General features: G+C 67.6%; 81 protein-coding genes (2 of these 81 cut by a window edge). 41 read left to right on the forward strand and 40 right to left on the reverse strand.

Annotation, left to right across the window (positions count from 1 at the left end):
* A protein-coding gene (locus KF791_09020; GenBank protein ID MBX3732723.1) for a Tm-1-like ATP-binding domain-containing protein crosses the window boundary here: on the forward strand, window positions 1–327 show its end. 927 nt of this gene lie to the left of the window's left edge; the window shows 327 of its 1,254 coding nt (coding positions 928–1,254); the start codon falls outside the window, past its left edge; its stop codon occupies window positions 325–327.
* Here KF791_09020 and KF791_09025 read toward each other — a convergent pair.
* Entirely contained in the window at window positions 269–1,354 is a 1,086-nt protein-coding gene (locus tag KF791_09025) for an iron-containing alcohol dehydrogenase (GenBank protein MBX3732724.1), read from the reverse strand. The genes KF791_09020 and KF791_09025 overlap by 59 nt on opposite strands.
* A 551-nt stretch (window positions 1,355–1,905) precedes the next feature.
* Between KF791_09025 and KF791_09030 the strand changes: the two genes are divergently transcribed.
* The 11 genes from KF791_09030 to cobA all read left to right on the forward strand — a co-directional run bounded on the left by KF791_09030 (window position 1,906) and on the right by cobA (window position 17,439).
* Window positions 1,906–4,590 (forward strand): PSD1 domain-containing protein, encoded by a 2,685-nt coding sequence (locus tag KF791_09030; protein MBX3732725.1) that lies wholly within the window; start codon window positions 1,906–1,908, stop codon window positions 4,588–4,590.
* A gap of 30 nt (window positions 4,591–4,620) precedes the next feature.
* A complete protein-coding gene (locus tag KF791_09035) occupies window positions 4,621–5,985 on the forward strand; it encodes a DUF1501 domain-containing protein (protein MBX3732726.1) in 1,365 nt (454 codons plus the stop codon).
* A 40-nt stretch (window positions 5,986–6,025) separates the two neighbouring features.
* Complete coding sequence (locus KF791_09040; GenBank protein ID MBX3732727.1) at window positions 6,026–7,210, forward strand: Gfo/Idh/MocA family oxidoreductase; 1,185 nt, start codon at window positions 6,026–6,028, stop codon at window positions 7,208–7,210.
* Between the two features lie 153 nt (window positions 7,211–7,363).
* Window positions 7,364–9,310: a DUF1549 domain-containing protein gene (locus tag KF791_09045; GenBank protein ID MBX3732728.1), complete on the forward strand. Its 1,947-nt coding sequence runs from the start codon at window positions 7,364–7,366 to the stop codon at window positions 9,308–9,310.
* Between the two features lie 32 nt (window positions 9,311–9,342).
* Entirely contained in the window at window positions 9,343–10,683 is a 1,341-nt protein-coding gene (locus tag KF791_09050) for a DUF1501 domain-containing protein (protein ID MBX3732729.1), read from the forward strand.
* A 7-nt stretch (window positions 10,684–10,690) separates the two neighbouring features.
* Window positions 10,691–11,791: a hypothetical protein gene (locus KF791_09055; protein ID MBX3732730.1), complete on the forward strand. Its 1,101-nt coding sequence runs from the start codon at window positions 10,691–10,693 to the stop codon at window positions 11,789–11,791.
* Window positions 11,792–12,139: 348 nt separating this feature from the next.
* Window positions 12,140–13,819, forward strand: a complete 1,680-nt coding sequence (locus KF791_09060) for a hypothetical protein (GenBank protein MBX3732731.1) — start codon at window positions 12,140–12,142, stop codon at window positions 13,817–13,819.
* 280 nt (window positions 13,820–14,099) lie between these two features.
* On the forward strand, window positions 14,100–14,342 hold the full coding sequence (locus KF791_09065) for a hypothetical protein (GenBank protein ID MBX3732732.1): 243 nt from the start codon (window positions 14,100–14,102) through the stop codon (window positions 14,340–14,342).
* A complete protein-coding gene (locus KF791_09070; GenBank protein MBX3732733.1) occupies window positions 14,312–14,911 on the forward strand; it encodes a hypothetical protein in 600 nt (199 codons plus the stop codon). The genes KF791_09065 and KF791_09070 overlap by 31 nt, the downstream gene beginning before the upstream one ends.
* Window positions 14,908–15,540: an arylesterase gene (locus tag KF791_09075; GenBank protein MBX3732734.1), complete on the forward strand. Its 633-nt coding sequence runs from the start codon at window positions 14,908–14,910 to the stop codon at window positions 15,538–15,540. Before KF791_09070 ends, KF791_09075 begins: the two co-directional genes overlap by 4 nt.
* A 264-nt stretch (window positions 15,541–15,804) precedes the next feature.
* Window positions 15,805–17,439, forward strand: a complete 1,635-nt coding sequence (gene cobA, locus KF791_09080; protein ID MBX3732735.1) for a uroporphyrinogen-III C-methyltransferase — start codon at window positions 15,805–15,807, stop codon at window positions 17,437–17,439.
* Here the strand turns inward: cobA and KF791_09085 are convergent.
* Window positions 17,380–18,321 (reverse strand): AEC family transporter, encoded by a 942-nt coding sequence (locus tag KF791_09085; protein ID MBX3732736.1) that lies wholly within the window; start codon window positions 18,319–18,321, stop codon window positions 17,380–17,382. The genes cobA and KF791_09085 overlap by 60 nt on opposite strands.
* Window positions 18,322–18,448: 127 nt before the next feature.
* Window positions 18,449–19,009, reverse strand: coding sequence for a hypothetical protein (locus tag KF791_09090; GenBank protein MBX3732737.1), 561 nt, complete (start codon window positions 19,007–19,009; stop codon window positions 18,449–18,451).
* An 87-nt stretch (window positions 19,010–19,096) separates the two neighbouring features.
* Here KF791_09090 and KF791_09095 point away from each other — a divergent pair, with 87 nt between their 5' ends.
* Entirely contained in the window at window positions 19,097–20,488 is a 1,392-nt protein-coding gene (locus KF791_09095; GenBank protein ID MBX3732738.1) for an NAD(P)/FAD-dependent oxidoreductase, read from the forward strand.
* Here KF791_09095 and KF791_09100 read toward each other — a convergent pair.
* Window positions 20,452–22,650 carry a DUF455 family protein gene (locus KF791_09100; protein MBX3732739.1) on the reverse strand — a complete coding sequence of 733 codons (2,199 nt, stop codon included), beginning with the start codon at window positions 22,648–22,650 and terminating at the stop codon, window positions 20,452–20,454. The genes KF791_09095 and KF791_09100 overlap by 37 nt on opposite strands.
* A 119-nt stretch (window positions 22,651–22,769) precedes the next feature.
* Here KF791_09100 and nusB point away from each other — a divergent pair, with 119 nt between their 5' ends.
* Genes nusB through KF791_09125 form a run of 5 tightly spaced genes read left to right on the forward strand, consistent with a single transcriptional unit; the run spans window position 22,770 to window position 26,852 of the window.
* Complete coding sequence (nusB, locus tag KF791_09105; GenBank protein MBX3732740.1) at window positions 22,770–23,285, forward strand: transcription antitermination factor NusB; 516 nt, start codon at window positions 22,770–22,772, stop codon at window positions 23,283–23,285.
* A complete protein-coding gene (locus tag KF791_09110) occupies window positions 23,285–24,142 on the forward strand; it encodes a PHP domain-containing protein (GenBank protein MBX3732741.1) in 858 nt (285 codons plus the stop codon). The genes nusB and KF791_09110 overlap by 1 nt, the downstream gene beginning before the upstream one ends.
* Window positions 24,143–24,161: 19 nt before the next feature.
* Window positions 24,162–25,082 carry a signal recognition particle-docking protein FtsY gene (gene ftsY / locus KF791_09115; protein MBX3732742.1) on the forward strand — a complete coding sequence of 307 codons (921 nt, stop codon included), beginning with the start codon at window positions 24,162–24,164 and terminating at the stop codon, window positions 25,080–25,082.
* Between the two features lie 14 nt (window positions 25,083–25,096).
* Window positions 25,097–26,209, forward strand: coding sequence for a bifunctional diaminohydroxyphosphoribosylaminopyrimidine deaminase/5-amino-6-(5-phosphoribosylamino)uracil reductase RibD (gene ribD / locus KF791_09120; protein ID MBX3732743.1), 1,113 nt, complete (start codon window positions 25,097–25,099; stop codon window positions 26,207–26,209).
* Window positions 26,210–26,231: 22 nt separating this feature from the next.
* Window positions 26,232–26,852, forward strand: coding sequence for a riboflavin synthase (locus tag KF791_09125; protein ID MBX3732744.1), 621 nt, complete (start codon window positions 26,232–26,234; stop codon window positions 26,850–26,852).
* Window positions 26,853–26,986: 134 nt separating this feature from the next.
* Here the strand turns inward: KF791_09125 and KF791_09130 are convergent, their stop codons facing one another.
* The 3 genes from KF791_09130 to purE form a co-directional block, all read right to left on the reverse strand.
* A complete protein-coding gene (locus KF791_09130) occupies window positions 26,987–27,736 on the reverse strand; it encodes a response regulator transcription factor (GenBank protein MBX3732745.1) in 750 nt (249 codons plus the stop codon).
* Window positions 27,733–28,695: an ASPIC/UnbV domain-containing protein gene (locus tag KF791_09135; GenBank protein MBX3732746.1), complete on the reverse strand. Its 963-nt coding sequence runs from the start codon at window positions 28,693–28,695 to the stop codon at window positions 27,733–27,735. The genes KF791_09130 and KF791_09135 overlap by 4 nt, the downstream gene beginning before the upstream one ends.
* Window positions 28,696–29,136: 441 nt before the next feature.
* Window positions 29,137–29,667: a 5-(carboxyamino)imidazole ribonucleotide mutase gene (gene purE / locus KF791_09140; GenBank protein MBX3732747.1), complete on the reverse strand. Its 531-nt coding sequence runs from the start codon at window positions 29,665–29,667 to the stop codon at window positions 29,137–29,139.
* Between the two features lie 127 nt (window positions 29,668–29,794).
* Between purE and KF791_09145 the strand changes: the two genes are divergently transcribed.
* The 5 genes from KF791_09145 (at window position 29,795) to KF791_09165 (ending at window position 43,326) form a co-directional block, all read left to right on the forward strand.
* Complete coding sequence (locus KF791_09145) at window positions 29,795–30,166, forward strand: hypothetical protein (protein MBX3732748.1); 372 nt, start codon at window positions 29,795–29,797, stop codon at window positions 30,164–30,166.
* A gap of 253 nt (window positions 30,167–30,419) precedes the next feature.
* Window positions 30,420–36,668, forward strand: coding sequence for an amino acid adenylation domain-containing protein (locus KF791_09150; protein ID MBX3732749.1), 6,249 nt, complete (start codon window positions 30,420–30,422; stop codon window positions 36,666–36,668).
* An 8-nt stretch (window positions 36,669–36,676) separates the two neighbouring features.
* On the forward strand, window positions 36,677–39,328 hold the full coding sequence (locus tag KF791_09155) for an AMP-binding protein (GenBank protein MBX3732750.1): 2,652 nt from the start codon (window positions 36,677–36,679) through the stop codon (window positions 39,326–39,328).
* A gap of 241 nt (window positions 39,329–39,569) precedes the next feature.
* Window positions 39,570–41,573, forward strand: a complete 2,004-nt coding sequence (locus KF791_09160; GenBank protein MBX3732751.1) for a DEAD/DEAH box helicase — start codon at window positions 39,570–39,572, stop codon at window positions 41,571–41,573.
* 706 nt (window positions 41,574–42,279) lie between these two features.
* Window positions 42,280–43,326: a polysaccharide deacetylase family protein gene (locus KF791_09165; protein ID MBX3732752.1), complete on the forward strand. Its 1,047-nt coding sequence runs from the start codon at window positions 42,280–42,282 to the stop codon at window positions 43,324–43,326.
* Window positions 43,327–43,486: 160 nt separating this feature from the next.
* Here KF791_09165 and KF791_09170 read toward each other — a convergent pair whose 3' ends face one another.
* The 12 genes from KF791_09170 to KF791_09225 form a co-directional block, all read right to left on the reverse strand.
* The gene (locus KF791_09170) at window positions 43,487–44,986 is read right to left on the reverse strand and encodes an MFS transporter (protein MBX3732753.1); all 1,500 of its coding nucleotides are present in this window, start codon (window positions 44,984–44,986) and stop codon (window positions 43,487–43,489) included.
* Window positions 44,987–45,043: 57 nt separating this feature from the next.
* The gene (locus tag KF791_09175; GenBank protein MBX3732754.1) at window positions 45,044–45,979 is read right to left on the reverse strand and encodes a hypothetical protein; all 936 of its coding nucleotides are present in this window, start codon (window positions 45,977–45,979) and stop codon (window positions 45,044–45,046) included.
* A 182-nt stretch (window positions 45,980–46,161) separates the two neighbouring features.
* The gene (locus KF791_09180) at window positions 46,162–46,806 is read right to left on the reverse strand and encodes a DNA/pantothenate metabolism flavoprotein domain protein (protein MBX3732755.1); all 645 of its coding nucleotides are present in this window, start codon (window positions 46,804–46,806) and stop codon (window positions 46,162–46,164) included.
* A gap of 62 nt (window positions 46,807–46,868) precedes the next feature.
* A complete protein-coding gene (rplS, locus tag KF791_09185; GenBank protein ID MBX3732756.1) occupies window positions 46,869–47,246 on the reverse strand; it encodes a 50S ribosomal protein L19 in 378 nt (125 codons plus the stop codon).
* 11 nt (window positions 47,247–47,257) lie between these two features.
* Complete coding sequence (trmD, locus tag KF791_09190) at window positions 47,258–47,968, reverse strand: tRNA (guanosine(37)-N1)-methyltransferase TrmD (GenBank protein MBX3732757.1); 711 nt, start codon at window positions 47,966–47,968, stop codon at window positions 47,258–47,260.
* A 46-nt stretch (window positions 47,969–48,014) separates the two neighbouring features.
* Complete coding sequence (locus KF791_09195) at window positions 48,015–48,248, reverse strand: KH domain-containing protein (GenBank protein ID MBX3732758.1); 234 nt, start codon at window positions 48,246–48,248, stop codon at window positions 48,015–48,017.
* Between the two features lie 60 nt (window positions 48,249–48,308).
* Window positions 48,309–48,566, reverse strand: a complete 258-nt coding sequence (gene rpsP, locus KF791_09200; protein MBX3732759.1) for a 30S ribosomal protein S16 — start codon at window positions 48,564–48,566, stop codon at window positions 48,309–48,311.
* A 324-nt stretch (window positions 48,567–48,890) separates the two neighbouring features.
* Entirely contained in the window at window positions 48,891–50,111 is a 1,221-nt protein-coding gene (locus KF791_09205) for a sigma factor, ECF subfamily protein (protein MBX3732760.1), read from the reverse strand.
* A gap of 128 nt (window positions 50,112–50,239) precedes the next feature.
* On the reverse strand, window positions 50,240–50,605 hold the full coding sequence (locus KF791_09210) for a DUF1428 domain-containing protein (GenBank protein ID MBX3732761.1): 366 nt from the start codon (window positions 50,603–50,605) through the stop codon (window positions 50,240–50,242).
* A gap of 52 nt (window positions 50,606–50,657) precedes the next feature.
* The gene (locus KF791_09215; protein MBX3732762.1) at window positions 50,658–51,068 is read right to left on the reverse strand and encodes a hypothetical protein; all 411 of its coding nucleotides are present in this window, start codon (window positions 51,066–51,068) and stop codon (window positions 50,658–50,660) included.
* A 42-nt stretch (window positions 51,069–51,110) separates the two neighbouring features.
* A complete protein-coding gene (locus tag KF791_09220; protein MBX3732763.1) occupies window positions 51,111–51,557 on the reverse strand; it encodes a VOC family protein in 447 nt (148 codons plus the stop codon).
* A 113-nt stretch (window positions 51,558–51,670) separates the two neighbouring features.
* The gene (locus tag KF791_09225) at window positions 51,671–53,149 is read right to left on the reverse strand and encodes a DUF11 domain-containing protein (GenBank protein ID MBX3732764.1); all 1,479 of its coding nucleotides are present in this window, start codon (window positions 53,147–53,149) and stop codon (window positions 51,671–51,673) included.
* A gap of 146 nt (window positions 53,150–53,295) precedes the next feature.
* Here KF791_09225 and KF791_09230 point away from each other — a divergent pair, with 146 nt between their 5' ends.
* On the forward strand, window positions 53,296–56,076 hold the full coding sequence (locus KF791_09230; GenBank protein MBX3732765.1) for a DEAD/DEAH box helicase: 2,781 nt from the start codon (window positions 53,296–53,298) through the stop codon (window positions 56,074–56,076).
* A 34-nt stretch (window positions 56,077–56,110) separates the two neighbouring features.
* Here the strand turns inward: KF791_09230 and carB are convergent, their stop codons facing one another.
* The 9 genes from carB to KF791_09275 all read right to left on the reverse strand — a co-directional run bounded on the left by carB (window position 56,111) and on the right by KF791_09275 (window position 68,747).
* A complete protein-coding gene (gene carB / locus KF791_09235) occupies window positions 56,111–57,649 on the reverse strand; it encodes a carbamoyl-phosphate synthase large subunit (GenBank protein MBX3732766.1) in 1,539 nt (512 codons plus the stop codon).
* A 181-nt stretch (window positions 57,650–57,830) separates the two neighbouring features.
* Window positions 57,831–58,439 (reverse strand): DUF4136 domain-containing protein, encoded by a 609-nt coding sequence (locus tag KF791_09240; GenBank protein ID MBX3732767.1) that lies wholly within the window; start codon window positions 58,437–58,439, stop codon window positions 57,831–57,833.
* A gap of 113 nt (window positions 58,440–58,552) precedes the next feature.
* Window positions 58,553–59,362, reverse strand: coding sequence for a polyphosphate kinase 2 (ppk2, locus tag KF791_09245; GenBank protein ID MBX3732768.1), 810 nt, complete (start codon window positions 59,360–59,362; stop codon window positions 58,553–58,555).
* 24 nt (window positions 59,363–59,386) lie between these two features.
* Window positions 59,387–59,815, reverse strand: coding sequence for a hypothetical protein (locus tag KF791_09250; GenBank protein MBX3732769.1), 429 nt, complete (start codon window positions 59,813–59,815; stop codon window positions 59,387–59,389).
* Window positions 59,812–61,299 (reverse strand): efflux transporter outer membrane subunit, encoded by a 1,488-nt coding sequence (locus KF791_09255; GenBank protein MBX3732770.1) that lies wholly within the window; start codon window positions 61,297–61,299, stop codon window positions 59,812–59,814. The genes KF791_09250 and KF791_09255 overlap by 4 nt, the downstream gene beginning before the upstream one ends.
* Window positions 61,296–64,445, reverse strand: a complete 3,150-nt coding sequence (locus KF791_09260; protein ID MBX3732771.1) for a multidrug efflux RND transporter permease subunit — start codon at window positions 64,443–64,445, stop codon at window positions 61,296–61,298. Before KF791_09260 ends, KF791_09255 begins: the two co-directional genes overlap by 4 nt.
* Window positions 64,446–64,448: 3 nt before the next feature.
* Window positions 64,449–65,624: an efflux RND transporter periplasmic adaptor subunit gene (locus KF791_09265; GenBank protein ID MBX3732772.1), complete on the reverse strand. Its 1,176-nt coding sequence runs from the start codon at window positions 65,622–65,624 to the stop codon at window positions 64,449–64,451.
* 38 nt (window positions 65,625–65,662) lie between these two features.
* Window positions 65,663–67,747: a glycogen-debranching protein gene (locus KF791_09270; GenBank protein ID MBX3732773.1), complete on the reverse strand. Its 2,085-nt coding sequence runs from the start codon at window positions 67,745–67,747 to the stop codon at window positions 65,663–65,665.
* A 355-nt stretch (window positions 67,748–68,102) separates the two neighbouring features.
* Window positions 68,103–68,747: an arylesterase gene (locus KF791_09275; GenBank protein ID MBX3732774.1), complete on the reverse strand. Its 645-nt coding sequence runs from the start codon at window positions 68,745–68,747 to the stop codon at window positions 68,103–68,105.
* A gap of 183 nt (window positions 68,748–68,930) precedes the next feature.
* Here KF791_09275 and KF791_09280 point away from each other — a divergent pair, with 183 nt between their 5' ends.
* Window positions 68,931–70,796 carry a GNAT family N-acetyltransferase gene (locus tag KF791_09280; GenBank protein ID MBX3732775.1) on the forward strand — a complete coding sequence of 622 codons (1,866 nt, stop codon included), beginning with the start codon at window positions 68,931–68,933 and terminating at the stop codon, window positions 70,794–70,796.
* A gap of 127 nt (window positions 70,797–70,923) precedes the next feature.
* Window positions 70,924–71,520, forward strand: a complete 597-nt coding sequence (locus KF791_09285; GenBank protein MBX3732776.1) for a hypothetical protein — start codon at window positions 70,924–70,926, stop codon at window positions 71,518–71,520.
* 123 nt (window positions 71,521–71,643) lie between these two features.
* Here KF791_09285 and KF791_09290 read toward each other — a convergent pair whose 3' ends face one another.
* Both KF791_09290 and KF791_09295 read right to left on the reverse strand, forming a co-directional pair.
* On the reverse strand, window positions 71,644–72,354 hold the full coding sequence (locus KF791_09290; protein MBX3732777.1) for a hypothetical protein: 711 nt from the start codon (window positions 72,352–72,354) through the stop codon (window positions 71,644–71,646).
* Between the two features lie 197 nt (window positions 72,355–72,551).
* Window positions 72,552–73,874 carry a hypothetical protein gene (locus tag KF791_09295; GenBank protein MBX3732778.1) on the reverse strand — a complete coding sequence of 441 codons (1,323 nt, stop codon included), beginning with the start codon at window positions 73,872–73,874 and terminating at the stop codon, window positions 72,552–72,554.
* Between the two features lie 473 nt (window positions 73,875–74,347).
* Here KF791_09295 and KF791_09300 point away from each other — a divergent pair, with 473 nt between their 5' ends.
* Genes KF791_09300 through KF791_09315 form a run of 4 tightly spaced genes read left to right on the forward strand, consistent with a single transcriptional unit; the run spans window position 74,348 to window position 82,592 of the window.
* Window positions 74,348–76,210, forward strand: a complete 1,863-nt coding sequence (locus KF791_09300) for a VWA domain-containing protein (protein MBX3732779.1) — start codon at window positions 74,348–74,350, stop codon at window positions 76,208–76,210.
* Entirely contained in the window at window positions 76,207–77,169 is a 963-nt protein-coding gene (locus tag KF791_09305) for a substrate-binding domain-containing protein (protein ID MBX3732780.1), read from the forward strand. Before KF791_09300 ends, KF791_09305 begins: the two co-directional genes overlap by 4 nt.
* Window positions 77,170–77,197: 28 nt before the next feature.
* Window positions 77,198–79,666 (forward strand): hypothetical protein, encoded by a 2,469-nt coding sequence (locus KF791_09310; protein ID MBX3732781.1) that lies wholly within the window; start codon window positions 77,198–77,200, stop codon window positions 79,664–79,666.
* 43 nt (window positions 79,667–79,709) lie between these two features.
* Window positions 79,710–82,592, forward strand: coding sequence for a hypothetical protein (locus KF791_09315; GenBank protein MBX3732782.1), 2,883 nt, complete (start codon window positions 79,710–79,712; stop codon window positions 82,590–82,592).
* A gap of 11 nt (window positions 82,593–82,603) precedes the next feature.
* Here the strand turns inward: KF791_09315 and KF791_09320 are convergent, their stop codons facing one another.
* From KF791_09320 to KF791_09345, 6 genes are all read right to left on the reverse strand, one after another.
* Window positions 82,604–84,430 carry a carbamoyltransferase gene (locus tag KF791_09320; GenBank protein MBX3732783.1) on the reverse strand — a complete coding sequence of 609 codons (1,827 nt, stop codon included), beginning with the start codon at window positions 84,428–84,430 and terminating at the stop codon, window positions 82,604–82,606.
* Window positions 84,431–84,454: 24 nt separating this feature from the next.
* Window positions 84,455–84,607, reverse strand: coding sequence for a hypothetical protein (locus tag KF791_09325; GenBank protein MBX3732784.1), 153 nt, complete (start codon window positions 84,605–84,607; stop codon window positions 84,455–84,457).
* Window positions 84,607–86,955 (reverse strand): tetratricopeptide repeat protein, encoded by a 2,349-nt coding sequence (locus KF791_09330; GenBank protein ID MBX3732785.1) that lies wholly within the window; start codon window positions 86,953–86,955, stop codon window positions 84,607–84,609. Before KF791_09330 ends, KF791_09325 begins: the two co-directional genes overlap by 1 nt.
* Before the next feature lie 356 nt (window positions 86,956–87,311).
* Window positions 87,312–88,223, reverse strand: coding sequence for a DMT family transporter (locus tag KF791_09335; GenBank protein MBX3732786.1), 912 nt, complete (start codon window positions 88,221–88,223; stop codon window positions 87,312–87,314).
* A 30-nt stretch (window positions 88,224–88,253) separates the two neighbouring features.
* Window positions 88,254–89,159 carry a carbohydrate kinase gene (locus tag KF791_09340; protein ID MBX3732787.1) on the reverse strand — a complete coding sequence of 302 codons (906 nt, stop codon included), beginning with the start codon at window positions 89,157–89,159 and terminating at the stop codon, window positions 88,254–88,256.
* A 26-nt stretch (window positions 89,160–89,185) separates the two neighbouring features.
* On the reverse strand, window positions 89,186–89,977 hold the full coding sequence (locus tag KF791_09345; protein ID MBX3732788.1) for a prepilin-type N-terminal cleavage/methylation domain-containing protein: 792 nt from the start codon (window positions 89,975–89,977) through the stop codon (window positions 89,186–89,188).
* Between the two features lie 544 nt (window positions 89,978–90,521).
* Between KF791_09345 and KF791_09350 the strand changes: the two genes are divergently transcribed.
* The 9 genes from KF791_09350 to KF791_09390 all read left to right on the forward strand — a co-directional run bounded on the left by KF791_09350 (window position 90,522) and on the right by KF791_09390 (window position 102,243).
* Complete coding sequence (locus KF791_09350) at window positions 90,522–91,826, forward strand: acetylornithine transaminase (protein ID MBX3732789.1); 1,305 nt, start codon at window positions 90,522–90,524, stop codon at window positions 91,824–91,826.
* A 164-nt stretch (window positions 91,827–91,990) separates the two neighbouring features.
* Window positions 91,991–94,753 (forward strand): alanine--tRNA ligase, encoded by a 2,763-nt coding sequence (gene alaS / locus KF791_09355; GenBank protein ID MBX3732790.1) that lies wholly within the window; start codon window positions 91,991–91,993, stop codon window positions 94,751–94,753.
* Between the two features lie 26 nt (window positions 94,754–94,779).
* On the forward strand, window positions 94,780–96,057 hold the full coding sequence (locus tag KF791_09360) for a nucleotide sugar dehydrogenase (protein MBX3732791.1): 1,278 nt from the start codon (window positions 94,780–94,782) through the stop codon (window positions 96,055–96,057).
* A gap of 140 nt (window positions 96,058–96,197) precedes the next feature.
* On the forward strand, window positions 96,198–97,199 hold the full coding sequence (locus tag KF791_09365) for an AAA family ATPase (protein ID MBX3732792.1): 1,002 nt from the start codon (window positions 96,198–96,200) through the stop codon (window positions 97,197–97,199).
* Between the two features lie 18 nt (window positions 97,200–97,217).
* On the forward strand, window positions 97,218–98,126 hold the full coding sequence (locus tag KF791_09370) for a DUF58 domain-containing protein (GenBank protein ID MBX3732793.1): 909 nt from the start codon (window positions 97,218–97,220) through the stop codon (window positions 98,124–98,126).
* Between the two features lie 19 nt (window positions 98,127–98,145).
* Window positions 98,146–98,658, forward strand: a complete 513-nt coding sequence (locus tag KF791_09375) for a hypothetical protein (GenBank protein ID MBX3732794.1) — start codon at window positions 98,146–98,148, stop codon at window positions 98,656–98,658.
* Window positions 98,655–99,632, forward strand: a complete 978-nt coding sequence (locus KF791_09380; protein ID MBX3732795.1) for a VWA domain-containing protein — start codon at window positions 98,655–98,657, stop codon at window positions 99,630–99,632. The genes KF791_09375 and KF791_09380 overlap by 4 nt, the downstream gene beginning before the upstream one ends.
* Window positions 99,629–100,675 (forward strand): VWA domain-containing protein, encoded by a 1,047-nt coding sequence (locus KF791_09385; GenBank protein ID MBX3732796.1) that lies wholly within the window; start codon window positions 99,629–99,631, stop codon window positions 100,673–100,675. The genes KF791_09380 and KF791_09385 overlap by 4 nt, the downstream gene beginning before the upstream one ends.
* On the forward strand, window positions 100,672–102,243 hold the full coding sequence (locus KF791_09390) for a tetratricopeptide repeat protein (GenBank protein MBX3732797.1): 1,572 nt from the start codon (window positions 100,672–100,674) through the stop codon (window positions 102,241–102,243). Before KF791_09385 ends, KF791_09390 begins: the two co-directional genes overlap by 4 nt.
* A gap of 795 nt (window positions 102,244–103,038) precedes the next feature.
* On the opposite strand, the gene KF791_09395 is transcribed toward KF791_09390, so the two are convergent.
* The gene (locus KF791_09395) at window positions 103,039–106,053 is read right to left on the reverse strand and encodes a hypothetical protein (GenBank protein ID MBX3732798.1); all 3,015 of its coding nucleotides are present in this window, start codon (window positions 106,051–106,053) and stop codon (window positions 103,039–103,041) included.
* A 319-nt stretch (window positions 106,054–106,372) separates the two neighbouring features.
* Between KF791_09395 and KF791_09400 the strand changes: the two genes are divergently transcribed.
* Window positions 106,373–111,505, forward strand: coding sequence for a CotH kinase family protein (locus tag KF791_09400; GenBank protein MBX3732799.1), 5,133 nt, complete (start codon window positions 106,373–106,375; stop codon window positions 111,503–111,505).
* A gap of 550 nt (window positions 111,506–112,055) precedes the next feature.
* Here the strand turns inward: KF791_09400 and KF791_09405 are convergent.
* From KF791_09405 to KF791_09415, 3 genes are all read right to left on the reverse strand, one after another.
* Window positions 112,056–112,433: a hypothetical protein gene (locus KF791_09405; GenBank protein ID MBX3732800.1), complete on the reverse strand. Its 378-nt coding sequence runs from the start codon at window positions 112,431–112,433 to the stop codon at window positions 112,056–112,058.
* A gap of 261 nt (window positions 112,434–112,694) precedes the next feature.
* Window positions 112,695–113,183, reverse strand: a complete 489-nt coding sequence (locus tag KF791_09410; protein ID MBX3732801.1) for a hypothetical protein — start codon at window positions 113,181–113,183, stop codon at window positions 112,695–112,697.
* Between the two features lie 214 nt (window positions 113,184–113,397).
* Window positions 113,398–114,363 carry a sugar phosphate isomerase/epimerase gene (locus tag KF791_09415; GenBank protein MBX3732802.1) on the reverse strand — a complete coding sequence of 322 codons (966 nt, stop codon included), beginning with the start codon at window positions 114,361–114,363 and terminating at the stop codon, window positions 113,398–113,400.
* A 234-nt stretch (window positions 114,364–114,597) separates the two neighbouring features.
* Between KF791_09415 and KF791_09420 the strand changes: the two genes are divergently transcribed.
* On the forward strand, window positions 114,598–115,343 hold the beginning of the coding sequence (locus KF791_09420) for a hypothetical protein (GenBank protein MBX3732803.1). 1,072 nt of this gene lie beyond the right edge of the window; 746 of the gene's 1,818 nt are visible here — the first part of the coding sequence; it begins with the start codon at window positions 114,598–114,600; the stop codon falls past the right edge of the window.

The following is a 115,343-nucleotide window of genomic DNA, read 5'->3' on the forward strand; positions in this document are numbered from 1 at the left end:
CGCACCACGCCGGAGGAGAATGCGGAGCTTGGACGACTGCTGGCCGACAGGTGCAACCTGTCCATCGGCCCGGTGACCGTCCTGCTGCCGTTGAAGGGGATCAGTGTGATCAGCGCCCCGGGGCAGCCGTTCCACTGGCCTGAGGCAGATGCCGCGCTTTTTGCCGCCTGGAAGCAGCACCTGCGGTCCGACATCCCGGTGATTGAATACGACGGTGCGATCAACGACCCCGGGTTTGCCGGGCTGTGCGCCCGGACCCTGCTCAAGCTCATCCCGGCGGACGGCTCCCGGGAGCGGGCGACGGCCAGTCCGCGTAGCGCGACGTGATGCGCTGCCGGAGGTCGGCCACGAACCCGGGCGTGATCTCCGCCTCATGGGCGATGCCGTACCAAAGTCCGGTGTCATGGACGAACGCCCGGAGGTTCACGAGCGCTGTTTCGACCTGCGTCCAGGTGATGCCCATCGCCTCGGGGCGGATGTCCACCCCGGCCCCGTGGATCGCGTTCAGGAGCTCGTCCGCACGGTCTTCATGCAGCAGCGCCCCCACCACCAGCCCCAGACAGACCGGCTGGCCGTGGATGAACTTGCGTCCGGTGAAATACTCCAGCGCGTAGAAGACGAAATGCTCCACGCCCTCGATCGGTCGCGGGTTCCAACCCGCATTGTGGAACGCCGCGCCCGCCCAGCGCATCGCCGTCATGAGGGTGCGCATTCCGGATTCATTGACGGCGCGAATGTCCTCCAGGCCGGACAGCACGGTTCCGAGCACGGCCTGTGCCGCCCCGACGAGTTGCGGGTCATAGGGCCATTGCGGCTCCGTGCGCCCCCGGTCCCGGGCCAGGCGCCAGTCGGCGTGGGCCGTATGAAAACACAGCACCTCACAGATGCCGCTGCGGTTGAGGGCGGGCGGGGCGGCGGCGATGACGTCGAAGTCCACATAGACCGCCTCGGGCACGGCGTAGCCGAGGTAGCGGACCCTTCCGCCGAACCGGAGGCCCGCCCGGTGGCCGAAGGGGGCATCCACGGTCATGGCCGTGGGCACCTGGAACAGCGGCAGGCGCCGGGACCACGCGATGAACTTCGCCACGTCCACCGCCTGGCCGCCGCCGAGTCCAATCACCGAGCCGCAGGACGGCAGCCGCTGCAGATCCTGCTCGAGGGCATCTGCCTCCAGTGTGGTCACCTCGTAATGCCCGGCGCAGTGCCGATCGAAGTGCGCGCAAAATTTTGGCCACAGGTCGGCCATCGTGACCACCAAGTACGGTCGGTGCGCGATGAGGGGCAGTTCGGGGATGAGGCGCCTCCCGAAGATGGTGGTGAACTGGTGGCCAGTGGCGAAGGGATCTTGCGGCATGCGGTCAACGGATTCCGGGGCATCAGGGTGTCGGGGTGTTGCTGTGGAGGCGAGCCTGCGGTGGACCGGTCGTTGACCTTGGGCGCGTGGGCGGGAGGCCAGGTCCCTGGGTGAGTTGGGAATCGGGATTTCGGGTGACGCCGCGGCGGCGGCCGGCCTTGGGCCCGGAGAGCGGTCCCCCATCGGGCCGGGTCAATTTGCTCCAAGTTGCCGACGGTTTCGTCCAAGCCATTGCCGTGTCCGGCTTGCAAATTGCCGGCAACTTCGCCTTCTTGGAGACACTACCGACCCCCGGCATGAAGCCGCCGCGATTCATCATCCGAGGTGCCGCCGTGTTGAGAGCGCTGGCCGTGGTGCTCGCGGGACCGGCGGCTGGCACCGCGATCGCGGATGCGACGTTCTTTCGGGCGGTCAACCTCAACGGGCCGCCGCTGGTGCTTGACGGGCGCGCCTGGGAGGGAGGCGACACCACCAACCTGGTGGTTGCGGGAATGGCATTCGAAAACCAGGCGGTCCCCCTGAGACCCGCCACCGACGCCGTGCGCGCCTCGATGATCCGTTCCAGTCGGTGGGGCAGTGCCGTGGACGTCACCCTCAACGGGGTGCCGCCCGGGGACTATCAGGTGTTCCTCTACGTGTGGGAGGACAACCACAGCGAGCAGTTCGACCTGCTGCTCAACGGCCGCCTCGTCCAAGGGAAATTTCACAGCGGTGCCGCCGGGTCCTGGCGTCGCCTTGGGCCCTGGCCGGCGGTGGTTTCCGCGTCGGACCGCACGCTGACGGTGGCGGCAAGGGGTCCGGGACACGGCGCCGCCAATCTTTCGGGAATCGAGGTCTGGGCGGGGACCGGTCCGGTGCCCGAGCCCGACGTTCCGTCGTTCGTGGTTCTTCCCACGCCGGACCAGGTCGCGTTCTTTGAGCGGCGGATCCGCCCGGTCCTCTCCGAGCACTGCTACGAATGCCACAGTGCCGCTGCGGCGAAGCTCAAGGGCGGATTGCTCCTCGATTCGCGGGCCGGGGTGGTGCGCGGGGGGGATACCGGCCCCGTGGTGACGCCGGGCGAGCCCGACGCCAGCCTGCTCATTCGCGCCATCCGTCATGCCGACCCCAACCTCACCATGCCGCCCAAGGGCAGGCTCCCGCCCGAAGTGGTGTCCGACCTGGAGTCCTGGGTGCGGCAGGGGGCGCCCGACCCCCGGATGGACGATACGGTGGCCGCGGCGAAATCCCGGTCCGAGATCCACTGGGATGAGGCGCGGGCGTGGTGGTCGCTGCGACCATTGGCCGACGTCCGGCCGCCACCGGTGTTGCGGCGCGACTGGCCGGCGGGTCCGCTGGACGCGTTCGTGCTGGCGCGGATGGAGGCCGCGGGATTGCAGCCGGCGTCGGATGCCAACCGCGCCACGCTGCTCCGGCGCGTGACCTTTGACCTCACCGGGCTGCCGCCGACGCCGGAGGAAGTCCGGGCATTTGTCGGGGATCCCTCACCGGATGCGTGGACGGCGGCCGTGGACCGGTTGCTCGAATCGCCGCAATACGGCGAGCGTTGGGGGCGGCACTGGCTGGACGTGGTGCGGTATGCGGACACTGCGGGGGACAACTCGGACTTCCCCATCCCGCAGATGTACCGGTACCGCAACTGGGTGATCGAGGCGTTCAACCGGGACCTGCCGTACGACCAGTTCATTCGCGAACAGCTTGCGGGGGACCTGCTGGCGTCGGAGGACGGTTCGTGGATTGGACGGATCGTCGCCACCGGGTATCTGGCGAATGCGCGGCGGTTTGGATCCCGTGTGGATGATTATCCGCAGCATCTGACGATTGAGGACACCCTCGACAATCTCGGCCGGGCTTTTCTCGGGCTGTCCATCAACTGCGCAAGGTGTCACGACCACAAGTTCGATCCGATCACCACCGAGGATTATTACGCGCTGTACGGGATCCTCCACAGCACGCGTTATCCCTGGCCGGGAATCGAGCTCGACCAGAAACAGCGCGATCTGGTGCCGCTGGTGCCGGCGGCGCAGATGGCGGAGGCGGAGGCGGCGCGGGCGGCGCGCGATGCCGCGCAGCGTCGGCTGGAGAGGGAGGTGCAGCGGCTCAAGGATTCCCTGAAGGAAACGCCGGCGGAGTCCAAACCGGACGTCGAGGCCCGGATCCGGGAGGCGGAGCAGGCCGCCCGCGACCATGCGCTGTCGCCACTCCCCTTTGAGCTTGCCTATGCCGTCGCGGACGCATCGCAGACGGGCAATGTCGCGGTCCAGCAAAAGGGCGACCCGGCGCGTCCGGGCGCCGAGGTGCCGCGGCGGTTCCTCACCGTGCTCGGGGGGGCGGCGCTGCCGCCGGGGGAGACGTCCAGCGGGCGCCTCCAGCTTGCCGCCTGGATCGCCGATCCGTCGAATCCCCTGACCGCCCGGGTCATGGTCAACCGGATCTGGCTGCACCATTTTGGTCGTGGCCTGGTGCCCACGCCCAATGACTTCGGCCGCCAGGGGCGTCCGCCCTCGAATCCGGAGCTGCTCGACTGGCTGGCCCACCGGTTTGTGGAGTCCGGATGGTCGGTGAAGGCCATGCACCGGCTGATCCTCGGTTCGCGCACCTGGCGGCAGTCTTCGGCACGTTGCGAGATCGCGCGGGAACGGGACCCGGCCAACGAGCTGCTGTCCGGGTTTCCGCGACGGCGGCTCGACGCCGAGTCGCTGCGGGACACGCTGCTGACGCTGGGGGGCACCCTGGACCTCAGTCCGGGCGGGGCGCATCCGTTCCCGCCGTCCACGGAATGGAAGTTCACCCAGCACAACCCGTTCAAGGCGGTGTACGACACCCCGAAGCGCAGTGTGTATCTCATGACCCAGCGCATTCAGCGCCATCCCCTGCTGGCGACCTTCGACGGGGCCGATCCGGCCGCGAGCACTCCGGTGCGGCTGGCAAGCACCACGCCGGTGCAGGCGCTCTTCCTGCTCAATGATCCGCTGGTTCATGACCAGGCGGCGCGGTTCGCCGGGCGGCTGGTTGCCACCGGTGGCGACGAGGTATCGCGGATTCGTGAAGCCCACTGGAGGGCCTGCGGGCGCGATGCGACCCCGGAGGAGGTGGCCGCGGCGCGCGGGCATCTGGACGCCGCAATGACCCGGTTGCGGGACGCTGGAATGTCGGAGGACGCGCTCGAGGCCGCTGCCTGGCAGTCGCTGGTCCGGGTCCTGTTCCGGCTGAATGAATTCCTGTACCTTGACTGATCGCACCCCATGAAGCCTCCCCGACCATTGATGCGCCGGCGCGCCGTTCTCCAGAGCCTGGCGGGCACCTCGCTCCTGCTGCCGGGGATCGTGTCGCACCTGCTCGCTGAGTCGGACGCGGGCGGACCGCTGGCTCCGAGGCCGCCGCATCATCCGGCAAGGGCCCGGCGGGTGATTTTCATTTTTTCCAACGGGGGCGTGTCCCACATGGACACGTTCGATTACAAGCCGGTCCTGTTTGCGGCGGACGGCAAGACCATGGGCGTCGGGGGCGGCCTGTCGAACCAGCAACGCCGGCTGCTGCGCCCCGGCTGGGCGTTTCGCCCGGGCGGCCAGTGCGGCACGCTGGTCAGCGACCTCTTCCCCCACCTGCGGGAGCGGGTGGACGACCTCTGTCTGATCCGCTCAATGAAGTCCGACGACAACGAGCACTACCAGGCCACCCTGGCGATTCACACGGGCTCGTTCTTCTTCTCGCGACCGAGCATCGGGTCCTGGGTGAGCTACGGGCTCGGGACCGAGAACCGGAATCTGCCGTCGTTTGTGGTGTTGTCGCCGCACATGCCCTACGCCGGCACGCAGATCTTCAACAACGACTTTCTGCCTGCGGACCATCAGGGGGTGCGGGTCATCCCGGGCCGGGAGCCGATTGCGAACCTCGAGCGTCGCACCCCGCAGGAGGGCTTGCAGGAGCTGGAGCTCGACCTGGCCGATGCCTACAACCGCCGCCACCTGCAGGACCGTGGCGTCGAGGGCGAACTGGCCGCGCGGATCCGGTCCTACGAGACCGCCTTCCGCATGCAGGCCGAGGCGGGAGGGATCTTTGACCTGTCGCGGGAGTCCGACGAAACCCTTGCCCTTTACGGGCTTCAGCGGGGGGTGTCCGAGGGCTTCGGGTGGCAATGCCTCGTCGGTCGCCGTCTTGCGGAACGCGGGGTGCGGTTCGTGGAGTTGGTGGACGGCAGCTCCAGTCACAATTGGGACCAGCACGGGGACATGGCCGATCACGCGAAACACGCACGCAACATTGACCAGCCGATCGCGGGACTGCTCCTCGATCTCAAGCGCCGGGGCATGCTGGACGACACCCTGGTGGTGTGGACCACGGAGTTCGGTCGTACGCCGGGTGTGGATGGCGAGAAGGGCCGCGGACATCACAGCGCCTGCTTCTCCTCATGGATCGCCGGCGGCGGGGTCCGCGGCGGCATGGTGTATGGCGCCACCGACGATATCGGCGCCACCGTCGTGGAAAACCGGGTTCACGTGCATGACTTCCACGCGACGATCCTGCACCTGCTGGGCATGGACCATGAGCGGCTCACCTACCGTCATGGAGGTCGGGACTACCGCCTGACCGACGTGCATGGGAATGTCGTGCATGCACTGCTCGCCTGAAGCCGCACGACGGGACCGGGCTTCGGGACGGGGCGGGCCCATGACCCCGGTTTCCGGGATGCCGGATTGCGGTCTCCGGACGCGACGCGAATTCCTGATTTCGGCCGCCGCAGCGTTCACGGTCGCGTGCGCAGGGGGAGATGCCGCGGTGCCCGCCCGGCGTGCGGCAGTCATCGGGCATACGGGACGCGGCGACTACGGCCATGGCCTCGAGGCCATCTTTGCCGGGCGTCCGGAGATCGAGTTGGTGGCGGTCGCGGATCCCGTCGAAGCGGCGCGGGAGCGGCGGGTTCGCGAGACCGGCGCGCTCCGGGCCTATGCCGACTGGCGCGAGTTGCTCGACCGGGAGCGTCCGGACCTGGTGTCCATTGCCATGCGGCATGCGGACCAGCACGCGGAGGTGGCGCTGGCGTGTCTCCGGGCGGGAGCCCACTGCTACGTGGAGAAGCCCTTTGTGACGACCTGTGAGGAGGCGGATGCCGTGCTGGCCGAGGCGGACCGATGCCACCGCCGCGTCGCCGTCGCCCACACGATGCGCATGAGCCCCGCCGTGCGCCGGCTCCGTGATTGGGTTGCCGGGGGCGGGATTGGCGCATTGCGGGAACTGCAAGCCTTCGGCAAGCAGGACCACCGGGCCGGTGGTGAGGATCTCATCGTGCTGGGCACGCACCTTTTCGATCTCATGCGCCTCTTCGCCGGTGATCCCCTCTGGGTGTCGGCGCGCATCATGACCTCCGGGCGCGACATCACGGTTGCCGACCGGCGCCGGGTGAAGGACGAGGTGGGCTGGGTCGCAGGCGACACGGTGCGCGCCCAGTTGGCGTTTGCCGACGGGGTGCAGGGGTTGTTCACGAGCGACGGGGCCTTGCGCGAGACCACCGGGCACTGGGGCATTGAGCTTCGTGGCAGCCGCGGTGTGGCGCGTCTGAAGTGCGATCTGATGCCGTCGGTGTTCACGCGAACAACACCGCCGTGGTCCACCGGCGACGGATCCGAAGTGTGGGCACCGCTCGACGGGGTCGGGCCGATGGAGGCGGCGGATCACAATCGTGCGCCCGTGGAGGACTGGCTCGACGCCATCGCCACGGGTCGCGAACCGGAATGCAGTGCCCGCAATGGCGCCTGGGCGATCGAGATGGTGTCGGGATGCTATCAGTCCGCCCTTGGGGCGGGCCGGGTGGGGTTCCCGCTTCCGGTGCGCGCCGGGCCGCTCGGCGCCATCTGACACGGCCGGGGGACGGAGCGCGGTTCTCCAGGGGTGATGGCCATGGCGCATGCGGACGAATGCGGACGGTTGAACCCCGGGCATTGAAGGGGGAGACTCCGCAGGTCGTCCACCAATTGCGAAACCGTCTCCATGGGGAACCCGACGCTGTTAATGATGCGGTGTTGTGTCCGGGCCATTGCGTTGTGCTGCGCGATGGGCACGGCGGTGGCGGACGACTTGTGGACCGCGCACGTGGCGCCGCTGCTCCAGGAGCGGTGCGGGGAGTGCCATAATCCCATCAAGACCCGGAGCGGACTCGACCTCAGCACGTTTGCCGGGGTCCTGCGCGGCGGGGACCGCGGTGCCGCGGTGATCCCGGGCCGGATTGAGGACAGTTTGCTGCATGCGGTGCTGTCCGCGGGCGCCGACCCCCACATGCCGCCCAAGGGTCAATTGTCCGACGAGCAGATTGGCGTGGTTCGGACCTGGATCGAGAGCCTGAAGCCGGTTGTTGGGGATGCCGCTTCGGGCGGATCGGGCGGGAACACGGATGGCATTCCGGCGCGGGTGGATGAGCCGGCATGGCGGCCTCCGGAGGGACTGATGGCGCACGAGGCGATTGACCGGTATCTCGAGCGGGGCTGGGAACAGTCCGGAGTGGTCCCCACCCAGCCGGCGGATGACCGGACGTTGGTCCGCCGCCTCCATCTCGATCTCGTGGGGCGGGTGCCTGCGGAAGCGGAAATTGAGGAATTTCTTCGGGATTCGTGCGACGGCCGTTGGGGGCGGTTGGTGGACCGGTTGCTGTCGGGTCGGGAGCATGCGCGCCATCTGGCCGGAGTCTTCGATGTCGTCCTCATGGGGCGGCGGGGTCCGGAGGTCGAGCAGCAGCGGCGGGATCACCATTGGTTCGAGTTTCTCGAACGATCCTTTGGGGAGAACCGGCCGTGGGATGCGGTCGTCCGCGAGTTGATCCGGGGACGTCCGGCGCCTGCGGACCGGGGCGCGGCGTGGTATCTCTACGAGCGGAAGAACAATGCGCAGGCGATGGCGGAGGCGCTTGCTCCGGTGGTGTTCGGCGTGCAGATCCAATGTGCCCAGTGTCACGACCATCTGGTCGCCCGGGAGATATTGCAGGCGCACTACTGGGGTCTCGTGGCCGCATTCAACCGGACGCGCAACGTGGACACCCCGTCGGGTCCCGGCCTCGCCGAATCGGCCATCGGCGGGTTCGTCTCGTTTGCCAACCTGAAGAAGGAGTCGCAGCGGGCGCAGATGATCCTGTTTCACGGACGCCGGGTGGACGAACCGTGGCCTGCGGATGGGGAGAAGGAGGTGGATGATCCGTCGCGTTACCGGGTGCCGCCGCCGGCGGACCAGGAGCCGGTGGTGGAGCCCGCGTACCCGCTCTTTTCCCGTCGCGAAGCCCTGGCGGAGGCCGTCACGGTGGGCAATCCGCTGCTGGCCCGGGCCATGGTCAACCGCGTTTGGGCGCTGCTGTTCGGACGCGGGCTGGTGCATCCAGTGGAACTGATGGATTCGAAGCATCCGCCCAGTCATCCCGACCTGCTGGCCTGGCTGACGGCGGATTTCGCAAGCAACGGTCACGACCTCCGGCGCCTGGTGCGCTCGTTGGTGCTCACCCGAGGGTACCGGCTCGACTCCCGGGTGCCGTCCGGATGGCGGGCGGGTCCGGAGACCTTTGCGGCGGCGCTGGAGAAGCCGCTTTCGGCCGAGCAATGGGTGGCCTCGCTGCGGCAGGTCCTGGGGGATCCGGCGGATCCCGGGACGCTGCGGCGGACGTTTGTGCGACGGTTTCCCGACCTGTTGGCGCCGGAATATCATCCGACGCTTCAGCAGGCGCTGTTCCTGTCGAACGCCCCGGAGGTGGATTCATTGTTCGAGCCTTCCGGGAGGAATCTTGCGACGGCACTGGTCGAGGTGTCCGGGCCAAGGGAACGGGCCCGGCGCGCGATCCGGGCGGTCTATGGCCGCGACCCGGATGCGGTGGAACTGCGGGAAGCCTCGGAGCACCTGGCGGGGCGTGCGGCCGGGGCGGGCGTGAAGCAGTTGCTGTGGGCATTGACCACGAGTGCGGAGTTTCAGCTCAACCACTGACGCTAAAGGATCTGGAATTGGAATTGGAGACCATGAGCGAGCCCACCTCCCCATCCAGAGCGCACGGGGCGTCATGCGGGCAGCCCGATCACGCGATCCACCGGCGGCGATTTCTCACCGGGTTGGCGGGAGCGGGAGCGGTCTCGGTGGGCAGCTGGGCGGGGCTGTTTTCGGTGCCGGCGTTTGCCGCGGCGGCGCGGCGGCGTGGCAAGCACTGCATCCTTCTCTGGCTCTGCGGGGCGCCAAGCCAGTTTGAGACGTGGGATCCCAAGCCGGGTCGGATTTCGGGTGGACCTTTCCGGAGCATTCCGACGGCGATTCCCGGTGTTCATTTCGGGGAGTTGATGCCGCGCACGGCGGGCATTGCGGACCGGCTGGCGGTGGTGCGGTGCATGAAGACCAGCCAGAGCGAGCACCTGCAGGGGATTGACCTGCTCAACCGCGGGGCGGCGCCGCGTCCGCCCTTCGTCCGCCCCACCCTGGGCGCGGTGCTGGCGCAGCAGCTGGGACACCTCGACAGCGCGATCCCCAACTTTGTGCTGCTCGATCCGTGTCCGGAGGGCAACGAGTTCAAGGAGTTCAAGTCCGGGAACTGGGCCGGCTGGCTCGGGGCGGAGTACGGTCCGGTGCGCGTGGGCGGCGAGTACCGGCTGGACCACGCCGCGCGGCTGGCGGATTTGTCCACCGACGACCAGGAGGCGCGCAACGCCCTGCGGCGCTTTTTCAACCGCCGGTACGCCAACGAGCGCCGCCCTGCGGCGGCAGCGTCGCAAAACGCGGTGTTCGAGCGGGTGAAGGGGCTGATGAGCTGCGCCCACCTGTTCGATCTGGAGTCGCTGCCGGAGGCGGATCGTGAGCGGTATGGTCCGGGCGCCTTCGGGATGCATGCCCTGCAGGCACGGCACCTGGTGGAGCACGGCGCGCCCTTCGTGATGGTGGCCAATGGCATGCCGTGGGACAGTCATGTGTTTCACAACGAGATCTACCAGATGCTCGTTCCGGAACTGGACCGGGTGATCGTTCACCTGATCACCGACCTGGAGGTGCGCGGCCTGCTGGACGACACGCTGGTGGTCCTGATGGGAGAGTTTGGGCGGACGCCATGGATCAATCAGGCGCGGGGACGCGACCATTATCCCAACGCCTGGTCCCTCGCGATGGCCGGATGCGGGATGCGCCGCGGCGTCGTGGTGGGGGCGACCGATGCGGACGGGGTCGAGGTGGAGGGGCCGGCCTTCGACGAAAAGAACCTGTTCGCCACGATCTTCACGGCACTGGGGCTCGATCCGTACGCGCCCTACGATCTGCCGGAGCTGCCCAGCTTTCACCGTGTGGAGGATCGAGCGGAGCCGATCCGGGACCTTCTTGCCTGAGGCTGCCATGACGGATGCGCCCAACAACGACCCCGAACCGCTGGTGATCGAGAAGTCCGGCGAGTTCACGTTCGCGACGCCGGTGTTGGACCTGGAGGTCGCGCCGGACGGTGCCACGATCTTTGCCGCCTGCCAGGATGGTTCGGTGGTGCGCGTCTCCGCGACGTCGGGCGAGCGGTCGCTGTTGGGCTGGCATTCCAGTTATGCCAGCGGCGTGGCGCGGGTGCCGGGACGCCCATGGGTGATCTCCGGCGGCTATGACGGCCGATTGTTGTGGCATGACATTGAATCGAACGCGGTGATGCGCGACGTCCGGGCTCACGACTTCTGGTCCTGGGACCTTGCGGTGTCGCGGGATGGCCGCTGGGTGGTGTCCGGAACCGGGCGTTACGAGGCCGGCGGGTATCGCTACGAGCCGGCCCCGGGAGGTGAGCCGGGAGTGGTGGTGCTGGACGTCGCCGACGGTTCGCGACACCGGGCGTGGGGGCACGTGCCCCCGGTGCAGGCGGTGGCGATTTCGCCGGATGGCCGGCACGTGGCGGCGGGCAACCTGATGGGCACCGTCCGGGTGTGGGACCGGGACGAGGATCGCCTGGTGAGCGAGTGGACCGACGACGGCCTCACCAGTTGGGGCATCATCAAGAGCCACCATTTCCTTGGAGGGATCTTCGCCATGGCTTTCAGCCCCGATGGAGCGGATCTCTACGTCTGCGGCATGGGCCCCATGCGCGATCCGATGGCCGGCAATGGGGTGCAGCGCTGGCAGCGCTTTGACTGGCGGACGGGGCGGCGGCTGGACCAGACCCATGATGGGGAAAGCGGGCAGGGCCTGATGGAGACCCTGGCCTTTTCACCGGACGGCTCCCGCTTCGTGATGGCCGGACGATTGTTCCAGGGGTCGTGGAACCTGGCCCTTTTTGCTGCGGCCGACGGCCGGAAGCTCCAGGCTCTGGATGCAAAACATCGGATCACGGGCGTCTGCTTTTCAGGCGATGGACGACGATTGTATGTGTCCAAGGCCCGCGGTCAGGAACGTCCCAAGGACGGGCGCTGGGCAGACTCCGGTCTGGTGGAGGTCTTTGATATCCGGGACCGGCCGCCGATGTAAGTGGTGCCCCGTTTGGGGGATGCATCCGAAGTTAGGTTCGGACTCCTTTACGGCTGAGCCCCGGATAGGTTGCCTGGCAACGTGTTCTGCAAGAACTGATTGCAACAACACCACACCTCGGGAATTTCACAGGTAGCCGCCACCACCGGGGCGGGGGAGTGCCGTTGAAAAATGGGCATTACAGGACCGTTTCATTCGGGTGACAAAAGGATCGGGGAACAGATCGGTCTTGAGTGACCGGATCCCATCGGTAGCGTCTCGCCATGGTTGGCGGCATTCACAGGTGATCTCATTGCCTGACCGCCTCCAGTGGTATCCATCCAATAACTGCAGCGAGGAGATCTCAGCATGACCCAAATCAGTCGGCTCACCATGGGGCTGTGTTCGGCGGCGGCTTTAGGCCTGTCCGCGCACGCCCAGGTTTATTTCACCGAGGACTTCGAGGCCGGGGACACCGCGGTTCATGAGTCCCGGGGCTGGGTGTTTGACAAGAACGAGACGGCCCTGGAGACGGGGACGGACTTCGGGATTGCGACGGCACCGTTTGGCCCGGAGAACTTCCCCTCGGGAAGCGTTCCGGGATCGAGCAACAACGACCCGGTGACCGGAGAGCGGATCGTGCATCCGCCGACGGTGCGTGGGACGGCCTCGACGGGGAACTTCCTGATCTCGGACTCGGACGCGGGTGGCGGGTCGGACGATGTGGGGACGGAGTCGGAGTTCTGGGCGATCACGCCGGCGTTCAGCACGGTGGGGAGCACGGAGGCGTGGTTCCATGCAGACCTGACGGTGGATAACAACAACAACGGCGAGTGCATCTGGGAGCTGTCGGTGACTGTGGACGGCGGTGCGACGTGGATTCCGTTTTGGGTGACGGCGGAGCCGCAGCGTCCGTGGCAGGCGTGGCGTCGGGGTGCGTTCAGCGGGAACGACGAGCTGGACGGTTCGGCGCGGATGGGCGGCTACCCGGTCCTGGGGAGCAAGTCCACGACGCGGACCTGGGACGGGGTTCATGGCCGGGTGCATTTCAAGCTTCCGGCGGAGGCAAACAACAAGCCGGAGGTGAAGATCCGCTTCCTGCTGCATGAGGCCGGAGATGCGTGGTACTTGGCAGCGGACAACCTGCTGGTGGACAACAATCCCCCGCCGATGGGCAGCCAGACGGTGCTGAACGAGGGTTTTGAGGGTGGGATTCCGGTGACATGGAAGAAGACCTCGACGTACGACCAGGGTTGGTCCACGGAGCCATTGAAGGATGAAAACGGCGACTGGCTGCGGTTGGCCGGCGGGGTGCCGATTCATGTGGACCTGCTGCGGGAGGCGGAGAAGCGCCGGACGGTGGACGGAGCGGAGCTGCCTGCGGACGCGCTGCTGAAGTGGGATACGGCTAGCTTTGAGGCGTATCCGGAGCTGACACCGATCAACCCGAACGGGGCGACGGACGGCCGGTGGATCCTGATGCTGGCCGGCGGGAACTACGCGATGCGGCAAGAGGCGACTTACGAGGACGAAGAATCGTTCTTGGAGACGCCGGTGCTGGACCTGAGTCAGGCCAAGGATGTGTACCTGGACTTCCTGTCGGAGGTGCTGATCTATGGCGGATCGGCGAACGCGGAGGTGTTTGTGAGCGTGGACGGCGGGACGAGCTTCACGCGGATCTTCACCTATCGCGGAGCGCTGATGGACCTCGGGGAGGCCCCCTACTTCACCCATCACTACATTCCGGTGCCGGAAGCGGCCGGGAGGAACAACGTGGTGTTCCGCTTCGCCTCGACGGGCGCGGATACCGACCAGTATCGCGGCTTCTGGGCCATTGACGATGTCCGCGTCACCATCAATCCCGAGGGCGTCGTCGCCCCGCCGGCCGTCGGCATCTCCCTGTCCGGAAACAACGTGATCCTCACCTTCGAAGGCACCTTGGAGCAGGGCGACGGCTTGAACGGTCCGTGGACGCCGGTGACCGGGGCCAGCCCGCTGACGATCGAGGCGACTTCGCCGACGCCGAAGTACTACCGGTCGGTTCGGTAATCGTAATTTCGTTCCTCTATGACACGGCGAGGCCGGGCGATGCCCGGCCTCGCTTTTTTATGTCACCTCGACCACCTCAGCCGCCGATGGTTGGCCACGGGCCATGCGCTTGTCGTCTGGGTGCCGTGTCCCCGCGCCGATGGAGTGTCGGACGGGCTTTCCTGAGGAATCGTCGTCGGGTCCGGCGTGACCATCGGCGTTGGTCCACTGCACCCTGATCTTCGCGTAGATCGTCATCCGAATTGCTGGTCTGCGGGGGAATCCCTACCCTTTGACAGCTATGTCAGCGGCAGCACCCACGGATCCCATCGTCAATCTCGAGGAGATTCCGGGAAAAATCGTGGGTCGCCGTCGTCCGCCGACTGACGCATTGGCCTTGGGCGGATCCCAGCGCGTGGAGAATGCGCGGGCCTGGAAGCAGGCGGTCGGCGGATTGCGCGTGCCGCGGGGTGTGTACCGTTTTCGCACCCACGAGGAGGCGGATGCCTGGCTATGGCAGAAGCTGACCCAACCCCGCCGCTAAGGCCACCGGAATGTCGGGAGCCGACCCTGGAGGACCTGGTCAACCTGTGTCGCGCTTTGAACGCGGCCGGAGCCCTCTACGTTGTGATCGGTGGATTCGCCATTCGCGCCGCGGGTTTTCCCCGCAACACGATGGATGTAGACCTGTTGATCGAGACGGGCCCGGTCAACGAGGCCCGGGTCATTGAGGGATTGCTGAGCCTTCCCGACCAGGCTGCGCGGGAGCTGCGGCCCGGGGAGGTCGGGGAATACGGGGTCGTCAGGGTGGGGGACGAGTTTCTGGTGGACCTCATGCGCAGCGGTTGCGGGGTGGACTATGCCGCGGCGGCTCCAACGGCGGTGGTGGTGGAGCTGGATGGCGTCCCGATTCCCTTTGCTTCCCCCCAGACGCTTTGGCGGATGAAGCAGACTGTGCGCGCCCGGGACATTCCAGACCGGCTCTTCCTCCAGCAGTGGCACCAGGCCCGTGGCATTCCGTTGGATCCTCCACTGGAACAGGAGCGTTCGCCGCCGGGGAACGCCGCCGTGATCCGTGCCTGGCAGGGATTCAAGTCGAGGTGGTTCCGATGAAGCGCCGATCCTTCTGGCTCATGGTCCTCCTTGGCGGCGCGGCTCTCGTCGGGGTGATGGTGCTGCGCCCCACCGCGCCGCGACTCACCAACTTCCCTCCGAGCGCCACGGGCCCCTGGGTGGCCTTTGGGGACAGTCTTACCGAGGGGCATGGGGCGGAACCGGGGGGGGACTATCCGTCCCAGTTGTCCCGCCGGCTGGGCATACCCATCGTCAACCTCGGGCGCGGCGGCGTGACCACCGGGGAGGGGTTGGCGCGGGTGGACGAGGTCGTCGCTCTGAGGCCGCGGGTGGTGCTGCTGTGCCTGGGCGGCAATGACGTCCTCCGACAGCAGTCCTCGGCCGAAATGATGTCCAATCTGGATGCCATCATTGAGCGCCTCCATCACGGGGGATCCTTCGTGGTGCTCCTGGGCATCCGTAGTGCGTCCCTTCGGGATCGGAATCAGAAGGCGTTTGACCGGCTGGCCCGGGACCGTCAGGTCCTCCTTGTGCCCGATCTGCTGGACGGAGTGATGTTTCGTCCGGAGCTGATGGCGGATCCGATCCATCCCAACGAGCGCGGCTATGCGAAGATCGCGGAGCGGGTGGAGCAGCGGTTGGCCCCCTGGCTCCCCAAACTCCGGTGAGGGGCCGGACCGAGGAGGGACAGGAGGCAGGAGGGACAAGCGAGGGGTAGGGTCGCGTTCCACCCGTGACCCTGATCCATTCCGCCGCGCCCGTGAACGAGTGTTGGGGAACGTGGGAAGCACTGCCACCCCGGTGCTTCCCGCGATCCCCGCGACGACTCCATGCGTCCTTCGGAGGAAGTTTGGGACGCGCAGGAGCCCATCCCCACCCATCGGAAACGCCCCGCAACCTGGAGGCGATCCCGGCTGTGGAGATTGTTCCCGATGTGGGACGGCGATAGGGTCGCGTCCGTGAGTTCGCAATCTGCCGATGGCATCGTGTACCTGGTGGGCGCAGGGCCCGGAGATCCGGGGTTGCTGACGTGCCGCGGGGCCGAACTCCTGGGGCGGGCTTCGGTGGTGGTGTACGACGCCCTCGTCAATGCCGACCTGCTCCGCCTCGCGCCGGCATCCGCAGAGCGCATCTACGCCGGCAAACGATCCCGCGACCACGCCGTTCCGCAGGCGGACTTGAACCGGTTGCTCGTGGATCGGGCACGCGCCGGCGGGGTGGTCGTCCGGTTGAAAGGTGGTGACCCCTATACCTTTGGGCGGGGTGCCGAGGAGGCGGCGGAACTTGCCGCAGCGGGCGTTGCGTTTGAGGTGGTCCCGGGAATCTCCTCCGTGACGGCCGCGCCGAACTATGCGGGGATTCCCCTGACTCATCGCGAGCATTGCTCCAGCTTTCACGTTTTCACCGGGCACGAAGACCCCGGCAAGCCCGAGTCCCGGCTGGATTGGGGCCAGATCGCGCAGCTCAACGGCACGCGGGTGATCCTGATGGGGATCGAGCGCCTGGGTGACATCACCGCAGGGCTGCTGACGCATGGCGCGGCCGCGGGCACCCCGGTGGCCCTGGTGCGCTGGGGGACCACCGGACGTCAGGAGACCCTGGTCGGCACCCTGGCGGATATCGCCGCCCGCGCGGCGACGGCGGGGTTCGCCGCGCCGGCGGTGATCGTGATCGGCGACGTGGTGACGCTTCGTGGCACGCTGGACTGGTTCGAGCGCCGGCCCCTGTTTGGACAACGGATCGTGGTGACCCGGACCCGCGAGCAGGCCAGCGACCTGCGACGGCAGCTGGCCGAGCTCGGTGCGGAGGTTCTGGAGATCCCCACGATCCGCATTGAGCCGCCTGAAGCGCTCGGACCGTTGGTCGAGGCGATTGCCGGGCTCGGGGAATACAATTGGCTGGTGTTCACCAGTCCCAACGGGGTCACCGCCTTTTTCGACTATTTCTTCAAGGCCTACGACGACGTCCGGGCGCTCGGCATGGCCCGCATCGCGGCGGTGGGCCCGGCGACGGCCGCGCGGCTCAGGGAGCTGCACCTGGCGGTGGACGCGATGCCCCAGGAATACGTGGCCTCGCGTGTGGCCGCGGCCATTGGGGAGAAGGAGAGCATCGAGAACCTGCGCATTCTTTGCCTGCGCGCCGAGGTGGCCAATCCAGATCTCGTCGCCCGCCTCGAGGAGGCAGGCGGCATTGTGGATGACGTCGCGTGCTACCGGACCGTGCCGGAAACTGCGGACGCCAATGGTGCGGTCGCCCGCTTCGAGGAGGACGGTGCGGATTGGATCACCTTCACCAGCGCCTCGACGGTGGAGAATTTCCACGCGCGCTTTGATCTGCCTGCTGTCTGCGCCAGGCGACCCGGCCTGAGACTGGCGTCCATCGGACCTGAAACCACGAGAGCGGTGACGGCGCTGGGCCTGCAGCCGGCGGTCGAGGCGCGTCCGCACAACCTTGCCGGCCTGATCCAGGGGCTGCGCAGCGCGGTGCGTCGCTCCCGGCTGGCGGCTTCAAAGTCCGGGAAGGCGCATGCCGAGCCGAAGCCAGAGGGGCATGGTGAGGAAGCCTAGGAGGCTGGTGGCGATGACCACGCGGACGGCTGTGGGCGGGTCTCCGGCGTAGTGGCGGGCGAGGACGATGGGAAACACCGCCGCGGGCATGGCCGCCTGCACGACGAGGACCTGTTTCAACTCGCGCGACGGCACCAGCCACGCCACGACCAGCAGGATGGCGGGCAGCACTCCGAGTCGAAGCACCGCCGCCCAGGCGGCCATTCGCCCCCCGATGTGGCGCCGGAGATCCGCTGCGGAGTCCGACATGGTGGCGCCGATGAGCACGATGCCCAGCGGGAATGCGCAGACCCCGAGCATGGACGCGGTCTTGCGGAGGAAGCCAGGCAGGTAGCGGTCACCCCCCAGGGCGTTCAGGGCCAGGGCAAGCACGATGGCGATCAGTGGAGGACTGACCAGCCGGCGCCACTCGCGGAGCGTCCCATGGCCGAGGGCCACCAGGCAGACGGTCCAGAGACCGATGTCCACACCCAGGTTGTGCACGAAAAGCACGCCGGCGGTGTCCCCGGGAAACAGGCTCAGGATGAGGGGCAGCGGCACGTAGCCGTAGTTCTGAATTCCGGTGGTCGCGGCAAACGTTCGCTGCTCCCGGTCGGAGACCAGGCCGGTCCGGCGGCGCACGAGCCATGCCAGTCCGACACCGCCCGCGACCTCGGCGAAGCCGAGCAATGGTGCCAGCACGAGGTTTTCGGGCCGGCGCAGCGCGGCGTTGCCCAGCACGACGTCGAGGATCAGCGCCGGGGTGAGCACGTTGACGACCACGCGCATCAGGCTGGCGTCGGCCTCCGGGGTGAGCCACTCGGCCCGTCGGAGCGCCACCCCGGTCGCCACGAGGCAGAAGACGGGCAGGACGGCGGTGAGGACGGTGAGCAGTTCGTTCACTCGAGGGACCGCGGAGCGGTGACCGCGACGGGTCACGCATCCGACCGGGTCCCATTACCCCCGACACCGGACCCCGGCAAGGACCGGCGTCGTTGTTCCGGCGCCGCGATCGCCGCAGTGGCGGCTCTCAGACGGCGGACAGGTGCCGGACCAGTTCCTCGAATTCCGCCTGCTGGACCCCGCGCAACCACCGGACCGCAGGCGCATCGTCCGGACTGCGCTGCTCGCGTTCGCAGAGGTCCACGAAGGCAAACGGATCAAACGCCCCGGGAAGGGTCAGTTCACGGACGAGGGAGGGGCTCTCGGGCGCGTCGGGCGTCGCGGAGATGCGGCGTCCGAGGGACAGGTACACCGGATGCCCCTCCACGCGACGGAACCAATATTTGGCGTTCCAATAGTCCGGTTCCCTCCGGTGCAGCATGGCGTGGATCAACGCGCCGTCGCCATCGGACAGATCCTGGACGAGGTCGTGTGCCGGGTCGTGCTGATCGTGGTAGAGCAGGGCCGTGGCCCGGAGCCGGAGCGCGGCGTCGGCCGGCAGTTCGTGGTCCGCGACGAAGCGGTCCAGCCGCGACTCGATTTCGCGGCGTTCGAGGACGCCGGGGCGGGGGCCGGGGCCCAGTTGAGGGGGCTCGGGGGTGGACACCATCTGCCAGAAGGCGGCGCACAGGGGAACCGTAATGACCATAAGTTCGGAGAACGAGAGACAGTTGATCAGATGTGGCTGGCGTCAATTCGGGTTCCGCGCGCTTGGGAACCAGCCCGGACCGGCCGGATGCTGCCGCACGTGGAATCCCTTCAGCATGACGTGGTGGTGATCGGCGGCGGCAGCGCCGGTTACGCGGCGGCGCGCACCCTGGCGGATGGGGGGGCAACGGTGGCCGTGGTCGAGGGCGCCGGGGAGGTGGGCGGGTTGTGCATCCTGCGCGGCTGCATGCCGACGAAGGCCCTGCTGCATGCGGCAGAACTGCGCGAGGGAATCCGGGAGGCGGCCGCCTGGGGCATCACGGTGCCGGAGGTCGCGGTGGACGCCGCACAATTGATGGCCCGCAAGGACGCGCTCATCGGGGAGTTCGCCGCTTACAGGCGTCAGCAGCTTGAGGCGGGTCGGTGGGCGTTCCTTCGCGGGCACGCCCGCTTCCTCGACCCCCATACGCTGGAGGTGACCCCGGACCTTCGGATCTCCGCCGGCCATTTCGTTGTGGCCACCGGCTCCGTGATTGCGCCGCCCCCGATCCCGGGGCTTGCCGGGGCGGGGTATCTGGACAGCGACTCGGCCCTTCGGATCCGCGAGATCCCTGGCTCGCTCATCGTCCTCGGGGGCGGTGCCGTGGCCCTGGAGTTTGCCCAGTTTTTCTCCCGCCTCGGCACTCGGGTCACGGTGTTGCAGCGCAAGGATCAGTTGTTGCGCGGCACGGATCCGGATGTTGCGCGCGAGCTGGAGTCGGCACTGCGGGACGAGGGTCTGACCGTGCACACGGGCACGCAACTCCAGGAGGTGACCCGTGTCGGTGGCGGGGTGCGCGCGCGGTTCGAACAGGCGGGAACGGTCCGCGAGGTGGAGGGGGAGGCGGTGTTTCACGGGTTGGGACGCCGTCCGATGACGGATCTGAACCTGGAAGCGGCCGGTGTGGCGGTGGAGGACTCGGGGTTGATCCGCACCAATGCCCTGCAGCAGACCACCGCCCCCCACATTTATGCGGCCGGCGATTGCTGCGGTCCCCACGAGTTTGTGCACCTGGCAGTCCAGCAGGGCGAAGTGGCCGCACGGAACATCCTTGGGGCCCGGCAGCCGATGGACTACCGGCTGCTCATGAGCGTGGTCTTCACCGAGCCGCAGGTGGCGACGGTGGGCCTTGGGGAGGCGGCGGCGCGGGAGGCTGGTGAGGATCTGCTGGTGGCGACGTATCCCTTCAATGACCACGGCAAATCCATGATCCTGGGGGCGCGGCATGGGTTCGTGAAGCTCATCGCACGGCGCCGGACCGGTGAATTGCTCGGCGGCGCCTGTGTGGGACCCCAGGGCGGCGAGCTGATTCATGAGGTGATGGTGGCGCTGGCGGCACGCATGTCGGCAGGAGCCCTGGCTGCGTTGCCTCACTATCATCCCACCCTGGCCGAGATCTGGACCTATCCCGCGGAGCAGATCGCGGCGGCGGTGGGGTGATCGCCTGTCGCGTCCTTCCGCCCGAGGAGGGACCGCCGGGCCGCGAGGTCCGGGCTGCCCGCGTGGAACACGGCCAGCCATTCCGTGGCCGCTTCCGGGTCATTCAGGCAGAGGAGGCCGGCCCGCAGTCGCGGCTCGGGATGACCGCCCATCTCAATCGGAAAGCGTTGCGCACGTTCGCGAGCCCACGCGGCGAGGCTCGGGAATCCGGCGGCGTGGACCCGGGCCCGTGATATCAGCTCCAGGACGCCATGGATTCCCGGCGCCGACTGGCGGATGAGCTCAAGCGTGAGCCGCCCCATGGTGTACCGCGGGTTGATCTCCACCACGGGTTTGAGGCGATGGCGGCCGTCCGCATCGCGATAGACGAGGGCATCCACCCCCAACGGTCCGGTGTGGCCCAGCGCCCGGAGTCGCGGCTCGAGGGTTGCCATCAGCGTCGCGTACAGCTTCGGGATCCGGCCGTGGTGCTTCCCGAAGTCGGGCAGAAATCCCAGCACGTCGGAGGGTGGGCGCGTGCGGAATCGTGGTTCCGCCCGGCTGGCGACAAATCGGCCCCGGGGATCGTTCGTCAGTCCGGTGAAGCCGACCCATCGGAGGGCTTCCGGCGTGAGCTCAAACTGCACCGCGAAATCGGCGACGCGGTCCAGCCAGGGCTCCACCACCACGCCGTGTCCCGAGGCCAGGGCACGTTGAATCCAACGGCGCTGGTTCTCCGAGACGACGGGTTCCTCGACGAGCAACATCCGGCGCCCCGCCAGTGCCAGGGGTTCCTTGAGGACCACCCTTGGAAACCCGGCGCGACGCAGGGTCGCGATCCGCTCCAGGGCGTCCCCCTCGGATCCGCTCAGGACGCCCACGGTCTCCGGCGGGCTGAGCCATTCCGCGGCTGGAACGTCGGCTTCCTGGAGCGCGGGAGATCCGAGGAACTCCCGGAGGAATTCCGCGCTCCACGCCTTGGAATACAATGCGGTCCGCCCGGGTGCGCCGCCATCGGGCTGCACGGTGTCCTGCGGCGTGGTCAATTGGTTCACCAAGGGTTCCAGCAACGCCTCACTGTCGGGTCCCCACGCCCATGGCCGCAGGCGGCCGAGTTTGCGGTCTCGAATCGGATGACCGGTCGGGATCCGTCCGTCCGCGATTTCGATAAATTCGGGCAGGGGAAACCCCGCGGCCTGGATGCCCGCAAGGAAGCCGGGCGAGGGAGTGCGGGTCACGAGCACGATGTCGTCCCGACGGGCCAAAAATTGCGGCACGCTTTCGAGGTCGCGTTCAAGCGCCGCCGCCGGCCGTCGCGGCGCGTAGCCGGGTCCGTGGGCGATCCGTTCCTCGGTGAAGGGATTGAACACGAAGACCGACGGCGTCCGGCCCTTTGAGGCGGCATGGACCCGCAAACGGTCAATGAACCCGGGGTCCAGTCCGGCGGCGCGGCGGCCCTCGGCGTTGAACCCGATGCCGCGGGCCCGGGCGGGGGACAGGGGAAACCGCAACCGGGCACAGTAGGCGTCCCAATCGCCCTCCGCCGGATCCTTCCATTGTCGGAACCATTTCAACCCATGGGCCACGTGCCCGATTTCATCGCGGTAGATCCGGTCCAGCAGCGCCGCGGTTCCGCGATCCCCGGCCTCCGTGAAGCACCGGGCGAAATGGCGGCAGAAATCGAGGTTGGCCTGCTCGAACGTGAGGCTCAGGCCGGTGACGAAGTCCAGCGGACTCGCCATCGGGGCGACCGTGCGCCAGAAGTATCCGCTCACGGGGAGCTCCCCAAAGGCCACCCCGAGGGCTTCCATCCGGCGCAGGTACATGCGCGTGTGCTCCTGTTCGTCGCGGAGCGTCTGGAGCACGCCGCGGCGAAAGGCGGGCGGCGCGTCGGGAAACCTCAGGAGCACGAGCGCCATGAGTTCGGTGGCCAGCAGTTCGTGGTTGGCGAAAAAGTGCAGCAGGCGTCCCCGGTCCCGATCGTCCGTCAGCCGGTGCGCGGGCGGGCTGGGCGTCCCCGGAGCCCCCGAGCGCTTGAAGGTCAGTCCTTCCGGCCGTCCGGGAGCGTCGGGGACCTCGATGGCGGGGCCGGGATGCGCGTCGGTGAGCGTGTCCGGACTCCGGAGCTTGTCCTCCAGCGTCCGGGCAAACAGCACCCGCCCGGCAAACTCCCTCAGTTCCATCGGCGACGGGATTCTGGAGGAAACGGGCGTTCATGGGGAGGCGTGAAGTGACGGTGACGCTGCCGACGGCCCGCACAAACCCCTTCCCACTGCCGGCGGTCGGGCCGCATTCTGCCGCCATGCGGAAACGCCGGGAGGCGCGCGAGCGCGCCATCCAGTTCCTGTTCCAGTGCGACCTGAATCCTCCGGAGAGTGTTCCGGTGGCGCTGGATCATTTCTGGGATGCCCACCGCCTGCACCTCCAACTGGACCGCAACCCGGGGCCGACCTGGGGTCAGCCGGTGGCGGTCGCCCCGCCAGGGCCGGACGAGCAGGCGTTGCGCCTGTTTGCCGACGCCCTGATCACCGGGGCGTTGCAGCACCGGGAGGAGGCCGATGAGGTCATCCGCCGGTTTGCGAAAAACTGGGACCTGCACCGGATCGCCGCCGTGGACCGCACCATCCTGAGACTGGCCATCTACGAGATGCTGCATCGCGATGACATCCCGCCGGTGGTCAGCATCAACGAGGCCGTGGATCTCGCAAAGAAGTTCTCCACCGACCAGAGCGGCAAGTTCGTCAACGGGATCCTCGACAAGGTGAAGTCCACCATCCTGCGGCCGGCGCGGACCGCCAAGGAGCCGTCCGAAGCCTGATGGATACGGCATCCAGTTCCGAGGCGCGCGTGGCCGACCTGCATCTGCATACCCGGTTCTCCGACGGCACCGACACTCCGGAAGCCCTTGCCGCCGGGGCGGCTGCCGCGGGGTTGCACGCCGTTGCCCTGACGGACCACGACACGCTGGCAGGATGCGGCCGGATGGCAGCCGCCTGCGCGGAACGCGGGATCGAATTCATCCCGGGAGCCGAATTGACCGCGGCACTGGGTGATCGCGAATTTCACATTCTGGGCTACTGGCTGGATCCGGCATCGGCCCTGCTGCAGGCGCGGTTGACGGAGTTTCAGGAGGGGCGCACGCAGCGCATCTTTGAGATGGTGGACCGCCTGAACCGCAGGGGTGTGGATCTCCGGGCGGATGCCGTGCTGGCTCTGGCGGATGGCGGGACGCCGGGGCGGCCCCACGTGGCGCGGGCCCTGGTGCAAGGCGGCTTCTGCGTGGACTACGACACCGCCTTTGAGCGGTTCCTCAAGAAGGGACGTCCGGGCTGGGTGCCCAAGGCGGCCCGGTCCGTTGAGGAAACGATCCATCTCATCCACGGTGCGGGCGGTGTGGCGGTCCTGGCGCATCCGGGCCTTTACCGCGCCGATACCCTTCTGCCGGCGCTCGCGGCTGCGGGGTTGGACGGACTGGAGTGCTGGCACACGCGGCACTCGGCGGCGGCGTCCGAAAGCTACGCCCGGGTCGCCACCCAGCTGGGACTGGTGGCGACAGGCGGGAGCGACTGCCATGGCATGGCCCGTGGGGAGCGATTGATCGGCAGGGTGCGCCTGCCCTATGCGCAGGTCCGTTCCCTCCGCGAGCGGTGCCCGATTCCGGTGGCGGCGGCCTGAACCTCCATTGCATCACCCCGTGGGATTCTTCGACAAACTCAAGGCGGCCTTCAGCCGGACCACCTCGTCGCTCTCGCATGAGATCCGGCGCATCGTCACCCGGTCTCCCCGGTTGACGGCGGAGAACCTCGGCGAACTTGAGACGGCCCTCCTGCGCGCCGATCTCGGGGTTGCCATGACCCAGCAGATCCTTGGCGCGGCCCGCACCGCGTTTGAGACCCAGGGAAAGTCGGGACTCGACTTTGTCGAGGTGGCGATCGGCGAGGTGACCCGCGCCCTCGAGGGGGCGGATCCGTCCCTCAAGTCCCATCCGGACGGCCTGACGGTGGTGTCCATCGTCGGGGTCAACGGCACCGGCAAGACGACCACCTCGGCGAAGCTGGCGCACCGCATGGCACGGCAGGGTGAACCCGCGATGCTGGCGGCCTGCGACACCTTTCGCGCCGCCGCCATCGAGCAACTCAAGTTGTGGGGCCAGCGTCTGGAGATCCCGGTGATCTCGGGTGCGGACCGCGCGGATCCGGCATCGGTCGCCCACGACGCGGTCAGCGCCGCCCTGTCCCGACAGGCCCGCTGGCTGTTCGTGGACACGGCGGGACGGCTGCACACCAAGAACAACCTCATGGCCGAACTGCAGAAGGTGCACCGGGTGATTGCCAAGCGGATGCCGGGTGCGCCGCATGAGGTGCTGCTCGTGCTCGACGGTTCCACGGGCCTGAATGCGTTGAACCAGGCGCGCGAGTTTCACAAGGCGGTCGCATTGACCGGACTGGTCATCACCAAGCTCGACGGCACCAGCAAGGGTGGGGCCGTCGTGGCCATTCAGAAGGAGCTGGGCATCCCGGTGAAGTTCATCGGCGTGGGCGAGCAACCGGAGGACCTGCAGCCGTTCAACGCCCGGGAGTTCGCGGACGCCCTGTTCGAGACCCGCGAGCCGTGACCGAAGCGTCGCTCATGCGGCGGGCGCTCCGGCTCGCCCGCCGGGCCCTGGGGGAAACGTCACCCAACCCCATGGTGGGGGCGATTGTTGTGCGTGGCGGTGAGGTCCTGGGCGAGGGATGGCACCGGCGTGCCGGGGGGCCTCATGCCGAGATCGAGGCGCTCGAGGCGGCGCGCCGCCGCGGCCATCGGACCGAGGGGGCCACCCTGGTGGTCACGCTGGAGCCGTGCTGCACGCATGGACGGACGCCGCCCTGCACCGGAGCGATCGTTGCGGCCGGGATCCGGCGGGTGGTCGCCGGGGCCACGGATCCCAACCCGCGCCATGCTGGTCGGGGATTCGATGCCTTGCGGGAGGCGGGGGTTGACGTGGCCACCGGTGTGCTCGGGGAGGACGCCGCCCGCCTGAACGAAGGCTTCAACCACTGGATCCGCCGGGAAACCCCGTGGGTGACGCTGAAGGCCGCCATGAGCCTGGACGGCCGACTGGCCACCCGGACCGGTGAGTCCCGATGGGTGAGCGGCGAGCGGGCCCGGGCGCACGGGCAGCGGCTGCGTCGCGCAAGCGACGCCATCCTGGTCGGCATCGGAACCGTCCTCGCCGACAACCCGGCCCTCACCCTCCGGCGGGGCGGTACTCCGGTGGGGTGCCGGCTCCGGGTGGTTCTGGACACCCGGGCGCGCACACCGGCCGACGCCCGGGTCGTATGCGATGCGTTTGCGGACCGGACGCGGATCGTCGTGGGCCGTGAGGCGCCGGAAGGTCGGGTGGCGGCCTTGCGGCGGCGAGTCGTCGTGTGGACCGCGCCGCTGCGGAACGGCCACGTGGACCTTCGTTGGGTGCTGAAGCGGCTCGGACGGGAGCGGGTCACCAGCGTGCTGGTGGAGGGCGGCGGCGAGGTGCATGCCGCCTTCCTCGAAGCCGGACTGGCCCACCGGATCTCCTGGGTGATGGCGCCCCTTGTGATCGGTGGTCGCGAGGCACCCCGTGCGGTGGCCGGCGACGGATTTGCCACGCGGGACCGGATGCCGGGCCTGGACGCGATTCAGTGGCGGCGGCTCGGGGACGATTTGCTGCTGGAGGCGCTGGTCGTGCATGCTCCTCGGCGTCGCCGGGGCGGCGGTTGAGCCGCTTCGACCCGGATCACTCATGTTCACCGGCATCGTTGAGGAAACCGGCACGGTCCACCGGGTGGAGACCCCTGCAAAGGCCATCCGGCTCACCGTGGACGCCCGGGTCGCCGGACGTGGTGTCCGGTTGGGGGACAGCATTGCGGTCAATGGTTGCTGCCTGACGGTGGTCCATCGCCGCGCCCGCTCCGGCGGGGTGCGACTGGGCTTTGACCTCCTGCGCGAGACCTGGGACCGGACCAACCTTTCGTCGGTCGTGCCGGGTTCCCAGGTCAACCTGGAGCGATCGCTGGCGGTGGGCGACCGGCTTGGAGGGCATTTTGTCACCGGACACATTGACGGCACCGGCACCATCACCCGCTGGGAACGGCGCGGCGCGGACCATGTTTTGGACATCGCCGTTCCGGCGGCCATCCGGCGCCAGGTGGTCTTCAAGGGATGCGTGGCTGTGGACGGCATCAGCCTCACCGTGGCCGCGGTGCTACGGAATGGATTTCGCATCTGGATCATTCCCCACACGCATGGCGTCACCGCGTTGTGCGAACGACGGATCGGCGACCGGGTCAACGTTGAGGCGGATCTGCTGGGCAAGTACGTGGACCGGTTTCTGCGGGGGCGCGCGCCGGTTGCATCGCGGTAAGAGGAGCCACCGGCGGCGGGCTCAGACGAAAATGGCCCGAAGCGTTCTCCCTGAGCCCGCTTCCTTGGGACTCCGGGCAGGTGGAGATCCTCCAGGCGTGCGGCTCCGCGAAGCCCCACCTCGAATCGGGCCGGTTACGGCAACCTGTTCAAACGGTGGAGCACCTCCGCCCGGTGGGTCCGGGAGACGGTGAGGGTGCGTCCGCCACGGAGTTCGAGTGTCTGGTCGCCGTGCGTACGCGGGGTTACGGAGCAGACGGCGTCCAGGTTGACGATGGCAAACCGGCTGATGCGGACGAAGCGGTCGGAGGGCAGCCGGTTGGCCAGTTGCCCCAGTGATTCGCTGACGGGGAGGGAAACGCCATTCCGGGTGATCATCTCGCTGTGGATGTTGGCGGAGAGGACCAGTTCAATGTCTTCGGAATCCATCACGATCCAGCGCCCGTTGGATCGCAGGGCGATGCGTCCGTCAGTCGCCGACGCTGATGAACCCGCAGGGTTGCGGGAGCGCATTGGACCGGCCCTGGCGCGCTGCAGCGCCGATCGCAGCCGCTTCGTGTCAAATGGCTTCAGGAGATAATCCACCGCGCCCGCATGGAAGGCCTCCACCGCACGGTCGGTGTGTGCGGTGACCAGGATGACTGCCGGACGGGTACGGTCTCCGAGGGCACGCAGAACCGCGAAGGCATCAAGGCCGGGCAGCCGGATGTCGAGGATGGCAATCGTGGGGTTGTGGATCCTGAGCATTCGGACCGCCTCCAGGCCGTCGGTGGCTTCGCCGACCAGACGGAATTCCGGCTCGTGGTCCAGGAGCGCCCGGAGCCGTTCCCTTGCCAGGGGTTCGTCATCGGCGATGAGCACCGTGACCATGCGCGTGCCGCTCATTGACCGGCAGGCCCGATGTGGTTGTGCAACTGCCGGCCCGTAACCTCCAACCTCAGGGGCTTCAATTCGAGAGCCTTTGGGACGGGATTGCCCTCCTCAAGTTCATAGGCCCGGTCCATTTCAAGCCCGTTGAACGTTTGCCGGATGCCACCGCCCGGCCACTCGACCTCCACGGACTTCACCGCTTGCGCATTCCCGAGGCCCAGTTCCTGTCGCAGGGGATTCGACCCAAAACTCGCGCCGCTGTTGACGGTTTTGAAGAGGCGTCGCGGCCCGGTCGGAGTGTCCAGGTTCACCTGGATCCGCGCCCCGATGGCCGCGCGATTCCCGACCGTTCCGCGGAGTTTCAACTTCAGCCAACGATTCGTGCTTCCGGGGTTCATAAACAGTGCATTTCGATAAGTGTCGCCCGGAAATGCGCCGCCCATGACCGTGTACACGTCCTGGTCTCCGTCGTTGTCCAGATCCGCAATCTGGCAGTTCTCCTGTTCACCGAGACGGAGATACGCGATGGCTTTGCGGATGCGGAGCTCCGCCTCGAGTCCTTCCCGAAGCCGGCCGCCCGCCCCGGCCACCAGTCCCTCGAGATCGCGGATGACACCCAGCGCGTCGTCCGTTCTCCCCGAAAGCAGGAGCTGGTTGCTCAGGTTGAATCGGAGCGACGCCTGTTGCTGGAAGTTGGACGCCCGCGTGAGGGCGGCCTCCAGGCGCGGCACTTGACGGTCGGTCAGGTAGGCCATGGACGACGGGTCGGCCGTCTCGCGGATGTGCGCGAGACGTGCCGCCATGCGCTGATTGGACGTGTTGAGACCCGGAAACGTCGTGGCCGCGGCCCGCCGTCCAGCGGACTCGGAGTGGATTGCCGCGTCGGCAGCGACCGCTCGAGGAGCGATTCCAAGGACGGATCCCCAGGTCAGCACAAGGAGCGAAACGGTCGCGAGCGCGGCGTGTTGACTCATCCGGGGCACCGTAGCCGGATCGCGCAGCCTCCAGCCGGTCCATTGGGGTTGAGGACGGATCGTGACGAGTGAACCGGTCTGATTCCGGGGCCGAAGGCCCAGAGGATCAGGGCCGCGTCGTACACATCGCGTGGAGGGTGGCCGGGCGGGAGCGGCAAGGTTCACCGTTGTCGGCCCGGTGCGGCCCAAGGATGCGGAGACCCTGAAGAACACCGCGGCGTCGAGTGGGCACCTTGTGGAAATGCCCGACCAGTTCGAAATCCATCAAGGGACTGTCCTTGGATCCGGCTTCCTTCCGGCTCGGAAAGCGCCCCACCACCGCAGAAAAAAAAGCGGGCTTGGGGGTGACACACGGTTTGCACCGCCCAAGCCCGCCAACCCTTCCACACGGAAGGATTCATTGAGGGGACGCGACAGTCCTACGCGCCAGCAACGGGGTGTTCAAGGCGATTGTGGCAAAATGTTTTCCGCTCGGTCTTCCGGGCGAACCGGACTGCGGTGGGCCAGGACGGCGTCGGTCTGTCGTCGTCGAAACGTTTCGTAGGCGGTGCGATGTTCGGGATGCCGGAGGCCGAGGATGGCCGCGGCCAGAAGGGCGGCATTCACTGCGCCCGCAACGCCGATGGCCATCGTGCCCACGGGGACACCTGCGGGCATCTGGACGATGCTCAGGAGGGAATCCATGCCGTTGAGGGCCTTGGATTGGACAGGTACACCCAGCACCGGGAGCACCGTCTTGCTCGCGCACATTCCGGGCAGGTGTGCCGCCCCACCCGCTCCCGCAATGAGGACTTCGAGACCGCGGCCTGCGGCGCTTTCGGCATACTCGAACAGCAGATCCGGAGTTCGGTGGGCGCTCACCACGCTGGCTTCGTATGGGATGCCGAGGGCTGCCAGTTGTTGCGCTGCGTGCTGCAGGGTCTCCCAGTCGCTCTGGGAGCCCATGATGATTCCGACCCGGGGTTGGCTCATGCAGGCCAAGTGAAGGCTTGGAACCGGCCGCGGTTCAATCCGGAAGGCGACCGTCACGGAGTTCGGCGGCGACTTCGGGCGGGCGTCGCCGGTTCGTGAGTTGGGCGTGCGGCGGACTTCCACCGCAATGGCGAAGCGGTTGCCCGACGAAGGGGTCCTGGTTCATTTTTCCGGGGTCATGACGCAGCGGCCGCCGGAAAGCTTTTCCGGGGGGTCTCCATCGGAGATCGCCCAGTTCATCCGCCACCGGCAGGATGCCCTCAGTCTGTTGCGCCGGGTGGTGGTGGAGGCGGACCGCACCCGGGTGCTGGACGTCAACCGCAACGAGCTGGTGTTTCCCGGGATCAGCTTTGGGCACCCATGGCTGGCGACCATTTTGCGCGAGGCGGGCGCCTCCTTTGATCCCGCGACTCTCGGGACCCCGGGCAACACTCCGGGAGGCGTCCGGGAGTTCCGGGTATCCGCAAAGTACCCTTGGGCGCACGACCGGGTGGACTGAGGCACCCGGTGGCGACCTGGCCGGCTGGTCCTGGCGGTGCAAGCACCCGCCCATGGACCCCAACGGAAGGATTGCAGAACGGCACCGGGTTTCGTGACCCTGCGGCGCGGTGGACCCTCTCATGACACTTCCAGTCGGGCAGGTCGCGCGCATCCATTTTGCGATGCCCGGCGTGAAGGCCGGCTGAGCGGGTTTTGGCACCACTCCAATGAACGCTGCACGGCATGGGTTCGAGCGGTCGGATTCGAGCGACATGACGCTGAGGAATTTGATCGCCAGCCATCGGACGCCAGGCACCGCCCCGGCGGTGCGAGGTCCGGCAGGGGCGTTGCTGGATCACGCCACGCTGTCCGGCCGAATCCGCGATTGGGCGCAGGCATTGAACGAAAAGGGAATCGGACGGAACGACCGGCTGGCGCTGGTGCTGCCCGATGGGCCGGGAACCGCTGTGCTGTCCCTTGCCGTATCCTCGGTGGCCACGGCGGCACCTCTGAACCCGGAGCTCTCCCGATCAGAGTTCGAGGCGCACCTGGACGGAATCCGGCCCTGCGCGGTGCTCCTTCCCGAGGCGGGGCATGCGGCCGCGGGCGGTGCGGCACAACGGCTGGGAATTCCGGTCTGGACGCTTGGCGATGCCGCCGGTTCGGTGGGCGTCCGGGGGGAGCCGCTGCGGCGGGAGATTCGGGCCGGTTGGGCCGGGCCGGACGATGTGGCGCTCCTGCTTCCGACTTCCGGCACCTCGGCGCGCCCGAAGCGGGTGCCGCTGACCCATCGGAACCTCTGCCGGGCCGCTTCGTGCATTCGTGAGGTGCTCGAACTGTCGTCCGAGGACTGCTGCCTCAACATCATGCCGTTGTTTCACATTCACGGCCTGAGCCTTCTGTACGCCTCCCTCGCCGCCGGTGGCTCGGTGGCGTGTGTGCGACGTTTCGATCCGGGACGGTTTGCGGAGTGGTTGCAGGAGTTCCGGCCGACCTGGTTTTCGGCGGCTCCCGCCATGCACCGGATGCTGTTGGACGCCTTGCGGGGCGGCCCCGGGGTTCCGGCTGAGGGCAGGCTGCGGTTCATTCGCTCGGCCTCGGCGCCCATGCCGGCGGCGTGGATCCGCGAGATGGAGGCGTGTTTTGGGGTGCCGTTCATCGAGGCCTATGGGATGACGGAAACCGGGCCACAAATTGCCAGCAACCGTCTGCCGCCCCATCCGCGCAAGCTGGGATCGGTGGGGCGCGCTGCGGGCCCCGAGGTGGCCGTCGCCGATCCGGTGGGGCGCCATCTGGGGCCGGGACAGCCGGGCGAGGTGGTGGTCCGCGGCCCCAATGTCGTCTGCGGGTACGACCAGGATCCCGTCGCCGATGCCCACGCGTTTCAGGACGGGTGGCTTCGCACCGGAGACCTTGGATACCTGGATGCCGATGGCGACCTGTTCATCACCGGACGCGTGTCCGACGTCATCAATCGGGGCGGGGAAAAGGTATCGCCGCATCACGTGGAGTCGGTGCTCCGGGAACACCCGGACGTTGCGCAGGCCGTGGTGTTTGCGACGGACCATCCGGTGCTCGGGCAGCTGCCCGCAGCGTTGGTCGTGCCCCGGCACCGGGATCGCGACGGGGCGGGGAACCCGCTGGGGGAGACGTTGCCATCCTGGCTGGCGAGCCGCCTTGCGCCGTTCGAGATGCCGCAGCCGATCCGGATCGTGGACGAAATCCCCGTGGGCCCTGGCGGAAAAATCCGGCGCCGCGAGCTGGCTGCGCTGCTGGCACAGGATGCCCCCAAGTCCGATCCGGAGCCCGCACCCTCAACCGGGAACGACGCCACTCCGGTTCACCGGCGGCTGGCCGGCCTGTGGGAGGAGGTGCTCGGGGTCCGGCCGGACGGGCCCGAAGCAAACTTCTTTTCCTTGGGGGGGCATTCCCTGGCGGCGACCCGGCTGGCGGCAAGGGTCCGGGAGGTGTTCGGACTGGACTTGTCCGAGGCCGTGGTCTTTCAGAAGCCGACGATTGCCGCCCTGGTGGGCGAGATCGGCCAGCAACTGGCCTGCCGGCTGGTGGAGGGGGGCTGGCATCTGGTACGTGGCGAGACGGGGACGGCCGTGGGTGGCCGGGATCGCGCGGTGCTGCGCCGGCGCCCGCGCGCCGCACCGCTCCCGCTGTCGTATGCGCAGCAGCGCCTCTGGTTTCTCGATCGCGTGGATTCCGGGCCCGCCTATCACATGGCGATCGCGCTGCGCCTGACCGGGCTCCTCGATCGTGCCGTCCTTGCGGCAGCGCTGGGCAGAATTCGCGACCGCCATGAGGTCCTGCGCACGACCTTCCCCGTGGTCGGAGGCGAGCCGGTCCAAAACGTGGGGGCCCCGGGGCTGGTGCCGGTCCCACTGCGTGAGTTGAACGTTCCTCAGCCCGCGGAGCCGGCGGCGGTTGAACAGGCCCTCCTGGAGGAGTTCGAGCGGCCCTTTGACCTTGCGGCGGGACCCCTGCTGCGGGCGGCCGTTGTGTCCACGGCACCGCGGGATCACCGGCTGCTCGTGACGGTGCATCACATTGTCTTCGACGGCTGGTCCACGGCGATCTTTCTCCAGGAACTTTCGAGAACCTGTCGCGTGCTCGCCAGCGGGTGGACCGCCCTCCAGGACCTGTTCCCGCTTCCGTTGCAGTACGCGGACTACTCGGCCTGGCAGCGTGAGTGGTGCTGTGGTCCGGAATTTGAAGCGCAGCTGGACTACTGGCGGCGGCAGCTTCGTGAGGCTCCGGTTCTCTGCACCTTCCCGCCGGATCGGCCGCGTCCGGCGGTCCAGACCCACCGTGGCGCCTGCCTGTACCGGCGGATCCCTCCGGCGCAGGTTGCCGCACTGCGGGCCCTCGGACATCGCCACCAGGCGACCCTCTACATGACGTTGCTGGCGACGTTCCAGGCCCTGCTTTCGCGCTATTCGGGCCAGCGGGACTGTGTCGTGGGCACTGCAGTCGCCAACCGGACCCACCCCGAACTGGAAAACCTGATTGGCTTTTTTGCCAACACGCTCGTCCTGAGGACAGACCTTTCCGGTGACCCGGATTTCCCGGAGTTGCTGGGCAGGGTCCGCTCCCTGTTTCTCGAGGCCCTGGCACATCAGGACGTTCCGTTTGAGCGGTTGGTGAACGCGCTCCATGTGGACCGTGATCTGAGCCGCATGCCGTTCTTCCAGGTCATGCTGGTGTTCCAGAACCTCCCCGGCACCGGGGGGGAACAGGCCATCGAACTGGGGCCTGATTTGCTGGCGCAGCCCACGACGCTGGAGCGCCACGGCGCCAAGTTTGACCTGACCCTTTATCTGCAGGAGGACGTTTCCGGACTGGACGCGAACTGGCTGTACAATGCCGACCTTTACGATCCGGAGACCGTGGGGCGCATCGCGGCTCATTTTGAGGCGATGCTGGAGCGGTTGGCGCAGGGAACGGTGACTTCCGTGTCCCATTGGACCCGGATCCCGGAGTCCGAAGCCCGCCGGCTGGACCTTCTCGGACGCGGCCCGAAGCAGGCGGAGGGGTCGCTGGTGTGCCATCATCACCAGTTCGAGGCGCTCGCCCGGGCGACGCCGGATGCCGAAGCGGTGGACGACGGCGTCCTGCGGCTCACCTATGGCGGGTTGAATGCGCGAGCCAATCGCCTGGCGCGGCGACTGCGGGAGGAGGGCGTCGGCATTGGTGTTCGCGTCGGAGTGCTGATGGCACGTTCCACCGACACCATCGTGAGCCTTCTGGCCATCTCGAAGGCTGGCGGGGTGTTTGTGGGACTTGATGCCTCGCATCCCGGGGAGCGGATCCGCTGGATTCTCGAAGATTCCGGGGTGTCCGTGGTGGTGACGGCGTCGCCGGGCCCGCTTCCGGAGGATGGCCGTCCCGGCGTGCGGACGATTGCGGCGGCTGAGGATGATGGCGCTTCCGGTTCGGATCCGGGCGACCTGGGGCCGATCGCGAGCCCGGAGGATCTGGCCTACATCATTTACACATCGGGAACGATGGGGCGGCCGCGAGGTGTGACTCTTTCGCACGGCAACCTTGCCCACTACGTGGGGGCGTTGGGCGGCGTGCTGGGTGTCGGTCCGGGCGATCGGTATTTGCACACCGCCTCGTTCGGCTTTTCGTCGTCGGTCCGGCAGTTTGCATTGCCCCTGTGTTTGGGAGCGACGGTTGTGGTGGCGTCACCGGCGGCGCAGAAGGATCCGTCGGCGTTGTGGGAGACCGTCGGGCGCGAGCGAATCACGGTGCTCGATCTCGTTCCATCCCATTGGCGCCTGCTGTTGGAGGGGCCGGAAGCACCGTCAGGCGGCGGTGGGTCGCTGCGGTTGGTCGTGTCCGCCAGCGAACCGCTGCCCATGGACATCCCGCGCCGATGGCGCCGGCACTGGCCGTGCGGGGTCCGCTTTTTCAACCTGTACGGCCAGTCGGAAACCACTGGAATCGTGCTCGCCCACCGGCTTGACGACGGCGCGGGTGACCGCGGGCCGGTGACGCCGCTTGGACGTCCGATTCCCGGGATCCGCATCCGGGTGGTGGACTGCGATGGCGAACCGGCTCCTGCCGGGGTGGAAGGCGAAATCCAGGTGGCCGGTGGCGGGGTTGGCCCGGGCTATCTCAACGACCCGCCATTGACCGCCTCGCGTTTTATTGTGGATCCGAAGGATCCGGAAGGAACCCGGTGGTACCGCACCGGGGATCTCGGCCGGTTGCGTGCCGACGGCTGCCTGGAGTTTCTTGGGCGACGCGACCTGCAGGTCAAGGTGCGCGGGGTGCGGGTCGAGCCCGGGGAGATCGAGGGCGTATTGATGGAGCATCCCGACGTCCGGCGCTGCGCCGTGGTTGCGGAGACCCCGGCTCCCGCCGGAGCCTCGCGCCTGGTGGCCTTTGTCGAGCGGACGGATCCGGCGCCGGCGGATGATGCCTGGTGTCTCGCCCTGAGGGGCTGGCTTCGAAGCCGGCTCCCCCCGGCGCTGGTGCCGTCAGTGGTGCGGGTGCTGGAGCGCCTGCCCATGAATCCGAACGGCAAGCTGGACCGGCCGGCCCTGGTGAAGGCGGCGGCAGCGGCGGACGGTGAATCCCGGGTGTTGTCACGGGAATTCCTGCCGCCCCGGACCCCCGTCGAGCAGTGTCTGGCCGACATCTGGCGCAACGTCCTCCGGGTGGATCGCGTCAGCAGGGAGGACAACTTCTTTGACCTGGGTGGCGATTCGCTGCTCAGCGTGCAGGTGGTGTTGCAGGCCCGGCAGGCCGGGCTCGATCACGACCTCCGGCTGCATTTCCGTCATCAGACGATCGCCTCCCTGGGCGACGCCGGACTGGGCTTTTGCGAACGGGCGGGCCGTGGCGGTGTTGTGGAGGCCCCGGCGCCCGACGCGGAGCGGGGTCCCGGGGCCGGCGGGGTCCGGATCGGGCCGCCTCCCGTGGCCGGGAGCGCTGCGTCCCCGGGGATTCGGATCCCCGTGGAACGTCTGCGGGCGTTTGGCCGCGAGGCGTTGGAACGCGCCGGGCTCGCGGCGGAGGGGGCGCGCGTGGTCACCGAGGTGCAACTCGAGGCCACCCTCCGCGGGCAGCCGACGCATCACATGGACAGCATTCCGCGCTATGCCCGGCGGCTCTCCGGCGGGCGGCTGAACGGGCAGCCGACGTTTCGCGTGGAGCGCGAGGACGCGGTGAGCGCGGTGCTGGATGCCGACAATGCGCCAGGCCAGTGGGCCGCGAGCGTGGCAATGGACCTGGCGATCCGGAAGGCGAAGGCGGGCGGCCTCGGCATGGTGACCGTGCGACGATCCAATCATCTGGGGGCCGCCGGCCATTACGCCTGGGAGGCGGCGCGCGAGGGATTGATCGGGTTTTGCTCGACCAATGGTCCGACGATCCTGGCCCCTACCGGCGGGGTCACCCCCACCTTTGGCAATAATCCGCTCGGCGTCGGGATCCCGGCAGGCAGGCACCGTCCGATCCTGCTGGATATCGCGATGAGCGTGGCGCCCCGCGGCCGGATCGCCCGACAGGTGGCCCAGGGGCTGCCGCTGCCTGCGGGTTGGATCCTCGACCGGTTGGGGCGCCCGTCCACGGAACTCGCCGACCTTGCCGCCGGGTTGGGGGTGCCGATCGGCGGCCACAAGGGATACGGACTGGCCCTGGTTCTCGAGGTGATGTCCGGAGTGTTGAGCGGGGCCGGCTTCACCCTCGACCACGACCGCGAACGCCTGCGCGCCGACCCGGCGCCTGCGGACATTGGACACTGGTTCCTTGTCGTGGATCCCGGGCGATTCCTCCCGCGCCAGGAATTCGCCGCCCGCGTGGACCGGTTGATCGCGCAAACGAAATCAGGGGCCTGTGCGGAAGGCACGGACGAGATCCTGGTTCCCGGTGAGCGGGAACTGCGGACCCGGGAAATCAGCCTGAGGGAGGGGGCGTTCCTCGACCTCGCGACCCACCGAACTCTCATCGAGTACGGGAAGGTTGCCGGGCTGCAGACCCGTCTGGATCCCATCGAGGGCTAAGGATCGCCATGACGGTTCCTCCGTCTGACATCGTCTCCAGCTCCGGGGTGCCGCCCTTTGATCCGGATGCGTTGGAACGTTCGATCTCCAGCCGGCTGGAGCGGGTTGCGGCCGCCGTGCCGGAACGACCCGCCGTGGTGACCCTGGATCGCCTGTGGACCTATCGGGAGTTGCTGGGGGAGGTCCGCCGGCGTGCCGCGCTGGCGGACGAGGTCCCGGCGTCGTCCACCGGATGCGGCGCCTATCTGGTGGATCATTCCCCTGAAATGGTGTTCTGCGCACTGGGGATCGTCGCCTCCGGCCGGGCCGGCCTGGGCATCCATCCCGGGCAACCGGCGTCGGCGCAGCGGTCCATTCTTGAAGACGCCGCCCCGGAGCTCCTGTTGACGACCGCCGGTCTCGAGGCGCGTGCCCGGGAAATCACGGCGGGCACATCCTGCCGCGTGGTCCGTTGCGACGAGTCGCCTGCCGTCCGGTCCGGTGCGTCCGCATTTTCCGCCCGGTCCGGAGGGGACCCGGCGGCGCTCTTCTACACTTCGGGTTCGACCGGCCGGCCCAAGGGCCTGGTGAAATCGCATCGGGCGGTGCTGCACCGGGCCTGGCTGGCGGGGAAGGTGGACGGCGTCGGGCCCGCGGACCGCGTATCCCTCATGACGTATGGAAGCTTTGCCTCGTCGGAGGGCGACTTGTATGGCGCGCTGCTCCACGGTGCCGCCCTCTGCCCGTTCGATCCGGCCGCCGGGGGTCTGTCCCGACTGGAGGAATGGATCGGGTCGCTGGGGATCACGGTATTGCATCCGCCCGTGCTGCTCTTCCGGCGACTGCTCCAGGGACTTGACCCGGAGCGGACCTTCCCGTCGGTGCGTCTGGTTGCGCTGGCAGGGGATGTGGTGCGTCCGCAGGACCTCACGCTCTGGCGGCGCCATTTCCGGGCCGATTGCCGCCTGATGCACCGCCTCTCCACGACCGAGACCGGGATGCTGGCCGTGGAGCCGATCGGACCGGACGACCCGATTCCGACGGAGGTGATTCCCGCGGGTCGCCCGGTTCCCGGGAAGGTGGTGGAGATTGTGGACCCCTCCGGGAATCCGGTGCCGCCCGGCGTGGAGGGTGGCCTTCGGGTGCGGAGCCGCTACCTGGCGGACGGCTACTGGCGGCGTCCGGACGGGGTCTTTCCGGAGGTTTCGGTGCCGGGAGAGCCGCCGGGGATCCGGGAATATCGAACCGGGGATCGTGCCCGGTGGTTGCCGGACGGTCGGCTGGTTTTTCTGGGGCGACGGGATCACCAGGTCAAGTTGCGCGGGTACCGGGTCGAATTGGGCGAGATTGAGGCGGAGATTGCGGCGCTTCCGGACGTTCGTGAATCGGCAGTCGTGGTGGATCCCCGGGACGACGCCGGCCGGTTGGTGGCCTTCGTGGTCACGGGATCGCCCGGGGGATTTCGTGAGCCGGCGATTCGAGACCGGCTGAAGGAGCGCCTCGCCGAATGGAAGATCCCGGCGGAGTTTGTTCGCCTCCCTTCGCTGCCGGTCACGCCCACCGGGAAGGTGGATCGCCGGGCGCTGGCGTCCTCGTTGCCACCCGCGGGCCCGGTGGCGGTGGCGTCCGGGGTTGACTCGCGCGAGCAGGAGATGGCCGCGCTTTGGGCGCGTGCCCTCGGGCGGGCCCGTGTGGGAATGCACGACGATTTCAGGGACCTAGGCGGCCACTCCCTCCAGGCCATGCAACTGGTACGGGGGCTGGAGCGGTTGCTCGGGCGACCGGTGTCCCTTGCCGCGTTGCTGGCAAATCCCACCGTCAGCCGGTTCGCCGCGTCCCTCGACGGCGACGCCGGCGCTGCGCGGCCCGGGCTGCCTGGTTTTCGCGGCGCGCCGGCGGGCGTCCCGTGGATCCACGTGCCCGGAGTCCATGGCATCGAGTTCCTTGCGCCGTCGCTGGCGGCGGTCATCGGACGGCATCGTCCGTACTTCGACGGCCTTCAGTTCCCCGGCCTCGACGACGCGGGCCCCAGGCTCACCCGGGTGGAGGCCATGGCCGCCTCCGTGGTTTCGCAGTTGGGTGGCCTGTACCCGGAAGGCCCCATTGTTTTCAGCGGTTATTCGTTCGGCGGACTCGTGGCCTACGAGGCGGCGCGGCAGTGGACCGCTCTGGGCCGCGAGGTGGAGCGGGTGGTGTTGCTGGACACCACGGTTCACGGGGGCCGGCGGCTTCGGTCACCCGGGGAGCACCTGAGCGTCCTGGTCTCCCGGTTTCGGGGGCTGCCCTGGCGCGCTCGGATCCGGTACCTGGCGTCATTGGGGACCCGGAAGCTCAAGGACTGGGGACGCAAGGCGGCGCGCCGCGTGCCGTTCCGGACCTCCGACCGGCGGGATCTTCTGTGGGCCGCGGCCCGCGAAGCCAAGGCCGCATACCGGCCCGGAGCCTTTGCCGGGCCGGTGGACCTGTTGCGGGCGATGCGTCCGACCACCGCAGACACCGGGCGGTGGGAATACGCGTCCGACAACGGATGGGGCCCGGTATGGCATGAGCGGTTTCGGATCCACCGTGTGGACTGCGATCATGAACAACTGTTTTTGGAACCGGTGGCTCCCGTTGTGCTGGCTCTGGTGGAAGGGTTTGCCGCGCCGCGCCGCCGGGCGGTGGGGACTTGGACCGGCTGAATGACCGTTGAAAGTTCTCGGCATCCCTCCCCCTTCTTTGTACCGTCCTCGGAATCCGTGGCCGGCCGCTTCTGCGGGGCAGGGTGGGGCTTGCGGAGTTGGCAGAGGGTCCGGCCCGGGTGCGTGTCACCGGCGGGCGGACGGTTACCGAGAACAAAAACAACGAGAAGGCACCGGTGCGATGTCGCGCGTGGCGCGATGGTGAACGCGGCAGCGAACGGATCCACCGGCAACACTGCGAATGAGTCCACAATTGTTTTCAGATCTGAAGGTCTCCAAGGAGACGAACAAGGCCCTCGATCGGCTCGGCCTGGAGGAGGCCACTCCGGTCCAGGCGGCCCTGCTGGCGGCGGTGCAACGGAAACGTGCGGCGGTGGTCGCCGCGCCCGCAGTCTCCGGTCGCCGGATGGCACTCGCCCTGGCCGCAGTGGAACAGGTGGAATCGGGGGGCCGGGAGGCCGGGGTGCTGATCCTCACCGTCACCCGGGACCGGGCACTGCAGCTGGCCGCCACCGTGCGTTCCCTGATTTCGGGCCGCAAGAGCCCTGCGTGCGGGGTTCTTGTGGCCGGGCAGAGTGCCGCGCGGCAATCGGCGATTTTGGAGTCGGGTCCGCTCATCCTGATCGGCACCCCCGGGAGGATTCGCGCGGCCCAGCAGGAGGGCGGTGCCCCCGCGACGGCTGCGGCGTCGGCGGTGCTGCTTGATGGTGCGGACGACCTGCTGGATACCGGCTTCGAGCCGGAGGTGCGCGCCGTTCTTGCCGCGGGCGACCGCGAACGGCCCATCCTCGCGGTCACGACCTTCATTTCGCGGGAGGTCGAGGCTTTGGCCGGGGAGTTTTGTCCGGATGCCGACCGCGTGGTGATTGGGCCGCCCGCCGAGCCGCTGCTGCCCCTCACCTGGTATGACGTGGATGCGTCCCTCCGGTTGACCGCCCTGTCGCTGCTGGCCGATCGTCACCAAGTCCAGCGCGGCCTGGTGTTCACCGCGACGGCGCCGATTGCCGAGGAACTCGCCGGGCGGCTCCTGGTCGCCGGGTATGCTGCGGAAGCGATCGTACCCGGACTGACCGCCGCCGCGCGGGAGCGGGCGCTCAAGAAGTTTCGCGCGGGGGATGTGCTCTTCCTGGTGGGAACCGAATCCGGATTTCGCGGCGTCGAGACCGAGGGGGCCGACGTGCTGGTGCACCACGGCTGGCCAGCCGACGACGGAGTGCTGCCGGAACGCCACACCCGGCTCCGGGCGGGCGGTCAGGCCTTTGCACTGGTCAGTGGACGGGAACTCATTCGCGCTCGGGCCTACAGCCGCCGTGGGTCTCCCGCCCGGATGGGGCGTCTGCCCGTGCTCGCCGAAATCCCGGAACTGCGGCTCCAGACGAGCCTGTCGCGGATTCGCGAGGCGCTCGAGGTGCGCAATCCGGCGGCCTGCCGGACGATTGTGGACCTCTTGATCGCCGATGGATTCGATCCGGCGGTGGTTGCCGGAGCCGCCATCCGCCTGCTGGGACCGCCTGCGCTGCCGCCGCAGGCCGTGCCCGCACCCCTGCCTGTACCCGCACCCGCACCCGCGACGGCCACGGCAGAGCCGGTCGCCCGGGGGGAGGTATCCGCAGATGTGTCGGCGGACCCCGCCGCCTACGAGGGAGTGCCGATGGACGAGGGGACGGATTGGTCTCCGGGGATTTCGGACGCTCCTCCCGGAGATGGCGCCGGCAATGGCGCTGGTGATGGTGCCGGCGATGGTTCGGGAGAGGTCTCTCCGGATGAGGGATACGAATATTCGGGGGGAGCCTATTCGGCGGATCAGGGGTACGTCATCACGGATAATGTCTCCGAGGACGGCGTTGTGTACCCGCCCGGTGCCAATTTTGGAGATGAGGGCGGCTCGGATTACGGCTTCAGTGGTGGTGGTGGGGGCGGGGAACGACGACGTGGACCGCGTCGCGAGCGTGAACGCGGGGGGCGCGCACGGGGACGTGGTGGTGAGGGCGGCGGGGCCATGAGTCCGGGGATGAAGCGGCTCTGGCTCAATGTGGGGCGCATGGACCGCATCCAGCCCAAGGACATTGTGGGATGCATCCTCGGGGAAAGCGGCGTTCCCCCGGTGTCCGTGGGACGCGTCCAGTTGTTCGAACGGCACTCGCTTGTGGATGTGTCGCTGTCGTTCGAATCCCAGATTCTGGAGGCGTTGAACCGCGCCGTGGTTCGGGGTCGGAAGCTCAAGGCCAAGATCGCCGCCTATTGAAGGGGGTGATTCGGCGCCTCGCGTCCGGCGGGCTTTGGATCGGGAACTCCACCACCTTATGACCCGCCTGGCGCTTGTCCTCCTGGCCGCGGTGGCCTTGGGGCCCGCGTCGCGCGCGGAGCCGCGTCCCCCAGTGGGGGAGCGGGAGCTCCGGTTCTGGATGGAGACGATGGTCGTGGACCATGGGTACTCCGCGGCGGAGATCCAGGCAGCCACCGGCCTCCCGGTGGGGGAGGTCCCGGAACTGCTCGCCCGCCTGGGACTCGCGGATCGTGGTGTGACCCCGGGGGTCCCGGGAGGCGGGGAGATCCGGGTGCGGCCGTATCCGGGCGGACGCCACCCACGGCTGGGTTTTTTTGACGGCGCGGTGGAGCCGCAGCGGGAGACCAAACTCAGCGTATTCGCGCCGTGGGCGGGCGGGGGCTATGTGGTCGTGGATGTCCCGGAAGCGATCTGGAGCCATCGCGGCCTTGAGTACCTTGCCCACACCCACATTCCGACCCTCTGGGAACGGCGCGGGATTCCTCTCGAGCCGCGGGAATGGAGCCGCAGGGCGGATGGCTCTTGGTCCACCGTGCGCACCCTTCCGGACGGTGTGGCGTTTGGCGTGCGCGCCCGGCCTGTGGCCGATGGTGTCCGGTTCCGATGGTGGGTGCGCAATGGTTCGGACCAGGTCCTCCGCGAGGTGCGGGCGCAGGTGTGCGTGATGCTGGGCAGGGCCACGGGATTCGAGGCGCAACGTTCGGATGGCAAATTCCTCGAGGCCCCGTTTGCCTCTGCAAGCGACGGATCGGGACGACGCTGGATCCTGACCGCCTGGGAGGGTTTGCATCGTGTCTGGGAGAATCCACCGGTGCCGTGCATCCACGCCGATCCCCGCCTCGACGACCTGCCTCCGGGCGTCGAACGGTCCGCCTGGGGTGGCCTTTGGTTTTACGAGGGCGATGACCCTTCCGGCGCCCGGGCGGCGCGGTTGGCCTCCCTGCGGGAGTTCGTGGCGGAGGACTCCTCCCGGTCCCGGCCGCTGGACGCCGTTCCCGACAAGCTCGTGGTGCTCACCTTTGACGACTCCGTGGCGTCCCACGCCACGGAGGTTGCACCCCGGCTCCGACGCCACGGGTTTGGGGCCACGTTCTTCATCACGGAGGGGTTCTCATTCCGGACAAACAAGACGGACTACATGACGTGGGAGCAGATTGCCGCGTTGCATCGGGACGGCTTTGAGATTGGCAACCACACGGCGACGCATCTTCCGGTGACGGCGGACACTCTCGGGCGGTTGCGCCAGGAAGTGGAGTCCATTGCCGCGCGGTGCGAGGCCCACGGCATCCCGAGACCGGTCAGTTTTGCCTACCCGGGAAACGCCATCCATCCGGGAGCCCTGCCGCTGCTGCGAGACCTGGGTATCCAGTTTGCCCGGCGTGGCGGGCAGCCGGAGCGGGAGTATCGGGAGGGACTTGGGGTGCTCTATGATCCGGCGGAAGACCACCCCTTGCTGATTCCCACGGCGGGTGACGCCCGACCCGACTGGGCGTTGAAGGATCTGGAACGAGCTGTTTCCGGGGCGGAGCGGGGGCGGATTGCCGTGCTTCAGTTTCACGGGGTGCCGGATCGGGAGCACCCGTGGGTCCACACTCCGGTGGAGCGGTTTGAGGAATATCTGGAATGGCTTGCTGCCAACGGCTATCGCTGCATCGCCCTGCGAGATTTGGGGCGCTTTGTGGATCCGTTGGATGCCCCTGCGGATCCCTAGGGGGTGATCGAGCGCCGCCGGGCGGCTGCGGCCGGAGAATGAGGGCTCCGCGGCGGGAGGAGGCGCACCGGCATCGCCGAGGAGGCCCGCGCCCGAGACGGGGGCAGTCGCGGTGCTGTGCCTCAGGAGGTTGGGGTCGCGGTCGGCCGGGTGCGACCCATCAGGTTTCCTCTGCGTGCTGTGATGGTTCGGGCAGCCAGCGGGTCAGCAGGGCGCCGACCAGTGCGTAGCCCCCGGCCACCAGGGCGCCGGTGATCGCGATCTTGACCGGGTCGGGCGGGGTGGCCTTGGAAAAAGTGAGGGTGAGCCACGCGGCGGCAGTGCCCAGGACGCGTCCGCCAATGTTCGCAGCAAAACTTTCCCCGGTGCCGCGCAGGTGAACGGGAAACACGAGGGGGATGTAGTTCCCCCAAAAGCTGAACTGCGAGACAGTGAACAGCCCTGCGATGAAGATGCCGATCTTGATGGCCGGCAGGGTGTCGGGACGGGTCAGGGCGCCGGAGATCCACCAGAAGAGCAGGGGGACGAACAGCAGTGCGGGCAGCTGGAAACAGCGCAGAAGGGCGCGCCGGCTCAGGATGCGTACGGCCAGCAACGCGAGCAGGAAGCGCCCGCAGAGACCTCCAATTTCCTGCCAGATGGTCACCCGGGCAACCGCTTCGTCCGTGGCATTGCCGCCAATCTGCCGAAGGCGTCGGGCGTCAGGCACCGGATCACCGGCAGCAGCAGCCGATGCGACCGCTTCGTCCTGGGCCGCCCTGGCCGTCGCGAGCATTGCCGCATGTCCCTTGGGCCCCCCAAGGATCTGGGGCAACTGCTGGATCGCGCCGAAGGCGATGCCGTAACTGGCGGCAAACACCAGGGTGGTGACCACGGTGGACCGGATCAGTTGCGGACTGAACAGTTCGGCGATGGACGGGCGTCGGAGCGTGCCCGAGGCCTTCTTGCGGGCCCAAACGGGGGATTCTGGCAGGAAGGGGCGGATCGCGATCAGCGGCAGTGCCGGAATGACCCCGGAGACCAGGGTGTAGCGCCAAGCCTCGTGGTTACCATGGATTGCCGGCAGGTCCATGGCCAGCCGGGCCGCCAGCACGTTTGCGGCCCCGACCAGCAGGCCTCCCAGCGAGGAGAACGCCTGGGTGTAGCCCAGCACCTTTTCCCGCTGAATCGGGTTCGGGAACAGTTCGGCCAGCCACGCCACTGCCGCGACAAACTCCACGCAGACTCCAATGAAGACCAGGCAGCGCAGGAACAGGAGTTGCGGAAGCGACGTGGCGAAGCCGGCTGAAAACGCGGCGAAGGCATAGAGCAGGATGCTGAACGTCAGGACGCGGCGGCGCCCGAGCCGGTCCGTCAGATACCCTCCCAGCAGTCCGAAGACGCCTCCCGCCAGGGCCGGCACGAAGAACAGCATGCGCGCCCACCGCACGTATTCCGGACCGCCTGGCGCCCACAGTGCCGCCGCGTCTGCCGGTGACATGCCTCCCTCCACCAGGGCCTGCACCAGCGGCGCGCTCAATGCCGCAATCGCCGGCTTCACAATCAGCGGCAGCATCAGCAGCTCATAGATGTCAAAGGCAAACCCGATCGCAGCGATGATGCAGATCAACCACTCAACGGTCCCCAACCGCTTCGGCGCCACCCCTCCGCCTGGATTCATACGTACGCGTAGGAAATCACCGGAGGGCGTATCGGCGCAACCGTCAACTGAGGGTGGCTACTTCTTGGGGCGAAACCCGCGGGGCAGGTGCGACTCCGGGGGCGGTGGTTCGGTGGGTGGCGGGGCGGGGTCCTCGGCTGCGGCGGGTTCGGGGGTGACATCCGGCTCGGGTGCCGCCTCCTGGGGTTCAGGAATCCCGAGCCGGCTTCTGGCTTTCTTTGCAGCGCCGGTCTCGGGGTACTCGTTGACGATTCGTTCGAGCAGGGCAAGGGCCTTCGCGGGTTGGTTGAGCCGGCCGGAGTACAGGTTCGACAGTCGAACCGCCGTCCATCCCCACTTTTCCCGGGGCAACCGCCGGGTCAGTACTTCCTGAAGTTCCAGGGCGGCGGCGAGGTGATTGCCGAGGTCCTTTTCGTAAATCTCAGCGATTCGGAGGGCGACATGCTGTTCGCGCGGGTTCTTGGCGAGGTATTCCCGCATCAGCGAAATGGCATCGAGATGATTGCCCTTGGACCATTCCTCCTCGGCCTTTTCATACTCCGGATCCTTCCGCTCGACCCAGTCTTCGGCCATCACCGCGCGTCCGGCCCGGTTTCCGAGGTATTGCGAAAGGTCCCAGGCCGCGAGGCCTCCCAGGGCGAGGAAGAAAAGCACGAACAACCCGAGTGAACGCACCGAGTCCGAACGTCGCTTGCCCGCCGGGACCGGCAGCCGGGAAGGTGCAGGGTTTGTGGACCCGGGCGGTGCACTGATTCCGGCATTGGTCCCGGTCAGGGAAGCCTCCGGGACCGGGTTGGTGGCCGCAGGCGTATCGGACCCCGTCAGTGCATTCGTCTCCGGTGTCGCGGGCGTGGGCGCGGGAAGGTCGGCCGGGGAATCTGCCATTGCCGGCATCTCCGGAATCGCCTCATAGGCATCGCGGAAGCGGCCAAAAAAATAGCCCGCAAGCAGCAAGAGCAGGAGGTACAGGCTGATGCGGACGACGAGCTTCATGTGCCAGGCACGCAAGAGGCGCGCAAGTGTTCTAGCAGACCCAGACAGCCGGCGGAAGCCCTGGATTTTAATGGGGAGCGGCGTCAGTCGGCCCGCCGCGGCGGACTGACCGGGGTTCCGGGTCGGGGGCTGGGCTCCAACACCTCAACCTGGCCTCGCCTTCCTCCGGGCGGCCGGCCGATTCAGACAGAGGCAACCAGCGCGTCCAGCAAGGTGTCGCGGGTGGTCAGGATCCGGGTTTCGGCATCACGCCGCAGCCAGACAAAGTCGGTGCCACAAGCGGGACCATTGACGACGCAGGCGTCGGTGCGCGCCTCCGCCATTTGTGCCTCGCCGCGGGCCACGGCGTCCGCACGGGTTCCGTCCGCCTCATACTTCCAGCCCGTGATCCGGGCGTTGGGAAACCAGGATCGGAGCTGCCCAAGGATCTTCGGGGTGGGCTCGAGTTCCGCGACGAGCACGCCGCCACGGGTGTCCACCTTGCCGCAGGTCGCCGGTTGCAGGGTGCCATCGGGGAGCGACGTCGAGAGGCGGCGGACGGCGAAATCGCCGACGGCGGCTGCATGAAACACCGCGGTGGGATCCGGACCCGACCATTGACGCAGCGCCTCCGCCAGGGACGCCCCGGTGCTGAACGGGGCGACGGAAACCGCCCAGAGAGGGGCGCGCCATGTGGCGGTTTCCGAGAGCAGCAGGCGCACGTCGTGCCCGGCGAGGGCCAGTGCGTTGGCGAGGCGGCCTCCCAGGGATCCGGTGGAGAAGTTGGTGAGCCGCCGCACCTGGTCGAGCGGCTCCCAGGTGGGGCCCGCGGTGACGATGCAGCGCATGTCCAGCCGATTGCGCAGCCTTGGCCGTCGTTTCCCCCGGCCCTTGCCGGCCCCAGAGTGTCCTACTTGGAGGCGCCGGCGCCGTGCAGATCCTTGTCCTTGACCGCCATGGCGCCCTTGCCAATGCGCTGGCGCAGGTAGGTCAATTTGGCGCGGCGCACCTTGCCCTGACGCTCCACCTCCACCTTTTCGATCCGGGGCGAATGGGTCGGGAAAATCCGCTCCACCCCCTCGCCGTAGCTGATGCGGCGGACGGTGAACGTCTGGTTGAGGCCGCGGGCGCGGATGCCGATGACCACGCCGGCGAAGACCTGAATCCGCTCCTTGTCGCCCTCCACCACGCGGGTGTGGACGCGGACGCTGTCTCCCACGTTGAACTTGAGCGGTTCCTTGCGGAACTGCTCGGACTCGATCTTGTCAAACAGTGCGGCTTTGTTCATGGCGCTTTTCCTCAATCAGTGATGGCGGGACGAGCCCACCGGAATTGTTCCCAAAGGTCCGGGCGCCGCAGGGCGGTGCGCCGGACGGCCTGGGCCCGCCGCCATCGCTCGATGGCGGCATGGTTTCCAGACTGCAATACGGACGGCACCGGCCAGCCGCGGAACTCGGCGGGCCGGGTGTACTGCGGATACTCGAGCAACCCATGGCTGAAGGATTCGTCCAGACTGCTGGCGTCATCCCCCAGCGCACCGGGCAGAAGCCGGGTCACGGCGTCCACGATCACCATGGCCGGCAGATTGCCGTTCGTGAGCACGTAGTCGCCGATGCTGAGTTCGTCGTCCGCAAGGTGTTCGCGAACCCGTTCATCGTACCCTTCGTAACTGCCGCACACCAGCAGGAACCCCGGCAGGGCGGCGAGTTCACGAGCCACGGCCTGGGTGAAGGGGCGTCCGCAGGGTCCGGTGAGGATCACCCTCAGCTCGGACCCGCTCGCGCCCCGGAGGGCCTCGACGGCTTCAAAGATCGGCTCCGGTTTCAGGACCATTCCCGGCCCGCCACCGTAGGGCGTGTCGTCCACCGTCCGGTGACGGTCGTGCGTCCACGCCCTCAAATCATGAATCCTCAGGTCGAGGATCCCCGCGGTCCGTGCCCTCCGGACGATGCTTTCGTCCAATGGGCCCGCGAACATCGCGGGAAACAGGGTCAGGACTTCGATCTTCATGGCGTCGGGCGGGCGTGACCCTGATGGCCCGCGGGGGCGGTTGCTGCTACTCGTCGGCCAGTTCGAGCGTGCAACGGGCTCCCGTCTTCTGGGCGCCCACCTGCAGAAGGGAACGGATTGCCTGGATGGTGGATCCGCGTCGGCCGATGATCTTCCCGGCGTCGCCCGGGGCGAGGTGCAGGCGGTAGGCCTGCACGCCGGCGCGGTCCTCCACCTCCACGCGAACCTCATCGGGGTGGTTCACGAGGCGCTTCACGACGTATTCGATGAAGGCCTGCACGGGGGGGTGGGGGGATTGGGGGCCGTCGGGACGTGCTGCGGGACGCGAGTGGGATCGCCGTCAGGCGGCCACCGGCGTGGAACGGCGCTGCTTGCGGATCATGCTGGCGACCGTGTCGCTGGGCAGGGCCCCGACGCCAAGCCAGTAGTCCACCCGGTCGAGCTTGAGGTTGAAATTGGTCCCTGCCTGGCGCGGCTGGTAGGTGCCGATTTCCTCGATGCACTTGCCATCGCGCGGGCTGCGACCATCGGCCACCACCACCCGGTAAATGGGGTTGTTCTTCGCGCCGACGCGCTTCAAACGGATCTTGACGGACATAATTCGAATTGCATGAGCCGGTGGAATGCCGGCGGTTTCCCCGAAACGGAACGCCGAAAGTGACGAGGTGCGTTTTGGGTTGCAAGCCCCGTTTTCCCGTTTTGCAGCCAGATTCCGAGGCCGGACCCGGCGACGGATCCACGCCGGAGCCGGAAGGTACCATTTCTCCGCGGTGGCGTTCAGCCGTGCCGCGGCGCGATGGCCCCAATCAAAACGGGTTCGTGACGCGGGTCCAGGGCATCGCATCCAGACCGCGACATCGGCGGGCCAGGAAATTTCCAGTGAGGTGCCATCCGCCGTCGCGATCTCCCGGATGGCCAGCCCTCAAGCCAGCGCTGCGGCGCATTCCTCAAAACGACGTTGGAGGAACTCCCGCTCGGATTTCACCTCAGCGAGCTGCGACGCCTTGCGGAACCAGCCGGCAGCCGTCAACAGGTCGCGGCGACGACACTCCAGTTCCCCCAGCACCGCGTACAGCAGGTAGTAGCCCTCCAGTTTGTCGCGGTCTGGAATGGCCGCGACGGCATCCAATCCGGCGCGCGGACCCGCCACGCAGGCCACGACGATGGCGCGGTTCAGCGCCACCACCGGCGAAGCGTCGAACTCCATCAACTGGTCGTACAGTTCAAGGATCCGGCGCCAGTCCGTCTGCCCGTCGCTGGGCGCGACGGTGTGACAGGCGGCGATCCCGGCCTGGAGGTGGTAGGTGGACACCGTGTCGCCGGCGGCCGAACGGGCGAGGTGAAAAATCCCCCGGGCGATGGCCGTACGATCCCAGCGGGAACGGTCCTGCTCCCTCAGGCGAAGCAGATGCCCCGCATCGTCCACCCGGGCGGGAAGGCGGGCCGCGTTCAACAGCATCACGGCCAGCAGCGCGTGGGTCCTGGGCTGGTCGCCTGCGGGATGATCCGCCAGCAGCGACGTCAGACGGATCGCCTCGCGGCAGATGTCCTCCCGGACCAACCGGTCGCCCACCGACGCCTTGTAGCCCTCGTTGAAGAGCAGGTAGAGCGTGCGCAGCACGCCATCGAGACGGGGTGCAAGCGCCCCGCCTTCCGGGATCTCGAACGGGATGGCGGCGTCGCGGATGGACTGCCGGGCGCGCGTGAGGCGCTTGGTGATCGCGGCTTCGGTCGAGAGAAAGGCGCGGCTGATCTCCGTCACGCCGAATCCGCACAGGGTCTTCAGTGCCAGCGCGGCCTGGGCCTTGGCCGGCACCTCGGGATGGCAGCAGACGAACATCATCCGCAGGCAGTCGTCGGTGATCCCCGCCTCGAAGGCGTCCGATGCGTCGGGCGCGTCGGGTGCGGACGCGGAGCGGTCGAAGACGCGGACGATCTCCGCCTCCTTTTCGCGGAAGCGCCGCTCGCGCCGGACGACGTCCAACGCCCGATTCCGCGCGGCGCGGAGGATCCAGGCGGAAGGGTCTTTCGGAATGCCCTGAAACGGCCACGTCTGGAGTGCGCGGGCCAGGGCGTCCTGAACGACATCTTCGACGAGCGTGAGATTGCCGACGCCAAAGACGTGCGTAAGGATGGCCACCATCCTGGCCGATTCATGACGGAAGAGGTGCTCCACCGTGCCCGGGACTTCGGAGGAGGACGAATGCACGCCGGTGATGGAATGAACTGGCGGCGAGGGGCGAAAAGCCGCCCCGCCGCGCTCCCGTGGGATCAGGTCGCGACGACGGACTGGAATCCGCCGTAGGCCATGCGCTTGCAGTCGAAGGGCGCGCCCTCCGCGTCGCACATCATCTTCAAACGCTCGTCGGCCATGACCCTCGCGTTCACCGCGTCGCGCTGTGCCCGGGACTTGTAGGTGATCCAGGAAAAGAAGACCGTCTCATCCTCTCTGGCCTTTGCCAGCTTGGGGAAGGGGATGCCGAACTTCACGTCGGAGTCTTCCGCGACGCATTCGCGCACTTCGAGCGCGCCGTGCTCGAGGTAGATCCTGGCCACCTTCCGTGCCAGGGCGGTGTACGTGGTCACCTTGTTCCTGGGCACGGGGATGACGAATCCGTCCACATAGAGCTTGGGCATGGGGGTGTGTGTGGTTGCTGGTGTGTTGTGGTGGCCGAAAGGGAGGAATGGCTCAAACGGCCAGCGGTGCATGCCGGGCTTCGACGCCCGCGTCCTGGGCCACGCCGCAGATGCCGGCAACCGGCCGGACCTCAACGATGGCGCCATGGGGCAGTCCGGGGCACTGCTGAGCGATGGCGACGGCTTCCACCTCGGTTTTCACCGTCAGGAGGAAGTAGCCGCCGATGGCCTCCTTGGCCTCGGCAAACGGGCCGTCCGCGACCATGCGGCCGCCGGCACCGGTGATGACCTTGCCCCCGTTTTCCAGCGGACTGCCGCCGGCGACCCTGCCCTCGCGGCGGAGGCGCTCGAACCACGCCATCCAGTCGCCAACGACCTGCTGCATTTGTCCGGGTGACAGGCCCTTGTGCCAGTCGGTGCCGCGGAAGATGAGGAGATAACCGTTCTCGGAGGTGTTGCTCATGGGAGAATTCCTTGCGGTGAGGTGTCGGGAAACCGTCCCGGTTCACGGGCAGGCTTCGGGCAGCACGATGACCATCCACATCAGGCCGAAGCGGTCCGTGACCATGCCGAACGAGGGCGAATAAAAGGTCTTGCCCAGTGGCATGACCACCTGGCCTCCGTCGGACAACGCGGCGAAGGCGCGTTCGCTCGCGGGAATGTCCGCCACGGTCAGCGTCAGGGCGAAACCGCTGAAGTCCGGCTTCCCCGAGCATTGGCCGTCCGAAGCCATCAGGACAGTCTCGCCGATGCGGAAGGCCGCATGCATCACCTTGTCGGGCGGCAGTGCCGGCATGGTGCCGCAACCGGTCGGCTCGGGGCTTTCCTTGTAGCGCATGAGGGCCGTGATCGCGGCGCCGAGCTTGTCCTTGTAGAAGTGGAGCGCGGCTTCGCAGGAGCCCTCGAAGAAGAGGTACGGTTGGACGGAGGGTGAGGATTTGGACGCATTCATGGAATTGTGCTGGTCGAGAGGTTGTCTCTCGCTGCCAGGACGAACGGGCCGGGTGGTTCAGGACAATCGGGACGAACTTTTTTGCGGAGTGCAGGCGATGGCCTCCGTCGGACTCAGTACTGGTGCGTGGACTCCATCTCGATGATGGGGCGCGTGAACTGGTCCGAGACGAGCTCGGTACGGAACCGGGCGTCGGCGCGCTGCAGCGCCCGGACGACCACCTGCCACTCGACGGTCGTCTTGGCGGGCAACACCTCGAGGGGCTCGAACTGGAGCCTCCGGTTTTGAACGTCTGCGCGGGTGGGGCCGTAGCAGGACACGTAGGCCTGGGCGGGCGGCAGCAGGCAGGTCAGACGGATCTGTGTGACATCGGAGGACCCCTGGTTGGTGGCCGTGATCACGTAGGTGACCTCCTCGCCCACCTGGATGGGATCGGCGAGGTCCACCACCTCCAGAAGGAACCCCGGCACTCCCTGGATTTCGCTGGAGCAGGTGGCGGTCACGGCCGCCGCACATTTCCCGTTTGCGGTGGCGCCGAAGGTGAAGACCCCCGTCACCGTCCGTGGCGCCAGCGTGGCGCAGACGCTCCGGCTCTCGCCAGGGTCGAGGGCTGCCAGTTGCCAGGTGATCTCGCGACCTGCGGCGACGCCACCGTCCGAGGCGAAATCGAGCACGGCCTCCTCGGGCAGCTGCAGGGACACCGTGGGTGCGATTTCCGTGGCGTCTCCAGTGTTCCGGACCGTGAGGCACAATTCGATCGGACGCCCGATCGGCACCTGGCGCGGCGCGTTGCATTCGAGGCTGAGGACCGGCGCGAGCACCCGGGTGGTGCTGGTTGCCCGCCCCGTGGCCCCCTCGGCAGTGGTGACCGTGGCCACGTTCTCGAACGTCCCCGGCACGCTCGCAAACATGGAGAACTTCAGCTCACGTCCCTCCCCGGGCCGCAGGGATCCGGCGTCCATGGCCACAAGCGTCCGTCCGTCCCGGAGGCGGAATCCCGGCGGCAGCGTGTCCTCGATGCGTACGCCCGAGACTGGCACGCCACCGGTGTTGCGCACCGTCACGCGGACTTCGACGGGGAGACAGAGATCCACGGCCTCCGGGGCAAATTTCTGCACCTCGATCCGAGGCGGCTCCGGGCCCAGGTCTTCCACAAAGAAATTGGAGCACGCCTTGGGGGTGATGCAGCGGTAGCGGCGCCCGCGGGAGTTGAAGGAGAATTCGAAGGCTTCCGCCGGCGCGTCCCCGGCCCAGAGCACCTCCTGGAGTGCAATCGGACGTCCGTTCTCCCGTGCGGACATGAAGGGCATGATGGCGCCAACGGGTATTTCGATCCCGGTGATTTCGGCCGTGGCGGCTGCGCGAAGGAGATCCTCGGGATACCCGGGCCAGTTCACCTGGTGGAGGATGATCGCGAAGTCCGCGCGCAGCTTCGGATCGCGAAACCGTTCCCTCAGCTCCTCCGGTGTCGTCACCGGGGGCGCAAAGCGCGTGTCCGGATGCCCAAGCCGGGTCGCCCGGTGCAGTTGGGCATGAACGACGCCGGACAGGCACAGCAGCAACCCGGTGACCAGCGCCGCACGGATGCGCATCGTGACATTCACACCGGGTAATTTGTTCGGACCCAGGCCGAAGAACCAGCCAATAGTGAGGAAGGCGCCGGCCGGACGCAGGGGTTCCGCGATAGTCCGCGGACTGCGGGTTTGACCCCGTGGTCGGCGCTGCCGGAGTCTCCCGCATGGCCAAACGAAACCCGGTGCCCGAGGTGGCGGTGCCGCCGATCCATGACTGGCGGACGACGGACGAGGATGAGATCCGCCGCCGGCAATGGCGGGCCGGCAACGAGTCCTTTGCGATCCGCAACCGCGACCGGCGGCATCCGGTCTTCTCGAACTTTGAAGTGCGCTCCGGCAGCGGGATGACCTATTCGGTCGAGATCCGCGACGTGGCGACGCCGCAGTGCCATTGCGAATGCGTGGATTTCAGGATCAACGGCCTCGGCACCTGCAAGCACGTGGAGGCCGTCCTGGCGTGGCTCCGGGCGAAGCCGGCTTCCGGATGGCGGAAAGCGGCCCGGGACGGTTCGCCCCGGCTGGATGTCGTGGTGGCGCCGGACGGGGAGTCGGTGGTGTTGCGGGTGGGGTCGCCAGGTCCGCTGCCGCGGGCGCTCGCCCGATGGTTCGACGGTGAGGGGCGGTTGCAGTCGGATTCGGTGGAGTCCGCCCTGGAGGCGCTCCGCGACCTGGCGGCGGGTCCGCTGCCGGCGCTTCGGATCTCCCAGGAAGTCACACCGTGGCTGGAGGCACGCCGCCGCGCCGCGGAACGCCACGAGTTGCGCCACGAGTACGAGCAGCATGTGCAGCGCGGGACCTGGCCCGCGCAGGAAACCCGGGTGCCGTTGTATCCCTACCAGCGTGAAGGAATGCTGCACCTCGCCTTCACCGAGCGCGCCCTGCTGGCCGACGAGATGGGCCTCGGCAAGACCATCCAGGCGATCGCCGCCTGCGCCCTGGTGCACCGGCTCGGCCGTGCGCGTCGCGCCCTGGTGGTCACGCCGGCGTCGCTCAAGACGGAGTGGGAGGAGCAGATCCAGAGATTTACGGACCTTTCCTGCCAGCTGGTCTTCGGGTCCAGGCTGCAGCGGCTGCGCGCGTACGAGCGCGCCGCCGAGCCAACCGGCGCGCCGTTCTTCACGGTGGTCAACTACGAGCAGATGCTCGCCGACTCGCTCGACGTGAACGAGCGGTTGCGTCCGGACATCGTCGTGCTGGACGAGGCGCAACGGATCAAGAACTGGAGCACCCGGACCACCCAGGCGATCAAACGGCTGCGCAGCCGCTACGCCTTCGTGCTCACGGGAACGCCGATCGAAAACCGGATTGATGAGCTTTACTCGCTGGTGGATTTCCTCGATCCGGCAGTGCTGGGCCCGCTGTTCCGGTTCAACCGCGAATACTACGCGCTGGATGACCGGGGGCGTCCGGAGAGCTACCGGAATCTGCGCCAACTCCAGGAACGGATCCGTCCCTTGCTGCTCCGCCGGCGCAAGGCGGATGTCGAGACCGAGCTGCCGGACCGGACGGACCGCAACTACTTCGTCACCCTGACCCCGCGGCAGCAGGAGCAGTACGACGATTTTGAGGCCATCGTGGGCAGGCTGGCCCTGATTGCGAAGCGGCGTCCACTGACCCAGCAGGAGCAGGACAAGCTGCTGCGCACCCTGGGCATGATGCGGATGACCTGTGACACCAACTACATCCTCCAGCCGGAGGACCGGTCGTGCGCCAAGGAGTCCGAGTTGGAAAAGATCCTCGAGGAGTGCCGGGACAATCCGGGGGTCAAGGTGATCGTCTTCAGTGAGTGGGAACGGATGCTGGAACTGGTGCGGGAGGTCTGCCGCCGCGTCGGACTCGGGTTTGCCTGGCACACGGGCTCGGTGCCCCAGCGGCGGCGACGTGCGGAGATCAACGCGTTCAAGGCGGACCCGGACTGCCGCGTGTTCCTGAGCACCGACAGCGGCAGCACCGGGCTCAACCTTCAGAATGCCAGCGTCGTCATCAACTGCGACCTGCCCTGGAATCCGGCGAAGCTGGAGCAGCGCATCGCGCGGGCCTGGCGGAAGCACCAGACCCAGCGCGTCACGGTCATCAACCTGGTCGCGCGGGGGACGCTGGAGGAGCGCATGCTCGAGACCCTGGCACACAAGCAGGCACTGGCGGATGGCGTCCTGGACCGGCAGGGGGATCTCGATGCGATCCCCATGAAGCGGGGCGGTCAGGCGTTCCTGGAGCGGCTCGAACAACTGGGCCTCGGCCGGACCGGTGCGACCCCCGCGGCGGCTGCGGCGTCCGTTCCGGCCGATCGCGCGCTGGGGTTCGCCCAGGCGGCGGCCGCCGGATTGCGGGGGGCGCTGGTCGGCTGCGAGGAGCGGTATCCCAGGGATGGGGACCACTCGGTGCTGTATGTCGTCGTGGACGGCGACGCCGTCCGGTGGCGTCCCCGTCTGGAGGCGATGCATGGGCAATATTTCAGGGATTCGGACCCGCTTGCGCCGGTCCGGCTGGAGGTCGTGGACCGGGCGACTCACGAGGCTCTGGAGCGTTTGGTCGCTGCCGGGCTGATTTCCCGGACGACGCGCGCCGCGCGCGTGCTGACCTCGGCATCCGATCCCGCCGGCCCCACGCCGCTGTCCGATGCGGAGCGGCGGCGCCTGGAGCAACACCAGGCCCAGGCGGCGCGGCAGCTTCAGCTCGCGAAGGTTTTGGTGGGCGGCGGTTTTGAGGACGAGGCGCGGACCGCGCTGCGCCAGTCGGTGCTGTGGCGATCGCGGGCCCTGGCGGTGGCGCGGCGCCTCCCGGAGCCCGACGGGCTGGAGGCCTGCCTGATCGCCCCGATCTCCCCGGCCTGGGGTGACCGGCAGGCGTTGATCCGGCAATTGGCCGCGGAGGGTCCGCTCCCGTGGCCCGCGGTGGTGACGGGCCTGGAACAGGCGGCGCTGGAATTGCCGGAGGTCGCGTAGACCGGAGGAACGCTCTTGGGACCGCCGCCGGATTCTACGCAGCCGGTTGTGCGGTGGCTGCCAACGCCTCCTCCACCTCCACGATCTCCTTGATCTGCGTCAGGAACCACCGGTCAATCCGGGTCAATTGGAAGATGTCCTCGACGCTGAATCCGGCCCGGAAGGCGTGGCGGATGAAGAAGACCCGTTCGGCGTTTGGCACGCTCAGCTTGCGTGCGATGACGTCCCGTGGCAGGACATCGCGGTCGCCGTACACTTCGGCGCCAATCCGCCAGGGTTTGCCGTCGCCCCCAAGGCCGCTGCGGCCGATCTCGAGGGAGCGCAGGCATTTTTGCAGGGATTCCTTGAAGGTGCGTCCGATGGCCATGGCCTCCCCGACGCTCTTCATCTGGGTGGTCAGGGTCGGGTCCGCCTGCGGGAACTTCTCGAAGGCAAACCGGGGGATCTTGGTCACCACGTAGTCAATCGTCGGCTCAAAGCTCGCCGGCGTTTCCCGCGTGATGTCATTGCGGATCTCATCGAGCAGATACCCCACCGCCAGCTTCGCGGCGATCTTGGCGATCGGGAACCCGGTCGCCTTGGAGGCCAGGGCCGAGCTGCGGCTCACCCGCGGATTCATCTCGATGATCACCATGCGGCCGGTGTCGGGACACACCCCGAACTGGATGTTGGATCCGCCCGTCTCGACCCCCACGGCCCGGATCACGGCGAAGCTCTGGTCGCGCATGATCTGGTACTCCCGGTCGGTGAGCGTCTGAATCGGCGCGACGGTGATGGAATCGCCCGTGTGCACGCCCATCGGATCGAAGTTCTCGATGGAGCAGATGATGACGCAGTTGTCGGCGCGGTCGCGCATCACCTCCATCTCGTACTCCTTCCAGCCGACGAGGGATTCCTCGACGAGGACCTCGCAGACCGGGGAGAGATCCATGCCGCGTTTGGCGATCTCCTCGAATTCGTCCCGGTTGTAGGCGATGCCTCCGCCGGTGCCGCCGAGCGTGTAGGCCGGACGGATGATCAGCGGGAAGCGTCCGATGCGGTCGGCGATCCCCCACGCCTCCGCCATGGTGTGTGCGGTGCCGGAGATGGGCACATCGAGACCGATGCGCAGCATCAGGTCCTTGAAGATCTGCCGGTCCTCGCCCTTCTCGATCGCCGCGGCATTGGCGCCGATCATTTCGACCCCATGCTTCGCCAGCACGCCCGAGTTGTGGAGCTTCATGGCGGTGTTGAGCGCCGTCTGCCCGCCCAGGGTCGGCAGGAGCACGAGTTTGCCGGGGGCGATGGCGTCGCCCGGCGATGATGGGCCGGGGTTCCGGAGCGCCGCGAGCTCGCGCACGATGATCTTCTCGACCGCCTCGGGGGTGATCGGCTCGATGTAGGTTCGGTCGGCGAACTCCGGATCCGTCATGATCGTGGCCGGATTCGAGTTCACCAGGATCACGCGGTAGCCCTCCTCCTTCAGGGCCTTGCAGGCCTGGGTGCCCGAGTAGTCGAACTCGCAGGCCTGGCCGATGATGATCGGGCCGGCGCCGATGATCAGGACGGAGTGAATGTCAGTGCGCTTCGGCATCGGTGCGTCTTGTTGAAACGGGCGGGATCAAACACGCCGCGGTTCCGGCAGGCGACCGATATTTTCCGGGCACCCGCTACGGGCGGGCCGTGCGCATCGCCGTTTCTTGCAGCGGAGCCGAGGGGGATGAGGAAGGTGGGTGTCGTGAGTGGGGCCGGCGGGGTTTGGACGGATTTCGAATTCACGGAGCGACCTTCAGATTGACCAGGATTTCGTCCACGACCTCCTGGATGCGTCCCGACCGGGTGGATTCCGGGATGTCACGGAGCAGGGGCCGGGTCGCGTAGCCGCGCCGGAGCAGATCGAAGGTTTTTGCATCGCGCAGATCAATCACCAGGGTTCCGGCCTCGAAGTAGTGCGGGGTCTTGCCGCCGGTGTAGGCGTCATGGGCCCTGGAATGCAGGGCCTCGCGGTCGTCGAAGGAGCCAAAATAGTCGTCCACCGCTGCCGTGGTGGCGTTGTTGCCGACGATCACCAGGTAGCCGACGAGGACCTCTCCTCCGGAGTCCATCCGCCTCAGACCCTTCGCCTCGAGGTTCCGGGTGATGGCAGACTGGATCATGTCGTGGATTGGCGTCCGGTTGTCGGCGTACCCGGGCACGGGCCGGGTTGAGCCGGGCATGAAGCTGAAGGTCGTGGCATGGATGGTGCCGGTATCCACGCGGCTGGGTGTGGAACAACCCGCGACCACGCACAGGATCGCGGCAAGATGAAGGAAGTGGCGGACGAGTCCGGCGGCTTGTGTGCGGTGACTGACCGGAATCATGGTCAGAATGAGGCGGGATTTCATGGGGCGTTGGATTTTGGAGATCGGTGCGATTTTCATCGGGGTCTGGCGGTCCGGGGCAGGGTCAGGGTCAGGGTCCGGCCTCGTGGTGGGCGTCATCGAGCTGGGGCTGGCCTTCAGTAGCGTTCTGGGACGAACCGGCGGCCCTTGAGCGATGCCGCGTCGTCGTAGGCTTCCTTCATGGAGCGCTTTGGGAGGCGGATCCGGGGACGATCCAGTTTCTTGTAGGGGATGCTTTTCAGGAGGTGCGCGATGCAGTTGAGCCGCGCACGCTTTTTGTCATCGGATCGAAGGATGTGCCACGGCGCCCATCGGGTGTCCGTGGCCTTGAGCATCTGGTCCCGGGCGCGGGAATAATCGTACCACCGGCTGCGCGACGGCAGGTCCATGGGGCTGAGCTTCCACTGGCGCACCGGATCCGTGATGCGGGCCTCGAAGCGGCGCTTCTGCTCCTCGTCGCTGACTTCGAGCCAGTATTTGATCAGGAAGATCCCGCCATTCACCATGTACTTCTCGACCTGGGGGCAGAGGTCGAGGAAGCGGCGGTGTTCCTGTCTGCTGCAGAAGCCCATCACATACTCCACGCCCGCCCGGTTGTACCAGCTGCGGTCAAAGATCACCACCTCGCCCGCCGCGGGGAAGTGGGCCATGTAGCGCTGGATGTACATCTGTGACTTCTCGCGGTCCGAAGGCGCCGGCAGGGCGACGACGCGGAACACCCGGGGGCTGACCCGCTCGGTGAGCGCCCGGATCGTGCCGCCCTTGCCGGCACCGTCGCGACCCTCGAACACGACGATCACCCGGAGTCCCTCCTGCTTGACCCAATCCTGAAGGTGGCACAGCTCCGTCTGCAGCTTGCGAAGCTCCTTTTCGTAGTCCTTTCGCGTCAGCTTTTCGCGAACGGCTTCCTTGGAATGCTTGCTCATGGGATGGGGGTGTTCCGGGGGGTGTCAGCGGGAGCTGCCGGAGGCATTCGGCGAGGTCCGGACGCCCGCCTCAATGGCGGCACGCAGGTCGTCCGGCTCCGTTTCCGCGGCGGGCGCCTCCGGGGTCCCGGGCCGAAGGACCTCCACCTTGGGAGGCAGCCCGTGCATCAGGGTCATCACCTCCGCCGCGGTGCCGAACACGAACTCGGCGCGGCGCTCGGTCTTCGGAAGACGGTAGAAATGACTGAGGGAAAGCCATTTGCCGCCCCGGCCGAGGATGAATTCGTCCGGACGGCACTTGGGGTCCTGAGGGTCGAACCCGCGCTGCATGACGACGTACGGGCCGCCGTGGTCCTGTGGCTGGATCAGGGCGGCGTCGCGCCAGGACGCCAGGCTGCCCAAGCGGACATCCTGGAAGTTGTTGGTGATGTTTCGGAGGTCGAGGTCGCTCATGGGGTCTCGGGGTTTGAAGCAGTGGCTGCCGACACGGTGATCGCGGCATCCGGTGGCGGCGGGGTCCAGCCGCCGCCGAGGGCACGGTAGAGTTGTACCACGCTCAGCAACTCGTTGCCCAGCGCCTGGGCCAGGTCGAGTTCGGCGGTGAACAGTTCCTGTTCACTGTAGAGGACCTCCAGGTAGCTGGTCACCCCGCCGTCGTAGCGGATGTTGGCCATTTCGGCGGCATCCCGCCGTGCCTGGGTATTCTCCTCCTGGCGTTGGGTGAACTCGCGCGTCCGCTGGTATTGGACGAGCGCATCGGAAACATCCCGGAAGGCGCCCTGGACGGACTGGCGGTACCCGGCGAGCGCCTCGTCAAACCGTGCCTTGGCGAGTCGGTATTGTCCGGTCAACCGGCCCCCGGTGAACAGCGGAACGGACACCGTCGGGCCGAACTGCCAGACCCGTGCCGGACTGGTGAACAGATCGCTGAGGGAGACGCTCTGGTAGCCGAAGGCGCCGGTCAGTGTCAGTTGCGGGAAGAAGGCCGCCTTGGCCTCGCCGATGTCCGCATTGGCGGCGATGAGGAGGTCCTCGGCCTGTCGGAGATCCGGGCGCCGCTCCAGGAGGGCCGACGGCAATCCGGGCGGCACCTCGCTGCGCAGGGGTTGGCTGCGGAGCGGGACCCCCCGCTGGATCGGTCCGGGGTTGCGTCCGAGGAGGAAGCTCAGCGCGTTCTCCTGCTGTTCCTGGCGGCGGAGGACGTCCACAATGGTGGCTTCGGCCCCGGCCACGAGGGTTCGCGCCTGATGGACGTCCTGGAGCGAGGCAATGCCCCCGGTGACGCGGGCCTGGGTGAGGGCCAGGGAGTTGGTGCGGACGGCGTAGGTGCGGCGGGAGATCTCCAGCTCGTAATCCAACTGCAGCAGGGTCAGGTAGGCGGAGGCGACATCCGCGACGAGGGTCTGACGCACCGTGTCCTGGGCGGCCTCGGTGGCCAGGAGCCGGGCACGGGCGGCCTGGTTGGCCCGCCGGATGCGGCCCCAAAGGTCCACCTCATACGTCGCCATGGAGCCGTACACGGTGCCGAACACCTCCTGTGGATTCATTCCCTCCGGCACCGGAGTGGGGCCAACCTCGGATACCCGCGCCATGGCGAGGTCGCCGCCGACCCCGACGGTTGGAAAGAAGCGCGAACGGACGATCCGTGTGGTCGCCTGCGCCTGGAGCACCCGGGCTGCGGCGATCTGGATGTCCCAGTTGTTCGTCAGCGCCTCTGCGACGTACACGAGGACCTGCGGGTCGCTGTAAACCTCCCACCACCCGAGGTCGCCGAAGGAGTTGGTGGCGGTGCCGCCACCGGGAACCGCGGTGGCGGCACGGAAGGCGGTGGGCGCGTCGAGTTTCGGGCGCGCGTAGTCGGGCCCGACGGCGCAGCCGCCGGCGATCAGGGCCACGCCCAGGAGGGCCCGCGGGATGGACGATCGGTGGGACTTCATGGCGTGGGGGACGTTCCCGCCGGCTTCGGTGTCTTGGAGCCGCGCTCGACGATCCGCTGCACGAACACGTAGCAGACCGGGATCAGGAAGAGTCCGATCAGCGTGGCGATGGACATGCCGAACACGACGCCCGTGCCCAGGGTGCTCCGGGATGCGGCCCCGGAGCCGGTCGCCAGCATCAGCGGCACGCACCCCAGAATGAAGGCGAACGACGTCATCAGGATGGGCCGCAGCCGCAGCCGCGAACCCTCCACCGCCGCGTCGAGAATTGCGACCCCCTCCTCGCGCTTCATCTTGGCGAATTCGACGATGAGGATGGCGTTCTTGGCCGACAGGCCGATGAGCATCACCAGGCCGATCTGCGCGTACACGTTCAGGTCGAAGCCGCGGACCAGCAGGCCGACCATCATGCCCAGGATGACCGTCGGGGTGGCCAGGAGCACCGCGAAGGGCAGTCCCCAGCTCTCGTACTGCGCGGCCAGCAGCAGGAAGACGAACAACACGGCCGCCCCGAAGATGACCGGTGCCTGGCCTTCGGACTTCTTTTCCTGGAGGGTGAGCCCGGACCATTCATAGCCGGTCTCGCCGGGCATCGTCTTCATGACCTCCTCGATGGCCCGGATGGCCTGCCCGGAACTGTAGCCCGGGGCGGACGCCCCCATGATTTCGGCCGAGTTGTACAGGTTGAAGCGGGAGACAAAGTTCGGTCCGCTGATCTTGCTGATCTGGACGAGCGTGCTGAGGGGCACCATGCCGCCCCCGCTGTTGCGGACGTAGAAATGACCGATGTCCGACGGCTGGCTGGTGAAGTCCGGCTCGGCCTGGAGGAAGACCTTGTAGACGCGGCCGAAGCGGACGAAGTCGTTGACGTAGAGACCGCTCAGGTAGGTCTGGAGTGTCTGGAAGATGCTGTCCACCGGCACGCCCAGGGCCCGGGCTTTTTCGCGGTCCAGTTCGACCTTCACCTGCGGCGTTGCGGGGTTGAAGGTGGTGCTGACGCGGGCGATCTCCGGGCGCCCGGCCACCGCCTGCTGCAGTTGCGCGACATAGCCGGCCAGTTGCTGGATGGAACCGCCGGAACGGTCCTGCAACTGCATGGTGAAACCGGAGACATTGCCGTAGCCCGGCAGGGGGGGCGGGCCGAACGCGAAGGCCCGGGCGCCGGGGATGGCCTCGAATTGCCTGTTCCAGTCGGCGACCAGCGCGCGGGCGTGGAGGGTCGGGGATTTGCGTTCCTCCCACGGTTCCAGGCCGACAAACATCATCCCCGAGTTGGGAAAGTTCAGCGAGTTGAGGATGTTGTATCCGGCGAGTCCCAGGGACGAGCGCACGCCCTTCGTGCCGGCGACGATCGTCTCCACCTGTTTGAGGATCTCGTCGGTCCGCTGGAGGGACGCTCCCTCGGGCAGTTGGACGGACACGAACAGGTAGCCCTTGTCCTCGTCCGGGATGAACCCGCCGGGCACGAACCGGCCCAGCAGCCAGATCCCGGCCACCACGGCCACGAGCAGGAGCATCGAGCGCACCGCCTTGCGGGTCAGTCCGCCGACGATGCCGCCGTAGCGGTTGCTCAGCCAGTCAAAGAACCGGTTGAACCCCCGGAAGAACGCCGCCACCGGCCCGCGGCCCGGCGTGGGCTTCCTGAGCATGAGGGCGCACAGGGCGGGACTGAGGGTCAGCGCGTTGATCACCGAGAACACCACGGCGACGGCGATGGTCAGCGCGAACTGGCTGTAGAGCTGGCCGGTCACGCCGTCCATGAAGGCGACGGGGACGAAGACGGCGCACAGGACCAATCCGATGGCCACGACCGGCCCCGAGACCTCCTTCATCGCGAGGCGCGTCGCCTCGACCGGTTCCTTGCCATGCTCCAGATGATGCTGCACGGCCTCGACGACCACGATGGCGTCGTCCACCACGATGCCGATGGCCAGCACCAGGCCGAACATGGTGAGCACGTTCACGCTGAAGCCCAGCGCCGGAAACAGGATGAAGGCCCCGAGGAGCGAGACGGGGACCGTGCACATCGGAATGATCGTCGCGCGGAAGCTCTGCAGGAAGACGTAGACGACGATGAGCACCAGGACGACCGCCTCGAACAACGTGTGGACGATCTCCTCCATTGAAGCCTTGATCGGGAGGGTGGAGTCCATCACCACGTCGTAGGCCATGTCCGGCGGGAACCGGGTCTTTGCGTCCTCGAGGATCGTCCGCACGTTGGCCGCGGTTTCGAGGGCGTTTGCACCCGGGGCGAGGTAGATGCCGAGGGCGCCCGCGGCGGACTGGCGTCCGGATTCGGTCAGCCGGCCGCGGAGATCGTACGTCTGCGCCCCGAGTTCCACGCGGCCGACATCCTTGATCTTGACCTGGGAGCCGTCGGGGTTGGAGCGGATGATGATGTCGGCGAACTCCTGGGGGTCCCTGAGGAGGCCGGCGGCGCGGACGTTGAACTGCATTTCCTGTCCGGGCGGTGCGGGTTCGGCCCCGATGCGGCCGGCGGGCGACTGGGCGTTCTGTTCCTTGATGGCGTTCTGGATGTCCGAGGGGGTGATGCCGAGCACCGCGAGCTTGTCGGGGCGCAGCCAGACGCGCATGGAGTAATCCTGGGCGGTGAAATTCTTCACGTCGCCCACGCCCCGGACGCGCTTGATGGCATCCACCAAGTTGATGTCGCAGTAATTTCCGAGGAACACCGCGTCGTAGGTGTTGTCGGGCGAATAGAGGCCGATCACCATCAGGATGTCCGGGCTGGACCGGTTGACGATCACCCCCTCCTGCTTGACCGCGGCCGGCAGTTGCGCCTCGGCCTGGCCGACGCGGTTCTGGGTGTTCACCTGCATGATGTCCACGTCCGTGCCGACGTCGAAATACACGTTCAGGGTGAGCTTGCCGTCGTTGGCGCTGTAGGATTGCTGGTAGAGCAGCTTGTCCACCCCGTTGACCTTGGATTCGATCGGGGTGGCCACCGATTCCATGACCGCCTCCGCCGCGGCGCCGCGATAGGTCGTGGTGACCTGGATCAGCGTCGGACTGACCGGCGGGTATTCGGAAATGGGCAGCCGCTTCAGGGAAATCAGGCCCACGATCACCGTCAGGATGGCGATCACCATCGCGACGATCGGGCGGCGGATGAAGAAGTCAGCCATGGGTCAGCGGGTGGTGGGGGCGGCTCCGGAGGACGCCGGTCCGGCGATGCGGACGGCCACGCCGTCCTGGACCTTTTGCAGTCCCTCGGTGACGACGCGGTCGCCGGCCCGGAGGCCCTCCAGGATCAGAGTCTCGCCGCCGATCTGCCGGCCCGGGGTGACGGATCGCCGGACGGCCTTGTCGTCGTCGCCGATGGTCCACACGTAGCTCCGCCCCTGCAGTTCGAGCAGGGCCCGTTCCGGGACCATCAGGCTGTTGGTGCGGCTTCCCAGGTCCACGCGGGCCCTCGCAAACATGCCGGGGCGCAGGATCTTGTCGGGATTTGGGAATTCGGCGCGCACCCGCAGGGTGCCGGTTTTCTGGTCCACGGCGCGGTCAATGAACACGACGCGCCCCGGTTCCGGGTGCAGGGATCCGTCGGACAGGACCAACCGCAGGGGCAGGTCGGCCAGCGTGCGTCCCGTCGCCTTCGCCTCCGCTTCGGTCCGCAGGAAGTCCACTTCGCTCACGGCGCAGTAGAACCAGATTGGGTCGAGCGTGGACATCGTGGCCATGAGCGTCGGCTGCCCCTTGCCGACCAGTTCCCCGACGGAGACCTGGCGGGCACCGATCAACCCGGTGATTGGTGCCCGCACGTCGCAGTATTCGAGGTCCAACAACGCGGCGTCCACGCGCGCCCGTGCCGAGATCACGGACGCCTTGCCGACGTCCACCGACGCGAGGGCATTGTCGAGATCCTGCTTGGGAACGGCGCGCACGGCGGCGAGCGGTTGGAGACGGTTGACGTCCGCCTCATACTTTTTGAGGGCGGCCTCGGCCTCGGCAAGCATGCCCTTGGCCGCGGCGAGGGTCTCTTCATAGGGGCGACGGTCCAACCGGAACAGCAGGTCTCCCTGCGTCACCTCGATGCCCTCGACGAAGGGCATCTCCTGGACAAAGGCCTCCACGCGCGCCCGGATTTCCACGTTTTGGGGGGAGTCCAGCGTGCCGATGATCTCGGCGGAAATCGGGGCATTGGTCGGCACGAGGGTGATCACCTCCACGGACGGGGGCTGCGGGGCGGCGACTTCCGGCTTCTTGCAGCCGCCCAGCGGCAGCAGGGCGGCGACGAGCAGGGCCGCGGCACGGCGGCACCGGTCTGGCGACGCGCGAAGGGGCGGGATGGGCGGTGCACTCATCGTACGGTCGGGTTCATGGCTGTTTCCCAAAGCGTCTTTCACGGCGGCGCCCCCGCAGTTTCCAGGACGACGACGCTCCGGGCGCGGATCGTGTGCGAACCGCGGTCCAGGGGGCGTTGGTCGTCCGGATCCGGAACATCCCCGGGGGGCGGTTCGGCGGTGTCCACCACCACCCGCCACGGCGAGGTCCCCGGCGGCGGCAGCAGGAACTCGCGATCGTCCCAATGGCCGTTGATCATCACGTAGAGATCCGAAACTCCGGCGGAGCCTCCTCGGAGCCGGTAGGCGAGATGGCGGGACTCGGGGCCCCAATCGGGGGTGCCGTCCGGGCCGCTCCATTCGACGTCGCTCCGCCAGAATGTCGGGCGCGCGATCGAAGGATGCGATTTTCGGAACGCGATCATCCGTTGAAAAAACCGGTGCACCTCCCGATGGGTCTCCAGCCGCGACCAGTCGAGCCAGGTTGTCTCGTTGTCCTGGTTGTAGGGATTGTTGTTACCCCCCTGGGTGTTCAGGAACTCGTCGCCGGCCGGGAACATGGGCACCCCGTTGGCCAGCATGAGGAGCGCGCAGACGTTTTTTGCCTGACGTCGCCGCAGGGCCACCACTCCGGCAGGGGCGCCGTCCTCCCCCTCCCATCCGCAGTTCCAGCTCCGGTTGTCCGGGGTGCCATCGGTGTTTCCGTGCCCGTTGGCCTCATTGTGACGCTGGTCATACGCCAGGAGATCATGCAGGCAGAAGCCGTCGTGGGCGGTGACAAAATTCACGCTCTGGTAGGGGCGACAGGTATCCCGCGGACCGTCGGGAAACAGGTCGTCGCTCCCGTAGAGGCGTCGCATGAGGGCGCCCACCCTCCCGCCCTCCCCCCGGACGAAGGAGCGGATGTCGTCGCGATACAGTCCGTTCCACTGCAGCCACATCATTCCGGGAAAGCCGCGTCCGAGCTGGTTGCTGCTGATGTCCCAGGCTTCCGCGACCAGGCGCAGGTTGAGCTGGCGGGCGAGAAAGCTGACTTCCGAGATGAGGGCCGATTCGTGCCGCCCCATCGTGCCGTCGTCGGCCCGGGAGAAGATGGACGCCAGATCGAAGCGGAAGCCATCAACTCCGAGCTGCCCGGCCCAGTAGGCCAGGCTCTGGAGGATGAGGACGCGCATGGCCGGATGACCGGTCCGGAGGGTGTTGCCGCATCCGGTGTCGTTCACATAGCGGCTGCGGTCGGCCTGCAGCAGGTAGTAGGCGTCGTTGTCAATGCCCCTGAAGCTGTAGGTGGGCCCCCGGGAATCCCCCTCGCTGGAGTGATTGTAGACCACGTCCATCCAGACCTCGATGCCGGCGGCGTGAAACGCCTCGACCATGCGGCGGAACTCGCCGGGGGCGTCTCCGGAGGCGGAATACGCGTGGTGGGGCGAAAAGAAGTGCAGGGTCATGTAACCCCAGTAGTTCCCCTCCTGGGGATCGAACTGTTGCACGGGCAACAGTTCCACGATCGTCACCCCGAGTTCCTTCAGGTACGGGATCTTGTCCACCAGTCCGTCAAAGGTGCCTCGGCGGGCTGCGGCCACGCCCGAGTTCTCCCGTGCGGTGAATCCCTTGACGTGCAGTTCGTAGATGATCGCCTCGGAGATGGGGTGCCTCGGGCCGCGCTGCATCGGGGACGGTTCCGGCCTGGGTTGCGGCAGGCGCCCGAGCGGCGCCCGCCCGACCGTCGGCTCTGCCGTGGCGCAGGCGTCCCGGGAATAACCGGGCGGAAAGAACACGGACGGTGCATAGGGATCGAGAAGCACCTTTCCTGCATCGAACCGGTGCCCCTGGTCCGGCGCCCAGGGCCCCTCGATGCGCCAGGCGTAGCAGCCGGCCCCCGCGAGTTCCCGGGCGGGCAGGCGGCAGTGCCAGAGGTTGCCCGACCGGTGGTCCGGATGCCGGAGCGGCACTTCGAGAAGCGGCGTTTCGGGCGCGGTCTCGGCGAACAGCAGCAGTGTCACCCGGTCCGCATGACGGGAATAGATCGAAAAGTTGAAGGCATCCTCACCGGGAATCCAGACGACGCCGAGGGGCCAAGGCTGCCCGCCGGCGGGGGTGGGGGCGGACCGGGGTGGCGGGGTTGACGGCGGCGTGGGGGCCATCGTCGGGGAGGATTTTTGCGGGGCCCTGGTGCGGTGCCCCACGGGGGAGCGGCCGGGCTTCATTGGGGGGACTCGCTCCGGCGTTCCCGGAAGCCCGTCATCCAGAACCTCTCGCCCGGGACCTCTTGCGGACGCCACGCCGGCGGCTTCTGCGCCAGGGGGTTCGATCCGCGAATCACGAGGAGATCCTTTCCTGCCGGATGAGCCCATGGAATTCGAAAATGTGCCGAAATTTCCGCAGGAGTTGGGAAACTGGCATGCCGGCACGAACGGCGGGTCGGATCCGGCAGCGCGGCGGCCGGCCTTCGGGCTTCGGGCTTCGGGCTTCGTCCGGGGGTGCCTGGCGTTCGCCTTCTCACCGTTTCCCGGATTTTCGGAGGACCGGTTCAAGGGTGATCCAGACATTGCTTGCGATCAGGCGATGTCCCGCGGCGGTGGGGTGGATCTGGTCCGGCAGATTCAACTCAGGGATCCCGCCAACGCCCTCCAACAGGAACGGAATCAGTTCGACTCCCTCCGCCCCGGCCACCTCGGGGAACACCTTCTGGAACCGGGAGCCATACGCTTCCCCCATGTTGGGGGGCATTTGCATGCCGGCGAGGAGGATCTCGACGCCGGGACGTTGTTCCCGCGCGCGGCGGACAATGCCCGTCAGGTTGGTGCGGGTTGCCTCCGGCGCGAGGCCCCGCAATCCATCGTTGCCCCCCAGTTCGATGAGCAGCACATCCACCGGACGCCGCAGCAGCCAGTCCAGCCGCCGCAGTCCGCCAGCGGTCGTATCGCCGCTGACCCCCGCGTTGACCACTGTCACGGGAAGGCCGGCCTCGTCGGCGAGTTCCTGAAGTCGTGCGGGAAACGACTCCGATGGGTCCACGCCATAGCCGGCGGCCAGGGAGTCCCCGAGGACCATCACCGTCCGGCGGGGGGCCGGCTCGTCGGCCGCGAGCCGGGTGGGGGCGGCCTGCGGAAGGCACCACGCCATCCACACGATCAGGAGCATTCGGTACACCCGGTCAAGGAGCGTGCCCGGGCCGGTGAAGTCAACCGGGGAAGCCGGGATGGTGGCCGCCGACGGGTGAAGGGGCGTGTCGCGGGGCATGGATCGGGAGTTCGGTGCTCGATCTTGTCAGGGGTCCGCGGGGTGGCTCCACTGGTCCCGATGTCTGCCCCGTCGCCTCCCTGGATGTCCGCCCGCGAGGCTTTGTCCTGCCTGGCCAGCGGCATGCGGGTGTTCATCGGATCCGGATGCGCCGCGCCGCAGGTCCTGGTGGAGGCCCTCGCGGCCCGGGCGTCCGAGGTGTTCGACGTGGAAGTGCTGCACATCCTCACGCACGGCGAGGCTCCGTACGCCCGGGAGGAACTTCGGGAGCATTTCCGCCAAAACTCCTTCTTCATCGGAGGCAACGTGCGATCCGCGGTCCAGTCCGGTCTGGCCGACTACACGCCGGTGTTCCTGTCGGAGATTCCCCGCCTGTTCCGGGAACGACGCATTCACCTCAACCTGGCCCTGGTGCAGGTCAGTCCACCGGATGCGCATGGGTTCTGCAGCTACGGGGTCTCCGTGGACGTGGTGAAGGCCGCCGTGGAGTCGGCGGACCATGTCATTGCCGAGGTGAATCCCCATGTGCCGCGCACGCTGGGCGACAGCTTCGTCCACGTGAGCGAACTGGACGCCCTGGTGAAGAGCGACCGGCCGCTGCTGGAGCATCCATCAGAACCGGAATCGCCCGAGGCGCAGCGGATTGCCGAATTCATCGAGACCCTGGTGCCCGACGGGGCCACGCTGCAAACCGGCATCGGCGCCATTCCCAGCGCGGTGCTCGGGGCGTTGATCGGCAAGCGGGATCTGGGGATGCACACCGAAATGCTCACCGAGGCCGTCGTGCCCCTCATTGAGGCCGGTGTGCTCAACGGTTCCCGCAAGACGCTCCTGCCGCGCAAGATTGTCACCAGTTTCTGCTTTGGCTCCCGGGCCTTCTACGACTACCTCGCCGACAATCCGGCGTTCGAGTTTCGTCCGACCGAGTTCACCAACGACCCGTTCCAGATCGCACGCAATGACCGGATGATCGCCATCAGCTCGGCGATCGAGGTGGACCTGACCGGACAGATTTGTGCGGACTCCATCGGGGGGCGTTTCTACAGCGGATTTGGGGGGCAGACGGATTTCATGCGCGGGGCAGCCCGCAGCCGGGAGGGTAAACCGATCATCGCCCTGCCGTCCGCCACGCGCGACGGCACCGTCTCGCGCATCACACCGATGCTGAAGCCGGGCGCCGGCGTCGTGACCACCCGTGCGGATGCCCACTATGTGGTCACCGAGTATGGGGTGGCATTCCTGCATGGCCGTTCGGTTCGGGAGCGGGCGCTCGCCCTGATCCATATCGCGCATCCGAAATTTCGCGATGAGTTGCTGCGCGAGGCGCGGGACCGTCGGCTGGTTCCCGCCGACCAGATCGCGCTGCCGGCCGGATTGCGCCCCTACCCGTTGAAGTACGAGGTCGAGCAGTTGCTGGAACCGGGTCTGGTCGCGCGGGTGCGTCCGATCCGGCCCACGGACGAACGATTGCTGAAGGAACTGTTTTACACGCACGAGCCTTCCACGATCTACCAACGATACTTTTCCGACCTGCGGCATCTGCCCAACGCGATGGTCCAGCGCCTCGTGACCCTGGATTATCGGGACGACATGGCGCTGGTGGCCCTGGTGCCGGATGGCGGGTCCGAGCGCCTGGTCGCGGTGGCACGATACCACCGCGATCCGGCGACCCAATGGGCCGAAATCGCCGTGGTGGTGCGCGAAAATTTCCGTCGCCGCGGGCTGGCCGCCTTTCTCCTGCGTCATCTCGCGCGCATCGCCGGGGAGCAGGGCATCGCTGGATTCCAGGCGACCGTCCTCCCCGAAAACCGGGCCATGTTCGGTCTGCTCCAGCGGCTTGCCGAGCCGGTCGAGGCCCGAAACCAGAACGGAACGAACGTCGTGCGGTTCCCGTTGTCGGCCATCCGTCCGGTGCCGGCGCCCGTCAAACACACGACGCCGGGGTCTTGAAGTTCGGGCCGGGCTGAAGCTCCCGGCACGGATGCCCCTCCTGGGAATTGCGAGAGCGGACTTGGACCCGTCCGGCAGGCCGGGAATCCTCATTGCTCCGGGAGACACCTTGGCGTAAGGGCCAGGGGTGTCCGAAACTGGTGACGGTTATCTGAAGGTCGAGGAACTGGATCCGAGTCTCCGGGAGGCTTTTGGTACGCCGCTGCCGGTGCTTCAGTTCGTGCCCAAGGTTGCGGTGCCGGCCGAGCTGCCGTCGGGCAGCTCATACTCGAGGCTTCGGGCCTTCGACCGGCGCGAGGTGGTTCTGGCCTGTGCCGATCAGACCTGGCTATGGCGGGTGGAATCGCTGCAATCGCTGTTCCGCGGCGACCGGCCGCCGCCAAACCTTGGGGACTATCCGGGCGAGTACGATCGCCCCATCTCGGTGCTCGAGTTGAGCGTCAGAGAACTTGCGGAAGTCGTCGGGGACCTTCGGGACGACGAATTGAGGGAGGTGTATTCCGCCCTGCGGAGGCGTCCGGACGGTGCCAGCCTCGGTCCCGTTCACGACTTCGTGTGGCAGGCATCGGCATTGATGCTGGGACTGCAGCCGCTCAGCCAGGGAGAATTTGGCGAGATCGTCGGACGCCTTGCCCGTTCGTGCCGCCGGTTCTCGCTGGGGCCGTCCTCCCGGAATTACTCGGCGATGCTTCGGGGGCTCTTCGGCAAAAACGCGCGGGCTTGATGGCCGGGACGAGACCGTGCAGGCGACCACCTGCGGGTCCACTTTCTTTGGCAATCCGAACGTTCCCGCACCGCGTGAGGTGAGCCACCATTGTTCTGTCCCCGTGTGCCCAACTTTGGGCGCTCAGGATCGCGTCCGAGAGCGACTGCGGGCCCGGCGCGCCAGCCCCAGGAGCCCGAGCAGGGCGCCCGCGAATCCGGCCGTCGCGGCGGGCTCGGGGATCTCCCCCCCGAGGCCGGCATCGCCGGTGAAGGAAATCCGGTCCAGCTTCAAATCGAAGAATTGTCCTTCGGTCCCGGCGAAGGCCAGGATGAGAAAGTCCACATCCGAGAGAAAGCCCGGCTGATAGTCGGCGAATGTGCGGACATCGAAGAAGCGGGAGATGCCGGCACCGGACACCAACTGCTGCTCAATGAGACCGGTCGTCTGGGTGCCGGATGCGCCCCGCAGTTCGATGGCCATGGATCCGATGCCAACGATGGAGAGGAAATCCAGCCGCAGGAACGGCGTGGCGGAAAGATCCGCGGTGAAGCTGTCATAGCCGAGGGAGGCAACGCTGCCCGACGCTGGCTCGGCAATGAACCCAAAGCTGCCCTGGAAGACCTGCACCTGGGCCATACCCGTGGCGGCACCGACGCTGAACGTGCGCGAGACGGTCTGTCCGAGACCATTGAGAACCTGGGTGGTGTCAATCGGGAAGGGGGGCGGCGCCGCGGTGTTCAGTTCGACGCTTTCGACCGAAAAGTCATCCACCAGTGCCGCCGCCAGGGCCTTCGAAGCGCCGAGGAGCAGGATGAGTCCGGGAATGAGCCATCGAAACGAGGGGGGATTCATCGGGGGAAATCAGCTGGAATGTGGATTGCATTCCCGGAGGAACGTGGCGGCAACGACGCGGTCCCGGCGGGAGGTAGTCTTGCGAGATGCTCCGGATCGGAGGGGCGAGCGTCAAGTCCGGGGGGCGGGAGTGGGCGATGGACGATGTCACCGTCGCGCGAACGAGGTTGGTGGGTGTTCCCCGTCGGGGTCCTCTGTCAGCGGTTGCTGCCGCTTGGGGTCGGCTCCGCAGTGAATTCTAGAATCCGGCTCGGGGCGTACGCGATCCAGAAATCCATGGAGCCCGCATTGGTGGAGACGTTGTACGTGAATTCCCGGTCGTCATCGCTGCCGCTCCAGGTGCCACTCGCGAACGCCTCTCCCGTGGAGGCGACGGCCCGGACGACGGTGAGATGCCACCGCCGCAGGTCGGGTTTTCCGCCGGCTTTTAATTGCAGGACGACGTCGCGTTTCGGCGAATCGCTGCGGTCCCTCCCCCACCGGGGAGTCCCAAGTCGGACGAGGGTGATCCGTTCACCATGCAGCATGTGGGTGCGCACCTCCGGCGCGGGTGCGGCGTCGTCCTGGATGGGAACCTTCTCGACATGCCAGATTTCGGATTCGGGGAAACCGGCGGTCTGGCAAAATTCGACCTGCATCTGCCACGGTTCGCCAGCGGGAAGTGGCCATTGGGAAAAACGGTTGTACGTCCGCTCACCGTCCCAGCCATGATTCCAACTGTTGCCGTCGCCTTCATTGCCGGTCGCATCGGCGACCCGCTGGACATGATAGGCGACCCAGTTGGTGGTGGGAGCGCCGCCTTGCCGCACCGAGAATTCGAGGTGGACACTGCGGTCGCGGGCCAGGTAGCGGTCGCCCGAGGCGGTGTTGGTCACAATCAGGAACGATTCCAACGTGGCCTGGAGGTCCCCGTTGGCAGCCGTCGCAGGCGCCGGGGGATGGGTCCACGGCGGGGTCTTGGAGCGGAAGCGGTTGGGAATGCGGAATTCATGCAGGAGGTTGCCTGGGTTCCATGGATCCGCATAGACCCGGAGCCGCAGCGTCGGACTGCGCCGTGGGAAAATTGCGAACCGATGGCCCTCGTAGAATCGGCCGTCGCCCGTTTTCCCGTTGAGGGTCATGAACCCAGCGTCTCCCGCAAAGTTGCCCTCGTCGTCGCCCATCAGCAGACCGAACGCCGGTTGGCCCGGGCCCGGGCTGGGCACAGAAGGGGACACCGTGATCCATGCGGTGAGGACCTTGTTGGTCCCGCTCCGAAGCATTGGGTGTGCTGGCGGCAACTTGAGCCGGCGCGCGACGGCATCCGGAACGAGGGATGCGAGTTGCTGCCACGGGGTGTCAAAGGGGTTTCTGTGCCGGGTGCCGCATTGCACCGACACCAATCTCAGGGTCACGCCGTTAGTGAGGGTGACCTCCTGGACGATCGGGCCGAAGTTGCCCGTCCTGGCGAGCCACACGAAGGCGCCCGCCAGCGCCGCGAACAGCACCATGGAGACGAACACCACCCTTGCGCGTGCCATGGTGCATTCAGGGATGAGCGTGGTGGGAAAATCAATGTCACGCGCGATCAGGGGCGATGAATCCGGTGGGTTGAATGGGAGCCTGTCTCCGAAGTGGCCGCTGAGCGTCGCGGCGTGGGTGCCGCACCTTTTGGTGGCAGGCTTGGAGAGGATCTCACGTCCGCGCCTGGAGCGCGGACGGCTGGGGCGTGTGGAGTCGCCGCCACTCCTGCCGCGTTCCGGGCTCTTGGGGGGCAGCGGATCCGCGGTGGAATCGCCACGGATTGAAGTGAGGGCACCGCCCCACCGCAAAAAGGGCCAAGGCTCCAATCCCGGTGGGGCCTCCCGGCGTGCGCGTGTGGGATCTCCACCAGGTCGGCTCACGGTTCCGCGGACGGCGCGGCAGGAGCCTTGCCCCACCGGATCGGGAGGAGCGGACTTTTCCGGGTTGATCGCGGGAGTCGGCGGCCGACAGTGTCGTGGACGGCCGCCACATGAACTTCCTCGCACCCCTGGCCTTCCTGTTCGCGCTGTCGCTGCCGGTGGTGGTGAGCTTCTACCTGCTCAAGCGCAAGCGGCAGGTGCGTTTGGTGCCCAGCACGTTGTTGTGGCAACGGTTCCTCGCCGAGACCCAGGCCAGTGCGCCATTCCAGCGGCTGCGTCACAGCACCTTGCTGCTGCTCCAGCTGCTGCTCCTGCTGCTCATCGTCCTGGCCCTCGCGCGCCCCTACTTCGCCGGTCGAACCGCCGAGGCATCCCTGCAGATCGTCATCTTGGACGCGAGCGCCTCCATGCAGTCCCGCGATGGCAGCCCGACCCGGTTCGACGCGGCGCGGGCCGGCGCCCTCGCACTGGTGGACGCGCTCCCCACAGGGTTTGGTCCGCGGAGCGCCCAGATGCTGGTCATGGTGGCCGGTGCCCATGCGGAGGTGCGTCAGTCGGCCACCTCGGAGAAATCGGCCCTTCGCCGCGCGATCGAGGCCGCCCGGCCGTCGGATGCCCCGACCCGGCTCGCGGAGGCCCTGCAGGTGGCCGCCACGCTGACCCGCGACCGTTCGGACGCCGAGATCCACCTGTTCAGCGACGGGGCCGGGGTGGACCTTTCGGAGTTCGAAAAGAAGGACCTGCGGCTGGTGTTTCACAAGGTCGGCTCGAAATCCGACAACGCCGGAATCGTGGCCTTGGACGTCAAGGCCAACCCCGAGGAACCCTCCCAGCGTGCGATCTTTGCCTCCATTGCCAATCCGGGCACGACCCCTGTGGAGACCACCGTGGAATTGCGACTCGACGACCGCCTCGTCGAATCCAAACCGGTCCGCATCGGGCCCACGAACACCACCCCGGTGGCCTTCGTCGCCTCCCAGGAGCGGGACGGGATCTTCTCCGTGCGGTTGCGTCATGAGGACCTGCTGGCGGCGGACAACGAGGCGCGTGTGGTAAGCCAGATGCCGGCACCCATCCGGGTGCTGCTGGTGACCCGGGGAAACCGCTTCCTTGAAAAGGCCCTCGCCGCCTCGGGGCCGCAGGTGGACCTGGTGGTGGCTGCGGACCTGACCACGCCCGCCGCGGACATGGACCTCGTGGTGCTGGACGCCGTGACGCCCGCGGTCTGGCCGACGGGCAATGTGCTGGCGTTTGAGGTCGTGCCACCCGGGTGGTTCCCGGCGGAGCCCGGAGTGCTGGAGGCACCCCCGATCGTGGACTGGCGCAACAGCCATCCGGTGCTGCGGTTCGTCAGTTTTGACAATGTCGCCGTCGCCCAGGCGCTGGCGACGCCGACTCCGGGATGGGCGGTGGCCCTCGTGGATTCCCCGGAGACTCCGTTGGTCCTCGCCGGTGAATTGGGACGCCAGCGCATCATCTGGGTGGCGTTTGATCCGCTTCAGAGCACGTGGCCGTTGCGGATCAGTTTCCCGATTTTTGTGGCCAACGCCGTGGAATGGTTGAACCCGGCCAGCGTGGCGGCGGCGGAGCGGCTGATCCGTGCCGGCGAGGCGTTTCGCATGCCGTTGGCGGCCGGGACGGGTCCCTCGGTGGCCCGGGTCGTGTTGCCCGGCGGCGCGGAACGAACGGTTCCGGTGGACCCCGATTCGCGGGAATTTGTGTTCGGTGACACCGGAAGGCAGGGGGTGTATCGGGTTCAGTGGGGCACCAACGACGTGGTGTTCGCGGTCAATCTGCTCGACGCGGCGGAGACGGATGTGACGCCTCAGGAGCAGCTGGATCTTGGCCGGCGCGGCGAAATCGCGGCCACGACGACGCGCCGCGCCAATCTCGAGTCGTGGCGCTGGTTCGCCCTCGCGGGTCTGGGCGTCCTGCTCGGGGAATGGTGGTGGTTTCACCGGAGGACGGCATGACCGAATCCCCGCCGTCAGGATCTGGAAGCCGGACCGGGACCGTCCCCCTGCTTTTGGGCGCCCTTGCCCTGATCGCGGTGGTGGCCGTCCTGGTTTCGTTCCGTCGCGCCCCGGCGTCCGTCGTCCTCTACTGCGCCCAGGATCAGGTCTTTGCCGAGCCCCTGCTTGCGGGATTCGAGGCGTCCACCGGGATTCGCGTCCGGACTGTGTTCGACAGCGAGGCGGTCAAGACCGTCGGTCTGGCCAACCGGTTGCTTGCGGAACAGGGGCATCCGGTTGCCGACGTGTTCTGGGGCAACGAGGAACTGCGGACCCGCCAGCTGGCCGGCCGCGGCGTGTTTGGTCAGGTGCCGCGGTGGACCGCCTTTGGGCAGCGCACCCGGCGACTGGTGATGCCGGAAGTCGTGCCCGACGGTTGGGCGCCTCCGGAATCGTTTCGCGAACTGACCAACGTCCGGTTCCGCGGGCGCCTCGCGATGGCCTACCCGCTCTTCGGGACCACCGCGACCCACTTTCTGGTGTTGCGACAACGTTGGGGGGAATCCAACTGGCTCGCCTGGTGCGAGGCCCTCGCCGCGAACGAGCCGTTCATCGAGGAGGGGAATTCGCAGGTGGTTCGCCGCGTCGCCCGGGGCGAGGCGCTCGTCGGCCTGACGGATTCCGACGACATCGAGGCCGCTCGACGGGAGGGACTGGACGTCGTTGCGCTGCCGCCCGACCTTGATTCCCTGCGCATTCCCAACACCGTGGCGCTGGTACCGCGAAATGGCGGGGTGTCCCCGGAGGCCCGGCGGCTGTTGGACCATCTGACCTCGGAGGCGGTACGCCGCGAGCTCGAGGCGGTTGGGGCGCTTGAGGAACCGGGGACGGGTCCGGAACCGGCGGCGCCAGACTGGGAACGGCTTCTGGCGGAACTCGACACGGGAACGGACCAGCTCAAGAACCTGTTCCGCCGATGAATTCACGGGCAACAACCTCCTGGGCCCGGTGATCGCCACCACGCTGGTCCAATCCCTGGCCCTCGCGACCGGCGTGCTCCTGGTGGCCCTGCTGACCGGGGTCCTTGGTGCACTCGCAGTGGCGGGGGCCCCGGGTCGTCTGCGGACGCTCCTTCTGGGGCTGATCCTGGTGTCGCCAGCGGTGCCCCCGTTCCTGGCGGCCAACCATTGGCTGGATGTCACCGCGGGCTGGAGGGCTCTTGCGTCTCCGTGGGTGCTCGGCGCCGGATCAGGGGTGCTGGCGGTGCTGTGCATCGCCGGCCTGCTCTGGCCGCTCGTTGCCTTGCTGGTGCTGGGCGCGTGGTCGCGCATTGAGCCTGCGTTGCTGGAGGCCGATCCGTGGATACGCGGGCGGCGTCTCGTCTTCGGCGTCCTCCTTCCAGCGGCCCGGGGCGAGCTGGTCGTGGCCGGCGTGGTGGTCGTGGCCCTGGCCCTCGCCAATTTCACGGTCCCGGTATTGTTTCAGTTTCGGGTGTTCACCGAGGAGTTCTGGATCCGCTTCAACACCCGCCTCGACGCTGGCGGCGCGGTGGCGTCCACATGGCCCCTGCTGATCATCCCCCTGCTGGTACTCGCCTGGGCCGGCCGCCGTCGGATTTCGTGGCCCCGATGGGCCGGGGTCCTGCCTCCGGATGCCTTCCGCCGCGCCGCGGGCCGGTGGTGGACGGGTGGGCTGGGCGTGACGCTGGCGTGGACCGCGCTCACCCTCGCCGCCCCGCTGAGCCGGCTCGTGACCAGCAGGCGCACCTGGACCGAGCTCCCGGGTGCCGCCATGGCTGGAAAACACGCGGCCGCCAACTCCCTCCTCTCCGCACTGCTGGGTGCGACGATCGTCGTGGGCGTCGCCGTCGCGTGGCGCGTGGCTGGGTGGCGTCTCCGCGGCGGCCGGCTCCTCTGGATTCCGTTCCTGCTCCCGGGGGTATTCACCGGAGTGGTGCTGATCGCCCTTTGCAACCGGCCGGGCCTTGCCGTGGTGTATCAGTCCATGGCGATCGTCGTGCTGGCACTGGCGATCCGTTACGCCGCGGTCGGTGGGGCCCTGGTGGCGCGGACGCATGCAACGGCGGATCCGGCGTTGGTGGACATGGCGCGTGTGATGGGTGCCGGACGCTGGGGCACGCTCCGCGACGCCGTGTGGCCCCAGGTGTCCCGCGGATGCCTCGCCACCTGGTACGTCGTCTACCTGCTCGCGCTGTGGGATGTGGAAACCGTGGTCCTGATCCAGCCGCCCGGGGGGGAGACGCTCGCATTGCGGGTTTTCAACCTTCTGCATTACGGACACGCCGCGCAGGTCAATGCGCTGTGCCTCCTCCTGCTGGGGCTCGCCGTGGCGCCATGGGTGGGGTGGACAGTGCTGGGCGGCGCCGCCCGATGGATCCACCGATCCCGGCTTGGGCGATCCTGGGTGCGGATTGGCGCCGGAGGTCTGTCGTGCGTCGCGTTGCTGCCGGCCGTTACCGGGTGTCGTCCCAATCCCGGGGGGGATCCGGGTCCCGGGACGGCGCCCGTGGAGTCCGTCTTGTTTTCCGGTGTGGCCGTGATCGGGTCGCGTGGTGTCGCTCCAGGGCAGTTCAACAAACCGCGGACCCTGACTTGTGATCGTGAGGACCGGCTCTACGTGGCGGACCTCACCGGGCGCATCCAGAGATTCGATGCGGAGGGTCACTACGAGCTCCAGTGGCAGATGCCGGAGACGGACCTTGGCAAGCCCAAGGGCATGGGGTGCGACCAGGACGGTCTCGTGCTGGTGATCGAACCTCACTATCAGCGGGTGAACCACTTCACTCCCGAGGGGCAGTTGATCCTGCAATGGGGCGTGAAGGGGATCGAGGCCGGCCGGATGATTCTACCGCGGGGCATCGCCCAGGACTCGCAGGGGGAGTTTTTCGTGAGCGAGTACACGGTGGTGGATCGCGTCCAGCGATTCAGGATCGGCAATTCCCAGGGCGCGGGCGACGCGCCGGAGCCGGGGCCTTGTTTCGAGGTGATCGGGTCGTTGGGCCCGGTGCGCCAGGCATGCCTGACCGCCGGCTGGGGGTCGGCAGGCGATGCCCCCGGCCGGTTCAGCCGGGCGGAGGGCCTTGCGATTGGCCCTCGCGACGAAGTGTATGTGGCCGACTCCTGCAATCATCGGATCCAGGTGTTCGACCGGGATGGAGGATTCTTGCGTTGCCATGGACGCGCGGGCTCTCATCCCGGCGAGTTCAGCTACCCCTACGATATCCGCGTGGATCCCGACGGCCGCCAGTATGTCTGCGAGTTCGGAAACAGCCGGATCACCGTGCTGGATGCCCGGGACCGCGTGATCGAGGTCATTGGCGGCCCCGGGGCCGCGCCAGGTCAGTTCGCCAACCCGTGGTCCATCGCCCTCGATTCCCGGGGCAATCTCTACATCGCCGACTCCCAGAATCACCGCGTCCAGAAACTCCACCGCAAACCGCCTTCAGCCGTCCGGTAAGCCCGCTTCGACCCTCGCCGCGTTTTTCCAGATTCCCGTTCCGATGCCCCTTCAGTTCACCCATCCCCACTGGCTCCTGCTGCTGCCCCCCGCAGTGGCGGTCACCGTGTGGCTGGCGTGGCGGTCCGATGCCTCACTGACCCCTTGGAGGCGATGGGTTTCGGGTGGCCTGCGGCTTGTGCTGATCTTCCTGATCCTTGGGGCGCTGGCGGGCACCCAGTGGAAGCGGCCACAGGAGGGCATGAACATCTTCTTCCTGCTGGACCGGTCCGACTCCGTGCCCTCCGCACAGCAGGAGGCGGCACGGGCCCTTGCCAACCGCTGGGCCCGGGCGAAACGCGAGGCCGACAAGGCGGGGTTCCTCATCTTCGGCACCGATGCGGCCCTGGAGACGACGGCGACGTCGGTGGCGGACGCCGAAAAAATCCAGGCGGTGGTGGGCACCGAACGGACGGACATTGCGGCGGCGATCCGGCTCGGGACCGCCGCTTTTCCCGAGACCGGACAGAAACGCCTGGTGCTCCTGTCGGATGGCAATGAGAACGTCGGCGACGCGGTGGCGGCCCTGACCGCGGCGCGTCCGCTGGGCGTGACGCTCGACGTCGTGCCCCTGGGGGCTGCCCGCGGCAGCGACGTCTCGGTGCAGAAGCTGGCCCTGCCGGCCACGCTGAAGAAGGGCCAGACGTTTGAGACCCGGGTCGTCGCCACCGCTGATTCCCGCCGCCCCGCCACCATCCGGTTCTTCCGCAATGACCGGCTTCTGGGCGAGCAGCGCATGATCCTGGAGCCCGGCAAGAACCTCATCTCGCTGCCGCAGACCCTCGAGGACCCCGGATTCTACGGCTACGAGGTGCAGGTGGATGCCGACGGCGACAGCGTGGCCCAGAACAACAAGGCCGCCGGGTTTGTGAATGTACGTGGGGATCCGCGCGTGCTGGTCGTGAGCAGCGATGCCACGCAGGACCGCGCGCTTGTCGAGGCACTGCGGGAGGGCCGGCTCGAGGTGAGGGTGGTGGACGAGCGGGGTCTGCCGGCGACCCTTGCCGAAATCCAAAGCTACGACGTGGTGGTCCTCTCCAACGTGGCCGCCGGGGATCTGGGACGGGATGGCATGAGTCTGCTCGAAAGCGCGGTTCGCGACTTTGGCGTCGGCCTCGTGGCGATCGGCGGCGACCAGGCGTATGCCGCGGGCGGGTACCGCAACACGCCGCTGGAGACCACCCTGCCGCTCGACATGGAACTCAGCTCCAAGAAGGTGCTTCCCAAGGGAGCCCTCGGCCTGGTGATGCACGGCATGGAGTTTGCCAATGGCAACGAGGTGGCCCGCGATATCGCCCTGGCGGCGCTCGACGCCCTCGGGCCGCAGGATGAAATGGGGGTGTGGCTGTGGGATGGCACCGAGCGGGCCCTCTTCGACCTGCAGCCGGTCGGCAACAAGAACCGGCTGGCCGGCCTCATCGCCGGCATGAACCAGGGCGATCTGCCGAGCTTCCAGGGCCTGATGAGCATGGCCTACGCGGACCTCCGGAAATCCACGGCCAACCTCAAGCACCTCATCGTGTTCAGCGACGGCGACCCCAATCCACCCTCCGATGCGCTGATGAAGGACCTGGTCGCCGCGCGTGTGACGATCAGCACCGTGATGATCGGCGGGCACGTCCAGCCCACCACCATGGAGTGGATGGCGGCCCAGGGCAGTGGACGCTTCTACGATGTGAAGTCGGCCGCGCTGCTGCCGCAGATCTTCATCAAGGAAACCGCGGTCATCCTGAAGTCCGCCATCTTCGAGGATCCCTTTCAACCGCAGGTGGCCGTCAGCACCGAGCTGGTCCGCGGCATCGGTGCCCAGGAATATCCGATGCTGCGCGGCTACGTCGCCACATCACCCAAGCCACGGGCGGAGATCCCCCTGCTTACCGACAAGGGGGATCCGCTGCTGGCACACTGGCAGTATGGCCTCGGCCGCGCGGTGGCGTTCACCAGCGACGCGCGGCCGAAGTGGAGTCAGGACTGGATGGGCTGGGCCCAGTACCGCCAGTTCTGGTCCCAGGTCGTCAACTGGGCCCTGCGACGCGTGGATGCCTCCGAGTTCAACACCGAGGTGACCGTGGAGGGGGGCGAGGGGATCATCGGTGTCGAGGCCCTCGATCCCGAGGGCAACTTTCGCAATTTCCTCAACCTGCAGGCCGCCGTCGTGAGCCCGAGGGGCGAGCGCGTCCTGGTGCCCCTCAAGCAAACGGGCCCGGGGCACTACGAGGCGACGTTTCCAACGCGGGAGGTGGGCGCATACCTGGTCAACCTGATGGAATGGCGCGACGGCCAGGTCGTCGGGTCCCAGGTGGTTGGGACCAGCGTCAATTACTCCCCCGAGTTCAATGAGACCGCGCCCAATCTGCCCTTCCTGCGGCGGCTTGCTGAGCTGGGCGGCGGACGCCTGCTCAATCCCGACCTGGAGAATCCCTACCGGATCAACCGCGTGAAGACCTTTCAGCCGCGGGATCTTTGGGAGGCCCTGCTGAAGCTGCTTGTGGTGCTGTTCGTGCTGGATGTCGCGATACGCCGCGTGGATGTGGACCGCGAGGAGTGGGCGATGGGATGGCGCCGCCTGTTGAGCCGCCTCGGGCTGCGTCCGGCTCCGCAAGTGGCCGGCTCCGGTGAAGCCCTTGGGTCCCTGCTGGCCACCCGGGAGCGGACCCGCAGCACCCGCACCGCCGCCGGGGCGGGCTCCGTGCCCGCGGCTCCGCCGGCGGCGGATCTGTTCCGCCCCCGGGAGACGCCACCGGCGCCGGAATCCGGCGACGCGGGAGGGCGTCCGCCCGCTCCGGTCCCGCCGGCCGCCCCATCCGCGCCCGAGCCACCTGCCCCTGCAGCCAGCGCCACCAGCCGCCTCCTCGAAGCCAAGCGCCGGGCACAGCGCAAACCGTGAGGTTTACGGCGTCAGTCCGGACGTGCCTCGAAGGTGGGGGGCAGGGAACGGTGGGGTTGACGGGGCCGTTCGAGGTAGAAGCTGCCGATGACCAGGGCGTCCATCTCGGAATTGATGAAGCACCGATACGCGTCGTCGGGACTGCACACCACCGGCTCGCCGCGCACGTTGAATGAGGTGTTGATCAGGACGGGACATCCGGTCCGGGCTTCAAACCGGGCCAGGAGCGCTTCCAGCAGGGGATTTTCCGCCGCCGTCACCGTCTGGACCCGCGCCGAGCCATCCACGTGCGTGATGGCGGGAAGGGTGGAGTGCGCCTGACGCAACCGGTCGAGTCCGCGCACCGCGGGATCCACCGGGCGCCGAAGCGCGGCGCGGACCGGGGCGACGAGCAGCATGTAGGGCGATGGGGTGTCGAGTTCGAAGAACGCGGCGGCGCGGTGGGCGCGGACGGCGGGGGCGAAGGGTCGGAAGGATTCCCGGAACTTCACCTTCAGGTTCATGACCGACTGCATTCGCGGAGATCGGGGGTCGCCGAGAATGGACCGATGGCCCAGGGCTCTCGGGCCGAACTCCATCCGTCCCTGCACCCAGCCCACCACCTGTTCCGAGGCAAGGGCGGCGGCGGTCCGTTCCAGCAGCGCACCGGGGTCCAGTCGTTCGAACACCGCGGCGTGGGACCGCAGCACCCCTTCGACGTCTGCATCCGAAAACGCCGGGCCCAGGAAGGCCCCCTGCATGGCGTCGGGCTCGACCGGCGTTCGTTCCTCCCCCAGGCCACCCCGCCCGGGATCGCCGTGCCACGCCACCAGCGCCGCCCCGAGCGCCCCGCCCGCATCTCCAGCCGCGGGCTGGATCCATAGGGCATCGAACGGCCCGTCGCGCAGGATCCGGCCGTTGGCCACGCAGTTCAACGCCACGCCGCCTGCCAGGCAAAGGTGACGTTCGCCTGTGATCGCGTGCGCCCTGCGGGCCAGGCGGAGCAGAACGTCCTCGGTCACGTGCTGGATGGATCGTGCGATGTCGAGGTGGCGTGGCTCCAGGGGAGCCTCGGGAGGACGCGGTGGACCGCCAAACAGGCCATGAAAGCGGTCGTTCGTCAGGTAGTCATCGGCAAGCAGGTTGAAATAACGGGTGTTCAGCCGGAAGGAGCCGTCCTCTCGCAATTCAATCAACTCCCGCAGGATCAGGTCGGCATGGACCGGTTCGCCGTAGGGGGCGAGTCCCATGAGCTTGTACTCGCCGGAGTTGACCCGGAATCCGCAATAGGCGGTGAAGGCGGAATAGAGAAGTCCGAGGGAATGGGGGAATCGCAGTTCTTCGAGGAGTTCCACGGTGCCCCCGCGTCCGCGACCGATCGTGGTCGTCGCCCATTCGCCGACACCGTCCACGGTGAGAATTGCGGCAGACGGATACGGCGACGGCAGAAAGGCGCTCGCCGCATGGGACTCATGGTGTGAAGGGAAGAGGATCCGGCAGTCCGATGAGAGCCCCGGCAATGCCTTCCGGAGCGTCTTTCGCAGGTTGAGGCGTTCGGACAACCAGGGGGGCACGATGCGGGTGAAGGTGCGCAGGCCCCGGGGCGCGAGGCTGAGAAACGTCTCGAGCGTGCGGCTGAACTTGAGGATCGGTTTCTCGTAGAAGGCGATGACGTCGAGCTGATCCGGAGTGATGCCGGCCTCCCGCAGGCAGTACCCGGCGGCGTGGTGGGGGAATCGCGCATCGTTCTTGCATCGGGAGAAGCGCTCCTCCTGCGCTGCTGCCACGACGCGTCCCTCGCTGAGCAGCGCCGCGGCGGAGTCGTGGAAAAATGCGGAAATCCCCAGCACGTGGCGCATGGCGTCCCGGAAGGCGGCGGTGGTTTACAGGAACGGGTACAGGAAGGACGACACCCCGGCGCTGGAGGTGAGGACCACGAGGGCTCCGAGGAGCAGCAGCACCACGAGCAGCGGCACGAGCCACCATTTCTTCTCCTGCCGGAGAAAGCGCGCGAAATCCCGGATGAGGTCCCACATCAGCGCCCGTCCCCCTCTCGAAGTCTCCGGTGCGCGAGGTCGAGGTATTGCTGCACCACCCGGTTGGTGGGTTCAAGCGCCGCCGCCGCCTCAAACTCGGGGATCGCCTCCGCGAATCGGGACTGCTGGGCGAGGGCCACGCCCAGGTCCAGTCGCGGCGTGAAGGCCCTGGGGGCCAGCGTGACGGCCTCCCGCAGGGCCGCTTCGGCGCCCGGTGCGTCTCCAGACTTGGAATGTTCGATGCCCAGCCGATGGTGGATCGCGGCATTCTGCGGATCTCGCGCTGCCGCCTCTGCATAGGCGGCCGCTGCGGCTCCATGGGAATTCCTGGCCGACAGGATCTCGCCCAGCCGGACCATCGGGAGCGGCGACCGGGGGTGCGCCTCGGCCGTGGCCCGCAGGGCGGCCTCCGCCTCATCGAACCGCTCCAGCCCCATCAAGGTCAGGGCGCGATTGACCCGGGCCACCAGATGGTCCGGCACGTCCTCCAGGACGGCATCCAACGCGCCCAGCGCCTGAGCCCATTGCCCCTCTTCGGCGAGCACGCGGGCCAGGCCGACCCGGGCCTCGATGAAATCGTCCCGCAGCACGAGAGCCTCGCGATACGCGGCCGCTGCGCCGTCTCGATCACCCGCCTGGGACAGGCTTTCCCCCAACTGATACCACCCCACCACATGTCCCGGCGCCCGGGACACCACCTCCCGGCCCTCCGCGGCCGCTTGGGGCCATTGGCCGGCGAGTTGATGCAGGCGCGCGAGTTGCTCGCGCAGTTCCCAGTCGTCCGGGTGCTTCCGCACCGTTTCGGCCACGGCCGCGATGGCGGCGGGCAGGGCGAGGGCCCGTGCCGCAGCGTTGGCCTCGGCAATCCGGTCATCCAGATAGCGGTCTCGAAGCGCGGCATTGCTCTGTTGGGAAAACGGGGGGCGCTGGGTCACCGTGCGTGCCTGGCCCCACAGCCGGGCCGCGGCATGCGGTGTCCATCCAAGTCGCCCCAGACATCCTTCGTAGGACAGCCATGCGCCCGTTCTCGTTGGGTCACCGATCAGATCCAGAATTTCCGAGGCAAACATCCGGGCGAGTGCGTAACTGCCTTCGGGACGCAAATGGACGTGCTCGAAGAACAGGTCGGCTCCCGGGGGACGGTCCGGATCGGGACCGGTCAGTTGCCGGGCGGCATCCACCAGGCGCACGGTGTTTGTCGGGAAGGATCGTGCGGTGTCGCGGGTGATCTCCTGGATGCGCGAGTCCGCCCGAAAGCGGAGCGGGTCCAGGTCGCGTGAGGCCTCGAGGTCGGTGCGGCCACCGGTGGCATCCCCTGCGCTGAGCCGGGCGAGACCGAGGTGGTGGCGGGTCTCGGCGTCCTCGGGACGCAGCGCGGCGGCCTGGATCCAGGCGTCCACTGCCGCGTCCACGTCGGCACCCTGGTCCGCCTCGAGGGCTTTGGCCACCGCCCGGGCCCATTGGGCGAGCGCCGGAGCATTGGTTTCCAGGCTCCAACGGGATCCAAGCGGCGGGCAGTCGGGGAGATTCACGGCCATGGTCCCCACAATCACCTTCGCCCCCGATCGGAGTCCGCACGCCACGATCTCGCGGAGGTTGGAGGCATAGTGGTCATACGCCCGATCCAGGCCCGGGGAGTCCGGGGGGACCTTCCGGTCGAGGAAGGTTTCCAATCCCGCCCAACGCTGCGTCAGGGAAAGTCCACCGGCAGTCACCGCCTGGCGGTCCGCGAGCCATTGTCCGAGGGCCGTCCGGCGCACCGCCAGACCCCACCGGATGAGGGCCCGCGAGGGAGGGACTCCGGACGGCACCGCGGCCGGTCCGAACGGCCCGATGACTTCGTTGTTTCCCGGATAGACCACCCAGAAATCCGCCTGGAGCCGTTGGGAATCCGAGGCGGCGTCGAGAATGGCGTGGGAGTTCAGGGCGGTGACGGCGGTATTGATCACCTCGATGCGGCGGTCGGGCAGCCGGGCCTCCAGCAGGGCTTGGAGGAAGCGTGAAACGCCAAAGGCCGGTTCCGGATCCCCAAGGGCGGCGGACTCACCAAAGACCAGAACTCGCAGCGATTCGGCCGGTCGGGTGGCGTCAACGATCCTGGCCCTGGGCATGCGGGCCAGGGATGGGCCCACAAACCGCGCCGCGAAATCCGGATTGGGCATGAGGCGTCCGGGAGCCGGGCCGGGGATCCAGAAATCGGCGGGGCGGTGGCGTCCGGTCAGTCGCAGCCCGAATTCCACGCCGGCGAGGATGGCGAGGGGAAGGAGCAGGGCGGCGATGCGAAATCCGTGCCGCCGGCGGGGACCAGCGTTGGTCGGGCTGCGTCGCGCAATGACCTTTCGGGGCACCCGGAGCATTTACGTTGGGGGCGGCGGGCCGGCAAGGCGCAACCGTGCCGCCACCATTTCCGGGGCCACCAAGTTGGCGGAGTGAGTGCGCCGGTGGGGCTCTGCCGAGCTGTGCGTGCAACCGCAAGGTGGGACTGTGGAGACCCCACACGCGGCTCGTGAGGACCTTCGTAGGGCGCCACCGGCGGTGGCGGCGGGCGCCGCGGCCGAGGATCAAGTGACCGGTTCATTGCTTACGTCGCTCGCGCATGACCGCAGCGGAACTGACGTGGGTCGCGTTGATACACGCCCCGATCCAACTACCAAGTGGAGGGCGCGCCGGCGCCCGCTCCGGCTTCGGAGCGCGGTTTCATGGATCACCCGTGCAGGGCCAGCCAGACCGCGCCGCCAACGCCCACCAGGCCGCCGGCAACGGACCGGATTCCCGGGCGCTCGCCGTCGAGGGCCCAGGCGAGGGGGATTACCGCAAGGGGCGTCAGTGCGGTGATGGCCATCACCACCCCCGTTGGCTGCCATTGCAACGCCCACTGGTAGGCGGCGACCCCGAGGGAGGGGCCGCTGAGAGCGTTGACGGCGATCCACGGAACGGCCGGTCGCCACTTTGGGACACCGTCCGCAGGTCCGACCCGGCCGGCATGGCGGGCCCAAAGCCACCACGCCACGGTGAAAACAAGCCCGGCCAGGATGCGCTGGTAGGCGACGGACAGGCCGTCCACGGGATGGCCGGCGTCGCGGGCGAGCAATTGCCCGTGGCGGCTCAGGACGGCACCCCAGGCCTGTCCGGCCGCGGCGATGCCGCCCAGGGCCAGGCCCAGCCAGCCGGCGTGCGCCGCGGGGGACCGTCCCTTGCCGGGAAACAGGGCCAGAACCACGCCGGCAAGGATGACGCCGCCGGCGGTCAATTGTCCGGCGGTCAACCGGGTGCCCAGCCAGAGCCATTCGGTGAGCGCTGCGATGGGCGCGGCGAGGCACTGCACCATGAGCGTGGTCAATTGTGCGCCCAGCCGGGGCAGGGCGAGGAACAGGGCGGTGTCGCAAATGCCAAAGCCGATGATGCCGCTGACGAGAAACCATCCGAACGACGGACCGCCCAGTCCCACCCCAAATCCGTGTGCCAGGAGTCCGAGGACCACTGTGGCCAGCAGCATGCGGAGCAGGTTCGCGGTCGCGGGACCCAGGAGTGAGACCGAGCGTTTTGCCGCGACAGACGACAGGGCGAACAAGACGGCGGCCAGCGCGGCGGCGAACACAGCCGGAAAGCCAATCACACTGCGGCATCCGGCGGAAGCCGATGATCTTCAGACTCGTTGTGCGTTCGGGGACCGGAACGGAGCGGTCAGGGCCTCCGGGAGTTCCGGAGTGGCGCCGGCCTGGGTACAGACGAAGGCGGCAATGTCGGTTGCGTGACGCAGGACGGCGTCCAGCGGCCGGCCGGCGAGCCGTCCCACGAGGTAGGCGGCGGTGAAGGCATCGCCGGCGCCGATGGTGTCCAGCACCGTCACGCTTCGCCCGGGCTCGGTCGTCCAGTGACCGTCGGCCCACGCCCGGCAGCCGCCGGCGCCAAGGGTGACCAGCACGGTCTCGAGATCAAAGCGCCGGGCCAGGGCCACGACCTGCGACTCCACGCCGCCCTCCAATCCCAGCAATGCCGCCAGCATCGGGAGTTCATCGCCGCTGAGCTTGAGGATGTCGGCAGCCTGCAGCGACATCTCGACGACGGTGCGGTCCACGAACGGCGGCCGCAGGTTGATGTCACAGAGCACCAGTCGTGACGCCGCGGATGCGGCAAGGAGGCCGTGGATCGCCTCCCGGGATCGTGTGTTGCGCTGGGCCAGAGTGCCGAAGCACACGGCATCCGCCGTCGCCATCAGGTGTCGCGCCCCGGATCCCGCCGTGAGGTGGTCCCAGGCTGCCGGCTCATGGATGATGAAGCGGGGTTTGCCGGTGGCATCGAGCTCCACACCCACGGTGCCGGTCGGAAGGTCGGGGTCAGTGGAGACTGCCGCGGTGTCCACACCCCGGGCCGCCAGCGCGGCGACCGCCTGCCGGCCGGGCGCGTCGTCACCCACGCGGGAGACGAGGGCGGCGCGGGCGCCCAGGCTGCGGGCATGAACCGCCACATTGGCGGGTGCACCGCCCAATTGGGGGCCGGCGGGCAGGAGGTCCCAGAGCACCTCGCCGAGGCAGACGACCGAGGGCGCCATGGCGGTGCGCGGGTGGCGGCGGCTCCTCAGCGACCGGCGCGATTGAGCGGATCCCAGAACTGGGAATTTTCGAGGCCGCGCGCGCCGCCCGACGACGGGTTGACCGGGGGATTGATGGTGATGCCGCGGCGGCTCTCGGAGTGTCCGTCGTTGAACACCACGACGCCGTAGCCGCGGTGCCGGTTGTTATCAATCCCCTCGAGCCCCTGGCCGCGGGTCATGCCGCTGAACGGCCACCACAGGCTGCTGCTCCAGAAGCCGTCCGCCTTCGGGATGGAATCGCCGCTGAGAATGTTCAGCGACGGGTTGACGATCGCTGGCCGCTTGAACCACGGGGCGACATCGAACCGCACCCCGCCGACGGTGATCGTCTCCGGCCCGTAGGGGTGCCGTCCCAGGAAGTAGCCATTGTAACCGTAGCCCACCTTGTGGGCGTCGAAGGCCCACTCCCAGCGCACCCCGGTGTCGGTCCGTTTGCCCTTGGCGCTCGGGCAGCGGAACAGGTTGGAGGCATTGTTCCCGTAGCTCACGATGGAGGTGCCCCACCAGTTGGTCAGCGCCTGCACCGGGTTGTCGGATTGTCCGAGATTGCGATGCGCCGGGAAGGTGTCGCGGAATTCGTCGGTGTAGAACTGCATGAACAGGCCGACCTGCTTGAGGTTGTTCATGCAGGCGGTGCGGTTTGCCTTTTCCTTCGCGTTGGCGAGCGCGGGGAGGAGCATTCCGGCGAGAATGGCGATGATCGCGATCACCACCAGCAGCTCGATCAGGGTGAATCCGGAAACGCGATTCCGGACCTGGAAGGGCGACGCTTTCATGGGAGGTTCCCTGCTTTTATGAGCGGCGCAGGCCGGCGGGGCCAGACCGAAATTGCGCGAATGCGCGCCGGGATGTGGGGCGGCCTCCGGAGCGACTCCAGTTCCCGGCCCGGATCGTTCACACCCTTTTGCGCGGCTGGCTGGAAGCCCGTCTGACGGCGTTGGCCTCGCGTTGCCCACCGGACCGTATGTTCCCAGGCGGCGCCATGGCGCTGCGCCAGAGGAAGGTTGGGCGAGGGACGATCCCAGGCGTTGCGGGCAGTCCACCCGCGCACGGCTCGCCGAAGGTTCCCCACCGGGAGAGCGTTGTGAGGCTCCCGACGAGCCGTGCGGCCAACCCGTGGCCCAGCGTGTGGGGACTCCACCCGCGGACGGTTCGCGAGGACTCTCACCCCACCGGTGGTGGCGGCGGATGCCGCGGCAGGGTGCGAATCCTGCCTGTGGGGCCATGCATTTGTGCCCGGACTCCTTCACCAGACGGCGTCGCGCGGACGCGGGCTCAAGCTTGCGCCGGAATCGTCTTTCGCCTGAAGTCGCGACGCTCATGCGTGACCTGGTTCCGTCCCCACCGCCGCTGCATCACAACGAACATGCCGAGGTTCGGGAGCTGTTCCGTCGGTTCGTCGTTCCGAGTTACGGGCGGTTTGATCTGGTGCTGAGCCACGGAGCGGGCAGCAACGTCTGGGATGTCTCGGGGCGGCGGTATCTTGATCTGGGTGGAGGCATCGCCGTGTGCGCGCTGGGGCATGCCCATCCAGAGATCACGGAGGCGCTGGTGGCCCAGTCCCGGCGGCTGGTGCATGTCTCCAACCTGTATTACCACGGGCCGCAGGGGCGGCTCGCCGAGCGGCTGGTCCGGGAGATCGGGCCGGGCAAGGTGTTCTTCTGCAACTCCGGCGCCGAGGCCAACGAAGGGTTGTACAAGCTGGCCCGACGGTTTGGCCACGACGAGGGACGGTTCGAGATCCTCACGGCGGTGAACTCCTTCCACGGCCGCACCCTGGGGGGCATCGCGGCCAGCGGACAGGACAAGGTGAAGCACGGTTTCGAGCCGATCATTCCGGGCTTTCGTCATGTGCCGTTCAACGATCTGGACGCCGTCCGCGCAGCGCTGTCGCCCGCCACGGCGGCGGTGCTCATCGAGGGCATCCAGGGCGAGGGTGGCATCACGCCGGCGACGGCCGCGTACCTCGCGGGGCTTCGACGCCTGTGCGACGAGCACCGGCTGCTGCTCCTGATGGACTCGGTCCAGTGCGGCCATTTCCGCACCGGGCGGTTCCAGAGCTTCCAGCGGATCCTGGAGGGATTTTCCGGTGCGGAGGCGTTCCTTCCGGACGGCATCTCCATGGCCAAGTCCCTGGGCGGCGGGTTTCCGATCGGGGCGTTCTGGGTGCGGTCCGAGGCGCAGGGCGTGCCGCTGGCGGATCTCTTCGGTCCCGGGACCCACGGGACCACCTACGGGGGCGGCCCGCTGGGCTGTGCCGTCGCGTTGCGGATTCTGGACGTCATCGAGCGGGAGGGCCTTGCGGCGCATGTGCGCACGACGGGCGACTGGATTCAGGCGCAGCTCGGGGAGCTTGCCACGGCGTTTCCCGGAGTTGTCCACGGAGTCCGGGGCCTTGGGTTCATGCTGGGACTCGAGCTGCGTTCGCGTGAGGAGATCCCTGCGTTTGCGCGGGACGAACGGCCCGCGAGCACGCAGCTGGTGCTCCGGCTCCAGGAGGCGGGGGTGCTTACGATTCCAAGCGGCGCCCGGGTGGTCCGGCTGCTGCCCGCCTTGAACCTGTCCCGGGCGCAGGCTGAGGAAGGGATCACCCTGCTGAAGCAGGTGGTGGGCGCCTGTGCCTGAGCTTGAGCCCGGGCCCCGGCGATTGGGGCCATCGCCGGTCAACTTCCGTCTCGCCCGGCGGTGTCCTCCTCAAATAGCCTCCGGGTTCCGTCTGTGAGCCATCCTTTCCAGTTGATCCGTTGCCACCGCGGCGTGCCGTCCGGGACGGGGCCCCGGTTTTCCCAATGACCTCCGCCGAGATCCGACAGTCCTTCCTGGAGTTCTTCCGGTCGAAGCAACACACGATCGTGCCCGGCGCGAGCCTGATGCCCGGCAGCCCGAACCTGTTGTTCACCAATGCCGGGATGAACCAGTTCGTGCCCATCTTTCTTGGCGAACGTGCGGCCGATGTGTCCCGCTGGGCCGGCGCGGTGCCGGGGAGCGATACGCGGGCGACGGACACCCAGAAATGCATCCGGGCCGGGGGCAAGCACAACGACCTCGATGATGTGGGGCTCGACACCTACCACCACACGTTCTTCGAGATGCTCGGGAACTGGTCGTTCGGGGACTACTTCAAGCGGGAGGCGATTGAGTGGGCCTGGGAACTGGTGGTGGAGCGCTGGAAGTTTCCGGCGGAACGTCTTTACGCCACCATCTACCAGCCGGATGTGGCGCAGGGTGACCCGGGCGGGCGCGACGAGGAGGCGTGGAATTGCTGGGCGGAGCGGTTTCGCTCCCGCGGACTCGACCCGGAGGTCCACATCGTCAATGGCGGCCGGAAGGACAACTTCTGGATGATGGGGGAAACGGGGCCGTGCGGCCCGTGCTCGGAACTGCACGTGGACCTCACGCCCGCCGGAGACACCCGCGGCAGCCTGGTCAATCGCGGTACCGCCGAATGCATCGAAATCTGGAACCTGGTGTTCATCCAGTACAACGCGAACCCCGACGGCACCTTCTCGCCGCTGCCGGCGCGGCATGTAGACACCGGCATGGGCTTTGAGCGGGTCACCTCCATTCTGCAGGGCACGAAGGGATTCACGGATTTCGTCAACGCCCGCATCTCCAACTATGAGACGGACATCTTTCGTCCGATCTTTGACGAACTGGAGCGGCTGAGCGGGCGGCGCTACGGCTCGACCCTGCCGCGTCCGGGGAGCACGGGGGACACCGACCTGGAGCGCGGTGACGTCGCGTTTCGCGTCATTGCCGATCACCTCCGCACCCTGACGTTTGCCGTGGCCGACGGCATCCAGCCCGGCAACACGGACCGCAACTATGTACTGCGGCGCATCCTGCGGCGGGCCGTCCGCTACGGGCGCACCCTGGGGCTGCACGAGCCGTTCTTCTTCAAGCTCGTGGATGTCCTGGCGGCCACGATGGGCGGGGTCTTCCCGGAGCTCCGCACGAAGCAGGGGCATGTGAAGGAGGTGCTGCGCCGCGAGGAGGAGGCGTTCAACCGGACGTTGGACCGGGGGATCACCTTGTTTGAGCAGGAGGCGTCCCGGATTCAGGACGTGACGGCCCGGGCTCCCCGGATCGGCGGCGCGTTTGCGTTCCGGCTCTACGATACGTACGGCTTCCCCCTCGACCTGACGGAGTTGATGGCCCGCGAGCGGGGTCTGACCGTGGACACGGCGGGCTTCGAGGTCCTGATGGAGGAGCAGCGGGCGCGGGCGCGGGCGGCGCAGAAGAAGACGGTGGTTGAGTTGTCCCAACTGGAGCGTCCGATGCCCACGAAGTTTGTGGGGTATGAGACGCTGGAGACCCCGGCGACGGTCCTGGATGTGGTGCGGGTGAAGGACCGGGTGGCCGTCGTCCTCGACACGTCGAGTTGCTATGCGGAAATGGGCGGGCAGGTTGGCGACACGGCGGATCTGGGCGGCGGCGGGGAGCTCTGGCGGGTGGGCGATACCCAGAAAACCGGCCACACCTGGCTGCACTTCCTGGAGGCGGACGGGGCGCCGCTCGAATCGGCCCCGGCCGTGGGCGCGACCGTGACGCTTTCCGTGCACTCCGGCCGCCGCGCCGCCATCCAGCGCCACCACACGGTCACCCACCTGCTGCACTGGGCCCTTCACGAGGTGGTCGGACCCGGGGCCTCGCAGAAGGGGTCCTCGGTCACGGCCGCAAAGCTGACCTTCGATTTCAACAGCGCCCCGCTGACGCCGGGGCAGGTTGCGGACGTCGAACGGCTGGTCAACGAACGGGTCCTTGAGAATGCTCCGGTGACGTGGACGGAGGTGCCGTATGCCGACGTGCGCGACCGGGGGGACGTGTTGCAGTTCTTCGGCGACCGGTACGGCGACGTGGTGCGAGTGGTCCAGATCGGGGGGGGGCCGGCGGGCCTTGACGGCTTTTCCATGGAGCTTTGCGGCGGAACCCACACCCGGGCGACCGGAGAGATCGGACTGTTTCGTATCGTGAGCGAGAGCGCCATTGCCGCCGGGGTCCGGCGCATCGAGGCGGTCGCCGGGCTGCCGGCCCATGCGGCGGCGCGCCAGGACCTGGAACTCCTCCGCGCGATTGCGGGACGGTTGACCGCGCCGGTGGCGGAACTGGAGAAGCGGATTGAGGCGCTGCTCGCGCACCAGAAATCCCTCGAGCGCCAGATCCACATCGCGCTGCTGCGGAACGCCTCCAATGCCGCCGCGGAGTTGCTCGGGCGCAGCACACTGGCGGGGGACATCCCCCTGATCACGCACAACCTGGGTGACGCCGAGCCGGAGTTCCTCCAGGCGGTCGCCGATGCGCTGAAGGGGCGGTTCCCCGGGGTCCTGGTCCTCGGCGGCGGTGCCCCCGGCGCGGTGACCCTACTGGCCACGGTGGCTCCGGACCTCACGCGACGCGTGCAGGCCGGAAGGTTGATCCAGGCCATCGCCCCGATCGTGGACGGCAAGGGCGGGGGGCGTCCGGAAAGTGCGCGCGGCGGCGGCCGGAATGCCGCGAAGCTGGATGAGGCGCTGGCCCGCGTGCGACCCCTGCTGGAGGCGGCGGCGTCCTGATCCGTACCGACCCGAACCCACACTCCATGGCGGCCCCCCTGGATCACCTCGCGGTTTTTGGCCTGGGAAAACTCGGAGCCTGCATCGCGGCCACGCTGGCGGCGCGAGGGTGCCGGGTGCTCGGCGTGGACGTGGACCCGGAAAAGGTCCGGAGGATCAACGCAGGGGAGGCTCCGGTGGATGAGCCGCTGCTGCCGGAGACCCTGCGCGAAGCCGGATCCCGGTTGCGGGCCACGATGGAACCGGTCGAGGCGGTGGAAGCGGACGCCTCGTTCTACATTCCGCCGTCCCCAAGCCTTCCCGACGGAAGTTTTTCCACGGAGTTTCTCGTGCGGGCGATGACCCCGATGGCTCGGGCGCTGCGGGATGCCGGGCGCCGGGGACATCTGTTCGTCGTCAATTCCACGACGACGCCGGGTGCGATGCAGGAGGTGATCCGTCCCCTGCTGGAGCGGGAGACCGGGTGGACCTGCGGACGGGATTTTGGGCTGTGCTACAACCCCGAGTTCATCGCGCTTGGCAATGTGATCCGGGGCCTGCTGGAGCCGGACCTTGTGTTGATCGGCGAATCGGATCCGGAGAGCGGCGGCCGGCTCGAAGCCCTGTACCGGCGCTACAACACCAACCGGCCGGCGATCGAGCGGATGTCCCTGACGAGCGCCGAACTGGCCAAGATCTCGGTGAACAGCTTCATCACGATGAAGATCAGCTTCACCAACCAGCTCCGGCTGCTGGCCGGGCGGCTGCCGGAGGCGGACATTCACGCGATCCTCGCCGCCATTGGCTCGGATTCCCGCATTGGTGCCAAGTACCTCCGCGCGGGCCTCAGCTATGGCGGACCCTGCTTTCCCCGCGACAACCGGCTGGTCGCCCACACGGCCCGCCGTCTGGGGCTGGAGGCACCCCTTGCCGAGGCGACCGACCGGGTGAACGAGCTGGCGCGGGCCGATCTGCTCGAGCAGGTGCTGCTCGCCAACCCGGGTGCCAGCACGATCGGCATCCTGGGCATGGCCTACCGACCGAACACGGCGATTGTCGAGGAATCCGCGGGCCTGGACCTCGCACAGCGCCTGCGTCAGCGCGGGCTGCGGGTGCTCGTCCACGATGTCCAGGCCGGTCCCGCGAACTGTCCCGACCTCCGGGCCTTCGAGTGCTTCGACTCCGTGGACGCATTGCTGCAGGACCCGCACCTCGGTGCGGTGATCCTCTGCTGCCCCTGGCCGGCCTATCGCGGCCTTCGCCTGCCGCCCGGGGTCGCGGCGGTGGATCCGTGGGGCGTGCTTGAGCCGGCGGACGCGGACTGAATCGCGGGAGTTCCGGTGGTCCGGAGTTGTTCTTCCGGGGTGGACTTCCTTTGAACGTCGTCAAAGTTGGTTCGTCCGATTGCTCGACGTCACCCGTCCGCTTCTGGTTGGCTCCGGCGTCCGCTTTTCACCATTCTGTCATGTCCCTGAACGTCTCCGAGGAACTATCCGGCCGGCTCCAGGCTGCCGCCGAGCATCTGCAGCGGGTCCGCATCGAGGTCGGACGCGTCATTGTTGGCCAGCGCGAGCTCGTGCATCGCCTGTTGGTGGGACTGGTCGCCCGCGGCCACATCCTGCTGGAAGGCCTGCCCGGCCTTGCGAAGACGGCCAGCGTCAGCGCACTCGCGCGCGCCACGCACTGCCAGTTCGCGCGGATCCAGTTCACACCCGACCTGCTGCCCGGCGACATCACCGGAACCCTGATCTATGACCCGGTGCAGGGCACTTACTCCACCCGTATGGGGCCCATTTTCGCCAACCTGGTGCTTGCCGACGAAATCAACCGCGCACCGTCGAAGGTGCAGTCTGCGCTGCTGGAGGCCATGCAGGAACGCCAGACCACGATCGGGGACAAGACGTGGCCGCTTCCGGAACCGTTTCTGGTGCTGGCCACGCAGAATCCCATCGAGCAGGAGGGCACCTACCCGTTGCCGGAGGCGCAGATGGACCGGTTCATGTTGAAGGTGATCGTCGGCTACCCCAGCGCGGAGGAGGAGCTGGTGATCCTGGACCGGATGGCCTCCACACGCCCCTCGTTCCACCTCGATGCCGTCGTCTCGCCGGAGGAGATTGTGGGGTACCAGGATCTGTTGAACCGGATCCACGTGGACCCGCTGGTGCGCGACTACGTGGTCCGGTTGGTGGTGGCCACGCGCGATGCCGCGGCGGGCCGCGGGGTGGCGCCCGACCTCAAGCGCCTGGTGCGCATTGGCGCAAGTCCCCGTGCCACGATCAACCTTGCGCTCGCCGCCCGCGCCTGCGCGCTGCTGGAAGGCCGGGATCACGTGACGCCCGACGATGTCAAGCTCATCGCCCCGGATGTCCTGAGGCATCGGATCCTGCTGACCTACGAGGCCGAGGCTGAGGACATCGGGACCGAAAGCATCGTCCAGACGCTGCTCGGCAAAGTGAAGGTGCCCTGAGGGATCCCCGCCCCCCGCATGCTGCCTGCCGATTATCTTCAGCGGCTCCGGATGGTGGAGCTCCGCGCCCGGCTGGTCAGCGAGCAGCTCATGGGCGGGCGGCTGGTCAGCGTGTTCAAGGGGCGCGGCATGGATTTTGCCGATGTGCGCGAGTACGTGCCCGGGGATGACGTCCGGCGCATTGACTGGAATGTCACCGCGCGACTTCGGAAGCCCTTCATCAAGCGTCACGTCGAGGAGCGCGAGCTGGTGGTCCTGCTGCTGGTGGACGTGTCCGCCAGCGGTCACTTCGGGACGGCGTCGGGGGAGTCTGCGGAGGCCGCCACCAAGCGCGAACTGGCGGCCGTGCTGGCGGGGGCTCTTGCCTTCAGCGCCATTCGCAACGGGGACCGGGTGGGGCTGCTTTTGTTCACCGACCGCGTCGAGCGTTACGTGCCCCCGCGCAAGACCCGGTCGCACGTGACGCGCCTGTTGCACGAGTTGTTGTTCACCGTGCCGCGGTCCACGGGCACCTCGCTTACCACGGCGGTGAACTTCCTGAACAACCTGCTGCACCGTCCGGCCCTGGTGTTTGTGCTCTCCGACTTTCACGATCCGGCCGGGGAACAATGGCAACGGTCGCTGGCCGCGACGAACCAGCGCCACGAGGTGATCGCGCTGCGCACGGTGGATCGCCGCGAGCTGGAGCTGCCGGATGTGGGGCTGGCGCTCGTGCAGGACGCCGAAAGCGGCGAACTGCTGGAACTGGACACCGCCGATCCCGCGGTGCGGGAGGCCTGGGCGGCCGCGGCCGACGAGCGGACCCGTGAACTCGTCATGACCTTCCGGCGTTGCCGGATTCCCGAAATGGAGGTCCGCACCGACCAGCCGTGGCTGCACCGCCTCCAAAAATTCCTCGACCAGTCGGCCAAGCGCCGCGTGGCGTGACGATCCCCTTCCCGGACCCGTGAATCGCACCGCCCTGATCGAGGACCTCACGCTGTTGCCGCTGCCGCCCTGGTGGCAGTCGCCCTGGGCGGTTGCGGGGATCCTGATCGCGATCCTGGCTCTCGGAGCCCTCGGCTGGTGGCTGTGGCGACGGGCGCAGGGCCGCCGCCTCCCGGTGCCGGTGCGGGTGCCTGAACCGGACCGGGTCCCGGAATTTCTGGAACGGCTTGAAGCCCTGCGTGGACGGCGCGGGGACTTGAGCGCGCACGACTTCGCTTTTGAGTGTTCGGAGGTGCTCCGGGAGTTCGTGGAGTGGCGTCACCGGCTCGCCATCCGGTTCCAGACCACCCGGGAGTTTCTCGATGCGGCGGCCTGTCACGCGTCGCTCGCCGCTCCCCAGCGGGAGCGGCTTGGGGAGTACCTGAGGTCCTGCGATCTCCTGAAGTTTGCCCGCCGGGACGCGACGCTTGAGGAGGAGGAACGCCTCGTGGATGCCGCTGTCGGTCTGGTGCGGCAGGGAGGGGCCCGATGATGCGGATCTGGGGCGCCGCCCTCCCCGGCCTGGAGGGCTTTGAGTTTCAGCATCCGTGGGTGCTCCTGTTGCTCCTGCTGCTGCCACCCCTGGCCTGGTGGTGCGGTGCCCGCGGGCCCTTGCCCACGGTGCCGGTCCCTTCGCTGCAGGGGGTGCGGCATCTGGGCACGGTGCCCCGGCGTCATCGCGGTGCCCTGCGTTGGTTCGGCCTGCTCCTGCCCGTCGCGCTTTGCATCGTGGCGCTGGCCCGCCCGCGTCTGCCCCGCGGTGATCTGCCCGATCCCAGCCGGGGCATTGACATCCTCCTCACCCTCGACTTCTCGCGGTCCATGGCGGAGACCGATTTTCGCCTGAGGAATCGCCGGGTGAGCCGTCACGAGGCCCTCGTGTCCGTCACCGGCGACTTCATCAAGGGACGCCCCAATGACCGCATCGGCATCGTCTGCTTTGCCCGGACCCCGTGGCTTGTCAGCCCGCTGACCCTGGATCATGAGTGGGCGATGTCCTCCCTCAAGGAGGCCGAGTTGGCCACCGGGACCGGCATCGGCTGGGCCATCGCCGCTTCGACGACCTTCCTCAAGCACGACAGCGACCGCAACAAGGTGATCATCCTGATCACGGATGGCGACAACTCCGCGGGCCCCAAGCCGTTCGACATGGCGCCGCTGGCGGTGAAGGAGAACATCCGCGTGTACACCATCCTGATCGGCCCCGAGATGGTGACCCCGTCCATGGCGGCCAACCACGAATTGAACAAGGTCGCGCGGTTGACGGGCGGGCAGTTCTTTCAGGCCCAGGACGCCAATGCCCTGGAGAACATTTTCGCCGCCATCGAAAAGCTGGAGAAGCGTGACCTCGTCCAGAAGCGCTTCGTGAGCTGGAGGGAGCTCTATCCGTGGTTCCTGTGGACTGCGGCGGCCGTCTGGCTGGTGCAGTTGGCGGCGGACGAGGTGGTCCGGAGGCGCATCCCATGAAGTTTGCCCACCCGCTGTTCCTGTACCTGCTCCCGGTGTCACTCGGCCTCCTGGCGTGGGCTTTGGTCTGGGCGCGCCGGCGTCGCGAGCGGCTGCGGACGGTGTTTACCGGCGGGGGGGAACGCCCCTGGGCGCGTCCCAACGGGCCGTCCGGTGCACGGACCGCCGACGTTGCCCTGACACTGGCCGCGTTTGCATTCCTGATGCTGGCGCTGGCGCGCCCGCTCTGGTTCCAGCCGGACCAGAAGAACGAACTGCGCGGCGTGCCGTACCTCATCGCGCTCGATGCCTCGCGCTCCATGCTGGCGACGGATGTCCGGCCGTCGCGCTGGGCGGCGACCACCAATGCCCTCGACCGGTTCCTTCTCGAGACGCGCGCCGACCAGGTCGGATTGCTCACGTTCAGCGGCGTCGCCTACCTGAACGCCCCGCTGACCTTCGACACCCTCGCACTCCGGACCATGCTCCGGTACCTCGACCCCAACGTGCTGGAGGATCCCGGCAGTTCCCTGGCCTCGGCGCTGGAGCGGGCGGGCCGCTATTTCGAGACCAACCAGGTGCATCCCCGCCTCGTGCTCCTGATTTCCGACGGGGAAGACCTCGCGGGTAACCCCGTGGAGGCGGCGCGGCAGTTTTCGCGCCAGTTCCGCATGAAGGTGTGCACCGTCGGCGTGGGTACCGCCGCCGGGGCCAAGGTGCCGCTGCTGCGGGGTGGCGCCGCGCGCAACAGCTTCGGTCAGGAGGTGGTCTCGCGTCTGAACGAGAGCAACCTGCAACGCCTCGCCGCGGCCACCGGGGGGCGCTATTTCCGCCTCGGCGATCGCGGACAGGGGCTCCAGGAGTTCCGCGATACCGTGCTGATCCCGACCACCGAGTCGGTCGCGCGCCAGGATCTCAAGAACTACCGCGAAGGCTATGCCGTGCCGCTCACGCTGGCCATCGCCTGCCTTGTGGGCAAGATTGTGCTGGCCGCCGGACGGCGGACCCGTCCGCGGACCCTCCCAGGAATTCACGGCGAGGCCGCCGTCCCGTCCCCGAGATGAACGCCGTGCTCCGCCCACTCGATTTTTCGCCATACCGCCGCCGGGTGGTGGGCGTCCTGTCCCCGCTGCTTGCCGCCGCCGCCGTGGCGTTGACCCCGGACATCCCCGCGCTGCAGCAGGACATCCTTGAGGGCCGTGCGGCCGCGGCCCTGGGCATCCTTGAGGCGGCACTGGAGCGGGATCCCGACAATCCGAGGCTCCTGTACGACCACGGGGTGGCGGCCTATGCCGCCGGACGTTTTGAGGAGGCCCTGTTGTCCTTCGACCGGGCGGAGACCTCGGGTCGGAAGTGGCTTTCGAGGCGCGCCCGGTTCCAGATGGGCAACGCCGGGTATCGCATCGGGCTGGAGGCCCGGGCGACGAATTTGGAGGAGACCATAGCGCGCTGGCGGGAATCGCTCAGGGACTTTGCCGAGGTCCTGAAGGACTCCGAGGATCCGCGGGCGCGGGACAATTTCGAGTTTGTCCGGCGTGAGCTGCTGGCCCTGCTGCTTGCGGATGCCCGTCGCAACCAGACCGAAGCCCGGCAGCCGGGTCAGGCCCCGGGCGAGCGCATTGAGAAACTCCGGAATGCCTTCGAGCGCTTCACCGATGCGCAGGAGACGGATCCGGACAACGCCGAAGCCCAGCAGGGTGAACAGGAGACCCGTGCGGAGCTCGCGGCTGCCCTCGCGATGGAAGGCAGCCGGAAATCCCAGAGCGTCCGACTCGTGCAGCCGCGTCCGAACGAGGCGCCGGTGCCGCGTCCCGACTACAAGGAGATCGGCGAGGGTGTCGCGATGCTGGAGGACGCCACGACCCTGCAGCCGGAGAATGAGGCGATCGAGAAGGCGCTGGAGCAGGGCCGGGAGCGGCTGGCCAATGCGCTGACGTTCAACGCCCGGATCCTGATGGCGCAGGAGCTGCAGATGCCCTGGCCCAAGGAAAAGCTGGCCATTTTGCGGATGGCCAAGGAGCTGGTCGAAAAGGCGCTCGACGAGGTGCCGCAGTTCCGTCCGGCGGAGGAAACCCTCGAGGCGGTGAACCGGCGGCTGGCGGAAGTGATGGAGGAGCAGGCCGACCAGCTCGTCGAGCAGACCCCGCAGGGCAACCTGGAACAGCAGGCCCAGTGGTTGAGCCAGGCGCTGGATTTTTACCAGCAGGCTTCAGACCTCCAGCCGCAGAATGACGGCCTGCCCCAGAAGGCGGAAAGCACCCAGAGCCAGCTCGCGTCGGCGTTGTCGCGCCTGGCGGACCGGCTGATGAAGGCGCCGTCCCGCGAGTCGCTCGAACAGCAGGCCGCGCGGCTTGAGGGCGCGCAGCAGGCCCTCCAGCAGTTGATGGGGCTGGAGCCCTCGGAGGAGACCGCCGGCAAGGCGGAGCAGGTGGGCAAGGAGCTCGACGGGGTCCGACAGCAACTGGCCGAGGAGGGACCGCCGATGCCCATGCCGGGCGAGGGCAACCCCCAGTTGGTCCAGCAGTTGCAGCAGCAGATGGGCCCGCCCATGGATGCCCCGCCCCGGCCCAACACACCCGGCGCCAAGGGACCCTGGCAATCCCCGGCCATGAACCGGACCCAGGACTATTGATAGGGCCGGGCGGTCTGCAGGACCTCCTCTGTGCGGCTGGCGATTGCCCCGGAAGAAAGGTCCTCGTCGCGGCCGACAGGCTCGCTGGGAGCCGGTCGCTCTTCGGCGTCGGCAAGGCCGGCATCAATGCTCTGCCGGAGCGCCTGAGCAAGGGGGACTCGATCCGAGAGGGGAAGTGCCATCGCCTCGGTGGTGATTTGCTGCAAAGAATCCAATAGGTTTGGTTGAGCTGTTCGCCATCCGGGCCGGGCTTCAGGGCGTTACCTGGCGGCGAACTCCGGTCCCGCGTACGACTCTAGGAATCCGCACGCCGAACAGCGAAAGACCCCCACTGGAAGGCACTTGTCCGGCGGACCCTTCCGGGTCTGCCGGAACAGCCGGCCGACCATCTCCGGCATCCCTTCGACCCAGGTGCTGACGACCCGGTTGGGGCCCTCTCTTCCGTAAATGAAGCCCTGCACCATTTCGCCGTTGCACTTGGGGCACCGACTCGTTCCCGCGCTCATGTCAGAAACTCCAAAGGGTTGTTGTCGCAGGCCGTCTTCCGACGACTCACCGCAGGGTCAGCAACCGCTGGCTTTTGAGTCAAGACTCCGATCCAGGTGTCCATCCGCGGATCGCTGCGCGGCCACGAGCGTGCCAACCAACAGGTCTTTGATTTCCATATTGCTTGAGGGATGGATAAACCGCTTCCGCCATAGCCCACCGACTAATCGGGAAGGGTTCACCGGAGATCAGGAAAAAGGGCGGCGACCGCAACCGGCCGCCGCCCTTGAAGCGATGTCCGGGTCCGGCCTACTGGCCGACCACCTGGAGGAAGGCCCCGTCCCCGTCGGCGGCCAACGAAGCGGTCCGCTCATTCGTGGTGAGCACCTCGGTCCAGGTGGCGGCCGTCAGGCTGGTGCGGCGCTCCACCCGGAACGGCGGGTTCCCGCCGGTCCAGTTCAGGACGAGATTGGCACCATCGAGCACCGCGGTGGCCCCGATCCCGCCGCCACCGCCCACGCCGGGGGTTGGATCGTCCTTGGGATCCGGATGCGAGATGACCGTGTAGAAGTTGATCTCGCCGGGCGAGTTGGCGCCCGCCGCCGGATTGTTCTCAAGGTTGATCTCGCCCTTGGCCGCCACCAGGAGCTGCTTCGTCGTCATCGCCAGGCTCATCTGGAAGGTGCGGATGCCCCCCGTTTCGGCGGCGTTGATGAAGGGAAGGAAGCTGGCCGTCAGCGGCGTGATCGTCCGGGTGGCCGGATCGAGGGCAAACACCCGCGCGGCCACCTGCTGCAGTTCGTAGCCATCGGGACGCGCCACCCAGCTCACCAGGACGCGGCCCAGCGCGTCCACGGCCACCGTGGCCCGATCGAAGTCGCCTCGGAATCCGGCCTCGCTCACTTCGGCGACGGCCACGAATTCGCGGGTCTGCGCATTCCAGGCCGCCACCCGGACGACGGTCGCGTTGGCGACCTTGCCGGCGAGGAAGACGTAGGGATGATTGATGTGACCGGCGATCCGGGTGCCGTCGCCGCGTCCGCGGTCAAAGCTTTCCCCGGAGGTCGCCTGGTCCACCGAACCCTGCAACGCACCGTCGTTCCCGTAGAAATACAGCATTCCTTGAACGCGGACCACGAAGCCCCCCTTGAAGGCCGCCACGTTGGACCAGAGGTCCCCGGGCGCGACGAGGAAGCTTTCCACCACCACGGAGCCGTCCGGAGCAAAGATCGTCGCCACGGCCGCGGTTCCGTCGGGATGCACCACCAGGGAACGGTCCTCGACGACCGAGACGAAGTTTCCGTTGTCCAGCGCGACGATGTCGCCGCCGAACCGCGTGATCTGGTTGTTGGGTGCGGCGCCCGAGGTCAGGCGGCCGTTGGACGAATCCAGCGCCTTGCTCAGCGGGGTCTGGGTGAGGGTGACCGGATCCAGCTCGTAGGTCTGCACCGTTGCGTAGCGGCCGTCCTCCAGACGGTCATAGCCGAGGCTCCACCGGGCGTCGGCAAACGCGGCCACGACGTGGGGCGAGGCCTCGCCACCCGCCATGAAGTGCACCGCGCCCGGCCGCATGTCACCGGCCACGCGACCGGGATTGCCATTCTGCCGCGAGGCATTGATCACCCCGCGATAGGGCGTGCCGTTGTCCGCGAAAAATGCCTCGCCCAGCTTCATGGGCCCTCCGTCCGCGGGTTGGAGGGCGACCACGTACCGCTGCGAATCCGCGGTATCCTCGGCGAAGGCGTTGCCCTCGACGAGGAAGGTGGTGGTTCCGAGCACGGAGGCATACGGCTCCCAGTTGCCGAGCGACGCGAGGTCCTGGTTGATCACCACGGTGTCGGGAACGATGCGCGTGAGGCCCACGGACTCGATGCTGCCCGGCTTCGCGGGAATCACAAAGGTGCGGGCGGCGACCACCCGGTGGTCGGGCCATCCACTGTTCCGGCTCTCCCAGACGACGGCGATGGCGTCGCCGCGAAAGGCCACGCGGGGATTGTTGGCCGCCAGCGTGTCCGGAGTGGGCAACTCCCATTCGCTCACGTGGAAGGTGCCGCCGAGGGGTTCGCCCTGCGCGTTGAACACCCGCCCGAGCACCAGCGGTACATTGCCATCGGTGGCCGAAGTATCCGCATACACCACCACCACCCGGCCCGCGGCATCAATGCCCACGTCGCAGCGTCCGGGGTTCAACAGTTCCAGGTCGTCGGACACCGACCGCGACCAGCGCCGCGTCCCGTTGGCATTCAGGACCGCGACCCAGACCTCGGGGACACCTTCGCCGGTTCGCCCGACGGCGGCCGCCGCATAGGCGTCGTTGCCGTTGCCGTGGAACCCGACGCCGTCACCCCGGCCGCCACCGGCCAGGATTTCGGATTCGGCGACCGTTGCGAGGTCCAGGTTGTCGCTCTGCGGGTTGCCGGCGTTGTCGAAAAGACGGACGGTTGCCCGGCCCGCCTCGTTGGCGAAGCGCACGGCGAAGCCGTCGCGGGTGACGCCGACGCCGTGCCAAATTTCCGCGCGGTCCGCCACTGCGCTGGCGAGTTGAATGGCTCGTACCTCGGCGCCGGACGTGTCCACAATCCGCACAATCGCATGCGTCTGCTCGCTGGCGCCGCCGTAGATCTCGACCAGATCCTGTCGCTGGCGGCTCTCACCGACAATCACCACATTTCCGGTGGCCAGCGGCGCCCAATCCCCGATGCGAATGTCGCCGGGTCGCTCGGCGTATTCCGCCGGGACCCCGGAGAGAATCCCGAGCGGTTCGCCGTGGTTGCTGAGCCACTGAACGGTCGGATAATCGCCGGCATTCTCCCCGGCGGCGTTGTTCTGGATCGGGAGAAATTCGACCACTTCGTTGGCGAGCTCGAAGGAGGTCGCGCCCATGCCGATGCCATCCCCGAAAAGGTTCGCCTTGATCTTGGGACCCCAGGAAGTCCGCCCCGGGATGGCACTGCCGTCGGCGCGGAAGTACGACAGGAAGCGGGAGCCCAGGCTCTGGCCCGCGAACGCAGGATCCATGGTGGTGATCAGCGTGTCCTCGGTCAGCGGCGTGCCGTCCGGAGCATACAGGGTCCAGACCCCGGCCAGATCGGTCAGGCCGTCCCCGTCATCCTCCCAGCCGATGATCACGTTGCCGTTGCGCGCGATGGCGACGCCCAGGCTCTCCGTCTCGGAGTTGTTCAGGAGGTCGGGGGGGTTGACGTAGAACGTATCGCTCACCGGTGCGAGTCCGTTGTCTTCGGGAGCTCCCGGAACCGCCGCGAGGATGCGCGGGACCGGGGCCAGGAGTGCGGCGGATGCCGCGAAGCAAATGGCAGTCTTCATGGGGGTCAATGTGCGATTGCAGTGGTCTGTGGCCTCAGGGACGTGGGTGTCCCCGGTGTCGCAAGGCGATGTGACCGGAGTGCTGGTGGGCCTTCCGGTGGTTGCGATGCTCAACTGGGGACGCGGCGATGAAGACCGACGCGTGCGATTCTGGCAACTCCCAAGGCCTGCTGGACTCGGGAAATTTACGATCGTAACCTGATCGTTTGCCGACGGTCTCCTTGGGGTTCCGGAAGCCGGGCCGCGCCGGTTGCGGGTGGCGTGTGCGCGACGGAATCCGCATTTGGGCGACTGGTCCGGCATCTGCTACTTTGCGCGCATGAGCATTTGGAGCGTCCTGGCGTGCAGCGCGTTGTTGCTGTCACCGGGTGCGGCCCGGGCCGCGGAGCTGTTTCCCGAGGGATCATCGTGGCGCTATTTTGTCGGCACCACGGAGGCGTCGTCGCCGGACCCCACCGCGTGGCGCTCCCCGGGCTTCGATGATTCCCAATGGAGCGAGGGGCGCACGCCGATGGGCTACGGGCCGGGTGGCATTGTCACGGACCTGGGACGCAGCGCGGATCGCGGGTATCTGACGTTCTACTTGCGGCGCGAGTTTACGGTGGAGCATCCGGCGGACTTCCAGGAGCTGGTGCTTCCGATTCGCATTGATGATGGCTTCGTCCTCTGGCTGAACGGGGCGGAGGCCGGGCGGTACAACGTGCCCGACGGGGAGCTGGCCCACGATGCCACCTCGGTCACGTTCACCGGCGGGCCGGAGTCCACCACGGTGCGAATCCCGGACGCCTGGCAGTGGCTGCGCGAGGGATCCAACGTGCTCGCCGTCCACGTGCTCAATGTGAACTGGACCAGCAGCGACCTGTTCTTTGACGCGGCGCTGCGCGGCGTGCCCGACACCACCGAACCGGTCGTCGCGCTGCGGCGTCCAACGGCCAACGCCACGGTGCGGGAGCTGGAAAGCCTCGAAGTCCGCTTCAACAAGCCCGTGACCGGGGTGGATGCCTCGGACCTGCTCGTCAACGGGGTTCCGGCTCTCGATGTGGCCGAGGGGGAGCCCGGTCAGTTCGTCTTCACCATGGAACCGCCGGAGCCGGGGGCGGTCCGGGTCACCTGGGCACCGGATCACGGCATCACGGATCTCACCTCGCGGGCCAACCCTTTTGCCGGGGACGGATGGAACTACACACTGGATCCGGATGCGGAACCCCCGGGATTGCTGATCAGCGAGTTCATGGCGTCAAACCAGCGCACATTGAATGATGACGACGGTGACCGGTCGGACTGGATTGAGATCCACAACGCGGGCGCGGTGGCTGAAAGTCTGGCGGGCTGGTATTTGACCGACGATGCGGAGCACTTGACGCAGTGGCGGTTCCCCGGGGTAACGCTCCTGCCGAACCAGCACCTTGTGGTGTTTGCCTCGGGGAAGAACCGGACCAATCCTGCGGCGCCGCTGCACACCAACTTCCGGCTCGCCCAGGAGGGCGAGTACCTGGCCCTGGTGAATCCGCAGGGACAGCCCGTCTCGGAATTTGCACCGCAGTATCCACCGCAGCGGGACGATGTGTCCTACGGAAGCGATCCCGGGGATCCCCGGCTGGTGGGCTACTTCCCCGTACCCACCCCGGGCGCTCCGAACGTTCCCGGGGGCCCCGGGTTTGCGCCGAAGGTGCGCTTCTCACGAGCCGGCGGCCTGTTCACGGCGTCGTTTTCCCTCGGGTTGGAGACGGATTCCCCCGGCGCGCAGATCCGGTACACGCTGGACGGATCGCTGCCCGGCGACCGGTCCCCGTTGTACACGGGGCCGATTGGCATTTCGGCGACGACACAGGTGCGGGCACGGGCGTTTGAGGCGGACCTCCTCCCCGGGCCGCCTTCCAGCGAAATCTACGTGCAACTGGCCGCGTCCCTGGCGGGTTTCTCCTCCGACCTGCCCGTGATGATCCTGCACAACTTCGGGGCGGGCGGCGTGCCCGGCAGTCCGGCGATTCCCCGTCAGTTCGCCGGTGTGATTCTCTGTGAACCCGGTGCCGGCGGGCGCACGTCGTTGACCAATCCCGCGACCCTCAATGCGCGGGCGGGCATCAACATCCGGGGCTCGAGCACCCGCGGCCTGCCCAAATCGAGCTACCGCCTCGAGTTCTGGGATGAATTTGATCAGGGCCGCGAGCGCCCCCTGCTCGGGATGCCGGCGGAGGAGGACTGGGTGTTGTATGCACCGAATGAGTTCGACGTTCCGTTGATCCACAACCCGTTTGCGTTCCGTCTGAGCCGTGACGCCGGGCGTTACGCGCCGCGGACCCGGTTCGTCGAGTTGTTTGTCAACACGGCGGGCGGACCCGTGAGCGGTCCGCTGCCGTCCGGACAGTACCGCGGCGTGTACGTTTTGATGGAGAACATCAAGCGTGGAGCCGACCGGGTGGCCATCGAGCGGCTGGCGCCGGAGCACACGCGTCCGCCCGAGGTCACCGGCGGCTACCTGCTGAAGATTGACCGCCGCGATGCCAACGAACGGGAGTTCAATGCGGCGGGCCTGAGTCTCATCTACCGGTACCCGAACGGCCTCGAAATGGTCACCCCGCAACGCGCGGCCCAGGCCAACTACATCCGGAACCATTTCAACGGCTTTTTTGACGCCTTGTCCGGTCCAAACCCCGGCGATCCGCTGAGGGGCTATGAGGCCTGGATTGATGTGGATTCGTGGCTGGACCACCACCTGCTGAACGTGGTGCCGATGAATGTGGATGCGCTGCGGCTCAGCGCCCACCTGTTCAAGGGGCGCGACCGCCGCATCGAGATGGGGCCGGTGTGGGATTTCGACCGGTCCATGGGCACCAGCAAGGGCGGGGACACCCGCGCCTTCAATCCCGTCAACTGGCGCGGTCAGACCTGGGACGAGGGGACCGACTTCTTCAACGCGGCCGGCGTGTTTTCCAATCCCTGGTACAGCCGCCTGTTCCGTGACCTGGAATTCTGGCAGCGGTATGTGGACCGCTACCAGGACCTGCGCGAGACGGTGTTCTCGGACGCGCAGGTGCACGCGATCGTGGACTCGCTGGCCGACGAGGTTCGGGAAGCCCAGGTGCGCGAGGTCGCCCGCTGGGGCGGCAGCGGAGGATCGGACACCCGGCCGCGTTCCGGCAGGCTTTCCTTCAACGGATACACCCACACGTTTTCCGGCACGTTTCAGGGGGAGATTGACTTCATGAAACGCTGGCTCTCCGACCGCCTGCGTTTCATGGACACCAACTTCCTGGCACGCCCACGGCCCAGTCATCCAGGCGGCACCGTGGAGGAGGCCGTGACCCTGATGCTGGAAGGGCCGCCGGGAGCGACCGTCTATTACACGCTCGATGGCACCGACCCGCGACTTCCCGGGGGCGACGTGCGCCCCGGTGCCCGGGTCGCCTCCGGACCGATCGGGATTCCCACCAGCACTCGCATCAGCGCGCGGGCCCTGAACCCGGCGCATCGCAATCTGACCGGACCCAGCCGTCCGCCCCTGTCCACCCCGTGGTCGGGCCTGACGGTATCCACGATCCTGATCCCGCCGCCGCTGGTGATCACCGAAATGATGGTGCATCCGCCCGCGCTGCCGCCGGGGGGCGCGGGCTTCGACAAGGAGCAGTTTGAGTTTATCGAACTGTGGAACCGGGGCACGGAGGCGCTGGATCTGGAAGGCTTCCGGTTCACCCGGGGCATCGGGTTCGACTTTCCATCGCGTCTCCTCGCCCCGGGGGAACGGGTGGTGCTCGCCAGGGATCCAGAGGCGTTTGCGTCGCGTTATGGCGCGGCGTTGGGGGTTCTGGGTCCTTATGAGGGGCAGCTCGACAATGCCGGGGAGCGCCTGACCCTGATCGGCCCGCTGGGCGAGGTGCTCCTCGACTTCGAATATCTTCGAGACTGGCAACCCGCCACGGACGGCCATGGATTTTCGCTGGTCGTGGTGGATCCGAACGCTCCCCGGGAGGCCTGGGGGCTCTCTTCGCAGTGGCGGGCAAGTGCTGAACCGCTCGGGTCGCCGGGTCGGCCGGACCCGGAGCCGCCCAGGTTCCCGATCGTCCGGGTGAACGAGGTGCTCGCCCATTCTGATCCACCCCAACTGGATGCCATCGAGATCCACAATGCCGGAGACGAGCTTGCGGACCTCGGCGGCTGGTATCTGACCGACGACTTTCGCAACCCGATGCAATTCCGGATTCCGGACGGTGTGGGCCTCGTCCCGGGGGGATTTGTGGTGTTCGATGAATCGGACTTCAACACCGGGGCGCCGGGGAGCTTCGCCCTGAGCTCGCTGGGCGAGGAGGTGTATTTGTTTTCCGCAGATGCCGGTGGGCGTCTCACCGGATATGTGGACGGGTTTGCCTTTGGCCCCACGGAAAACGGCGTGTCGTTTGGGCGGCACGTCAATTATGCCGGGGAATGGCAACTGGTCGCCCAGTCGGTCCAGACCTTCGGCGCCACGAATGCGGAGCCGAGGGTCGGCCCGGTCGTCCTGCATGAAGTCATGTACAACCCGGCGCCGTTCATCCCCGGGCAGAACAACACACGTGATGAGTACATCGAACTGCGCAACCGGACCGCAGAGGAGATTCCCCTGTTTGATCCGGTGGTGCCCACCAACACCTGGCGGCTGCGTAGCGGGGTGTCGTTCGATTTTCCGGAGGACACCGTCCTGCCGGCGTTCGGCCATCTGCTCGTGGTGGGCTTTGATCCCGCATCGAGTCACGGGGAGCTCCAGGAATTCCGCAGCGTCTATTCCCTGACGCCGGACGTCGTCATCCTTGGTCCCTTTTCCGGACGTCTCAACAATGCCGGCGAGCGGCTTCGACTGTTGAAACCCGACCCGCCCCAGACCGATCCAGGAAATTCCCCGGGGATGGTCCCCTACGTGGAGGTGGATCGTTTGGACTACGGCAACAGCGCCCCATGGCCTCCGGAGGCCAACGGCACCGGGCGGTCCCTGCAGCGTCTTGTGGACGACTTCCATGGCAATGACCCGTACAACTGGGATGCCGGCCTGCCGACTCCCGGAGCCGTCAATGTCCGGTCGCCGCGCGACTCCAACGGGGACGGACTGCCGGACTGGTGGAAGCTGACGTACCGGCTGAGTCCCTTCTCGTCGGAGGGCGATAACAGTCCCGAGGCGGATCTGGATGGCGATGGCTACACCAATGAGGAGGAGTACATCGCCGGAACCGACCCGTGGGATCGGGAAAGCCGCCTTCGGTTCACGGCGATCGAGCCCGGTGCCGACGGGCTCCGGTTGGAGTTCCCGGTGGTTGCGGGCCGTCGCTATTCGGTGCTGCACCGGGGGGCGCTCACCGACGGTCCGTGGCATGAGTTGGTGACACTGCCCGTGCAGGTGTCGGATGGCGTGGTGGCCGTTGAGGATCCAATTCAACAGCAGATGACCGGGAGGTATTACCGACTCCTCGTCGGGTTCGAGTAGTTTGGTTGCAAGTTGAGGACTTGCCGGGCCGCGAGTTGCTTGAGTTAGCTTTTCACTTGTGGAATCTCAGGAGTTTGCGATCATCCCGTTCATGGGAAGGCCAAAAGATCCTGAAGGTGAGGTGCATGCCGTTTGGGGTTGCAAGAAGCCGCTCTTGACTTGGCATAGGGCACATTGGATAGGCGTGTCTGGTGCCATCTGTCTTGTAGGGTTGATCCTTCGAGAGGTTTTTGTTAATGTTGTCAGTGATGTCGTTTCCGCGCCGCTTATTGAGCGAGTTCAGAGCGAGTCGGATTCCCATACATCTGGGCCGCGACTCGACGGCGTTCAGCAAGTAGAAAGAGAGCTCCCTAACAAAGGAGGACCGCTGGGAGTGCTGATTGAGAGCAATTCTAGTTCGGTTTTTCGAAATGTTACCTCGGATTCCGGAATAACCGTCAAAGGCAACGAAAACTCACAGTTTGAAAACCTTCGGCAGCGCGCAAATAATTGAAGGAGACTTGGTGGCGAACACTCTAATTTTGACGTTTCGTCCCCGAAGACCGGGTTGTTATTGAATCCATTGCGCATCGTACACGTCAACGCGCCCCTGCCTGCCGAAGGGTGAGGGCCGGATCTCGAAGGTGATCGGAGCGTCCGGCGTCGCCCACCCGGGTCCCGCATGGATTTCGAGGAGGCCGTTGCTGTCCTCGGCGCTGGACTCCTCGACGCGGTAGGTGACCACAATCCCGCTGTCCGCGCTGGTCCAGCGGGCGTCCTCCAGGCTGACATCAAACTCCAGGGCAGGCCGGTTGTTCACGAGGAGGGTGAATCGTCCCGGTGGCTGGGAGGAAAATCCGGTGGCTGCGGGCAACCGCCAGGGGCCGGGACCGGCGGGAACCTGCCAGCGGACGCGGGAGTTGCCATCGGTGGCCCGGCAGTAGTGCATCGGCAGCGATCCGAGCCAGCCCGGGTAGGTGAGGGGTGCGGCATCCGAATCGAGGGTTGCCGGGACCCCACCCGTTCGCGGAATCGCTCCCGTGCCGCCGCCAGCTGGCCCGCCGTGGCCTCGCCAAAGTTCCGGGGCGCCTGCCGGATCCACGCGATGAGGTCGGTGAGTTGTCCGGGTTCGAGCCCATCCTCCAGAGCTTCCGGCATGAGCGAGCGGTTCGATGGGGACATCCGGGCCACGTCGGCGCGGGCGATCGCCTCACGGGCCCCCCCCGGGCTGCACCATGGTGAGGTGGGTCGAGGTTTCGTCCCGGACCACTCCGGTGAAGGACCGTCCATCCTGCGTCTCCACGGTCCAGGCGGCGTAGCGCTGTTCGATGGCGGCGTTCGGATCCAGGAGGGCCACTCGGAAGTCCGTTCCTGATTTGGACCGGAAGGCGGCGATATCCGGACCGACCTCGTGTCCGACGCCTCGCAGGAGGTGGAATGAAGCGCACAAACGTTCGAACAGCGCGGCTCCCGCGTGGGGATCGCCGGCCCGGTGGGCCTCCGGACCGAAGCGATCGAGCACCCGGGAGCGGTTGGAATCGGCCGAAGGCAGCCGTCGGGTCGCCCGGGCTGCCCGCGCGACATCCGGGGATCGCCGCAGCAGCTCACGCTGCGCGGGGGAAAGCTCTGCCCCCTGGACACGTCCGTCCTCCACGGCGGACAACTGGACGTCGCCCCAGGCCTCGCGCGTCAGGAGCACTCCGATCAGCTCCGCATGGCGGCCCGAGTAGTAGTCGGATCAAGCCTTGAGAACTCGGTTGATTTTTTGCTGCACGATCATTCGGTGGGTCAGGTCACGCTCGACCCCGTTTGTGAATGCGAGGACGTCGGCAAGGGCGACGGGTCCGTGGCAACCAGATTTGTCACCGGCCGCAGTGGAGCGTTCTGAGGATTGGGATGGGGACGGCGCGCGGTCAGCAGATCGCGAAGGCCTCCCGGAGCATCCGAATGCTTTCCGGCACGGCCGCCTCGGGGTCGGCCTTGCCCTCCATTTCGAGGGAGACCCAGCCCTTGTATCCGGCGTCGCGAAGAATTCGGGCGATGCGCGGATAATCGAGATCGAGCGTGTACCATTCGCCGCCTCCGGGATAGGTCTTGGCCTGGATGAACACCGCCTTCGAGGCAAGGGCGGCCAGCTTGTCGTACGGATCCTCCAGGAAATTCCCGGTATCCAGCAGCAGGCCAAACCACGGGGATGTCACCTCCCGGGCGATCCGCAGGAGGCCCTCGGGTGTCCGGGTGAGCCCCCAGTGATTCTCCACGGCGAGCATCACCCCCGCGCGGGCGGCGTCCGGCAGGCACTGCTCCAGGCACTCCACACACCACGCGAAGCCGTCGTCCTCCGTATAGCCCGGCAGCACCGGTTCCACTCCCCGCGCCTTCATCAGGTCGTCGAAACTGGCGATGGTGTTCCAGCGTCCGGAATTGATGCGGAGCACCGGGACGCCCAGCGCGGCCGCGATCTCGATGCATTTGCGGGTGTGCTCGACCTGCTGTCGGCGCACCGCCGGATCCGGGTCCACAAAATCCTGGTGGATGCTGAGGCAGCACAGGCTGACGCCGTTGCGGAACGCGTGGCGCTTGAGGGAGGCGAGGTACGCCCGGTGGGCCGCAGTGAGCGGCTCTTTTTCCGGCAGGTCCATTTGCCGGTGGAGGATGTCCACACCGGCGAGGCCGAGACGGTTGGCCCGGTCAATGACGGTTTCCACAGACACCTTCGGCCCGCGGAAATGCCAGTAGGAATAGGTGGCAACGGCCAGTTGGATGCCGGGGGCGGGCGTGGGGAGAGCGGTTTCGGCGGCCCGCGCTCCGGCGGACATCAGGGCGGCACCGGTCGCCGTGGCCGCCGTTTGCAGGAAGTGACGTCGGGCAGTGTTCATCAGCGGACGATGGCCCGGAATGCCGTGCCGGGAAAGCCGGGAAAGACCGGACCCGGATGCGGGGGCATTCGGTGAGCGCAGGAAAAGATGGCGGGCGCCGTCTGCGAACTTGACCCGGCCATTGGGCAGCGGTAAGCCGTAGCCAGTCCCCGAGTAATTCCACGGATGAGTTCCGCCTCTGCCTGGCGGGACCCGGTCCATGGATGACTGCATCGCAATCCATTCCAAAATCCCATGAACTTCAAACTCTCGCGACTTCTCCCCGGCACGCTGGTCGCCGCGTTCTCCGTGCAGGCGGCCGTGACCGTCCAGGACCCCGGCAATGTGATCGGGACGGGCGACTCGGCATGGTCCTATCTGATCCTGGAGGCGGAGGATTACGACACCAAGTTGAACGAATCCGAGGAGTTCGGCTTCATCCGGGTGGATCACACCGGGACGAGGACCAGCGCGCTCGGCAACCCGGTCCTGGGCGCGGACACCACCGCATCGAAGCAGGGCGCGCTGTTCACGCAGACGACCTTTGCGGAGCATGCGGACAAGGTGACGTACAACGTGCAGTTCAGCCGCGCGGGCACGTACTACCTCTACATGCGCTTCACGATGTTTGAGAACGGGGGGAATGAGACGCATTACCTGAATGAGGACTCGTTCTTCGTACCGCCGGATTTCGGTCTGGACCCGCAGACCGACTGGCCGTTGAGCAACCGGGGCGGCTACACCGAGGGGTGCTGCAATCTGGCGGGCTATCTCTTTTTCCCCGATGAGAACGGGGACCGGGTCTCGAAGGCCGACGGGGGCGAGGAGGGACAGGCGTTCTGGGAGGGGAACTTCCACTGGAATGAACTGCTCTCCAGCCAGTTCCTGAATGCCGAGGAGCAGGGGGAGCCGGTGTACCGGTTCCGATACGAGGTGACGGAGGACCGGGTGGGCCAGCCGCTGAGCTTCACGATCTCCTACCGCGAGGGGGGCACGACGAT

The sequence above is a fragment of the Verrucomicrobiia bacterium genome (assembly GCA_019634635.1).
Classification (GTDB): Bacteria; Verrucomicrobiota; Verrucomicrobiia; order Limisphaerales; family UBA9464; genus UBA9464.

Coding starts and splice junctions, on each gene's coding strand:
- KF791_09070 (MBX3732733.1), top strand. CDS start 14,312: ATGGCAGAAGCTGACCCAACCCCGCCGCTAAGGCCACCGGAATGTCGG.
- KF791_09325 (MBX3732784.1), bottom strand. CDS start 84,607: ATGTGGGACCTCATCCGGGATTTCGCGCGCTTTCTCCGGCAGGAGAAG.
- KF791_09040 (MBX3732727.1), top strand. CDS start 6,026: ATGACCCCGGTTTCCGGGATGCCGGATTGCGGTCTCCGGACGCGACGC.
- KF791_09345 (MBX3732788.1), bottom strand. CDS start 89,977: ATGAAAGCGTCGCCCTTCCAGGTCCGGAATCGCGTTTCCGGATTCACC.
- KF791_09415 (MBX3732802.1), bottom strand. CDS start 114,363: ATGAACACTGCCCGACGTCACTTCCTGCAAACGGCGGCCACGGCGACC.
- KF791_09305 (MBX3732780.1), top strand. CDS start 76,207: ATGACCGAATCCCCGCCGTCAGGATCTGGAAGCCGGACCGGGACCGTC.
- KF791_09350 (MBX3732789.1), top strand. CDS start 90,522: ATGCGTGACCTGGTTCCGTCCCCACCGCCGCTGCATCACAACGAACAT.
- KF791_09385 (MBX3732796.1), top strand. CDS start 99,629: ATGAAGTTTGCCCACCCGCTGTTCCTGTACCTGCTCCCGGTGTCACTC.
- KF791_09055 (MBX3732730.1), top strand. CDS start 10,691: ATGACGGATGCGCCCAACAACGACCCCGAACCGCTGGTGATCGAGAAG.
- rpsP (MBX3732759.1), bottom strand. CDS start 48,566: ATGTCCGTCAAGATCCGTTTGAAGCGCGTCGGCGCGAAGAACAACCCC.
- KF791_09205 (MBX3732760.1), bottom strand. CDS start 50,111: ATGGTGGCCATCCTTACGCACGTCTTTGGCGTCGGCAATCTCACGCTC.
- KF791_09290 (MBX3732777.1), bottom strand. CDS start 72,354: ATGAATCCCCCCTCGTTTCGATGGCTCATTCCCGGACTCATCCTGCTC.
- alaS (MBX3732790.1), top strand. CDS start 91,991: ATGACCTCCGCCGAGATCCGACAGTCCTTCCTGGAGTTCTTCCGGTCG.
- KF791_09215 (MBX3732762.1), bottom strand. CDS start 51,068: ATGAGCAACACCTCCGAGAACGGTTATCTCCTCATCTTCCGCGGCACC.
- KF791_09100 (MBX3732739.1), bottom strand. CDS start 22,650: ATGGAACTGAGGGAGTTTGCCGGGCGGGTGCTGTTTGCCCGGACGCTG.
- KF791_09155 (MBX3732750.1), top strand. CDS start 36,677: ATGACGGTTCCTCCGTCTGACATCGTCTCCAGCTCCGGGGTGCCGCCC.
- KF791_09180 (MBX3732755.1), bottom strand. CDS start 46,806: ATGCGCTGCATCGTCACCGCGGGCCCCACCTGGGAGCCGCTCGACCAG.
- KF791_09340 (MBX3732787.1), bottom strand. CDS start 89,159: ATGGCGCCCTCGGTCGTCTGCCTCGGCGAGGTGCTCTGGGACCTCCTG.
- KF791_09295 (MBX3732778.1), bottom strand. CDS start 73,874: ATGGCACGCGCAAGGGTGGTGTTCGTCTCCATGGTGCTGTTCGCGGCG.
- KF791_09125 (MBX3732744.1), top strand. CDS start 26,232: ATGTTCACCGGCATCGTTGAGGAAACCGGCACGGTCCACCGGGTGGAG.
- KF791_09265 (MBX3732772.1), bottom strand. CDS start 65,624: ATGAGTGCACCGCCCATCCCGCCCCTTCGCGCGTCGCCAGACCGGTGC.
- KF791_09365 (MBX3732792.1), top strand. CDS start 96,198: ATGTCCCTGAACGTCTCCGAGGAACTATCCGGCCGGCTCCAGGCTGCC.
- KF791_09315 (MBX3732782.1), top strand. CDS start 79,710: ATGCCCCTTCAGTTCACCCATCCCCACTGGCTCCTGCTGCTGCCCCCC.
- KF791_09090 (MBX3732737.1), bottom strand. CDS start 19,009: ATGGTCATTACGGTTCCCCTGTGCGCCGCCTTCTGGCAGATGGTGTCC.
- KF791_09110 (MBX3732741.1), top strand. CDS start 23,285: ATGGATACGGCATCCAGTTCCGAGGCGCGCGTGGCCGACCTGCATCTG.
- KF791_09260 (MBX3732771.1), bottom strand. CDS start 64,445: ATGGCTGACTTCTTCATCCGCCGCCCGATCGTCGCGATGGTGATCGCC.
- KF791_09160 (MBX3732751.1), top strand. CDS start 39,570: ATGAGTCCACAATTGTTTTCAGATCTGAAGGTCTCCAAGGAGACGAAC.
- KF791_09395 (MBX3732798.1), bottom strand. CDS start 106,053: ATGAAGACTGCCATTTGCTTCGCGGCATCCGCCGCACTCCTGGCCCCG.
- KF791_09390 (MBX3732797.1), top strand. CDS start 100,672: ATGAACGCCGTGCTCCGCCCACTCGATTTTTCGCCATACCGCCGCCGG.
- KF791_09165 (MBX3732752.1), top strand. CDS start 42,280: ATGCTGGGCAGGGCCACGGGATTCGAGGCGCAACGTTCGGATGGCAAA.
- KF791_09175 (MBX3732754.1), bottom strand. CDS start 45,979: ATGAAGCTCGTCGTCCGCATCAGCCTGTACCTCCTGCTCTTGCTGCTT.
- KF791_09210 (MBX3732761.1), bottom strand. CDS start 50,605: ATGCCCAAGCTCTATGTGGACGGATTCGTCATCCCCGTGCCCAGGAAC.
- KF791_09225 (MBX3732764.1), bottom strand. CDS start 53,149: ATGCGCATCCGTGCGGCGCTGGTCACCGGGTTGCTGCTGTGCCTGTCC.
- KF791_09275 (MBX3732774.1), bottom strand. CDS start 68,747: ATGCTCCTGATCGTGTGGATGGCGTGGTGCCTTCCGCAGGCCGCCCCC.
- KF791_09405 (MBX3732800.1), bottom strand. CDS start 112,433: ATGCACTACTGCCGGGCCACCGATGGCAACTCCCGCGTCCGCTGGCAG.
- ribD (MBX3732743.1), top strand. CDS start 25,097: ATGCGGCGGGCGCTCCGGCTCGCCCGCCGGGCCCTGGGGGAAACGTCA.
- KF791_09095 (MBX3732738.1), top strand. CDS start 19,097: ATGCTGCCGCACGTGGAATCCCTTCAGCATGACGTGGTGGTGATCGGC.
- KF791_09320 (MBX3732783.1), bottom strand. CDS start 84,430: ATGCGCCACGTGCTGGGGATTTCCGCATTTTTCCACGACTCCGCCGCG.
- purE (MBX3732747.1), bottom strand. CDS start 29,667: ATGAGCCAACCCCGGGTCGGAATCATCATGGGCTCCCAGAGCGACTGG.
- KF791_09065 (MBX3732732.1), top strand. CDS start 14,100: ATGTCAGCGGCAGCACCCACGGATCCCATCGTCAATCTCGAGGAGATT.
- nusB (MBX3732740.1), top strand. CDS start 22,770: ATGCGGAAACGCCGGGAGGCGCGCGAGCGCGCCATCCAGTTCCTGTTC.
- KF791_09300 (MBX3732779.1), top strand. CDS start 74,348: ATGAACTTCCTCGCACCCCTGGCCTTCCTGTTCGCGCTGTCGCTGCCG.
- trmD (MBX3732757.1), bottom strand. CDS start 47,968: ATGAAGATCGAAGTCCTGACCCTGTTTCCCGCGATGTTCGCGGGCCCA.
- KF791_09150 (MBX3732749.1), top strand. CDS start 30,420: ATGACGCTGAGGAATTTGATCGCCAGCCATCGGACGCCAGGCACCGCC.
- KF791_09045 (MBX3732728.1), top strand. CDS start 7,364: ATGATGCGGTGTTGTGTCCGGGCCATTGCGTTGTGCTGCGCGATGGGC.
- KF791_09050 (MBX3732729.1), top strand. CDS start 9,343: ATGAGCGAGCCCACCTCCCCATCCAGAGCGCACGGGGCGTCATGCGGG.
- KF791_09380 (MBX3732795.1), top strand. CDS start 98,655: ATGATGCGGATCTGGGGCGCCGCCCTCCCCGGCCTGGAGGGCTTTGAG.
- KF791_09075 (MBX3732734.1), top strand. CDS start 14,908: ATGAAGCGCCGATCCTTCTGGCTCATGGTCCTCCTTGGCGGCGCGGCT.
- KF791_09060 (MBX3732731.1), top strand. CDS start 12,140: ATGACCCAAATCAGTCGGCTCACCATGGGGCTGTGTTCGGCGGCGGCT.
- KF791_09240 (MBX3732767.1), bottom strand. CDS start 58,439: ATGAAATCCCGCCTCATTCTGACCATGATTCCGGTCAGTCACCGCACA.
- KF791_09030 (MBX3732725.1), top strand. CDS start 1,906: ATGATCCGTTCCAGTCGGTGGGGCAGTGCCGTGGACGTCACCCTCAAC.
- KF791_09135 (MBX3732746.1), bottom strand. CDS start 28,695: ATGAGTCAACACGCCGCGCTCGCGACCGTTTCGCTCCTTGTGCTGACC.
- KF791_09220 (MBX3732763.1), bottom strand. CDS start 51,557: ATGAATGCGTCCAAATCCTCACCCTCCGTCCAACCGTACCTCTTCTTC.
- KF791_09025 (MBX3732724.1), bottom strand. CDS start 1,354: ATGCCGCAAGATCCCTTCGCCACTGGCCACCAGTTCACCACCATCTTC.
- KF791_09270 (MBX3732773.1), bottom strand. CDS start 67,747: ATGGCCCCCACGCCGCCGTCAACCCCGCCACCCCGGTCCGCCCCCACC.
- KF791_09360 (MBX3732791.1), top strand. CDS start 94,780: ATGGCGGCCCCCCTGGATCACCTCGCGGTTTTTGGCCTGGGAAAACTC.
- rplS (MBX3732756.1), bottom strand. CDS start 47,246: ATGAACAAAGCCGCACTGTTTGACAAGATCGAGTCCGAGCAGTTCCGC.
- KF791_09370 (MBX3732793.1), top strand. CDS start 97,218: ATGCTGCCTGCCGATTATCTTCAGCGGCTCCGGATGGTGGAGCTCCGC.
- KF791_09130 (MBX3732745.1), bottom strand. CDS start 27,736: ATGAGCGGCACGCGCATGGTCACGGTGCTCATCGCCGATGACGAACCC.
- KF791_09400 (MBX3732799.1), top strand. CDS start 106,373: ATGAGCATTTGGAGCGTCCTGGCGTGCAGCGCGTTGTTGCTGTCACCG.
- KF791_09230 (MBX3732765.1), top strand. CDS start 53,296: ATGGCCAAACGAAACCCGGTGCCCGAGGTGGCGGTGCCGCCGATCCAT.
- KF791_09250 (MBX3732769.1), bottom strand. CDS start 59,815: ATGAGCGACCTCGACCTCCGAAACATCACCAACAACTTCCAGGATGTC.
- KF791_09280 (MBX3732775.1), top strand. CDS start 68,931: ATGTCCGCCCGCGAGGCTTTGTCCTGCCTGGCCAGCGGCATGCGGGTG.
- KF791_09255 (MBX3732770.1), bottom strand. CDS start 61,299: ATGAAGTCCCACCGATCGTCCATCCCGCGGGCCCTCCTGGGCGTGGCC.
- ppk2 (MBX3732768.1), bottom strand. CDS start 59,362: ATGAGCAAGCATTCCAAGGAAGCCGTTCGCGAAAAGCTGACGCGAAAG.
- carB (MBX3732766.1), bottom strand. CDS start 57,649: ATGCCGAAGCGCACTGACATTCACTCCGTCCTGATCATCGGCGCCGGC.
- KF791_09145 (MBX3732748.1), top strand. CDS start 29,795: ATGGCGAAGCGGTTGCCCGACGAAGGGGTCCTGGTTCATTTTTCCGGG.
- KF791_09170 (MBX3732753.1), bottom strand. CDS start 44,986: ATGAATCCAGGCGGAGGGGTGGCGCCGAAGCGGTTGGGGACCGTTGAG.
- KF791_09035 (MBX3732726.1), top strand. CDS start 4,621: ATGCGCCGGCGCGCCGTTCTCCAGAGCCTGGCGGGCACCTCGCTCCTG.
- cobA (MBX3732735.1), top strand. CDS start 15,805: ATGTGGGACGGCGATAGGGTCGCGTCCGTGAGTTCGCAATCTGCCGAT.